Origin of the sequence: Mesorhizobium sp. J428, assembly GCF_024699925.1 — a bacterium.
Lineage (GTDB): Bacteria > Pseudomonadota > Alphaproteobacteria > Rhizobiales > Rhizobiaceae > Mesorhizobium_A.
The window spans coordinates 2,734,711-2,844,942 of record NZ_JAJOMX010000001.1; the positions used below are offsets into that span (position 1 = coordinate 2,734,711).

Annotated in this window: 115 protein-coding genes, 1 other RNA gene and 7 pseudogenes (2 of these 123 cut by a window edge); 58 read left to right on the forward strand and 65 right to left on the reverse strand. The window is 65.3% G+C overall.

Going from position 1 to position 110,232, the window contains the following annotated elements; all coding sequences use genetic code 11:
• The 6 genes from ubiB to LRS09_RS13835 all read left to right on the forward strand — a co-directional run.
• A protein-coding gene (gene ubiB / locus LRS09_RS13810; RefSeq protein ID WP_257807353.1) for a 2-polyprenylphenol 6-hydroxylase crosses the window boundary here: on the forward strand, positions 1 to 719 show its 3' portion. It extends 856 nt beyond the left edge of the window; the window shows 719 of its 1,575 coding nt (coding positions 857-1,575); the start codon falls outside the window, past its left edge; the stop codon is at positions 717 to 719.
• A 69-nt stretch (positions 720 to 788) separates the two neighbouring features.
• A complete protein-coding gene (locus tag LRS09_RS13815) occupies positions 789 to 989 on the forward strand; it encodes a hypothetical protein (RefSeq protein WP_257810330.1) in 201 nt (66 codons plus the stop codon).
• Between the two features lie 15 nt (positions 990 to 1,004).
• Positions 1,005 to 1,244: a hypothetical protein gene (locus LRS09_RS13820; protein ID WP_257807355.1), complete on the forward strand. Its 240-nt coding sequence runs from the start codon at positions 1,005 to 1,007 to the stop codon at positions 1,242 to 1,244.
• Complete coding sequence (locus tag LRS09_RS13825) at positions 1,241 to 1,651, forward strand: type II toxin-antitoxin system VapC family toxin (RefSeq protein WP_257807357.1); 411 nt, start codon at positions 1,241 to 1,243, stop codon at positions 1,649 to 1,651. Before LRS09_RS13820 ends, LRS09_RS13825 begins: the two co-directional genes overlap by 4 nt.
• Before the next feature lie 9 nt (positions 1,652 to 1,660).
• Entirely contained in the window at positions 1,661 to 2,899 is a 1,239-nt protein-coding gene (gene coaBC / locus LRS09_RS13830; protein WP_257807358.1) for a bifunctional phosphopantothenoylcysteine decarboxylase/phosphopantothenate--cysteine ligase CoaBC, read from the forward strand.
• 7 nt (positions 2,900 to 2,906) lie between these two features.
• On the forward strand, positions 2,907 to 3,422 hold the full coding sequence (locus LRS09_RS13835) for a GNAT family N-acetyltransferase (protein WP_257807359.1): 516 nt from the start codon (positions 2,907 to 2,909) through the stop codon (positions 3,420 to 3,422).
• Positions 3,423 to 3,431: 9 nt separating this feature from the next.
• Here LRS09_RS13835 and LRS09_RS13840 read toward each other — a convergent pair whose 3' ends face one another.
• The 8 genes from LRS09_RS13840 to LRS09_RS13875 all read right to left on the reverse strand — a co-directional run bounded on the left by LRS09_RS13840 (position 3,432) and on the right by LRS09_RS13875 (position 9,329).
• Complete coding sequence (locus tag LRS09_RS13840; RefSeq protein ID WP_257807361.1) at positions 3,432 to 4,259, reverse strand: SRPBCC family protein; 828 nt, start codon at positions 4,257 to 4,259, stop codon at positions 3,432 to 3,434.
• A gap of 36 nt (positions 4,260 to 4,295) precedes the next feature.
• Positions 4,296 to 4,826, reverse strand: coding sequence for an SRPBCC family protein (locus LRS09_RS13845; protein WP_257807363.1), 531 nt, complete (start codon positions 4,824 to 4,826; stop codon positions 4,296 to 4,298).
• Positions 4,823 to 5,167: a helix-turn-helix transcriptional regulator gene (locus LRS09_RS13850; RefSeq protein ID WP_257807365.1), complete on the reverse strand. Its 345-nt coding sequence runs from the start codon at positions 5,165 to 5,167 to the stop codon at positions 4,823 to 4,825. Before LRS09_RS13850 ends, LRS09_RS13845 begins: the two co-directional genes overlap by 4 nt.
• Positions 5,168 to 5,276: 109 nt before the next feature.
• Complete coding sequence (locus LRS09_RS13855) at positions 5,277 to 5,936, reverse strand: peroxiredoxin (protein WP_257807366.1); 660 nt, start codon at positions 5,934 to 5,936, stop codon at positions 5,277 to 5,279.
• A 155-nt stretch (positions 5,937 to 6,091) separates the two neighbouring features.
• Positions 6,092 to 6,529 (reverse strand): DUF4112 domain-containing protein, encoded by a 438-nt coding sequence (locus tag LRS09_RS13860; RefSeq protein WP_257807368.1) that lies wholly within the window; start codon positions 6,527 to 6,529, stop codon positions 6,092 to 6,094.
• Positions 6,530 to 6,552: 23 nt separating this feature from the next.
• Positions 6,553 to 7,281 carry a glutathione S-transferase family protein gene (locus LRS09_RS13865; protein WP_257807369.1) on the reverse strand — a complete coding sequence of 243 codons (729 nt, stop codon included), beginning with the start codon at positions 7,279 to 7,281 and terminating at the stop codon, positions 6,553 to 6,555.
• A gap of 98 nt (positions 7,282 to 7,379) precedes the next feature.
• Positions 7,380 to 8,969: a peptide chain release factor 3 gene (locus LRS09_RS13870; RefSeq protein ID WP_257807370.1), complete on the reverse strand. Its 1,590-nt coding sequence runs from the start codon at positions 8,967 to 8,969 to the stop codon at positions 7,380 to 7,382.
• A 75-nt stretch (positions 8,970 to 9,044) separates the two neighbouring features.
• Complete coding sequence (locus LRS09_RS13875; RefSeq protein ID WP_257807371.1) at positions 9,045 to 9,329, reverse strand: hypothetical protein; 285 nt, start codon at positions 9,327 to 9,329, stop codon at positions 9,045 to 9,047.
• A 281-nt stretch (positions 9,330 to 9,610) separates the two neighbouring features.
• Here LRS09_RS13875 and LRS09_RS13880 point away from each other — a divergent pair.
• Positions 9,611 to 10,428, forward strand: a pseudogene (locus LRS09_RS13880) (oxaloacetate decarboxylase).
• Positions 10,429 to 10,466: 38 nt separating this feature from the next.
• Positions 10,467 to 11,618, forward strand: coding sequence for an MFS transporter (locus LRS09_RS13885; protein WP_257807372.1), 1,152 nt, complete (start codon positions 10,467 to 10,469; stop codon positions 11,616 to 11,618).
• Here LRS09_RS13885 and glsA read toward each other — a convergent pair.
• From glsA to LRS09_RS13920, 7 genes are all read right to left on the reverse strand, one after another.
• Complete coding sequence (gene glsA / locus LRS09_RS13890) at positions 11,615 to 12,571, reverse strand: glutaminase A (protein WP_257807373.1); 957 nt, start codon at positions 12,569 to 12,571, stop codon at positions 11,615 to 11,617. The two genes, LRS09_RS13885 and glsA, sit on opposite strands and share 4 nt — an antisense overlap.
• A gap of 97 nt (positions 12,572 to 12,668) precedes the next feature.
• Positions 12,669 to 13,289 carry a dihydrofolate reductase family protein gene (locus LRS09_RS13895; RefSeq protein WP_257807374.1) on the reverse strand — a complete coding sequence of 207 codons (621 nt, stop codon included), beginning with the start codon at positions 13,287 to 13,289 and terminating at the stop codon, positions 12,669 to 12,671.
• A 27-nt stretch (positions 13,290 to 13,316) separates the two neighbouring features.
• Positions 13,317 to 13,913, reverse strand: a complete 597-nt coding sequence (locus LRS09_RS13900) for a glutathione S-transferase C-terminal domain-containing protein (protein ID WP_257807375.1) — start codon at positions 13,911 to 13,913, stop codon at positions 13,317 to 13,319.
• Positions 13,910 to 14,398 (reverse strand): SRPBCC domain-containing protein, encoded by a 489-nt coding sequence (locus tag LRS09_RS13905; protein WP_257807376.1) that lies wholly within the window; start codon positions 14,396 to 14,398, stop codon positions 13,910 to 13,912. The genes LRS09_RS13900 and LRS09_RS13905 overlap by 4 nt, the downstream gene beginning before the upstream one ends.
• Positions 14,399 to 14,431: 33 nt before the next feature.
• Positions 14,432 to 14,848, reverse strand: coding sequence for a VOC family protein (locus tag LRS09_RS13910; protein ID WP_257807378.1), 417 nt, complete (start codon positions 14,846 to 14,848; stop codon positions 14,432 to 14,434).
• A 52-nt stretch (positions 14,849 to 14,900) separates the two neighbouring features.
• Entirely contained in the window at positions 14,901 to 15,398 is a 498-nt protein-coding gene (locus tag LRS09_RS13915; protein ID WP_257807379.1) for an SRPBCC domain-containing protein, read from the reverse strand.
• Positions 15,382 to 15,732, reverse strand: coding sequence for a helix-turn-helix transcriptional regulator (locus LRS09_RS13920; protein ID WP_257807380.1), 351 nt, complete (start codon positions 15,730 to 15,732; stop codon positions 15,382 to 15,384). The genes LRS09_RS13915 and LRS09_RS13920 overlap by 17 nt, the downstream gene beginning before the upstream one ends.
• 126 nt (positions 15,733 to 15,858) lie before the next feature.
• On the opposite strand from LRS09_RS13920, the gene dut reads away from it, so the two are divergent.
• The 4 genes from dut to LRS09_RS13940 all read left to right on the forward strand — a co-directional run bounded on the left by dut (position 15,859) and on the right by LRS09_RS13940 (position 18,426).
• Positions 15,859 to 16,320 carry a dUTP diphosphatase gene (gene dut, locus LRS09_RS13925; protein WP_257807381.1) on the forward strand — a complete coding sequence of 154 codons (462 nt, stop codon included), beginning with the start codon at positions 15,859 to 15,861 and terminating at the stop codon, positions 16,318 to 16,320.
• On the forward strand, positions 16,317 to 16,970 hold the full coding sequence (locus LRS09_RS13930) for an HAD family phosphatase (protein WP_257807382.1): 654 nt from the start codon (positions 16,317 to 16,319) through the stop codon (positions 16,968 to 16,970). Before dut ends, LRS09_RS13930 begins: the two co-directional genes overlap by 4 nt.
• A gap of 229 nt (positions 16,971 to 17,199) precedes the next feature.
• Entirely contained in the window at positions 17,200 to 17,937 is a 738-nt protein-coding gene (locus LRS09_RS13935; RefSeq protein WP_257807383.1) for a sulfate transporter family protein, read from the forward strand.
• A gap of 42 nt (positions 17,938 to 17,979) precedes the next feature.
• The gene (locus tag LRS09_RS13940; protein WP_257807385.1) at positions 17,980 to 18,426 is read left to right on the forward strand and encodes a DUF2214 family protein; all 447 of its coding nucleotides are present in this window, start codon (positions 17,980 to 17,982) and stop codon (positions 18,424 to 18,426) included.
• Here the strand turns inward: LRS09_RS13940 and nth are convergent.
• Positions 18,420 to 19,208 carry an endonuclease III gene (gene nth / locus LRS09_RS13945; RefSeq protein ID WP_257807386.1) on the reverse strand — a complete coding sequence of 263 codons (789 nt, stop codon included), beginning with the start codon at positions 19,206 to 19,208 and terminating at the stop codon, positions 18,420 to 18,422. The genes LRS09_RS13940 and nth overlap by 7 nt on opposite strands.
• Positions 19,209 to 19,230: 22 nt before the next feature.
• On the opposite strand from nth, the gene LRS09_RS13950 reads away from it, so the two are divergent.
• On the forward strand, positions 19,231 to 19,722 hold the full coding sequence (locus tag LRS09_RS13950) for a DUF2244 domain-containing protein (protein WP_257807388.1): 492 nt from the start codon (positions 19,231 to 19,233) through the stop codon (positions 19,720 to 19,722).
• Positions 19,723 to 19,814: 92 nt separating this feature from the next.
• On the opposite strand, the gene LRS09_RS30295 is transcribed toward LRS09_RS13950, so the two are convergent.
• Complete coding sequence (locus LRS09_RS30295) at positions 19,815 to 20,030, reverse strand: type II toxin-antitoxin system RelE/ParE family toxin (protein WP_374684913.1); 216 nt, start codon at positions 20,028 to 20,030, stop codon at positions 19,815 to 19,817.
• Positions 20,027 to 20,293 carry a type II toxin-antitoxin system ParD family antitoxin gene (locus LRS09_RS13955; RefSeq protein WP_257807389.1) on the reverse strand — a complete coding sequence of 89 codons (267 nt, stop codon included), beginning with the start codon at positions 20,291 to 20,293 and terminating at the stop codon, positions 20,027 to 20,029. Before LRS09_RS13955 ends, LRS09_RS30295 begins: the two co-directional genes overlap by 4 nt.
• A gap of 131 nt (positions 20,294 to 20,424) precedes the next feature.
• Between LRS09_RS13955 and LRS09_RS13960 the strand changes: the two genes are divergently transcribed.
• Entirely contained in the window at positions 20,425 to 21,315 is an 891-nt protein-coding gene (locus LRS09_RS13960) for a bifunctional helix-turn-helix domain-containing protein/methylated-DNA--[protein]-cysteine S-methyltransferase (RefSeq protein WP_257807390.1), read from the forward strand.
• Between the two features lie 12 nt (positions 21,316 to 21,327).
• Here the strand turns inward: LRS09_RS13960 and recF are convergent.
• The 7 genes and pseudogenes from recF to LRS09_RS13995 form a co-directional block, all read right to left on the reverse strand.
• Positions 21,328 to 22,483: pseudogene (recF, locus tag LRS09_RS13965) on the reverse strand (DNA replication/repair protein RecF).
• Positions 22,476 to 23,594 carry a DNA polymerase III subunit beta gene (gene dnaN / locus LRS09_RS13970; RefSeq protein ID WP_257807391.1) on the reverse strand — a complete coding sequence of 373 codons (1,119 nt, stop codon included), beginning with the start codon at positions 23,592 to 23,594 and terminating at the stop codon, positions 22,476 to 22,478. Before dnaN ends, recF begins: the two are co-directional and overlap by 8 nt.
• Positions 23,595 to 23,793: 199 nt before the next feature.
• Positions 23,794 to 25,296: a chromosomal replication initiator protein DnaA gene (gene dnaA / locus LRS09_RS13975; RefSeq protein WP_257807392.1), complete on the reverse strand. Its 1,503-nt coding sequence runs from the start codon at positions 25,294 to 25,296 to the stop codon at positions 23,794 to 23,796.
• Between the two features lie 854 nt (positions 25,297 to 26,150).
• Complete coding sequence (gene rpsT / locus LRS09_RS13980; RefSeq protein WP_085463611.1) at positions 26,151 to 26,417, reverse strand: 30S ribosomal protein S20; 267 nt, start codon at positions 26,415 to 26,417, stop codon at positions 26,151 to 26,153.
• A 162-nt stretch (positions 26,418 to 26,579) separates the two neighbouring features.
• On the reverse strand, positions 26,580 to 27,353 hold the full coding sequence (locus tag LRS09_RS13985) for an enoyl-CoA hydratase (RefSeq protein WP_257807393.1): 774 nt from the start codon (positions 27,351 to 27,353) through the stop codon (positions 26,580 to 26,582).
• Positions 27,354 to 27,383: 30 nt separating this feature from the next.
• Positions 27,384 to 28,277, reverse strand: a complete 894-nt coding sequence (gene mutM, locus LRS09_RS13990; protein WP_257807395.1) for a bifunctional DNA-formamidopyrimidine glycosylase/DNA-(apurinic or apyrimidinic site) lyase — start codon at positions 28,275 to 28,277, stop codon at positions 27,384 to 27,386.
• The gene (locus LRS09_RS13995; protein WP_257807396.1) at positions 28,270 to 29,502 is read right to left on the reverse strand and encodes a phosphopentomutase; all 1,233 of its coding nucleotides are present in this window, start codon (positions 29,500 to 29,502) and stop codon (positions 28,270 to 28,272) included. The genes mutM and LRS09_RS13995 overlap by 8 nt, the downstream gene beginning before the upstream one ends.
• 54 nt (positions 29,503 to 29,556) lie before the next feature.
• Here LRS09_RS13995 and LRS09_RS14000 point away from each other — a divergent pair, with 54 nt between their 5' ends.
• Positions 29,557 to 30,462, forward strand: a complete 906-nt coding sequence (locus tag LRS09_RS14000) for a PhnD/SsuA/transferrin family substrate-binding protein (protein WP_257807397.1) — start codon at positions 29,557 to 29,559, stop codon at positions 30,460 to 30,462.
• Between the two features lie 10 nt (positions 30,463 to 30,472).
• Here the strand turns inward: LRS09_RS14000 and LRS09_RS14005 are convergent, their stop codons facing one another.
• The 3 genes from LRS09_RS14005 to LRS09_RS14015 all read right to left on the reverse strand — a co-directional run bounded on the left by LRS09_RS14005 (position 30,473) and on the right by LRS09_RS14015 (position 32,246).
• Complete coding sequence (locus LRS09_RS14005) at positions 30,473 to 31,084, reverse strand: TadE/TadG family type IV pilus assembly protein (protein WP_257807398.1); 612 nt, start codon at positions 31,082 to 31,084, stop codon at positions 30,473 to 30,475.
• A gap of 35 nt (positions 31,085 to 31,119) precedes the next feature.
• Positions 31,120 to 31,707, reverse strand: coding sequence for a TadE/TadG family type IV pilus assembly protein (locus tag LRS09_RS14010; protein ID WP_257807399.1), 588 nt, complete (start codon positions 31,705 to 31,707; stop codon positions 31,120 to 31,122).
• A gap of 119 nt (positions 31,708 to 31,826) precedes the next feature.
• On the reverse strand, positions 31,827 to 32,246 hold the full coding sequence (locus tag LRS09_RS14015) for a pilus assembly protein N-terminal domain-containing protein (protein WP_374684840.1): 420 nt from the start codon (positions 32,244 to 32,246) through the stop codon (positions 31,827 to 31,829).
• A 337-nt stretch (positions 32,247 to 32,583) separates the two neighbouring features.
• Here LRS09_RS14015 and LRS09_RS14020 point away from each other — a divergent pair, with 337 nt between their 5' ends.
• From LRS09_RS14020 to LRS09_RS14060, 9 genes and pseudogenes are all read left to right on the forward strand, one after another.
• The gene (locus tag LRS09_RS14020) at positions 32,584 to 32,757 is read left to right on the forward strand and encodes a Flp family type IVb pilin (protein ID WP_257807400.1); all 174 of its coding nucleotides are present in this window, start codon (positions 32,584 to 32,586) and stop codon (positions 32,755 to 32,757) included.
• A gap of 133 nt (positions 32,758 to 32,890) precedes the next feature.
• Positions 32,891 to 33,411: pseudogene (locus LRS09_RS14025) on the forward strand (prepilin peptidase).
• A 127-nt stretch (positions 33,412 to 33,538) separates the two neighbouring features.
• Positions 33,539 to 34,348, forward strand: a complete 810-nt coding sequence (cpaB, locus tag LRS09_RS14030; RefSeq protein ID WP_257807401.1) for a Flp pilus assembly protein CpaB — start codon at positions 33,539 to 33,541, stop codon at positions 34,346 to 34,348.
• Between the two features lie 26 nt (positions 34,349 to 34,374).
• Positions 34,375 to 35,914: pseudogene (locus LRS09_RS14035) on the forward strand (type II and III secretion system protein family protein).
• A gap of 55 nt (positions 35,915 to 35,969) precedes the next feature.
• Complete coding sequence (locus LRS09_RS14040) at positions 35,970 to 36,632, forward strand: CpaD family pilus assembly lipoprotein (RefSeq protein ID WP_257807402.1); 663 nt, start codon at positions 35,970 to 35,972, stop codon at positions 36,630 to 36,632.
• 17 nt (positions 36,633 to 36,649) lie between these two features.
• Entirely contained in the window at positions 36,650 to 37,930 is a 1,281-nt protein-coding gene (locus LRS09_RS14045; protein WP_257807403.1) for a CpaE family protein, read from the forward strand.
• Between the two features lie 27 nt (positions 37,931 to 37,957).
• Positions 37,958 to 39,451 carry a CpaF family protein gene (locus LRS09_RS14050; RefSeq protein WP_257807404.1) on the forward strand — a complete coding sequence of 498 codons (1,494 nt, stop codon included), beginning with the start codon at positions 37,958 to 37,960 and terminating at the stop codon, positions 39,449 to 39,451.
• A 29-nt stretch (positions 39,452 to 39,480) separates the two neighbouring features.
• Positions 39,481 to 40,494, forward strand: coding sequence for a type II secretion system F family protein (locus LRS09_RS14055; protein WP_257807405.1), 1,014 nt, complete (start codon positions 39,481 to 39,483; stop codon positions 40,492 to 40,494).
• 6 nt (positions 40,495 to 40,500) lie between these two features.
• Positions 40,501 to 41,517: a type II secretion system F family protein gene (locus tag LRS09_RS14060; RefSeq protein ID WP_257807406.1), complete on the forward strand. Its 1,017-nt coding sequence runs from the start codon at positions 40,501 to 40,503 to the stop codon at positions 41,515 to 41,517.
• 122 nt (positions 41,518 to 41,639) lie between these two features.
• On the opposite strand, the gene LRS09_RS14065 is transcribed toward LRS09_RS14060, so the two are convergent.
• Positions 41,640 to 42,461 carry a tetratricopeptide repeat protein gene (locus LRS09_RS14065; RefSeq protein ID WP_257807407.1) on the reverse strand — a complete coding sequence of 274 codons (822 nt, stop codon included), beginning with the start codon at positions 42,459 to 42,461 and terminating at the stop codon, positions 41,640 to 41,642.
• A gap of 130 nt (positions 42,462 to 42,591) precedes the next feature.
• Here LRS09_RS14065 and LRS09_RS14070 point away from each other — a divergent pair.
• The 3 genes and pseudogenes from LRS09_RS14070 to LRS09_RS14080 all read left to right on the forward strand — a co-directional run bounded on the left by LRS09_RS14070 (position 42,592) and on the right by LRS09_RS14080 (position 45,242).
• A pseudogene (locus tag LRS09_RS14070) lies at positions 42,592 to 43,969 on the forward strand (M17 family metallopeptidase).
• A 71-nt stretch (positions 43,970 to 44,040) separates the two neighbouring features.
• On the forward strand, positions 44,041 to 44,391 hold the full coding sequence (locus LRS09_RS14075; RefSeq protein ID WP_085463630.1) for a MarR family winged helix-turn-helix transcriptional regulator: 351 nt from the start codon (positions 44,041 to 44,043) through the stop codon (positions 44,389 to 44,391).
• Entirely contained in the window at positions 44,388 to 45,242 is an 855-nt protein-coding gene (locus tag LRS09_RS14080; RefSeq protein WP_257807408.1) for a C40 family peptidase, read from the forward strand. The genes LRS09_RS14075 and LRS09_RS14080 overlap by 4 nt, the downstream gene beginning before the upstream one ends.
• A gap of 3 nt (positions 45,243 to 45,245) precedes the next feature.
• Here LRS09_RS14080 and LRS09_RS14085 read toward each other — a convergent pair whose 3' ends face one another.
• The 9 genes and pseudogenes from LRS09_RS14085 to LRS09_RS14125 all read right to left on the reverse strand — a co-directional run bounded on the left by LRS09_RS14085 (position 45,246) and on the right by LRS09_RS14125 (position 55,344).
• Positions 45,246 to 46,199: a glyoxylate/hydroxypyruvate reductase A gene (locus LRS09_RS14085; protein ID WP_257807409.1), complete on the reverse strand. Its 954-nt coding sequence runs from the start codon at positions 46,197 to 46,199 to the stop codon at positions 45,246 to 45,248.
• 10 nt (positions 46,200 to 46,209) lie between these two features.
• The gene (locus LRS09_RS14090; protein WP_257807410.1) at positions 46,210 to 47,838 is read right to left on the reverse strand and encodes an ABC transporter ATP-binding protein; all 1,629 of its coding nucleotides are present in this window, start codon (positions 47,836 to 47,838) and stop codon (positions 46,210 to 46,212) included.
• Positions 47,835 to 48,167, reverse strand: coding sequence for a type II toxin-antitoxin system VapC family toxin (locus LRS09_RS14095; RefSeq protein ID WP_257807412.1), 333 nt, complete (start codon positions 48,165 to 48,167; stop codon positions 47,835 to 47,837). Before LRS09_RS14095 ends, LRS09_RS14090 begins: the two co-directional genes overlap by 4 nt.
• Before the next feature lie 56 nt (positions 48,168 to 48,223).
• On the reverse strand, positions 48,224 to 48,472 hold the full coding sequence (locus LRS09_RS14100) for a type II toxin-antitoxin system VapB family antitoxin (RefSeq protein WP_257807413.1): 249 nt from the start codon (positions 48,470 to 48,472) through the stop codon (positions 48,224 to 48,226).
• Between the two features lie 49 nt (positions 48,473 to 48,521).
• Positions 48,522 to 49,670, reverse strand: a complete 1,149-nt coding sequence (locus tag LRS09_RS14105; protein WP_257807414.1) for an ABC transporter permease — start codon at positions 49,668 to 49,670, stop codon at positions 48,522 to 48,524.
• Entirely contained in the window at positions 49,670 to 50,821 is a 1,152-nt protein-coding gene (locus LRS09_RS14110) for a microcin C ABC transporter permease YejB (RefSeq protein ID WP_257807415.1), read from the reverse strand. The genes LRS09_RS14105 and LRS09_RS14110 overlap by 1 nt, the downstream gene beginning before the upstream one ends.
• Before the next feature lie 36 nt (positions 50,822 to 50,857).
• Positions 50,858 to 52,732 carry an extracellular solute-binding protein gene (locus tag LRS09_RS14115; protein ID WP_257807416.1) on the reverse strand — a complete coding sequence of 625 codons (1,875 nt, stop codon included), beginning with the start codon at positions 52,730 to 52,732 and terminating at the stop codon, positions 50,858 to 50,860.
• Positions 52,732 to 54,595: pseudogene (locus LRS09_RS14120) on the reverse strand (extracellular solute-binding protein). Before LRS09_RS14120 ends, LRS09_RS14115 begins: the two are co-directional and overlap by 1 nt.
• A gap of 92 nt (positions 54,596 to 54,687) precedes the next feature.
• Positions 54,688 to 55,344, reverse strand: a complete 657-nt coding sequence (locus tag LRS09_RS14125) for a cytochrome c family protein (protein WP_257807417.1) — start codon at positions 55,342 to 55,344, stop codon at positions 54,688 to 54,690.
• A 185-nt stretch (positions 55,345 to 55,529) separates the two neighbouring features.
• On the opposite strand from LRS09_RS14125, the gene LRS09_RS14130 reads away from it, so the two are divergent.
• Entirely contained in the window at positions 55,530 to 56,255 is a 726-nt protein-coding gene (locus tag LRS09_RS14130; RefSeq protein ID WP_257807418.1) for a 3-deoxy-manno-octulosonate cytidylyltransferase, read from the forward strand.
• Positions 56,256 to 56,269: 14 nt separating this feature from the next.
• Positions 56,270 to 57,133: a prephenate dehydratase gene (locus LRS09_RS14135; RefSeq protein WP_257807419.1), complete on the forward strand. Its 864-nt coding sequence runs from the start codon at positions 56,270 to 56,272 to the stop codon at positions 57,131 to 57,133.
• A gap of 54 nt (positions 57,134 to 57,187) precedes the next feature.
• Here the strand turns inward: LRS09_RS14135 and nudC are convergent, their stop codons facing one another.
• Both nudC and LRS09_RS14145 read right to left on the reverse strand, forming a co-directional pair.
• Positions 57,188 to 58,129 carry an NAD(+) diphosphatase gene (nudC, locus tag LRS09_RS14140; RefSeq protein WP_257807420.1) on the reverse strand — a complete coding sequence of 314 codons (942 nt, stop codon included), beginning with the start codon at positions 58,127 to 58,129 and terminating at the stop codon, positions 57,188 to 57,190.
• A 12-nt stretch (positions 58,130 to 58,141) separates the two neighbouring features.
• Positions 58,142 to 58,573: an HIT domain-containing protein gene (locus LRS09_RS14145; RefSeq protein WP_257807421.1), complete on the reverse strand. Its 432-nt coding sequence runs from the start codon at positions 58,571 to 58,573 to the stop codon at positions 58,142 to 58,144.
• A 178-nt stretch (positions 58,574 to 58,751) separates the two neighbouring features.
• On the opposite strand from LRS09_RS14145, the gene LRS09_RS14150 reads away from it, so the two are divergent.
• The 4 genes from LRS09_RS14150 (at position 58,752) to LRS09_RS14165 (ending at position 62,009) form a co-directional block, all read left to right on the forward strand.
• A complete protein-coding gene (locus LRS09_RS14150; protein ID WP_257807422.1) occupies positions 58,752 to 59,582 on the forward strand; it encodes an oxidoreductase in 831 nt (276 codons plus the stop codon).
• Positions 59,583 to 59,650: 68 nt separating this feature from the next.
• Positions 59,651 to 59,747, forward strand: an RNA gene (gene ffs / locus LRS09_RS14155) — signal recognition particle sRNA small type.
• Between the two features lie 108 nt (positions 59,748 to 59,855).
• Positions 59,856 to 61,667, forward strand: coding sequence for a DNA polymerase III subunit gamma/tau (locus LRS09_RS14160; protein ID WP_257807423.1), 1,812 nt, complete (start codon positions 59,856 to 59,858; stop codon positions 61,665 to 61,667).
• A gap of 18 nt (positions 61,668 to 61,685) precedes the next feature.
• Positions 61,686 to 62,009, forward strand: coding sequence for a YbaB/EbfC family nucleoid-associated protein (locus LRS09_RS14165; RefSeq protein WP_257807424.1), 324 nt, complete (start codon positions 61,686 to 61,688; stop codon positions 62,007 to 62,009).
• 3 nt (positions 62,010 to 62,012) lie between these two features.
• On the opposite strand, the gene LRS09_RS14170 is transcribed toward LRS09_RS14165, so the two are convergent.
• Positions 62,013 to 62,519, reverse strand: a complete 507-nt coding sequence (locus tag LRS09_RS14170; protein WP_257807426.1) for a GNAT family N-acetyltransferase — start codon at positions 62,517 to 62,519, stop codon at positions 62,013 to 62,015.
• 64 nt (positions 62,520 to 62,583) lie between these two features.
• On the opposite strand from LRS09_RS14170, the gene recR reads away from it, so the two are divergent.
• Entirely contained in the window at positions 62,584 to 63,192 is a 609-nt protein-coding gene (recR, locus tag LRS09_RS14175; protein ID WP_257807427.1) for a recombination mediator RecR, read from the forward strand.
• Position 63,193: 1 nt separating this feature from the next.
• On the opposite strand, the gene LRS09_RS14180 is transcribed toward recR, so the two are convergent.
• Positions 63,194 to 63,502 (reverse strand): immunity 53 family protein, encoded by a 309-nt coding sequence (locus LRS09_RS14180; RefSeq protein WP_257807428.1) that lies wholly within the window; start codon positions 63,500 to 63,502, stop codon positions 63,194 to 63,196.
• 55 nt (positions 63,503 to 63,557) lie between these two features.
• Here LRS09_RS14180 and LRS09_RS14185 point away from each other — a divergent pair, with 55 nt between their 5' ends.
• Positions 63,558 to 64,802, forward strand: coding sequence for a lytic murein transglycosylase (locus tag LRS09_RS14185; protein WP_257807429.1), 1,245 nt, complete (start codon positions 63,558 to 63,560; stop codon positions 64,800 to 64,802).
• Here LRS09_RS14185 and LRS09_RS14190 read toward each other — a convergent pair.
• Entirely contained in the window at positions 64,786 to 65,916 is a 1,131-nt protein-coding gene (locus LRS09_RS14190; protein WP_257810192.1) for an AI-2E family transporter, read from the reverse strand. The two genes, LRS09_RS14185 and LRS09_RS14190, sit on opposite strands and share 17 nt — an antisense overlap.
• A gap of 128 nt (positions 65,917 to 66,044) precedes the next feature.
• Entirely contained in the window at positions 66,045 to 67,046 is a 1,002-nt protein-coding gene (locus LRS09_RS14195; protein ID WP_257810193.1) for an LLM class flavin-dependent oxidoreductase, read from the reverse strand.
• A gap of 139 nt (positions 67,047 to 67,185) precedes the next feature.
• On the opposite strand from LRS09_RS14195, the gene LRS09_RS14200 reads away from it, so the two are divergent.
• Entirely contained in the window at positions 67,186 to 67,734 is a 549-nt protein-coding gene (locus LRS09_RS14200; protein WP_308240300.1) for a Kazal-type serine protease inhibitor, read from the forward strand.
• On the forward strand, positions 67,706 to 67,840 hold the full coding sequence (locus LRS09_RS14205) for a hypothetical protein (protein ID WP_257807431.1): 135 nt from the start codon (positions 67,706 to 67,708) through the stop codon (positions 67,838 to 67,840). The genes LRS09_RS14200 and LRS09_RS14205 overlap by 29 nt, the downstream gene beginning before the upstream one ends.
• Before the next feature lie 33 nt (positions 67,841 to 67,873).
• On the opposite strand, the gene LRS09_RS14210 is transcribed toward LRS09_RS14205, so the two are convergent.
• Positions 67,874 to 68,920 (reverse strand): LLM class flavin-dependent oxidoreductase, encoded by a 1,047-nt coding sequence (locus LRS09_RS14210; RefSeq protein WP_257807432.1) that lies wholly within the window; start codon positions 68,918 to 68,920, stop codon positions 67,874 to 67,876.
• Positions 68,921 to 69,154: 234 nt separating this feature from the next.
• Between LRS09_RS14210 and LRS09_RS14215 the strand changes: the two genes are divergently transcribed.
• The gene (locus LRS09_RS14215) at positions 69,155 to 69,571 is read left to right on the forward strand and encodes a DUF6481 family protein (protein ID WP_257807433.1); all 417 of its coding nucleotides are present in this window, start codon (positions 69,155 to 69,157) and stop codon (positions 69,569 to 69,571) included.
• 106 nt (positions 69,572 to 69,677) lie between these two features.
• On the opposite strand, the gene LRS09_RS14220 is transcribed toward LRS09_RS14215, so the two are convergent.
• Together LRS09_RS14220 and LRS09_RS14225 are read right to left on the reverse strand one after the other, a co-directional pair.
• The gene (locus tag LRS09_RS14220; RefSeq protein WP_257807434.1) at positions 69,678 to 69,812 is read right to left on the reverse strand and encodes a hypothetical protein; all 135 of its coding nucleotides are present in this window, start codon (positions 69,810 to 69,812) and stop codon (positions 69,678 to 69,680) included.
• An 82-nt stretch (positions 69,813 to 69,894) separates the two neighbouring features.
• On the reverse strand, positions 69,895 to 71,145 hold the full coding sequence (locus LRS09_RS14225; RefSeq protein ID WP_257807436.1) for a DNA recombination protein RmuC: 1,251 nt from the start codon (positions 71,143 to 71,145) through the stop codon (positions 69,895 to 69,897).
• A gap of 100 nt (positions 71,146 to 71,245) precedes the next feature.
• Here LRS09_RS14225 and def point away from each other — a divergent pair, with 100 nt between their 5' ends.
• Positions 71,246 to 71,755 (forward strand): peptide deformylase, encoded by a 510-nt coding sequence (def, locus tag LRS09_RS14230; RefSeq protein WP_257807438.1) that lies wholly within the window; start codon positions 71,246 to 71,248, stop codon positions 71,753 to 71,755.
• Between the two features lie 193 nt (positions 71,756 to 71,948).
• On the opposite strand, the gene yidC is transcribed toward def, so the two are convergent.
• From yidC to rpmH, 3 genes are read right to left on the reverse strand one after another with little or no spacing between them, the layout of a single operon-like run.
• Entirely contained in the window at positions 71,949 to 73,766 is a 1,818-nt protein-coding gene (yidC, locus tag LRS09_RS14235; protein ID WP_257807439.1) for a membrane protein insertase YidC, read from the reverse strand.
• Positions 73,763 to 74,101 (reverse strand): ribonuclease P protein component, encoded by a 339-nt coding sequence (gene rnpA / locus LRS09_RS14240; RefSeq protein WP_257807440.1) that lies wholly within the window; start codon positions 74,099 to 74,101, stop codon positions 73,763 to 73,765. Before rnpA ends, yidC begins: the two co-directional genes overlap by 4 nt.
• Before the next feature lie 16 nt (positions 74,102 to 74,117).
• Entirely contained in the window at positions 74,118 to 74,252 is a 135-nt protein-coding gene (rpmH, locus tag LRS09_RS14245; protein WP_083867726.1) for a 50S ribosomal protein L34, read from the reverse strand.
• A 233-nt stretch (positions 74,253 to 74,485) separates the two neighbouring features.
• Between rpmH and lnt the strand changes: the two genes are divergently transcribed.
• The 4 genes from lnt to LRS09_RS14265 all read left to right on the forward strand — a co-directional run bounded on the left by lnt (position 74,486) and on the right by LRS09_RS14265 (position 78,781).
• Complete coding sequence (gene lnt / locus LRS09_RS14250; protein WP_257807442.1) at positions 74,486 to 76,069, forward strand: apolipoprotein N-acyltransferase; 1,584 nt, start codon at positions 74,486 to 74,488, stop codon at positions 76,067 to 76,069.
• 141 nt (positions 76,070 to 76,210) lie between these two features.
• On the forward strand, positions 76,211 to 76,624 hold the full coding sequence (locus tag LRS09_RS14255) for a helix-turn-helix domain-containing protein (protein WP_257810194.1): 414 nt from the start codon (positions 76,211 to 76,213) through the stop codon (positions 76,622 to 76,624).
• Positions 76,625 to 76,803: 179 nt separating this feature from the next.
• The gene (gene metK, locus LRS09_RS14260; protein ID WP_257807444.1) at positions 76,804 to 78,075 is read left to right on the forward strand and encodes a methionine adenosyltransferase; all 1,272 of its coding nucleotides are present in this window, start codon (positions 76,804 to 76,806) and stop codon (positions 78,073 to 78,075) included.
• Between the two features lie 7 nt (positions 78,076 to 78,082).
• Positions 78,083 to 78,781 (forward strand): tRNA (guanosine(46)-N(7))-methyltransferase TrmB, encoded by a 699-nt coding sequence (locus LRS09_RS14265; protein WP_257807445.1) that lies wholly within the window; start codon positions 78,083 to 78,085, stop codon positions 78,779 to 78,781.
• Positions 78,782 to 78,808: 27 nt separating this feature from the next.
• Here LRS09_RS14265 and LRS09_RS14270 read toward each other — a convergent pair whose 3' ends face one another.
• Together LRS09_RS14270 and LRS09_RS14275 are read right to left on the reverse strand one after the other, a co-directional pair.
• Positions 78,809 to 79,039: a hypothetical protein gene (locus LRS09_RS14270; RefSeq protein WP_257807446.1), complete on the reverse strand. Its 231-nt coding sequence runs from the start codon at positions 79,037 to 79,039 to the stop codon at positions 78,809 to 78,811.
• A gap of 114 nt (positions 79,040 to 79,153) precedes the next feature.
• Positions 79,154 to 79,318 (reverse strand): hypothetical protein, encoded by a 165-nt coding sequence (locus LRS09_RS14275; protein WP_176247463.1) that lies wholly within the window; start codon positions 79,316 to 79,318, stop codon positions 79,154 to 79,156.
• Between the two features lie 264 nt (positions 79,319 to 79,582).
• Between LRS09_RS14275 and rimP the strand changes: the two genes are divergently transcribed.
• The 10 genes and pseudogenes from rimP to pnp all read left to right on the forward strand — a co-directional run bounded on the left by rimP (position 79,583) and on the right by pnp (position 91,096).
• Positions 79,583 to 80,200 (forward strand): ribosome maturation factor RimP, encoded by a 618-nt coding sequence (gene rimP / locus LRS09_RS14280; RefSeq protein WP_257810195.1) that lies wholly within the window; start codon positions 79,583 to 79,585, stop codon positions 80,198 to 80,200.
• 37 nt (positions 80,201 to 80,237) lie between these two features.
• Positions 80,238 to 81,833 carry a transcription termination factor NusA gene (gene nusA / locus LRS09_RS14285; RefSeq protein WP_257807448.1) on the forward strand — a complete coding sequence of 532 codons (1,596 nt, stop codon included), beginning with the start codon at positions 80,238 to 80,240 and terminating at the stop codon, positions 81,831 to 81,833.
• A gap of 36 nt (positions 81,834 to 81,869) precedes the next feature.
• Positions 81,870 to 82,523: an RNA-binding protein gene (locus tag LRS09_RS14290; RefSeq protein WP_257810196.1), complete on the forward strand. Its 654-nt coding sequence runs from the start codon at positions 81,870 to 81,872 to the stop codon at positions 82,521 to 82,523.
• Positions 82,520 to 85,102 (forward strand): translation initiation factor IF-2, encoded by a 2,583-nt coding sequence (infB, locus tag LRS09_RS14295; protein ID WP_257807449.1) that lies wholly within the window; start codon positions 82,520 to 82,522, stop codon positions 85,100 to 85,102. The genes LRS09_RS14290 and infB overlap by 4 nt, the downstream gene beginning before the upstream one ends.
• Before the next feature lie 19 nt (positions 85,103 to 85,121).
• Complete coding sequence (locus tag LRS09_RS14300; protein WP_257807450.1) at positions 85,122 to 85,640, forward strand: hypothetical protein; 519 nt, start codon at positions 85,122 to 85,124, stop codon at positions 85,638 to 85,640.
• Between the two features lie 20 nt (positions 85,641 to 85,660).
• Positions 85,661 to 86,056, forward strand: coding sequence for a 30S ribosome-binding factor RbfA (rbfA, locus tag LRS09_RS14305; RefSeq protein WP_257807451.1), 396 nt, complete (start codon positions 85,661 to 85,663; stop codon positions 86,054 to 86,056).
• Complete coding sequence (gene truB / locus LRS09_RS14310) at positions 86,053 to 87,027, forward strand: tRNA pseudouridine(55) synthase TruB (protein WP_257807452.1); 975 nt, start codon at positions 86,053 to 86,055, stop codon at positions 87,025 to 87,027. Before rbfA ends, truB begins: the two co-directional genes overlap by 4 nt.
• A gap of 98 nt (positions 87,028 to 87,125) precedes the next feature.
• Positions 87,126 to 88,220 (forward strand): magnesium/cobalt transporter CorA, encoded by a 1,095-nt coding sequence (gene corA, locus LRS09_RS14315; RefSeq protein WP_257807453.1) that lies wholly within the window; start codon positions 87,126 to 87,128, stop codon positions 88,218 to 88,220.
• Between the two features lie 177 nt (positions 88,221 to 88,397).
• A pseudogene (gene rpsO / locus LRS09_RS14320) lies at positions 88,398 to 88,669 on the forward strand (30S ribosomal protein S15).
• Between the two features lie 282 nt (positions 88,670 to 88,951).
• Positions 88,952 to 91,096 carry a polyribonucleotide nucleotidyltransferase gene (gene pnp, locus LRS09_RS14325; protein WP_257807454.1) on the forward strand — a complete coding sequence of 715 codons (2,145 nt, stop codon included), beginning with the start codon at positions 88,952 to 88,954 and terminating at the stop codon, positions 91,094 to 91,096.
• Positions 91,097 to 91,292: 196 nt separating this feature from the next.
• Here the strand turns inward: pnp and LRS09_RS14330 are convergent, their stop codons facing one another.
• Positions 91,293 to 91,742 carry a hypothetical protein gene (locus LRS09_RS14330; protein WP_257807455.1) on the reverse strand — a complete coding sequence of 150 codons (450 nt, stop codon included), beginning with the start codon at positions 91,740 to 91,742 and terminating at the stop codon, positions 91,293 to 91,295.
• A 513-nt stretch (positions 91,743 to 92,255) separates the two neighbouring features.
• On the opposite strand from LRS09_RS14330, the gene LRS09_RS14335 reads away from it, so the two are divergent.
• Complete coding sequence (locus tag LRS09_RS14335; protein WP_308240353.1) at positions 92,256 to 93,779, forward strand: protein adenylyltransferase SelO family protein; 1,524 nt, start codon at positions 92,256 to 92,258, stop codon at positions 93,777 to 93,779.
• 474 nt (positions 93,780 to 94,253) lie between these two features.
• Entirely contained in the window at positions 94,254 to 95,267 is a 1,014-nt protein-coding gene (locus LRS09_RS14340; RefSeq protein WP_257807458.1) for a class I SAM-dependent methyltransferase, read from the forward strand.
• On the opposite strand, the gene LRS09_RS14345 is transcribed toward LRS09_RS14340, so the two are convergent.
• From LRS09_RS14345 to fabA, 5 genes are all read right to left on the reverse strand, one after another.
• The gene (locus LRS09_RS14345) at positions 95,268 to 96,200 is read right to left on the reverse strand and encodes a YbhN family protein (protein WP_257807459.1); all 933 of its coding nucleotides are present in this window, start codon (positions 96,198 to 96,200) and stop codon (positions 95,268 to 95,270) included. It abuts the gene before it with no gap.
• A gap of 123 nt (positions 96,201 to 96,323) precedes the next feature.
• On the reverse strand, positions 96,324 to 97,853 hold the full coding sequence (locus LRS09_RS14350) for a bifunctional diguanylate cyclase/phosphodiesterase (protein ID WP_257807460.1): 1,530 nt from the start codon (positions 97,851 to 97,853) through the stop codon (positions 96,324 to 96,326).
• Positions 97,854 to 97,946: 93 nt separating this feature from the next.
• Positions 97,947 to 98,756: an enoyl-ACP reductase FabI gene (gene fabI, locus LRS09_RS14355; protein ID WP_257807461.1), complete on the reverse strand. Its 810-nt coding sequence runs from the start codon at positions 98,754 to 98,756 to the stop codon at positions 97,947 to 97,949.
• A gap of 13 nt (positions 98,757 to 98,769) precedes the next feature.
• The gene (gene fabB / locus LRS09_RS14360; RefSeq protein ID WP_257807462.1) at positions 98,770 to 99,990 is read right to left on the reverse strand and encodes a beta-ketoacyl-ACP synthase I; all 1,221 of its coding nucleotides are present in this window, start codon (positions 99,988 to 99,990) and stop codon (positions 98,770 to 98,772) included.
• Between the two features lie 30 nt (positions 99,991 to 100,020).
• Positions 100,021 to 100,539, reverse strand: coding sequence for a 3-hydroxyacyl-[acyl-carrier-protein] dehydratase FabA (gene fabA / locus LRS09_RS14365; RefSeq protein WP_257807463.1), 519 nt, complete (start codon positions 100,537 to 100,539; stop codon positions 100,021 to 100,023).
• 235 nt (positions 100,540 to 100,774) lie between these two features.
• On the opposite strand from fabA, the gene irrA reads away from it, so the two are divergent.
• A complete protein-coding gene (gene irrA / locus LRS09_RS14370) occupies positions 100,775 to 101,206 on the forward strand; it encodes an iron response transcriptional regulator IrrA (RefSeq protein WP_257807464.1) in 432 nt (143 codons plus the stop codon).
• 7 nt (positions 101,207 to 101,213) lie between these two features.
• On the opposite strand, the gene LRS09_RS14375 is transcribed toward irrA, so the two are convergent.
• The gene (locus tag LRS09_RS14375) at positions 101,214 to 101,774 is read right to left on the reverse strand and encodes an SH3 domain-containing protein (RefSeq protein WP_374684841.1); all 561 of its coding nucleotides are present in this window, start codon (positions 101,772 to 101,774) and stop codon (positions 101,214 to 101,216) included.
• A 170-nt stretch (positions 101,775 to 101,944) separates the two neighbouring features.
• On the opposite strand from LRS09_RS14375, the gene LRS09_RS14380 reads away from it, so the two are divergent.
• Positions 101,945 to 102,949, forward strand: a complete 1,005-nt coding sequence (locus LRS09_RS14380; RefSeq protein WP_085463682.1) for a D-glycerate dehydrogenase — start codon at positions 101,945 to 101,947, stop codon at positions 102,947 to 102,949.
• Here the strand turns inward: LRS09_RS14380 and LRS09_RS14385 are convergent.
• From LRS09_RS14385 to LRS09_RS14410, 6 genes are all read right to left on the reverse strand, one after another.
• Positions 102,946 to 105,672 carry an HAD-IC family P-type ATPase gene (locus LRS09_RS14385; protein WP_257807465.1) on the reverse strand — a complete coding sequence of 909 codons (2,727 nt, stop codon included), beginning with the start codon at positions 105,670 to 105,672 and terminating at the stop codon, positions 102,946 to 102,948. The two genes, LRS09_RS14380 and LRS09_RS14385, sit on opposite strands and share 4 nt — an antisense overlap.
• Before the next feature lie 21 nt (positions 105,673 to 105,693).
• A complete protein-coding gene (locus LRS09_RS14390; RefSeq protein WP_257807466.1) occupies positions 105,694 to 106,446 on the reverse strand; it encodes an SDR family NAD(P)-dependent oxidoreductase in 753 nt (250 codons plus the stop codon).
• 172 nt (positions 106,447 to 106,618) lie between these two features.
• Entirely contained in the window at positions 106,619 to 107,068 is a 450-nt protein-coding gene (locus tag LRS09_RS14395) for an aconitase X swivel domain-containing protein (RefSeq protein ID WP_257807467.1), read from the reverse strand.
• Complete coding sequence (locus LRS09_RS14400; protein WP_257807468.1) at positions 107,068 to 108,324, reverse strand: aconitase X catalytic domain-containing protein; 1,257 nt, start codon at positions 108,322 to 108,324, stop codon at positions 107,068 to 107,070. The genes LRS09_RS14395 and LRS09_RS14400 overlap by 1 nt, the downstream gene beginning before the upstream one ends.
• 1 nt (position 108,325) lies before the next feature.
• Positions 108,326 to 109,093: a molybdopterin-synthase adenylyltransferase MoeB gene (locus LRS09_RS14405; RefSeq protein ID WP_257807469.1), complete on the reverse strand. Its 768-nt coding sequence runs from the start codon at positions 109,091 to 109,093 to the stop codon at positions 108,326 to 108,328.
• On the reverse strand, positions 109,086 to 109,727 hold the full coding sequence (locus LRS09_RS14410) for an alpha/beta family hydrolase (protein WP_257807470.1): 642 nt from the start codon (positions 109,725 to 109,727) through the stop codon (positions 109,086 to 109,088). Before LRS09_RS14410 ends, LRS09_RS14405 begins: the two co-directional genes overlap by 8 nt.
• Positions 109,728 to 109,859: 132 nt before the next feature.
• On the opposite strand from LRS09_RS14410, the gene purH reads away from it, so the two are divergent.
• A protein-coding gene (purH, locus tag LRS09_RS14415; RefSeq protein WP_257807471.1) for a bifunctional phosphoribosylaminoimidazolecarboxamide formyltransferase/IMP cyclohydrolase crosses the window boundary here: on the forward strand, positions 109,860 to 110,232 show its beginning. The gene runs 1,244 nt beyond the window's last position; only the first 373 of its 1,617 coding nucleotides appear in the window; it begins with the start codon at positions 109,860 to 109,862; the stop codon falls past the right edge of the window.

Here is a 110,232-nt window from a genome sequence, read left to right on the forward strand (position 1 = left end):
TCTTCCATGCCGACATGCATCCGGGCAACCTATTTGTCGAGGCGGACGGGACGATCGTCGCAGTCGATTTCGGCATCACCGGCAGGCTCGGCAAGAAGGAGCGGCGTTTCCTCGCCGAAATCCTCTACGGCTTCATCGTGCGCGACTACCGGCGCGTGGCCGACGTGCATTTCGAGGCGGGCTATGTGCCGCGCAAGCACGACCCGGCGTCCTTCGCGCAGGCGATCCGCGCCATCGGCGAGCCGATCCACGGCCAGCCGGCCGAGACGATCTCGATGGCGAAGCTTTTGACGCTGCTGTTCGAGGTCACCGAACTCTTCGACATGGAGGCGAGGCCGGAACTCGTCATGCTGCAGAAAACCATGGTCGTCGTGGAAGGCGTAGCACGCACCCTCGATCCGGCGTTCAACATGTGGAAGACGGCCGAACCGGTGGTCGGCGGCTGGATCAGGGACAATCTGGGGCCGAAGGGCCTGCTGATCGACGCGCGCGACGGCGTCAACGCGCTGGTCGCGCTGGCTCGGCAGGCGCCGGAACTCGCCGACCGTGCCGAGCGGCTGACGCGCGAGATCGATCTGATGGCCGAGCACGGCCTGCGCTTCGACGACGAGACGGCGAAGAAGATCGGCAAGGCCGAGGCGCGCGGCACGCGCTGGGGCCGCGTGGCACTCTGGGTCGGCGCGCTGGCGCTGGTGTGGATTGCGTGGCAGGTGACGTGACTGCATTGACTGCATTGCTAGCATTGCAGTCATGCCGCGTAAGCCGTATATGACGCCAAGGAGACTTCCATGGCGCGGCTCACTGTTCGCAACCTCGAAGATGACGTCATGCAGCGCCTGCGCGAGCGTGGCGCGGCACGCGGCGTCTCGATGGAACAGGAGGCGCGCGATGTCCTCGCCGCGTCTCTCGGTTTGGCCACCACTGAAGGTTTCGACGCGCGTGGCATCGTGCCGTGGTTTCCACCTGACAAAGACAAACACACCTCTTGAGGGAGAGCAAAGGCGATGGGCACATTGACGATCCGAGATCTGGATGAAGGCGTGAAGCAGCGCCTGCGCGAGCAGGCCGCCTCCCAGGGCCTCGCTATGGAGAACATGGTGCGTCGAATGCTTCGCCAAGGTGTCATGCCGCGGCGGAGGAAGGGGTCCATCTTTGATGAACTGACTCGACTTGGTGTGAAACCTGACGAGCCGTTCGACCAGAAGAAATTTACCGATGCCCTTTGGGATGAAAGTCTGCTTTGAGCGGCTTCGTGATCGACAGTTCGGCGCTAATCGCGATTCTTGTGGTCGAACCAGAAGCCGACAGCTTCAACCATTTCCTGGACCTCAATCTCGCCAGCTTCATCAGCGCTGCAACCGTCCACGAGGTGTTCTCCGTCGTCGTGCGCCGTAAATTCGTCGATGGCGTGGCCCGGTTGGAGCGGATTCTGGAATTGATCGATCCGGAGATCGTTGCCTTCGATGCGCGACAGCTCTCCGTGGCGCGGGTCGCCTATATCCGCTACGGACGGGGAACGGGACATCCCGCCGGACTCAACCTTGGCGACTGCTTCTCCTACGCACTCGCCAAGTCGCGGAACCTGCCGCTGCTGTTCAAGGGCGACGATTTCATCCATACCGACATCGAACCGGCCCTCAAGCCGGGTTGAGGCTCGAAAATGACCCAGACCCTTTCCGACAAGCGCATCCTGCTCATCATCGGCGGAGGTATCGCGGCCTACAAGTCGCTCGATCTCATCCGCCGCCTGCGCGAGCGCGGGGCGAAGGTGCGCTGCGTGATGACTGAGTCCGCGCAGCAGTTCGTGACGCCGCTGGCCGCGGGCGCGCTGTCGGCGGACCATGTCTTCACCGATCTGTTCGACCGGCAGGACGAGCAGGACGTCGGCCATATCCGCCTGGCGCGGGACTGCGATGCGATCGTGGTGGCACCGGCGACGGCGGACCTAATGGCGAAGCTCGCGGGTGGCTTTGCCAACGACCTGGCCTCCGCGGTGCTGCTCGCGACCGACCGGCCGGTGCTGATGGCGCCGGCGATGAACCCGAAGATGTGGTCGCATCCGGCGACGAAGCGCAACCGCGCGACACTGGGGAAGGACGGCGTGCGCTTCGTCGGCCCAGGCAAGGGCGAGATGGCCGAGAGCGGCGAGGCGGGCGAGGGGCGCATGTCGGAGCCGGTCGAGATCGCCGACGCCATCGCCGCGCTCCTGGCGCCGCCGCCCGGCCCGCTCGCGGGCCGCCATATCGTCGTCACCTCCGGCCCGACCCACGAGCCGCTCGATCCGATCCGCTATATCGCCAACCGGTCGTCGGGGAAGCAGGGCCACGCGATCGCCGCAGCGCTGGCGAAGCTGGGGGCAGAGGTGACACTGGTCAGCGGGCCGGTCTCTATCGCCGATCCGCACGGCGTGACGACGGTTCATGTGGAGACCGCGCGCCAGATGCTGGCGGCGGTGCAGGCTGCCTTGCCGGCCGATGCCGGCATCTTCGTCGCTGCCGTCGCGGACTGGCGCCCGTCACTGGAAGTGGCGGAGAAGATCAAGAAGCGCGCGGGCGAAGCGCCGCCGGCCGTGGAGATGACCGAGAACCCGGACATCCTCGCGACCGTCGGGCACGGGCCGATGCGGCCATGGCTCGTCGTCGGCTTCGCCGCCGAGACCGATAACCTGATCGACCATGCCGCGGCCAAGCTAAAGAAGAAGGGCGCCGATTTTATCGTCGCGAACGACGTGTCGCACGACAGCGGCGTGAACGCACGCGGCGTCATGGGCGGCGACCGCAACCGGGTGAAGATCGTCTCGAAGGACGGTATCGACGAATGGCCGGAAATGACGAAGGCGGAGGTCGCCGAGAGGCTGGCGCTGATGGTCGCCGAGCGGCTGCGCACGATCACGGTATGACATGACGATGGATATCCCCGTCATCGAGACGGCGCGGCTCGTCCTGCGCTCGCTCGCACCATCCGACTTCGAGGCCTATGCCGCGATGTGGGGCGATCCGGTCGTGACACGCTACATCGGCGGCACGCCGCAGACCCGCGAACAATCCTGGGTGCGGCTCCTGCGCCATCTTGGCATGTGGCAGGTGATGGGCTTCGGTTTCTGGGCGGTGACCGAGAAGGAGACCGGGCGACTGGTCGGAGAGGCGGGCTTCCACGACCTGAAGCGCGACGTCACGCCCAGTCTCGCGGGCACGATGGAGACCGGCTGGGGCTTCGTGCCGGAGGTTCACGGCAAGGGCATCGCCAGCGAGACGGTCACGGCGATCCTCGCCTGGGGGGACGGAAACCGGCCGGGCATGCGCAAGACCTGCCTGATCAACCCGGAGAACGTCGCATCGGTGCGGGTCGCGGAAAAGCACGGGTTCCGCGAATTCGCCCAATCGACCTATCATGGCGCGCCGACGATCCTGTTCGAGCGCTGAGCGATCACGTCAGCCGCCCTCCTTCGGGAACCGGTCGGGCACGAGGCCGAGTTCGATCCCGTGTTCGAGGAAGGCCTTCAGGCCCGCGAGCAGGAAGGAGAAGCCTCCCGCATTGTCCACGGCCGCCTTCGTCCGCGCGGCGTCGTCCCCGTCGAAGCCCCAGGTGTCGATCTCCACGAAGGTCCCGCCATCGACGGGCGCCAGACGGTATTCGACCCGGGTGGGAGCTTCGGCGGGTGTGCCCCAGTCGAAGACCAGCAGACGCGGCGGATCGGCTTCGAGGGCCACGGCGTCGACGTCGAAGCCATACCAGCGCCACGTCCACCGTGCCCTGGCGCCCTTGTGGCCGAGCTTGCCTTCGCCGCTGCTGAACCAGAACCGGGCGGTGATCTCCGGATCGGTCAAGGCCTGCCAGACCGTCTCGATCGGCCTGCGGATCACCATGCCTGTCCTGGCGACGGGCTCCGTCTTCTCCATCGTCACGCGGCTTTCTCGACGCTGTCGGGATCGCCTATGGGTGAAGACGATCTCGGTCTGCTCGCCCTTCGGCGCAATGTCGAAGCGGATCGTGGTGCCGGTCCATTCGTGTTTGTCCTCCAGGAAGCTGAGCGTCGAATCGACGACCTCCCAGACGACCTTGCGGCCAAGGACGAGCTCAGTGGTCTTCTGCCGGGAATGATGCATGTCCTTGTAGCGATAGGACCATTCGGCGCCGACGCGGCCGGCGTCGCCCTGAATGTTCTCGCCCCACCAGGCGCGCGGATCGACGATCGCGGCGAAGGCCTGTTCGGGCGTCGCCGAGACGAGGACGGAGACGGTAAAGTTGGTGTCGGACATGGTCGTTCTTTCCCGGTTCGGTGAGAGGGCGAGGGTTCAGGTGGATGGCAGGAGCCGGTCGTAGTCGCGCTTTAGCGCCGACCAGTTGTCCCAGAAGGGCGGCGCGGCCGCCCCGGCCAGCACAGCGTCCAGAATGTCCACATGGGCATGCCAGCCGGCGCTGACGTTGAGCTTCGTGTCGCGGTCGGGCAAGCGGCGATGGGTGATGGTGAGCAGCACCCGCTCGCCCGCAGGCGCCAGGTCGAAGGTGACCTCCCCTTCGCCGCCCCAGCCGATGACGAGCCGCCGCGGCGGATCGACCGCGATGATGCGGCTCTGCATGCGCTGGACGGCGGCGAAGGCGTCGGGCCGATGGCCTGGCGGGGTGGTCAATTCGTCGTTGCGCCAGGTGAACTCGAAGGGCGCGCCCACCTCCAGCACCATCTCGCCGGCCGCCAGCCACTTCTTCCTCAGGTCGCTGTCGGTCAGGTAGGCCCAAACCCGCTCGACCGTGCCGGGCAGCAGGCGTTGCAGCTTCAGCGTGGTCGGCTCGATCAGTTGGCCGTAGGCATCCTGGTCTCTGGTCATGTCGGCTCCTCCGTCTGCTTGTCGGCGTCCGCGCGCAGCAGGCCTTCGAGGATGTCGAGGCGCCCCGTCCAGAACCGTTCGTAGCGATCGATCCAGTCGCGCGCCTCCTTCAGGCGCAACCCTTCGAGATGGCACCAATGGGTCCGGCCGACGACATGCCGGCGCACCAGCCCGGCCTTCTCCAGGACGCGCACATGCTTCGACGCGCCGGCGAAGCTCATGTCGAGCGGCGTCGCGAGATCACCGATCGAGCGAGCACCCTCGCTGAGCCTCGCCAGCATCCTGCGGCGGGTCGGATCCGAAAGCGCGTGGAACACGGAGTCGAGCTGTTGTTCAACCATGTGGTTTAATTACAGTATGCGAATACGATAGTCAACCGATTGGTTTAAGTTTTGCCAAAAAGAAAGGCCGGACGATGCCGGCCATTCCCTGGTGTCGGTTTCGACCGCGTCAGGCCGTCGGCTGCTTCGTCTTGCGCAGGTAGGGCAGGATCGTGTCGAACGAGCCGAAGCGCTTCACGGCGTCCTCATTCGAGACCGCCGCCGTGATGATGACATCCTCGCCCTGTTTCCAGTCGGCCGGCGTCGCGACCTGATGCCTGGCGGTGAGCTGGATGGAATCGATCGCGCGCAGGATCTCGGCAAAGTTGCGTCCGGTCGTCATCGGGTAGGTGAGGATCAGCTTGATCTTCTTGTCCGGGCCGATGACGAAGACGGAACGCACCGTGGCGTTGTCCGCCGGCGTGCGGCCTTCCGAGCTGTCGCCGGCACCGGCCGGCAGCATGCCGTAGAGCTTGGCCACTTCGAGGTTCTTGTCGCCGATCAGCGGGTAGTCGACATCGAAGCCGGTCGCCGTCTTGATGTCGGTCTTCCACTTCGAGTGGCTCTCGACGGGGTCGACCGAGATGCCGATGATCTTGACGTTGCGCTTGGCGAATTCCGGCGCGTAGCCGGCCATGGTGCCGAGCTCGGTGGTGCAGACCGGCGTGAAGTTCTTCGGATGCGAGAACAGGACAGCCCAGCCGTCGCCGATCCAGTCGTGGAAACGGATCGTATCCTGGGTGGTCTCCGCCGTGAAGTCGGGCGCGGTGTCATTGATGCGCAGGCTCATGGTGCTCCCTTTCCTGATGTATCCCTTAAAAAAATAGGGCGCTTCGGGCGGGTCAGCGAGACCGCATCGCGGGGCTGACCGAGAAACCGATGGAAGACAATTCTATCGCATCTGCATGCGACAGAAAAATATCCCTGAAGCCACGGCCGGCTCGGTTAACCGAGGTCGGCGGCGGATTTCTGCTCGGGCAGAGGCGGAGGCAGCGTCTTGCCCTGCGCGGCGAGATGCTCACGCAGCAGCCGGACGTTCACGTTATTTGCCTTGAAGAAGATGTCGAAGACCGTGCCGGCGAGCGGGATGGAGCCGACGCCGACATCGAGGAGCACATTACCGGTCATCTGCAGAAGCAGCCGTCGCGGGACGCCCAGTCGGTGCGCCTTGTGGATGATATAGAGCGAAATGGCGCCGGTGGCGAAATCGCCGACGACGGGCACTAGGCTTGCGACGGCATCGACACCGAAGCGGAAGCCGACGACGGGGATGCGCCAGCGCGAGTCGAGCAGGAAGGCGAGATCGGCGAGCTCGGGAAATTCGTCACCGACCCGGGATGCCGCACGCGCCGCCGCTTCCTTGCTGCTGATCTTCGGCGTCATGCCCACGTTCCGGCTCCGGTTGCCTAGATATGGGCACCAAGATCGCGAGAGCCTGGCATGTAGGCGATGTCGAAGTTCGGTCGGGCTTTGATACGTTCGTACCACCGTGCGACGCGGGGAAGGTGATCCCACAGATCTGCCCGTCCGCAATCCTCGAGCCGTACCACGGTTGGTGTCAACGCTACGTCTGCGAGAGTGTAGTGGTCGCCGATGATGTAGTCGCCATCCTCAAGCGCCGCCTCCATTCGATTCAAAGTCTGCGTCAGGCGGTCGAGCGATTCGTCAATTTCGGCCTTCGAGAACCCGCCACGCCCCATCTTCCGGTAGAAATGCTTCCGCAGGGGCAGGCGCTCGGTATAGTCCCAGAATTCCTCCTCCGTCATCTTCGACCAGATCGGCACGAAGAAGGTGTTGAAGGAGATGGGACGGATCGACGGCGTGGGAACCTCGTCGATATACTGGCGCCACGCTCGCATGTGGGCCAGCGTCTTCAGATCCTTCGGCCGGACGCTCTTCTCTGGAAATGCCTCGTCGAGATACTCCGTGATCACGCTGCTCTCGATGATCGGGTCGCCGTCGTGGACGAGCGTGGGCACCACGCCATTCGGATTGAGCTTCAGATAGTCCGGTGTCAGGTGTTCTCCCTTGCCGAAATTGATCGCCTTGCCGTCCCATTCCAGCTCTTTCTCGGCCAGCACGAGACGCACCTTCTGGCTGCAGGTTGAAATCGGGGCGTGGTAGAGAAACAGCATGATAGACTCCTCCGAGAGCGGAGGGCACTATCGCAGAGGGCCAAGCGATGGTCCAATCGCGATTGACCGCCGTTCGTGCAAAGCGGGTGTCGCGACGCTCACGCCTCTTCGCGCACCTGATAGTCCTTGATCGCCGTGAAGGTGATCTGCTTCCAGCGGTCGGCTTCGTAGTTGAGGCCGAAGCCGTGCTGGGCGAGGAAGACCGGGTCGCCGTCGAGGTCGCGGGCTATGTCGCCGCGATGCGTCTCGATGAAGCGGTCGAGCTCGGCCGGGCTGTCGGCGTCGATCCAGCGGCAGACGGTGAAGCGCGCGATCTCGAAATCGACGGGCAGGCCGTATTCGGCCGCCAGCCGCTCCCTGAGCACGTCGAGCTGCAGCGCGCCCACCACGCCGACGATCGCCGGTGAGCCGTCCTCGGGCTGGAAGAGCTGCACGACGCCCTCCTCGGCCATCTGCTGCAGCGCTTCCTTGAGCTTCTTCGCCTTCATCGGGTCACCCAGCCGCACGCGGCGCAGGATTTCGGGCGCGAAGTTCGGCACGCCGCGGAACAGGATGTCTTCGCCCTCGGTCAGCGTGTCGCCGATCCTGAGCGTGCCGTGGTTGGGGATGCCAACCACGTCGCCGGCATAGGCCTCGTCGGCTGTGATGCGCGAACGGGCGAAGAAGAACTGCGGCGCGGTCAGCGACATCTGCTTGCCGGTGCGCACCAGCTTGGCCTTCATGCCGCGTTTCAGCTCGCCCGAGCAGACACGGACGAAGGCGATGCGGTCGCGGTGGTTGGGGTCCATGTTCGCCTGGATCTTGAAGACGAAGGCGCTCATCTCCGGCTCGGTGGCATGGACCACGCGCGTGTCGGCTTCCTGGTCGCGTGGCGGCGGTGCGTAGGCCCCTAGCGCCTCGATCAGGTCGCGGACACCGAAGTTGCGTAGCGCAGAACCGAAGTAAACCGGCGTCATGTGGCCTTCGAGGAAGGCTTTCTGGTCGAAGGGACGGCAGGCTTCGCGGGCAAGCTCCAGCTCCTCGATGAAGGTCTCCTGCTCGTTCTGCGGCAGCAGGCCGGCGACGCGGTTGGAATCCGGGCCGTTGACCGGCGTGCGCTCGACTTCGTCGTCGCCCTTGCGCACGGAGTTAGTGGGCAGGTGATAGGTGCCGGAAAAGGTGCGGCCCTGGCCGATCGGCCATGTCATCGGCGCGGTGTCGAGCGCGAGCTTCGCTTCGATCTCGTCGAGGATCTCGAAGGTGTTGCGCGCCTCGCGGTCCATCTTGTTGACGAAGGTGACGATCGGGATGTCGCGCAGGCGGCAAACCTCGAACAGCTTCAGCGTCCGCGGCTCGATGCCCTTTGCAGCGTCGATGACCATCACCGCTGAGTCCACCGCCGAGAGCGTGCGGTAGGTGTCGTCGGCGAAGTCCTCGTGGCCGGGCGTGTCGAGCAGGTTGAAGACGTTGTCGCCATACTCGAAGGTCATCACCGAAGTGACAACCGAGATGCCGCGCTCGCGCTCAATCTTCATCCAGTCGGACCGGGTGTTCATCCGGTCCTTCTTGGCCTTCACCTCGCCGGCGAGCTGGATCGCGCCGCCGAACAGGAGCAGCTTCTCGGTCAGCGTCGTCTTGCCGGCGTCCGGGTGCGCGATGATCGCGAAGGTGCGGCGACGCGCGACGGCGTCCTTGATCGTCTCGGTCATGGATGGAATTCCGTTCGGGGCCGGCTTCTAACAAAACGGTGCCAAGCTGTCGAGCGAGGCCGTCAGGACTGGCACTCAGTTCGAAACAAGCGGGATGATCAGCACGACGACGATTTCGACCAGGGGGATTGCCACGTAGATGGCAAGAAAGCCGGCGATCCACATCCCGATCTTGACCAGCCAGGATGGATGAGGCGCCGCTCTCCACGCGAATAATGCGCTTGCGACAGCAAAGCCCAATGCGACAATCCCAATGATCGGAGAGCGCGTCATTGGAAGCATCAGATCATCAAAGAAAAGAAAAACCGCGCCGACGATGATCAGCTGGGCGGTGAGCCCGAATAGAAACGCGCGTTTCACGCGGCCCGCCCCGCGCTGTCTTTTATCGGCATCAGGCGACGGCTTTCGTTTGAGCGTCCGCGCTTGTGAAGTTCGAGCAAAACTACGTCTGAATCAAGCATACAGGAATTCGGGCGGGATGCGACAAGCGACGCGTTGAATTTCCAACCGGCAGGGGCGTACCCGTCTCGGCGATTCCGGCCTGAATCTGTCAGGAGCTTGCGTCTGGATCAATCGACCGTGTTTGCCGGCGGCCGGCCGAGATCATAGATTGCGCAGGAGACGGACAAGAGGACGCCGCGATGGACGCGACTGACAGGGGAGCGAGGTTCCGGGCGCTGCACGAAGCGACGTTCGTAATTCCCAACCCGTGGGACATCGGCACAGCGCGGCTGCTCGAATCGTTGGGTTACCGGGCGCTGGCGACCACCAGCGCCGGCTACGCCTTCTCGCGCGGACTGGCCGACGGTGCGGTCGGCTTCCCGGAAATGATCGCGCATTGCAAGGAACTGGCAGCAGCTGTCGACGTCCCTGTTTCGGCGGACCTCGAGAAGGGCAAGGGCGACAGCGCGGAAAGTGCGGCCGAAACGATCTTCGCGGCGGAAGCCGCGGGTCTTGCCGGTTGCTCGATCGAGGATGCCACCGGCGATCCGAACAGTCCGATCTACGATTTTTCGCTCGCCGTCGAGCGCGTTCAGGCGGCGGTCGAGGCAGCTCGCGCGCTGAAGCGGGATTTCGTCTTCACGGCGCGGGCCGAGAATTTTCTGTGGGGCATCAGGGATCTGGACGATACGATCCGTCGTCTCCAGGCCTTCGAAAAGGCCGGCGCCGACGTGCTATACGCGCCGGGCCTAGCGGATATCGAGACGGTGAAGGCGGTCTGCTCCTCGGTATCCCGGCCGGTCAACGTGCTGGCGGTCACGGGCTTTTCGGTCGATGCGCTGCGCGAAGCCGGAGCGAAGCGCATCTCGATCGGTTCGAAGCTCTCCACCGCGGCGTTCGGCGCGGCTGACGCGCGGCGCTCGAAATGCTGGAGCGGGGCACGTTCGAATATGCCCGAGACGCCATGCCCTTCGGTGACCTTCAGAACCTTTTTGCAAAGCGCGGCAACCAGGCATAGGCCTGTCTCGCAAGCCCTGATCGAATTGGATACTCCCAATGACCTCCCGTGCGGCGGCCTACGCGCTCCTCGTCGGCAATTTCCTGATCGGCATGTCCGTCGTGGCGCCGGCCGGCATGGTCGGCCCGCTGTCGGCCGACCTCGGCGTGTCTGTCACAAGTGCTGCCCTGCTTCTGACGTTCGGGGCGGTGGTGCTCTGCATCGGCTCGCCGCTCGCCGCCTGGGGCGGCGCGGCGATGGACCGACGGCTCCTGCTTTCTCTCTCGCTTGCCGGCCTGGCCCTCAGCCACGTGGCATCGGCGCTTGCGCCGAGCCTGGGCGGCCTCATGGCCGTGCGTATCGTCGGGATGGCGCTCGCAGCGGTCTACACGCCGCAGGCTGCCGGTGCGATCGCGATGATCGTGCCTGAGAAGGAGAGGGCGGGCGCGATTTCCTTCATCTTCGCGGGCTGGTCGCTCGCGGCGGCCGCCGGCCTCCCCATAGCGGCCTGGTTCGCCTCGGAACATGGCTGGCGCGGCGTGCATTGGGGGCTTGCGGCCATCGGTCTCGTGGCGGCCGCCGGCGTGGCGCTGTCGGTGCCGTCCGGACTGCGCGGCGCGGCGATGTCGCTTAAGAGCTGGGGCGCACTGTTCTCAAACAAGCTGATCCTCGTCCTTCTCTCGGCCACGATCCTTTCCTCCTGCGGCCAGTTCGTGGTTTTTCCCTTTTTCGGCCCGCTGCTCGGAGATCTCGCCGGCGCGACGCCGCCCCAGATCGCTATCGCCTTCGCGATGTTCGGCATCGCCGGCCTCATCGGCAATATCGCAGCGTCCCGGATCGTCGGTACGTTGGGCGGGGTCCGCACGTCGCTGTTCTTCTTCGCTGTGATGACGATCGGAGCCGCCTTATGGAGTGCGGCCGTGGGATCGATCGAATTCGTCTTCGCTGCTTCACTGGTCTGGGGCGCGGGCTTCATGGCCTCGAACTCGATGCAGCAGGCACGCCTTGCCGGCGCGGCGCCCGCACTTGCGGCGGCGGCGATCGCGCTCAACTCATCCTCGCTCTACATCGGCCAGGCCATTGGCTCGGCGCTCGGCGGCGTGATGTTCGACGCCGGACTCCATCGCGCCATGGGCTGGGCTGCAACCGCGGCACTGTTGCTTGCGTTCGCGACCGTCTGGTGGAGTGGACGGTTAGGCCGGGGCGCCTAGCCGAACACCGACCATTCCATCTGCTCGGCCAGACGCTCCAGCGCCAGCATGCCGAGTACCGAATTGCCGTTGTCGTCGAGCCCGGGCGACCAGGTGGCGATCGAGGCCTTGCCCGGCGCAATGGCGAGGATACCGCCGCCGACGCCGCTCTTGGCAGGCAGGCCGGCGCGGAAGGCGAACTCGCCAGAGCCGTCGTACATGCCACAGGTCATCATCAGCGCGTTGACGCGCCGCGCAAGCCGCGCCTCGTCGTCCGATGCTCCCGACCGCCGGTCGCGCATCAGATAGCGGCCGGCGAGCGCCAGCTGGCGGCAATCGAGGCAGATCGCGCAGTTCTCGACATAGGCGCGCATGACGTCCTCGACCTTGCTCTCCAGATTCTTGTAACCCTTGGCCAGGCTGGCATGCGCCCTGTTGTGAAAACCCGCCGTCTCGCCATCCGCCTCGACTATCTCGGCCATGCGCCCGAGCTTTTCGCCGACCTCGTCCTCCAGCATGGCGCGAACGGTTTTATGCCCGCCGTGACCCCTTGGCCGGGTTAGGAGGGCATCGATCACAACCAGCGCGCCAGAATTGATGTAGGGGTTGCGCGGGATGCCCTTGTGGCGCTCGAGGTCGACGATCGAGTTGAATGGATCGCCCGACGGCTCGCGGCCGACCCGCTTCAGGATCGTCTCGGTGTCGGCCCGGAGCGCGAGCGTGTAGGCGAAGACCTTGGAAATGCTCTGCAGCGGGAAGGGATGATCCGACTTCCCGCCGGTGGCCAGCGTGCCGTCCGCGGTCACGACGGCGATGCCGAATTCCCCGGTCTCGAATTCACCGATGCCTTCGACATGGCTCGCGGCCCTGCCGAAGGAATCCACCACCTTCATCTGCGCGACGATGTCGTCGATCACGGACTGGAGGTCACGCACGCGACGGGCGCGTGCCGGCTTCTTCTGTTTCGCTGCCATGTCATCCCCTCAGACTTCGCGCGCGACAACGCGCGAAGCGAATGAAGGATGCATATCAGCCTTGGGACGCCATCTTCTCGCGACGCGCCGTTTCAGCCTACGTCGGGGTCTCCAGCGCGAAGGAGGCCGTCTTCACGGGGCCGGCCGGTCGATAGGTTGCCGCGAGCACGCCTGAGGGTGTGACGCTGGAGTTGACGACGGCGAGCGCTCCAGGCCGTGCGCCGGTGCCGAAGAACTTCTTGCCACTGCCAAGGGTGAGGGGAAACACCAGCAGCGTCACTTCGTCCAGAAGCTCGTGCGCCAGCAGCGTCTGCACCAGCACGCTGCTTCCCTGGACGAGGAGGTCTGGCCCTTCCGTCTCCTTCAGCTTCCGCACCTCGGCCGCCGCATCGTGCAGCGCCGTCGAATTGGCCCACGACAGCGGCACGCGCGACGACGTCGCCACGAATTTGCGGCAGGCGTTGAACTGCCGCGCGATCGGATCATCGTCGCCGATGTGCGGCCAGTGCGCTGCGAAGATTTCGTAGGTCTTGCGTCCGAGCAGCAGATCATACGGCCGCGAGAAGACCCGGTCGATCACCTCTCCGAGCTCGTCGTGCCAGGAACCGGCGACCCAGCCGCCATGGGCAAAGCCTCCGGTCGGATCCTCCTCCGGCCCACCGGGCGCCTGCATGATCCCATCGAGAGAAACGAATGCGCTCGCGATCACCTTTCGCATGGTGGTATCCTCTTTTTCTTCGGAAATTCAGTTGCCGAGAGCCTTAAGCCCCTCGGCCCTCAGGGCCGCCTGCACCGCGGGCCGTGCTTCAATCCGCTGCACATACGGCGCGAACCGGTCGGAGACCTCCATCTTCGACATCTTTGCCCAGCGCAGCATCACGTAGAGAAAGGCGTCGGCGACCGAGAAATAGTCGCCGAGCAGATAGTCTCCCGCAAGACACCCGGCGAGATGGGCAAACCTGCCGGCGATCATGCCGCCTACCGCGGGCTTTTCAGCTTCGCCGACGAAGAAGAACAGGAATAGGAACGGCCGGTGCATCTCGGTCGAGATGAAGGTCAGCGCCTCGATCTGCCGGGTCCTCGGCATTCCGTTCCCCGGCCGCAACGCATCGGACTGTTGCGCCGCCCAATCGAGCAGCGCGACGTTCTCGGTCAGCATCGAGCCGTCGTCGAAGACAAGGGCGGGCACATAGCCCTTGGCATTGATCTCGGGGAACGGCCGGCCGCTTTTGGTGAGACGGGTCTGGACGTCGACTTCCTCGATCTCGAACTTCATCCCTGCCTCGCGCAGGGCGATGTGGGTGGCAAGCGAGCAGCCGTCGGCGAAGTAGTAGAGCTTCACGACATCGTCTCCAGATGCTCGACAAGCTTGTCGAGCGATTCCGTCCAGCCTGCTTCATGGCCGTCACGCACCGCCGCGTTGCGGAAGTTGCCCTGGTGAAGGGTAAGCCTGGTCCTGCCGCCGGGCATCTCTTCGAAGCGGACGGTGACGGTCGTCAGCGGGCTGAGGCCGCCATTGTCCTCCCATCCGTCCTCCTCCCACTGGTGGGTGAAGGAGATGCGCTCGATGGGCGAGACGTCGACATAGGTGCCGCGCATGATGTAGCGCTGTCCGTCCTCACTCTGCATCACCACCCGGAATGATCCGCCGGTGGCAGCGGTGCCGCCCGTGGCCTCAGGGATGGTCATGCCGCGCGGGCAGCTCCATACCCTCATATGGTCCGGCTCCATCCACATCCGGAACACCAGCGCGCGCGGCGCGTCGTAGATGCGGGTGATCGTCAGTTCGTGGCCCGTATCGGGCTCGATCCTTTGCGCGAGCGGCATGGTTCTTCTCCTCGGTTCGGGTTTTGCCGGCAATCACTCGGCCGGCGTCGGATCGACGCTCACCATCCACGGGATGCCGAAGCGGTCGACGCAGGCGCCGAAGCGCTCCGCCCAGAAGGTCTTCTCCAGCGGCATCTGCACCTCGCCACCGTCCGACAGCGCCGCGAAGAGCCGCTCCGCCTCGGCCACCGTCTCTACGCCGAGGTAGAGGTTGTAGCCCTCCGGCTTCTTGTACCAGTCCTTCGGCATGTCCGAGGCCATCACCACCGCGTCGCCGATCTTCAGCGAGGCATGCATGACGTTGTCGGCGCGCGCCGGGTCGTATTCCTGGCCGGGAGGGGCGTCCTTGTTGGCCATCATGTCCTGGATCGTGCCGATGCCGAGCTTCTCGTAGAAGGCGAAGGCCTCGCGGCAGTTGCTGTCGAAGAAGATGTAGGTGCTGGTTTTCATCGCTGTTTTCCTCCTGTCCGGACAACGCGGCCGGACGTTGCGTGATTGCGGTTCAGATCGCCTTCAGGATGGCGGCCAGGCGCTCCAGGCTCTGGCTCCAGCCCTCCTCCATGCCGCCGACATGCGGCAGCATGAACGGCGCGGCATGGACCATCTTGGAATGCAGCGTCATCTCGGTGCGCTGGCCGCGCTCGGCGAGCGTGACGGTGTGCACGTTCTCGATGATGGTCGCCCCGTCCTCGTTGGACAGGCTGGTCACGAAGACGATGCGGGTCGGTTCCTCGATCTCGACAAAGTGGCCGCCCATCGGCTGGATCGAGCCGTCCGGCGCCTGCATGTGGACATGGAACCTGCCGCCGGGGCGTGGCTCGATCGCTGTGAAGGGGTTGGAGAAGCCGTGCGGGCCCCACCACGCCGCGACATGGGCGGGGTCGGTCCATGCCTTGAAGACCAGCGCGATCGGCGCATCGAAGACGCGCCTGAAGGTGAGGTCGGGCAGTTGCACGGGTACGGCACCGCCAGCGCCGGCGACATCAATGTTTGCTTCCATCGGGATCTCCTGCCTGCAGCTTGGTGAGATAGGCGTCGAGGCGGTCGAGGCTCTCCTCCCAGAACCGCCTGTAGTGGTCGATCCAGCCGGCCGCGTCCTTGAGCGGCGCCGGGTCGAGCCTGACCGGCCGCCATTGCGCCGAGCGCCCCCGGCTCACGAGGCCCGCCTTCTCCAGCACCTTGAGATGCTTGGAGACGGCCGGGAGGCTCATCGAGAAGGGTTCGGCGATCTCCGTCACCGACGCCTCGCCATGTGCGAGCCGGGCGAGGATGGCCCGCCGCGTCGGGTCCGCAAGCGCGGCGAAGGTAGCGGAGAGGTGGTCTGTTTCAGGCATGTATTTAGCCGATAAGTTAATTATCCTTTCGGTTAAATAAAGCGAGGCCTCCCGAGAGTCAACAGTTGTTCGCAAATGCGCTGGAGCGATTGACGGAGGCGCGCGTGTGCAGGATAGACGGGCATCATGTCCAGCGCTCCCGTCCTTCCGATCGTTCGCCTTCCCCACTCGGCCGGCCTCGACCTGCCGGCTTATGAGACCGAGGGTGCGGCGGGGATGGACCTGCGCGCCGCGGTCGCCGCGGACCGGCCGCTGATCCTGCTGCCCGGCCGGCGCGCCCTGGTGCCGACCGGACTGATCTTCGAGCTTCCTGACGGCTATGAGGGGCAGGTGCGGCCGCGCTCGGGCCTCGCCTTCAAGCATGGCGTCACCTGCCTCAACACGCCCGGCACGATCGACAGCGACTATCGCGGCGAGGTGAAGGTGCTGCTGGTCAATCTCGGCGACGAGGAGTTCGAGGTGACGCGCGGCATGCGCATCGCGCAGCTGGTCGTGGCGCCGGTCACGCGCGTGCGCGTCGAGGAGCATAGCCTCGCCGGCGAGACCGCGCGCGGCGCGGGCGGTTTCGGATCGACCGGAACCTCGTGACACCCGGCCTCGTCATCTTCGACTGCGACGGCGTGCTGGTCGATTCCGAGCGGCTCGGCAACCAGCGGCTCTCGCAGATGCTGACAGAGGCCGGCTTTCCGATCTCCTATGAGGACTGCCGCCGCACCTTCGTCGGTAAGCCGATGGCGGCGGTGCAGGCGCATGTCGAGGCGACGGGCGTCATGCTCGGAGCCGACTTCGTGCAGCGCTGGAACGACGGCCTGCCGGACATCTTCAGGAACGGCCTTGACCCGATCCGCCATGTCGGCGAGGCGGTCCAGGCGATCGCGTCGGCCGGCATTCCCTTCTGCATCGCCTCCTCCGGGCAGCTGACGAAGATGCGGTTGACGCTCGGCTTGACCGGGCTGCTGCCCTATTTCGAGCAGTCGCTGTTCAGCGTCAGCATGGTCTCGCGCGGAAAACCCTTCCCCGATCTCTTTCTGCATGCAGCACAGGCTATGGGTCATGCGCCGGAGGCCTGCGTGGTCGTGGAGGATTCCGTCGCCGGCGTGACCGCGGCGCGGGCGGCCGGCATGCGCGCGCTCGCCTATGCGGGCGATCCGGAAGCCGAGCGCGAGGGCCTTGCCCAGGCCGGCGGAGAACTGTTCGACGACATGCGGGCTCTTCCGCGGCTGATCGGGATCGCCTGACCGACCAGTTTCCTCTGCGGGAAGCGCCTCTCGCGAAACCATATCTCCGCTCCGGCGTTCAAGCTGCACCAGCCACGGGTTCGGCCGCCGAGTTGCGGATCAGTCTCGCGGCCGGACGGGGCGGCGCTGGCGCCTTCCATGGCAGCCGCGCCGCCCTTGCCATGCCCGACACTCCTTCTTATGTCGATCGCGCATCCGGTCCGGACGCCCAGGGTGAAGGAGATCGACAATGATCGTCGAAGCCGCGCAGGCCGCCGCGAGCCGCATCTTCTCGCGGCCGTTCCGGTCGGTCCTGCTGAAGTCGATCGGGCTGACGCTGCTGATCCTCATCGGCGTCTGGTTCGGGCTGCAGAACCTGTTCGATGCCCTTGCCATGCCATGGATCGATGCGCTGCTGCCCGGCTTTTCTGCCTGGGCGGGCTGGCTGGGCCTGATCGCGGCTATCGCGGCCGGCATCGGTTTTGCCATTGCGCTCGCGCTGCTGATAGCGCCCGTGACGGCCCTGGTCGCCGGCCTGTTTCTCGACGACATCGCCGAAGTGGTGGAGCGGGAGGACTTTCCGGCCGATCCGCCCGGCACCGCCGTGCCGCCGCTGCGCTCGCTCGTCCTGTCGCTGAAATTCGTCGGCATCGTCATCCTCGGCAACATCGTGGCGCTGTTCCTCCTGCTGATCCCGGGCGTGAACGTCGCGGCCTTCTTCGTGGTCAACGGCTATCTGCTCGGGCGCGAATATTTCGAGTTCGCGGCGATGCGGTTCCGGCCGGAGGCGGAGGCCAAGGCGCTGCGCAGCCGCAATAGCGGCACGATCTTCCTTGCCGGCCTGGTCATTGCTGGGTTCCTCGCCATTCCGCTGCTGAACCTCGCCACGCCGCTCTTCGCGGCGGCGATGATGGTGCATCTGCACAAGGCGATTTCAGCCCGCGAGGACGGCAAGGGATTTTCGGTCGACAAGCGACAGGCAATGTGAGAGTTTAACTTTACACTGTAAACATTCGGATGCCAGCCCGTGATGACCGATTTCGTCCTAGCCTCGCTCCACCATGTGCTGATCTTCCTCTTGATGGCAGCGCTTGCCGCCGAGCTGGTGATGGTGCGGCCCGGCCTCGCGGGCGCGCTGGTCGGTCGCATCAGCCGCATCGACGGGGTCTACGGCGCCCTGTCGCTGGCGGTCATCGTCGTCGGCGTGTCGCGGCTGATCTGGGGTGCGAAGGGCTGGGAAGCCTATTCAGGCAATGTCTGGTTCTGGCACAAGATGGCAGCCTTCCTCCTGGTCGGCCTCCTGTCCATCGCGCCGACGATCCGCTTCACACGCTGGCGCAAGGCGGCAGCAGTCGACCCGAACTATGTCGTGCCCGACATGGAAGTGCGCGGCGTCCGCCGCTTCATGCATGCCGAGGCGGCGATCTTCCTGCTGATCCCCATCTTCGCGGCCGCGATGGCGCGCTACGGCTACTGATCGAGGTTCGGCGCCTCGTCCAGTTCCTCGAGCGGCACCAGCGGCGCCGGAACGTCGGTCGTCTTCTCCGGCGACTTGCAGATGTCGGCGATCACGCAGCGCCAGCATTCCGGCTTGCGCGCCTTGCACACATAGCGGCCGTGCAGGATCAGCCAGTGGTGAGCGTGGCGCATGTATTCCGACGGGATGATGCGGACGAGCGTGTCTTCCACCTGTTCCGGCGTCTTGCCCGGCGCGAGCCTGATCCGGTTGCCGATCCGGAAGATGTGCGTGTCGACCGCCATGGTCGGCTGGCCGAAGGCCATGTTCAGCACCACGTTCGCGGTCTTGCGGCCGACGCCGGGAAGCTTTGTCAGCTCGTCGCGATCTCCGGGCACCTCGCCGCCGTAGTCGCGGATCAGCGCCTGCGACAGGGCGATGACGTTCTTGGCCTTGTTGCGCCACAGGCCGATGGTGCGGATGTAATCGCCGACCTTGTCCTCGCCGAGATCGAGCATCTTCTTTGGCGTGTCGGCGATGGCGAACAGCGCTCGCGTCGCCTTGTTCACGCCCGCATCCGTCGCCTGGGCCGACAGCACGACGGCTACCAGCAGGGTGAAGGCGTTGACGTGCTCCAACTCGCCCTTGGGCTCGGGCCGCTGGATGGAAAAGCGGCGGAAGATCTCGGTGATCTCGGCGTGCGAATAGGCGGAACGACCCGCCGGCTTTCGCTTGGCCCGCGCTCCCGCGGATGTGACCTTCACGGCCGGATCGGCAGCGATTTTCGACTTCAGTTTTGCCATCGTCCTCCTATAGTTGGAGCCGATGAGCGAGACAAACGCCCGCGACCCAGACGAACCGTTCTTTCGTGCGCTGCTGACGCCGCACCGTTCGCTCGGCCGCACGGGGTTCATGGTGCTGATGGGCGCGCTGCTGGCGGGCTGGGCCTTTACCGGCGTCGTCTTCCTGTCGAGAGGCGCCTGGCCGGTGTTCGGCTTCTTCGGGCTCGACGTGCTTCTGGTCTATATCGCCTTCCGCGCAAACTATCGCGCGGCGCGTGCACGCGAGGTCGTCTCGGTCTCGCGCACCGCGCTCGACATCCTCCAGGTCGCCCCGTCGGGCAAGACGCGGGAGCACCACTTCAACCCGTTCTGGGCGCGCTTCTCGGTCGCGCGGCACGACGAGATCGGCATCACCTCGATGACCGTGGAAGGGCAGGGCAAGCAGGTGGCGATTGGGTCGTTTCTCAATCCCGACGACCGCGACAGCTTCGCGAAAGCCTTTGGACGCGCGCTGGCGACGGCGAAGGCGGGGTGATTAATCCGGGAACTCGTCGTCGCTGTAGTCGCGTCCTGCATAAATGATCCGGACTATCCGGACGCCCAGGTCGTCAAATCGATAGAAGATCGTCACGCGGCGCGTTCGAAGATCAGCGTACGCAGCCCAGGAGAGATGTGGTTCGCCGCGCGGCCACTGTACGGGAAGTCTGCGAGTTTCTCGCAGTGTTTCCGTATGCGAGAAGCATAGGCCCAAGCGCGCGCTACGTCGCTTTGGTCGAGAATGTAGTCATGAAGCGATTCCAAGTCCGCAAGGGCTGTCTCAAGGATGCGGACGGATAAGGTCAGCCCCTCTCGCGGACGCGCTTCTCGTGATGGAGGCGCAGCCGTTCGAAGGCATCTTCAAGCGAAACGTCGGGACGCGGATCGTTAAGCGCCTCCTCAACCAACCGGCGATAATGATCGGTCCGCGCCTGCTGTTCGCGCTCGAGTGCCCTCAGCCCGGCCCTGACCACCTCGCTGGCCGATTCGAACTCACCCGACGCAAGCCGTTCGTCAAGAATCGCCTGCTGCTTGCCGAGGGTAACGGTAATGGGTTTGCTGCTGCGCATGCGAAATCTCCTGTATGACAGTATCATAGCATAAGTGTTTCGAGGACGGAATGACCACATGAAACACACGGCAAGTTTCGGGTGGGAAACGCGCGCGGGAGGGCCGATATTGGCGCTCAAGGAGATTTGCCATGAACGCTCAGACAGCCATCCTGACGAAAGACATCACCCCGCTCGCCACCTCCGCCGAGGGCGGAGACTATGACAAGGTACGCCGGGTGATCGAGAAGATAAGCCTCGACTATCGCGACCAGCCCTCTCTGGAGACGTTGGCCGAGGCGGTGGGCGAGACGGCGACGGGGCTGCAGAAGCTCTTTACCCGCTGGGCGGGGTTGAGCCCCAAGGCTTTTCTGCAGGCGGTCACGCTCGATCATGCGCGTAGGCTGCTCGCCGACGGCATGCCGCTTTTAGAAGCCTCGCTCGAGGTCGGCATGTCAGGCCCCGGCCGCCTGCACGACCTGTTCGTGACGCATGAGGCCATGTCGCCCGGCGAGCACAAGGCGCGCGGCGAGGGACTTGTGATCCGCTATGGCTGGCACATCTCGCCCTTCGGCAGGGCGCTGGTCATGGTCACCGACCGCGGGCTCGCCGGCCTGTCGTTCAACGATCCGGGCGAGGACCGCGCGGCCTTCGCCGACATGTCCGGGCGCTGGCCGAACGCGACCTATGTCGAGGACATGGCGGCGACAGCGCCCTATGCGGCGCGGATTTTCGATCCGGCGCGCTGGAACCGCGACGAGCCGCTGCGCGTGGTGCTGATCGGCACGGACTTCCAGGTCCGAGTCTGGGAAGCGCTCTTGAAGATCCCGCTCGGCTGCGCCCGTACTTATTCGTCGATCGCCGAGGAGATCGGCAAGCCGAGCGCCAGCCGCGCGGTCGGGGCGGCGGTGGGCGCCAATCCGGTCTCTTTCGTGGTGCCGTGCCACCGCGCACTCGGCAAGTCCGGCGCGCTGACGGGCTATCACTGGGGCCTGACGCGCAAGCGGGCGATCCTCGGCTGGGAGGCCGGCCAGGCTGCGTGAACAAGCCCGGCCTCAGGCCGGGCTCACCGTCCCGTTGGCGACGGCGAGGAACTGCGCTTCATGCGCGATGCTGGCGAACAGGGCGGCGTCGGTTCCCGTCATCAGCGTCTGGCCGCCCGTCTCCTTGAGGATGGAAAAGAGGGCGGCGCGGCGGCCTTCGTCCAGATGCGCGGCGATCTCGTCGAGCAGCAGGATCGGCGTCATGCCCGACACTTCCGCCGTCAGCCGCGCATGCGCCAGCGTCATGCCGACCAAAAGGGCCTTCTGCTCGCCGGTCGAGCAGAACTCCGCCGCCATGTCCTTGGGCCTGTGACGCACCAGCAGGTCGGAGCGGTGTGGTCCGCTGAGCGTGCGCCCCGCGGCGCGGTCCCGGGGCCGTTCGGACGCCAGCCGCTCGATAAAGTATTGCTCGATATCGACCGCCGGCCGGGTGCCGACCATGCGCTCCAGGTCTCCCTCCAGCGCGATATCGGACTTCGGGAACGGGCCCCCCCTCCGGTTGCTTCTCGATCATCGAGCGCATCAGCTGCAACAGCTCCATGCGCGCCGCCGCGATCGCGACGCCCGTCTCTGCCATCTGCGCCTCGATCGCTTCGAGCCAGCGCACGTCGCGCGAGTTCTCCGAGATGAGCCGATTGCGCCCGCGCATGGCCTTCTCGTAATCGAGGGCGCGCCGCCCGTGCGCGGGATCGATCGCGAGCACCAGCCTGTCGAGATAGCGGCGGCGGTCGCCCGCCGGGCCGGTGAAGAGCGCGTCCATGGCGGGCGTGAGCCAAGCGACGCGCAGCCGCTCCATCATCTCGTCGGCCGTGGCGTTGGCACCGTTGATGCGCACCCTGCGGCCGTTTTCGCCCTCGCCGCCGGCAGATCCCGACGTGCCGGTGCCGATCTCGGTCTCGCCGTCGGGATTCTCTACGATGGCATGGATGGCAAAGCCGCCGGGGCCCGTCTTGCCCTGCATGTCGACATAGGTGGCGCGGCGCAGGCCGCGCCCGGGCGTCAGCAGCGAAACGGCCTCGAGCAGGTTCGTCTTTCCGGCGCCGTTCTCGCCCGCGAGCACGACGAGTCCCGGCTCCAGCGCGATGTCCGCCGAGGCGTAGTTGCGGAAGTTGCTCAGCTTCAGCCGCGAGACCGCGACCGGGTCGGGCTCTCTGGCGAGGTCAGACACGCATCGGCATCAGCACGTAGAGCGCGTGCTCGTCGCTGGTGTCCTGGATGAGCGTCGGCGAGCCCGCGTCGGCCAGAAGGAAGCGCGCATCGCTGCCGGTGAGCTGGGCCGCCACGTCGAGCAGGTAGCGCGCGTTGAAGCCGATCTCCATCGGATCGGATTCGTAGTCCGCCGCGATCTCCTCCGTGGCGCTGCCGGAATCGGGATTGTTGACGGTGAGCGTCACCTGGCCGGCGGCGATGACGATCTTCACCGCGCGTCCGCGCTCGGACGATATGGTCGAGACGCGGTCGACGGCCTGCGAGAAGGTCTGCCGGTCGATGGTCAGCTTCTTGTCGTTGCCGGTCGGGATGACGCGCTGGTAGTCGGGGAAGGTGCCGTCGATCAACTTCGAGGTCAGCACCACGCTGCCGATGGTGAAGCGGATCTTGGTGTCGGAGAGCTCGACCGTCACGGCGATGTCCGGATTGTCGACGAGCTTCTGCAGCTCCGCCACCGTCTTGCGCGGCACGATGATGCCCGGCATCCCTTCCGAGCCCGCCGGCGCCTCCGTGTCGGCGCGGGCGAGGCGATGGCCGTCGGTCGCCACCGAACGCAGGCTGAGCTGCCCGCTCGACTCGATCGTGTGCAGGTAGATGCCGTTGAGGTAGTAGCGCGTCTCCTCGGTTGAGATCGCGAACTGCGTCTTGTCGATCAGGTGCTTGAGCACCGAGGAATCGATGCGGAAGATGTGCGAGAACGAGCCGGCGGAGAGTTCCGGAAAGTCTGACTGCGGCAGGCACTGGAGCCGGAAGCTCGCGCGGCCGGAGATGACCGTCATCGAGTTGCCGTCGTCGGCCGTCTTCAGCATCACTTCCGCGCCGTCGGGCAGCTTGCGGACGATGTCGTAGAGCAGGTGCGCAGGCACGGTCGTGGCGCCGGTGCGCTCCACCACGGCGGGGGTCGCCTCGGTCATTTCGAGATCGAGGTCGGTCGCCTTCATCTCAAGGCTTGCGCCCGCGGCTTTCAGGAGCACGTTCGACAGGATCGGGATCGTGTTGCGCCGCTCGACAACCCGATGAACGTGGTTCAGCGACTTCAGGAGGTTCGAACGCTCGAGAGTAACACGCATGACGACCGGGTCTCGCTCAAGTGTAACTGCCATACGCGGGCGAAACACACCCGCGCGGGCACGCCCGGAATGGGCAGGAATCGAGCGCAAACTGACAGGAAATGGCCCAGAAAAGCAAGCCCGCCGCGCCGTTGGGACAGCTTTCGGCGGGCTATTCCGGGGATAACAGGGCTGTCCCCTGAAGGACGGCCGGTGCGGCTCACGCCTGATCGTTGATCAGTCGCCTGAGCAGTTCGAGCTCCTGCGCGAGCGTGGTGTCGCTCGCCGACTGGCCCTCGATCTTGCGGACGGCGTGGAGGACCGTCGTGTGGTCGCGCCCGCCGAAGCGGCGGCCGATCTCGGGCAGCGAGCGCGGCGTCAGCACTTTCGACAGATACATCGCGACCTGCCGCGGCTTCACGATCGTGCGCGTGCGGCGGTTGGAGAGCAGCTCCGTCTTCGACACGTTGTAGTGCCGCGCCACGATGCGCTGGATATCCTCGATGCGCACCCGCTTCGGCTCGCCCGAACGGTAGATGTGGCCGAGCAGCTCGTCGATCCGGTCGAGCGTGATCTGCGGCTCGAAGGACTGGCGGAAGATCAGCTGGTTGAAGGCGCCTTCGAGCTCGCGGCCGCTGCCGGTAACGGTGCGGGCGACGTGCTCGATGATCTCGTCGGGGATCGACAGCGACTGGTCCTCGGTGCGCGCGCCGGCGAGCTTCTGGCGCAGCATTTCGAGGCGCATCTGGTAGTCGGGCGCCGACATTTCGAGCGACACGCCGCCATTGAGGCGCGAGCGCACCCGAGGCTCCAGAGATTCCAGCTCCGCCGGCGGGCGGTCGGCGGCCACCACCACCTGCTTGGCGCTGTCGAGCAGCATGTTGATCAGGTGGCAGAACTCGTTCTGGATCGACTTGCCCTGCAGGAACTGCATGTCGTCGATGATCAGGAGATCGATGTCGCGCAGCTGTTCCTTGAGCGTCAGCGCGTTGTTGTCGCGGATCGCGGTGGCGAAACGCCACATGAAATACTCGGCCGTCAGATAGACAACGCGCGACTTCGCATTGTTGCGCAGCGCCTCAGCGGCGATCGCCTGCAGGAGGTGCGTCTTGCCGAGGCCGACCGAGGCGTGAATGAAGAGCGGGTTGAACCGCACCGAGCCGGGACCTGCCTCCGCGACCGTCTTCGCCGCCGCATAGGCGACGCGGTTGGACGGCCCGTCGATGAAGGACTGGAACGTGTAGCGCGGGTCGAGTGGCGAGCCGAGCGAGCCGGGCTTCGATTCATGCTCGGCGAAGGCCGCGCGCGGCGCCACCGGCCGCTCTGCCTTCGGCGGAGAAAGCATGCCCGAGCCGAGCGCCGTCTCGGACTGGCGCGCCGCCTTGCGCGCGGCCGGCTGCTGCTCGGCGGCCTCGGCAGGTCCGCCGTGACGCACGGGGCTGCGCACGATCACCTCGACCTTGAGCAGGGAGGGATCGACCTCGCGCCAGATCTCGCAGATCGTCTCCAGGTAGTGACCGTTGATCCAAGAGCGCAGGAAGGCCGTGGGCACAGAAAGGCGCACCACCCCCTTCGAGGCTTCCGCCAGCTTCATGCGACCGAACCAGCTCGAATAGACGTCCTGGCCGAGCCGCGCCCTGAGCTGCGCCTTCACGCGCTCGAAATTCGCCCCTGCCGCGTCTGCGCCGCGTCCCGCCTGCACCGAGCCGAGGTCCGCCTTCACACTGTCCGAAAATACCGGAATACCGCCTCGATCTCCGATCCGATCCCGCCATCCATTCCCGTTTTCCTTGCCTTGTCGACCATGTTGTCCGCCTTCTCCGACGCGCCCGAAATGGCGCGCGCCGGACCTCGCATGTCTGTTCATGTCGCCGGTCTTCCGCCAGCTTGACTACCGGGCCCGGCGCCGTCCTCGACCGGCGTCGAACCCTTTTGAGGCAAGACCACCCAGTCCCGGCTTTTGACCAGACGCGGCATGCACACCCCAATTTGCAAACGACGACGAAAATCACGTCGTCACGAGAGAAAATAACTCCCCGGCCGCAGGCTGCCCTGCGGTTGATAACCGCTGTTTTCTAATTTGGTATGCGGGTTTGTTCCCCGCCCTCTCGATGCCCGGACATTACCGAAATGACGGGCGGCAGGGCAAGTCCGTGAGTCACGGTTTCTTAACCTGTCGCCTGTCCCGGAAGGTGCCAAACCGGCGCCCGTCGGATGGCGATTATGGCAAAACTGTTATGAATCAATCCCTTTCAGGAAGGCCGGTTTTTTAGACCGCCGGCCAAAAAGAATCTGAAAAAAATCGCTTGACACCGTTTTGCTCCGGCCATCCCCCGGCCTATGTGGGAAGTGTGTGGAAAACCTCCGGCAACCAATTGAAATATATGAATAAAATATGCCGAGAGAAAAAATTGGAAATGTCATCCGAACGGGCAGATTTGAGGATGCCCGACAGCCCCTGCCGGCAAAGGAAATCGCGTTCCTTAGCGGAAGCAAGACGTTAGCCGCAGCCCGCCAATCCGGCAAATAAAAAAGCCGGCGCAAGCGCCGGCCTCATGTCGTCGGGAGATGTCCGTCTCAGGCGGTAAGAGCCTTGACGCGCTGGGCAAGGCGCGAGACCTTGCGGGAAGCGGTGTTGGTGTGCAGGACGCCCTTCGAAGCGGCGCGCATCAGCTCCGGCTGGGCTGCGGTGAACGCTGCCTGGGCAGCGGCCTTGTCGCCGGCCTCGAGCGCTTCCTCGACCTTGCGGATGAAGGTGCGAACGCGCGAGCGGCGGTTCTTGTTGACCGCCGTGCGGCGTGCGATCTTGCGGGTGGCCTTCTTGGCCGAAGACGTATTGGCCATTCCTGTCTCTCTTTCCGGTTCGCGCCGCCGGACATGAACCGCGGCCGCGCCAAAACTCAACGGGCGGCCGTTGGGCCGCCTCGGGTGGGCGGACTTATAGTCGAGCTTTCCCGGCGCGTCAACGACCGGGCGACATCAAACAGCCGACCGGCTCGAAAAATCTCAACGGTTGCGGAAGTTCGGCGAGCGCTTGTCGACGAAGGCCGCCATTCCTTCCTTCTGGTCCTCCAGCGCGAACATTGCGTGGAACACGCGGCGCTCGAAGCGCAGGCCCTCGGTGAGGGTCGTCTCATAGGACCGGTTGACCGCCTCCTTGGTCATCATCACCGCCGGCAGCGAGAAGGCGGCGATCTTGGCCGCGGCCTTCAGCGCCTCGTCCAGCAGGTCGGCCGCCGGCACGACACGCGATACCAGGCCGGAGCGCTCGGCCTCCGCGGCATCCATCATCCGGCCGGTGAGGCACATGTCCATCGCCTTGGACTTACCAACGAAACGGGTGAGGCGCTGCGACCCGCCCATGCCGGGCATGACGCCAAGCGTGATCTCAGGCTGGCCGAACTTGGCGGTGTCCGAGGCGATGATGAAATCGCACATCATCGCGAGCTCGCATCCGCCGCCGAGCGCATATCCAGACACCGCCGCGATGATCGGCTTGCGCACCCGGCCGAGCGCATCCCAGCCCGAGAAGAAGTCCTCCATATACATGTCGATGTAGTTCTTCGGCTGCATCTCGCGGATGTCGGCGCCCGCCGCAAAGGCCTTTTCGGAACCGGTGACGACGATCGCGCCCACGGCCGCGTCCGTCTCGAAGGCCTGCAATGCATCGACCACCTCGCGCAGCACCGTCGAGTTGAGCGCGTTGAGCGCCTTCGGACGGTTCAGCGTAAGGAGGCCGACGCGGCCCCTGGTTTCGACGAGAATGGTTTCGTAGGCCATGCGATCCTCCAGTTGAACGGGAGCGTCAGCCTACCGCTGGCAGGCCGCGCAGAAAAAAGTCGAGCGGCCGGACTGGACGATTCGTTCGATTGTCCCGCCGCAGCCTGCCCTGAGGCAGGGCTCTCCCTCCCGGTCATACACCGAGAAAGAGTGCTGGAAATAGCCAAGCGAGCCGTCGGCGTGCACGTAGTCCCTGAGGCTCGACCCGCCCGCCGCGATCGCGTCGAAGATGACCTCCCGTATGGCGGTGGCAAGCTCCTCGGCGCGAACATCGGGTTTGTCCGGCGAACCGGCGATCGTGCCGGCGATGCGCAACGGCGACAGGCCCGCGCGCCACAGCGCCTCGCAGACATAGATGTTCCCGAGCCCGGCGATCAGTCTCTGGTCGAGGAGGGCGGCCTTCAGCGGCGTCCGCTTGTCGCGCAGCAGCGAGGAGAGCAGAGCTCCGTCGAGGCTATTGCCGGTCGGCTCGACGCCGAGTCCCGACAGCGAGGGATGTTCGTCCAGCAGGCGCTCCTCGGCGAGCAGCATGAAACCGAAACGGCGCGGATCGTTGAAGACGATGCGCCCGTGCTCTCCCGACGCGGTCAGGAGATGGAACACGACATGGTCGTGCGCGGCGGCCTTGGAGCGCTCGTAGTGGAACTCGCCCGGGATGACGGGCTCGCCGCTCATTTCGATGCGCCAGGAACCCGACATGCCGAGATGCGAAATGACGACGGCGCCGTCATCGAGATGGATCGTCAGATATTTGGCGCGCCGGCCGACCGCCGTAACGCGACGGCTCTCCAGCCGCTCGGCAAAGCGGTCAGGAAAGGGAAAGCGCAGATCGGGCCGCCTTTGCTCGACGCGCTCGATCACCGCGCCTTCGAGATAGGGCTCCAATCCGCGCCTGACAGTTTCGACTTCGGGAAGTTCAGGCATCTGCGCGGATCAGGCCGTAGAACGACGTGCCGTGGCGCCCCGGAGCGAGCCCGAGATGCTCGGCGAGGGTTTCGCCGATGTCGGCGAAGGTGGGGCGCAGGCCGACATCCACGGACCGGAGGCCGGGTCCGGTGCCGATGACCGGCACGCGTTCGCGCGTATGGTCGGTGCCACGCCAGGAGGGGTCATTGCCGTGGTCGGCGGTCAGGATGAGCATGTCGCCGGGCCTCAGCCTGGCCAGGATTTCGGGCACGCGCCGGTCGAACGCTTCCAGCGCTGCGGCGTAGCCCGGAATGTCGCGGCGATGGCCGTATTCCGTGTCGAAGTCGACGAAGTTGGCGAAGACCAGGTCGCCGTCGGCCGCATCGTCCATCGCGCCGAGCGCTGCGTCGAGCATCGCCATGTTGCCGGCGCCCTTGCGGACCTCGGAAATGCCGCGGTGGGCGAAGATGTCGCCGATCTTGCCGATCCCGATGGTGCGCCTGCCGCTCGCCACGACACGGTCGCACAATGTCGGCTCCGGGGGAGGCACGGCGAGGTCCTTGCGGTTCGGGGTGCGCTTGAAGGTCTCCACGGTTTCGCCGAGGAACGGCCGCGCGATGACCCGGCCGATGTTGAGCGGGTCGACGAGCTTCCGAACCACCTTGCACAGGTCGTGGAGGCGCTGGAGGCCGAAATGTTCCTCATGCGCGGCAATCTGCAGGACGGAATCGACCGAGGTGTAGCAGATCGGCTTACCGGTGCGGATATGCTCCTCGCCGAAGCGCTCGATGATCTCGGTGCCGGAGGCATGGCAGTTGCCGAGGATGCCGGGCAGCTTACCCTCGCGTATGATTGCCTCGGTCAGATCCGGCGGGAAGGCGGGGACCGTGTCGGGGAAATAGCCCCATTTGAACGGCACCGGCACGCCGGCGATCTCCCAATGGCCCGACGGCGTGTCCTTGCCGTCTGAAACTTCCTGTGCCGCACCGTGGAAACCGGTGCGTGTCTCCTTGCCGCCAAGGGGTTGGCCGGTCGCGGTCCGCCAGGCGTCGCCGAGACCGAGCCCCGACATGTTCGGCAAGCTGAGCGGGCCGGAACGAAGTCCTTCCCGGTCGCCCTTGCCGTCCCTGCATCCGGCGAGGATGTGGCCGAACGTGTCCGCGCCCTCGTCGCCGAACGTTGCCGCATCCGACGAGCCGCCGATGCCAAAGGAATCCAGGACGAACAGGAAGGCGCGGGGCATTATTCTTCGATATAGTCGGAGGAACCTCGCAAGACATAGGTGGGAACGGACGCCATGGCAATCGGAAGGCTTTCCCTGATCCTGGTGCTTGCGACATTCGCGCCGTTGGCTCCTGCCAGCGCCGGCTGGCGCGAGGACCTGGGCGTGTTCCGCGTCGGGATCGTGCTACCGGCCGCCAGCGCGCCCGAGCTTGAAGGCGCCGAGCGAATCCGCGCCGGCTTTGCGAATGCGCTCGAAATGCCGGTCGAGCTGTTCGCGGCCCGCGACTACGCCGTGCTCGCCGATGCGCAGGCCAGCGGCCGGATCCAGTATGCGATCCATACCGCCACGTCCTATGCCTCGGCCTGGCTGCTCTGCTCCTGCGTCGAGCCGCTGGTAGCACCCGTCGGAGAAGATGGATCGACGGGCATCCGCTCCGTCCTGATCGCACGGCCCGAAGGTCCGCCGACGCCGGAGGCGGCCGTTTCGTCAAAGGTGGCGATCGGACCGGCTGACTCGGTGGCCGGCAGGCTGATCCCTCTGGCGGAGTTCCGGCCCGGCGGCACAGAACTGTCCGGCGAGGAATCGTTTCTCGCGCCGGCATCCTCCGACACCGAGGCGGAAGCGAGCCTGGAGAGCGGCGCGGTCGCGGCGATGTTCGGCTTCACGCGTTCGAATGCCGAGGGGACCGTCTTGGGAGGCACGCCGGAACGCCTGTCGACGGCGGGTCTGCACGGGGCGAAGGTGATCTGGACCTCGAACCTTCTGCGCAACGGGCCGCACGCCGTGCGCTCGAACCTCCCCACCGAGGCGAAGACGGCGCTGAAGTCGTTCCTGACGGGAATGCGCGCGTCCGATCCGGAGCTCTACGAGCTGATCGAGAGGCGCTTCTCCGGCGGTTTCGTCGAAGTCCATCAGGACGACTATGCCTCGGCGGTCGATCTCGTCCGCAGGGCGTCCCGCCCGTCGGATGAGGAATGACCTGCGCGCCTCAGCAGGTCGAGCAATCGATGGTCGCGCTCATGCGCGGGCGCAGATAGTAGGTCTCTTTCATGTTGATGTTGTCGAACGCGGCCAGCAGGCCGGTGGCCTGTTTCTCGCTGGCGGTCCAGGTGATGATGGGACGGTAGTCGAGGGATGTCTCCACGCGGACGAGGAAAGATCCCTTGATCCTCAGCGTCTCGGGGACGGTGGTGGTCGAATCCTTCGCCGCATCCTGCGAGAAGGCACCGTCGACCATCTTTCGCGACCACGCGACCTTCACTGTCGGCACGTTGTCATTGCTTATCTTGATCGCGGTGATGACCACCTTCAGCTGCGTCCGGCTGTAGGGATTGAGCGTCGCCTCGCCGATCGACATGATCGCCTCGACCTCGCTCTTGCTGATGGACTGCTGCTGCGTGACGAGGTCGGCGATCATCGAGGCGGCGCGGCCGACCTTCTTGTTGGCGTCGATCGCGGGCGCGATCTCCATCGTCACGAAATACATCGTCAGGAGCAGCGGCGCGATGAAGGCGAACTCGATCGCCGCTACGCCCTTGCGGTCGGCGGCGGCGCGCCGGAGAAGACCGGCTGCTCTGTTCATCCAGGCGAAGCTCGACATGGTTCTTGTTTCCTCGGCCGATCTGTTCTGGTGGATCAGTCGTCGAACGGTTCGTTCTGCCAGGTCATCGAGGCGAAGTGCAGCGTCTTGCCGCCCTTCAGGTTCGACATCCTCTTGCGCATAAAATCGGTCATCACCGGCCATTCGTAGAACACGCGCAGCATGTTCTTCGTCATCGACTTGCCCGGACTGAAGCCGAAATTCGAATCCGCCAGCTCCTTCTCACTGCCGGAGCCGACGAAGGCGATCGTCACGTCGGCGGCGTCCTTGAAGGTGGGATATTCGCGCAGGTCGACCTTCAGCCCGGGGCAGCCGGACGCGACCAGGACGTCGATCTGGCTGCAGATCATCTCCTTCAGCTCGTCCTGGGTGAGGTCGGCCGCCTTGACCTGGCCGGTGCGGAGCTGGCGCGCGACATTGTCCGTGGCATTCGCGAGCAGTTGCGACCCGGCGAAGGAGATGCAGCTCTCAAGGATCGCGAAGGTGAGCAGCGTGAAAGGAATGGCGAGCAGGCTGAATTCGATCGCGACATTGCCTCCGCGGTCGCGCAGGAAACGGCGCGACCTGCGTTCGAATACGCCAGCGCCGGTGCCCGGGACGGGTGAATTGCCTGCGGTATCCATCTGACCCTGCCTCGCCTTGCAACGCATGGGTCTCAGACTAGCGATGAATGGTTGCGATCGGGTTTGCGCGGAAAGTTAAGATTTACCCTCCCGGGCGTCGAAGCTCAGGTGGAAACGCCCTACTGGCTGGCGTTCATTTCCGCTTCCGACTGGCGCTCGGCGTCGGTCTTATAAGAGCTCTCGCACAACGGCGTGCAGGAAAGGGTCTGCACTTCCGACCGGCGGTAGATCCGCACGGAGCGGTCGTCCTGGCGGGTGACGTACACCTGCTCGTCGACAATCGGCGCGCCCTGCGCGTCCATGACGACGAGATTTGTCACGCCGAAACCCTTGCCGGTGAGGACGATGGTGCTCGCATCCTGCACCGCCGCATCCGCGATCGCGGGGTTGCCGACGACGATCGTGTCCGCCGGCCGGGCGAGCTTCACGATTTTGGCCTGGTTCATCACGACCTCGATGCCAAGCTCCGCCGCCGTAGCGGTCGCCGCCGCGACGGCGAGGGTGGCGGCTAGCAGCAGGCGGGCAACGGATCGAGCCACGAAGGCCTCCTCGGATGGGAAAGTTTCAACCGAAGATGAAGGAGATTGGTGAATCTTCGGTTAAGTCGGTTTCCCTTGGGGGCCGGCGACGGAGGCTGGCGGCCGTCGTGAACAAGACTCGCGCATGCGCGTGAAAGCGCGGGATTTCCGCCGATACAATGCGAGCCGCGCAATTATTCGGCGGTTAACCACAGATGTGCCAGGCGCCGCGTAAGGCTTTGGTAATCTTGTTCGTTAAGCCGATTGCAAGAGCTCCTCGGTAGTGTCGCAAGCATCCGATCGACACAGAAGAACGCCGACGGAAGTGCTGTGTAACACGTGGAGTAGGAGCTCTCAAATGACCAAGCTTTTCGCCCGCTTTGTGAAGAATGAGTCCGGCGCAACCGCCATCGAATACGGCCTGATCGCCGCCCTGATCGCCCTCGCCATCATGGCGGGCGCCACCCAGCTCGGCAATTCGCTCGACGCCAAGTTCAAGGATCTGGCTTCGACGCTGGACGGCGCTGGCTGATACGCCTGATTGGCGAGAATTCATCGGGGGCCGCGCCGCAAGGCGCGGCCCCTTTGCTTTGCACGGTATGTAGTGGGGCTTCATCAAGGATTAAGCCCACTGCGTCTAGTATTCAGCCTCAGTGAGGTTCCCGATGCTTGCAGCCGCTATCTTCGTCATCTTCCCGTTCTGCATGGCCTACGCGGCGATTTCCGACATGCTGTCGATGACGATCGCCAACCGGGTATCGCTGCTGCTCGTCGTTGCGTTCGCGGCGCTTGCGCCAATGACCGGCATGGCTTGGGCGGACTATGGCTGGCACATCGCCGCCGGTCTGGCTGTCCTTTCCGTCACCTTCACTCTTTTTGCGATTGGGGGCATGGGCGGCGGTGACGCAAAGCTGCTTGCGGCGACGGCTGTCTGGATGGGGTTCGGCCCTGAACTGATGCAGTATCTGGTCTATTCCGCAGCGCTCGGCGGTCTGCTGACAATCCTCATCCTGATGTACCGGCGATCGCCCCTGTCGGTCTATACCGGCCACAACATCTTCCTACGCAACCTCGCCGATCGGGACGTGGGCGTACCTACGGCATCGCGCTCGGCCTGGGCGGGCTTGTCGCCTATCCGAACACCGTACTCATGCAGTGGGCTCTGGCCCAGGCAGCCGGCGTCTAAGGTTTCTCGCTCGGCCGCATAAACCGAAAATTAATCACGATCGTAAGCATTGCATTAACCTTGTTTTGACGATTGCCGCCCCATTGTCGGCCCCGGGTGAATTGGCTTGCCGTGGGTGGGGACCGACATGGTTGCATCTCGAATGATCATCGCGGGCGTCGCCGTCATGGCGGCGGGCGGTGCGGGATTTGTCGCAAAGAACATGTCGAAGGCCCCCGCGCCCCAGGTGGTCGTGGCGGCGCCGAGCGCACCGGCGATCAAGACAGCCGATGTCCTCGTGCTCTCCAGCGACCTGCCCATGGGCGCTACGATCGAGAACCAGCTCGAATGGCAGGCCTGGCCGAGCAACACGGTCAGCGAATATTTCGTGACGCGCGACAAGGAGCCCGAGGCGCTCGAGCAGCTGAAGGGTTCGGTTGCGCGGCTTGCGATGTATCAGGGCGAGCCGCTGCGCAAATCGAAACTGATCGGGCAGGGCCAGAGCTTTATGTCGGCGATCCTGCCCTCGGGCAAGCGGGCCGTCGCCACCCAGATCGCGGCCGATACCTCCGCCGGCGGCTTCATCCTGCCCAACGACTATGTCGATGTGATCATGACGCGCCGTTCGGACACTGGCGGCGCTCAGGGCTTCGTCACCGAGACGATCCTGAAAAACATCCGCGTGCTCGCCATCGACCAGGCCATCCAGGAGAACGAGGAGGGCCGCAAGGTGAAGGTCGGCGACACCGCCACACTGGAGCTGACGCCCCAGCAGGCGGAGATCATCACCGTCGCGCAGCAGATGGCCGATCGACTGACGCTCGCGCTCCGCTCGGTCGTCGATACCCAGGAAGCCAATCTGGACGAAGCCGACTACCTCATTTCGGGCAACGGACGGCGCGGCACGGTGCGGCTGATCAAGAGCGGCGTGGTGTCGGAAGAGGGGGCTCGCAAATGAAGATGAACTCGAGAGTTTCGACCGTCATGATCGGCAAGCTTTTCCGCCTTCAGGCCTCGGCCGCGGTCCTGTCTGCGCTGGCTGTGGGCGCCTTCTCGTCCGCACCGTCCTTCATTCCCGTCGCTCACGCCAAGGACGGCAACGTCGCCATACGCTCGACCTCTAGCGCAAGTCAGCGCATCAAGCTGGGGCTCAACAAGTCGGTGGTGGTTGATCTCCCGAACGACGCCTACGACATCCTCGTCGCCAATCCGGCGGTGGCCGATGCCGTCACGCGCACCGCACGCCGGATCTATCTCTTCGGCAAGGCGGTGGGCGAGACCAACATCTTCGTCTTCGGTCCCAACGGCGAGCAGATCGTCAGCCTCGATCTCGCGGTCGAGCGCGACGTGGCGGGGCTTGAGGAATATCTGAAGCGGTTCATCCCGAATTCGGACATCTCCGTCGAACTGATCAACGACAACGTGGTCCTGACCGGCACCGTCGAGACACCGCTGGATGCCACACGTGCCGCCCGTCTCGCCCGGATCTTCGTGACCGGCGGCGAGGCGACGACCGGACAATACTCGCAGACGGCCGCGGGTGGCGACGCAGCCGGCGGCGTCGACATCGACAATCCGGACTCGGAGCGCCAGGTCAGCCAGATCGTGAACATGATCAAGATCATCGGCGAGGACCAGGTGACGCTCAAGGTCACGGTCGCCGAGGTCAGCCGCGTGGTCATGAAGCAGCTCGGCGTCAACATGGTTGCCAATGGCAGCAGCAACGGCATTACCTGGGGTGCGATCGGCGATAACATCATGGGGCTCGGCAAGCCGCTCAGCGATTCCGGCTTTTCGGTCGGCGGGTCATTGATCAGTGCCTATATCAACGCGATGGAACAGGCGGGCGTGATGAAGACTCTCGCCGAGCCGACGCTGACGGCAGTTTCCGGAGAGCAGGCGACGTTCCGCGTCGGCGGTGAGTTCAACCTGATCACCGATCAGGACTCCGCATCGGACTCTGACGGCAAGACTCTAGAGTACAGGATAGAAAAGCTCGAATACGGGATTGGTCTCGAATTCAAGCCGGTCGTCCTCTCGCCCGGCCGCATAAGCCTTAAGATCCGCATCCTCGGTTTCCGAGCCCACGATGGAGGGTTCGGTCACGCTGTCCGTCGCCTTCCCGGACATTCCGGGAGCGAACATGATGTCCATCCGCAAGCGCCTGGCCGACACCACTGTTGAACTTCCATCGGGCGGTTCGATGATGATCGCCGGTCTGGTGCGCGACGACGTCCGTCAGGCGGTCAACGGAATGCCCGGTCTCTCCAAGATCCCGGTGCTCGGCACGTTGTTCCGCAGCCGCGACTTCGTCCGCAACGAGACCGAACTCGTCATCATCGTCACGCCCTATCTCTCCCGCCCGGTCGCCCGGACCGCGCTGGCGAAGCCCGACGACAATTTCAATCCGGCCAGCGACGGCGCCGCGAACTTCCTTGGCCGCGTGAACCGCGTCTACGGCACCATGAAGACCGACAAGCCCAACGGCCGCTACCACGGCGTCGTCGGCTACATCTACAAGTGAGATGGAGGCCGGCACCATGACCCTCAACGTTTCAATGTCCGATCGGAGATCTCCGGTGCGCCGACTTTCCCTTCCGCTCCTCCTCGTCCTCACGGCGGGTCTCGCCTCGGGCTGCGCGCTCGCCAAGCGCGACCACATCGAGGTCGGGTCGATCCCCGACGACTATCGCACCAACCATCCCATCGTGGTCGGCGAGGCGACGGAATCGATCGACATCGCGGTGGCCTCCAGCGATTTCAGCATGACGCGCGGACAGCGCGACGCGGTCGACGGGCTCATGTATCGCTACGACCGGTCGGCGGCACCACCCGTGCTCGTCCTGGCACCGTCGGGGTCGGCCAACGCGGCGGCGGCGACCAATGTGGCCTCCGACATCGCCCGTTTCATTCGTAAGAGCGGCGTTCGCAACGTCGAGATCGGGCACTACGCGGTCGACGCCCCCGATGTCTCAACCCCGATCCGCGTCTCCTTCAGCGTGGTGAAGGCGACCACTGGCAAGTGCGGCCGCTGGCCGGACGACATGCTCAAGACATCCGACAACAAGCACTGGGCGAATTTCGGTTGCTCGTACCAGAACAACCTCGCCGCGCAGGTGGCGAATCCGAACGATCTGGTCGGCCCGCGGCGGCCGAGCGAGATCGACGCCGAGAACCGCACGGTGGCGATCGACGAATACCAGACCAAGGACACCACCTTCGAGCCGGAAACCGGCTACTAGGCGGAAGAGGGGCGACCATGAGCAATCTTGCCTACGAGACCCAGGCGCTGCCGGATCGCGGCGACGATTTCGGAACGATGGAGGCGCTTCGCCCGCTTCCGCGGATTTCGATCCAGGCCTTCTGCGAGACCGAAGGCGTCGCGCGGCCCATAGAGCGGGCCGGCGAGGACCGCCGCATGGCCAAGACCCACCTCAAGGTGCACATGGGCGGCCTTGAGACAGCGGTCGAGTTCTATCGGACGGCGCCCACGCCGAACCTGATCCTGCTGGAATCGCGCCGCGAGCCGCGCGAGATGCTCGACAGCCTGCGCGGGCTGGCCGAGGTCTGCGATCCGACCACCAAGGTCGTGGTCATCGGCCACTACAACGACATCTGGCTCTACCGAGAGCTGATCCGCTCGGGCATTTCCGAATATGTCGTCGCGCCGATCTCGATGGCCGACATCCTGTCGGTGATCTCCAACATCTTCGTCAACCCGGAGGCCGAACCTCTCGGCCGCACGATCGCATTCGTCGGCGCCAAGGGCGGTGTCGGCTCTTCCACGATCGCTCACAACGTCGCCTGGAGCGTCTCCACCCTCTTCAAGTCCGAGGTCGTCGTCGCCGACCTCGACCTGGCGTTCGGCACGGCCAACATCAATTTTGACCAGGACCCGGCCCAGGGTATTGCCGAGGCGGTGTTCTCGCCCGAGCGCATCGACGAGACCTACCTCGACCGGCTTCTCGCCCAGTGCGCCGAGCATCTCTCGCTGCTTGCATCGCCGTCCACCCTCGACCGGATTTACGACTTCGATCCGGACGCCTTCTCGCAAATCATCGACGTCGCGCAGCGCAGCGCGCCGATCGTCGTGCTGGACGTTCCGCATGTCTGGTCCGGCTGGGCGAAGACGACGCTGATGCAGGCCGACGAGATCGTCATCACCGCAACGCCGGAACTGGCCAACCTGCGCAACACCAAGAACCTGGTCGACATGCTGAAAAAGCTGCGCCCGAACGATGCGCTGCCGAAGCTGGTTCTCAATCAGGCGGGCGTACCGAAACGCCCCGAGATCACCGCCGTCGACTTCGCCGAACCGCTCGGCATCACGCCGATGGCTGTCATACCCTTCGACCCCCTACTGTTCGGCAATGCCTCCAACAATGGCCGCATGCTGGGCGAGATGGACGCGAAAAGCCCGATCGTGGGCATGATCAACGAAGTGGCGCACGTCGTGACCGGGCGCGCGGAGATCAAGGCGAAGAAGAAGCCGGGCATCGAGCAGGTGCTCGCCCGCCTGAAGCTCGGCAAGAAGAAGTAAGTCCTCAAACGGAACGGATTTCGTCGCATGTTTGGGAAGAGAGGCAGTGAGGGCGGCTTCGGCGGCGTGGACACGCGTCCGCCGCCGCCTGTGACCTCGACCACGACCGTCAAGACCGAAGCGCCGGCAGCGCCCCGCCCCGCACCGGCGCCTGCGCCGGCTCCGGCTGCTGCGAAACGCTTCGAATCCGCTCCGCCCGTGCTTCCGCCGACGCGTCCGTCCGGCCCACGCGAGCGTTCCGAGGCCTATTACGATACCAAGAGCCAGGTGTTCTCGGCCCTGATCGACACGATCGACCTGTCGCAGCTCGCCAAGCTTTCGCCCGAGAGCGCACGCGAGGAAATCCGCGACATCGTCAACGACATCATCGCGATCAAGAACTTCGCGATGTCGATCGCCGAGCAGGAAGACCTGCTCGAGGATATCTGCAACGACGTGCTGGGCTACGGCCCGCTCGAGCCGCTGCTGGCGCGCGACGACATCGCCGACATCATGGTGAACGGTGCCAAGCAGGTGTTCATTGAGGTGAACGGCAAGGTCGAGCAGACCTCGATCCGCTTCCGCGACAACCAGCAGCTGCTCAACATCTGCCAGCGCATCGTCAGCCAGGTCGGCCGCCGCGTCGATGAATCGTCGCCGATCTGCGATGCGCGCCTGCCCGACGGTTCCCGTGTCAACGTCATCGCCCCGCCTCTCGCCATCGATGGCGCGGCCCTCACCATCCGTAAGTTCAAGAAGGACAAGCTGACCCTCGACCAACTGGTGAAGTTCGGCGCCATCTCGCCTGAAGGCGCTGAAGTCCTGAAGATCATCGGCCGCGTCCGTTGCAACGTCATCATCTCGGGCGGCACGGGCTCCGGCAAGACGACGCTCCTCAATTGCCTCACCAACTATGTCGACCGCGACGAGCGCGTCATCACCTGCGAGGACTCCGCGGAACTGCAGCTGCAGCAGCCGCACGTGGTGCGTCTTGAAACCCGCCCGCCGAACCTCGAAGGCGAGGGCAAGATCACGATGACCGATCTGGTCAAGAACTGCCTGCGTATGCGTCCCGAGCGGATCATCGTCGGCGAGGTGCGCGGACCGGAAGTGTTCGACCTTCTGCAGGCGATGAACACCGGCCATGACGGCTCGATGGGCACGATCCACTCGAACAGCCCGCGCGAATGCCTCAACCGTATGGAGTCAATGATCGCCATGGGCGGTTTCTCGCTGCCGCAGAAGACCGTGCGCGAGATCATCGTCGGCTCGGTCGACGTCATCATCCAGGCGGCGCGCCTGCGCGACGGCTCTCGCCGCATCACCCACATCACCGAGGTGATCGGCATGGAGGGCGACGTGATCATCACGCAGGACATCGTGCTCTACAAACTGAAGGGCGAGGACGCGCATGGCCGCCTGATCGGCGAGCATGTCTCGACCGGCGTCGGCCGGCCGCGGTTCTGGGAGCGGGCCCGCTACTACGGCGAGGAGGCGCGGCTCGCCAAGGCGCTGGAAGCCATGGAAAAGCAGACTGACTGAGCGCAGTCGCTGCGCGGGAGCGGCATGAGATGTTCGGCATAGACACCACGATCCTCGCCTTCATCGCGCTTGCGGGCGTGAGCGCCGGCGCGGTCGCCTATGCGCTGATGTTCAACCGCATCCAGAGCGAGGAGAAGACCGAGAAGCGGCTGGAGACGATCAAGCGGGCGGAGACGGACCGCAGCATCGTGGCGGCCACGCGCGACCGCGCCGCCGAGGCGGCCAAGCGGCGCAAATCGGTGCAGGATTCGCTCAAGGATTTGGAAAACAAGCAGAAATCGCGTGACCAGGTCGTCAAGAAGCCGCCGCTGAAGGTGCAGATCCGCCAGGCCGGCATGACGGTCTCGATGGAGAAATTCTATCTCTATTCTGTCGTTTGCGGCGTCGTCCTGGCGGCGCTGGCCTTTCTGGGCGGTGCGCCCGTCTGGGCCGTTCCCGGCGCCCTGCTGGTGGGCGCGCTGGGTCTGCCGCGCTGGTTCGTCACGTTCCGGCGCGGGCGGCGGGTGAAAGCCTTCCTCAACGAGTTCCCGAACGCGCTCGATATCATCGTCCGTGCGGTGAAGTCCGGCCTGCCCCTCAACGACGGCATCCGGCTGATCGCCAACGAGGCACAGGAGCCGGTGAAGACGGAGTTCCGCCGCATCGTCGAGGCACAGCAGGTCGGCCTCTCGATTCCCGAGGCGGCGATGCGCATGACCGAGACGATGCCGTGCCCGGAAGCGGGCTTCTTCGGCATCGTCATCCAGATTCAGCAGCAGGCCGGCGGCAACCTGTCGGAAGCCCTAGGCAACCTTTCGCGCGTGCTGCGCGACCGCAAGAAGATGAAAGCCAAGGTCCAGGCGCTGTCGATGGAGGCAAAGGCCTCGGCCGTTATCATCGGCTCGCTGCCTTTTATCGTGGCCTTTCTCGTCTACCTGTCTTCCCCCAACTACATCATGCCGCTCTTCACCACGTCGTCGGGCCACATGATCCTCGCTTTTTCCGCCGTCTGGATGTCGATCGGCATCTTCGTCATGCGGAAGATGATGAACTTCGAGGTGTAGCGCCGCATGTTCACCCAGCTGTCCAAGTCGATCTCGGATCCGGCCTTCCTGATCGCGGTGTTCGTCGGCATCGCAGTCTTTGCGACGCTGTTTACGCTGATGCCTTCGCTTGCGGGCAACACGCTGAAGACACGCATGAAGACCGTCGCGCTCGAGCGCGACGAGTTGCGCGCCAAGCAGCGCGCGCGCCTTGCCGCCGAGGCCGACAAGCGACGCCGCGGGCTGCGCGAGGAGCAGTCCGTCGGTATGAGGCAGATCGTCGAGCGGCTGGACCTGCGCCGCGCGCTGGCCGACGAGACGACCGTCGCGAAACTGCGGCTCGCGGGCTTCCGTGGGCAGAACCCGCTGACGAAATTCCTGTTTTTCCGGCTGGTTCTGCCGTTCGTCGGGTTTGCCCTCGCGGCTGCCTACGTGTTCCTGCTCGGCGGCCTTCCCAAGCAGCCGGCCTTCGTGAAGCTCTTCGTCTGCATCCTCTTCGCTTATGCGGGGTTTTACGCGCCGGTGCTCTACGTCTCGAACCGGGCCTCCAAGCGCAAGGCGTCGATCCAGAAGGCCTGGCCCGATGCGCTCGACCTGATGCTGATCTGCGTTGAATCGGGCATGTCGATCGAAGCGGCCATGCGCAAGGTCGCCGACGAGATCGGCGCCCAGTCGGTCGAGCTCGCGGAAGAGTTCATCCTGACCAATGCGGAGCTGTCGTTCCTGCAGGAGCGTCGCCAGGCCTACGAGAACCTTGCCAACCGCACCGGCCTCGAAAGCGTCAAGGGCGTCGCCCAGGCGCTGATCCAGGCCGAGCGCTACGGCACGCCGATCGCGACCGCGTTGCGCGTGCTCGCCAACGAAAGCCGCGAGATGCGCATGAACGAGGCGGAGAAGAAGGCCGCCGCGCTGCCGCCGAAGCTCACCGTGCCGATGATCCTGTTCTTCCTGCCGGTGCTCTTCTGCGTGATCCTCGGCCCCGCCGGCATCCAGGTCTCCGAGCGCGGCATCTTCGGCGACAAGAAGGAATCGAGCAGCAACTAAAGGCTGGCTTCGCTCTAGCGCGGTTCGCGCTTTCGCAATGCCCTGAATCCTGAAATGGAAAAAGCCGCGATGTCGTCAACATCGCGGCTTTGTTCTTTCGGTGATCCAGCGTGGCCGGATCGTCAGTTCGTATTCCTCTTTTCCTTCTCGTCCTTCAGCTCGTTCCAGGCGTTCTGCTGGGCGAGCATGGAGCGGAGATAGGCGACGTTGGCCTGCGCCTGGTCGGGCGAGAGTTCCTGGCGGGCGATCTGCTCGGCCTCGTCGAAGCGCCCCTGCAGGCCGACGACCAGAGCGAGGTTCTGCCGAACGCGGCTGTCGGCGCCGGGCCGCTGGGCGGCCGTGCGCATGTGCATCTCGGCGGTCTTGAGGTCGCCTTCGAGCAGGTAGGACATGCCAAGATTGGACAGGATGGTCGGCTCGTCCGGCTTGAGGTCGAGGGCCTTGCGGTAGAGCTGGCGTGCATTGGCCGACTGGCCGAGCTGATCGAGGATGGCCGCCTCGGCCGACAGGAGCTTCCAGTCCGGATATTCGGGCGTCTGCGCGCGGCGGATGGCGTCGAGCGCCTGCTCGAACTGGCCGATCGCGGCAAGCGACTTGCCGTAGGCGGCGAGCACCTCGCGGTCCTTCGGATAGGCGATGGCGAGCTTGCGCATCACGGCGAGCGACTGGTCTGTGCGGCCGTTCATCTGCAGCACGTTCGAATAGGCCATCGCCGTCGCCTTGTCGTTCGGCGATTTCGCGTAGTCCCGGCCGAGTTTGTCCGCGGCACTTTCGAGCTCGCCGGTCGACATCCGGTCGAAGGACTTGCCGAAGGAGCGGTTCACCGAGCCGGTGGTCATGCTGCTCTTGCTGGCGCAGCCGGCCATCGTCGCCGCGAGCAGGATCACGGCGCCCGCCGTTGCGAGCTTGCGTCCGAAACGGGTCGCGGAACGGGCAGCGGACATGAGGCCTCCGGAAGGAATCTCTTGGCCGTCGAAGCGGCCTTCCTGCCCGGAGAAATATTCCGTTAACCCTAATGGATAGTTAATATCGCGACTCGCTCCCGTTAAGAACTCCCCATCGGATCCGTTCAAAATGCCCGTTACCCTCGTCGCCGATCGTTGCGCATCCTCGCGTCCTGTCCATCTCGTGGCGAAAGGTGCGCTCGAGAAATCTTCCCTTCCTGCTGCGGCGATCGCCTGGGCGAAGGCGAACGCATTCAGCGGCGAGGAAGGACGTACGCTGCTGCTTGCAGACGGCGACGGGGTACGTGTCGGGTGCGCTGTTCGGCATCGGTGATCAGACGGGCGGACACCTGCCGCTGCTTCCCGGGGCATTGGCCCGCACGCTGCCCGAAGGCGACTGGCATTTCGCGGCGCCTCCCGCGGACGCGGACAATGCCGCGCTCGGCCTGCTGCTCGGCGGTTATGCCTTCACCGCCTATGGCCGCAAGCCGCATCGCGACATCCGCTTCGCCCTGCCGGAAGGTGCGGACAAGGCACGCGCAGAACGCCTGGCGGAGGGTGTCTTCCTTGCGCGCGACCTCATCAACACTCCCACGAACGACATGGGGGCGGACGACGTGGAGGGCGCCGCGCGCAGGCTCGCCGCGGCGCACGGCGCGGAGGTCGCGGTCATTGCGGGCGACGAATTGCTCGCGCGGAACTTTCCCATGATCCATGCCGTGGGCCGGGCCTCCGCACAAGCGCCGCGGCTGATCGACATCCGCTGGGGCAGGGAGGATGGCTCGAAGGTGACGTTGGTCGGCAAGGGCGTTTGCTTCGATACCGGCGGGCTGGATATCAAGCCGGCCTCGGGCATGTTGCTGATGAAGAAGGACATGGGCGGCGCTGCCAATGTGATGGGCCTCGCCCACATGATCATGGCGGCAAAGCTGCCGATGCGGCTCAGGGTTCTGCTGCCCGTGGTCGAGAATTCGATCGCCGGCAACGCGTTCCGCCCGGGCGACATTCTTCGGAGCCGCAAGGGCACGACCGTGGAGATCGGCAACACGGATGCCGAGGGCCGGCTGATCCTTGGCGACGCGCTTGCCTATGGCGACGAGGAAGCGCCGGAGCTGATGATCGACATGGCGACGCTCACGGGCGCCGCGCGCGTGGCGCTCGGACCTGACCTGCCGCCCTTCTTCACCGACGACGAGGCGCTGGCCGCCGATCTTGCCAGTGCCGCGACCGCCGCTGCCGACCCACTCTGGCGTATGCCGCTCTGGATGCCGCACGACGGCAAGTATTCCTCGAAGGTCGCCGACATCAACAACACCAACACCGACGGTTTCGCCGGCTCCATCATCGCGGCGCTGTTCCTGAAGCGCTTCGTCCTGCAGGCGAAGTCGTGGGCGCATTTCGACATCTTTGGCTGGAATCCGGCCGACCGTCCGCACGGGATCGCCGGCGGCGAAGGCATGGCGATCCGGGCGCTGGAGATGGTGATTTCCGCGCGCTACCGCGCCTAAGCCCTTGCATCGCCCGACGTTCGGGCGTTGAATGGAACGGGTCCGAAACAATGACAAGATGATCCCGGTCCATGGCGGTTAACCTGCGGCCCAGCCAGGCCTTGCGGCTCTGGCAGAGCGTCGCGCTTTCCGAGGTGAATGCGGGGATGCCCGACCTGTCGCACAGGCAGTTGGCGATCCTGCTCACCGTCTATCTCGAACCGCCTCCGCACACGGTGCGCGGGCTCGCGGCCGCGCTCGGCGTGACCAAGCCCGTGGTCACGCGCGCGCTTGACACGATGGGCGCCCTGAAGCTCGTTTCGCGCCATCGCGACGAGGAGGACAGGCGCAACGTACTGGTGAAGCGGACGATCGAGGGAGCACTCTTTCTCGAACGCTTTGGCGACGTTATCATCGCCCGAGCCAAGGAGTTGCCGCTTTGACCGTACTCGACCGACGGCTGAACGCGTTTCGCGAGGACCTCGCTGACAAGCGGCTCGAAGGCCGAGTGGAGGCGCCCGCCTTCGTCGCTGGTCGTGCAGCCCACGTGCGCCAGCCCGTGCTCGACATGCGGCGCAGGCCAAGCCTGGAGGCTGGCATCGATACGCAGCTCCTGTCCGGCCAGGACGTGCTCGTCTTCGACGAGGACGAGGGCTTCGCCTGGGTCCAGTCGCGGACAGACGGCTATGTCGGCTATGTCGGCTCGAACGGGCTCGCGGATGGTCCTTCGAAGGCAGGGCACATCGTGTCCGCGCCGCGCACCTTCGTCTATCCGCTGCCCGACCTGAAGACCGTCCCCACCTCCGTCCTGTCGATGGGCTCGTCCGTCGAGATCGTCGGCCTGGAGGAGCGCCGGGGTACCAACTATGCCCTGCTACCGTCGGGCGAGGCCATCATCGCGGGTCATGTCCGGCCAGCGGAAGAAAACGCTGCCGACTATGTCGCCGTCGCAGAGCAGCTGATCCATACGCCGTATCTCTGGGGCGGTGCGAGCGCGTTCGGCATCGACTGTTCCGGACTGGTGCAGCTGTCGATGCGCATGGCAGGCAGGCAGGTGCTGCGCGATTCCGACATGCAGGCGCAGACGATCGGCATGACCATCGACCCGCAGCGCGAGACGCTGCGGCGGGGCGACCTCGTGTTCTGGAAAGGGCACGTTGCGATCGTGACCGATCCGGAGACGATCATCCACGCCAACGGCCACACAATGACGGTCGCGCTGGAGCCGCTCGCCGAGGCGGTGTCGCGGATCGGCTATCTCTACGGCCAGCCGACCGGGTTCCGCCGGCCCTGAGCTTCAATATCCCGCGTCGCGGTCGACGAGGTTCCTGAGCCTTTCGCCTCGGTCGTGCGCGTCCATCTGGTCGAGCATTGGGCCGACGAGATGGGCGGGATCGGAGGTCGCGGCGGCATGCGGCGTGACGAAGACGCGCGGATGATCCCAGAGCGGGCTCGTCTTCGGCAGCGGCTCCTGCTCGAACACGTCGAGGCTTGCTTCCTTGAGCGTGCCGTCTTCCAGCGCGCGCAGGATGTCCGCTTCCTTCTGCAGCCTGCCGCGGCCCGCATTGATAAGGAACGCCCCGCCGAGGCCGTTGTCGCGCCGCAGCCGCTTGAGCACCGAATAGTCGATGATGCCGTGCGTGGCAGGCGTATAGGGCAGCAGCACGACCAGGATGTCGGTGGCGTTCAGGAATGGCGTCAGCCCGGCCGTGCCGGCATAACACGTCACGCCGTCCATCTCCTGCTGGGTGCGCGACCAGCCGTTGACCTTGAAGCCGAGCGCGAGCAGCGCCTTGGCGCTCGCGCGGCCGAGATTGCCGAGGCCCATGATGCCGACGCTGACCTCGCCGGCGGGCGGCTGCGGCGGCTCGTACCAGGTGCGCTTGGCCTGCTGCGTCCGGTAGAAGGAACCCTGCCGATGGTGATCGAGCACCCTCCAAGTGACGTATTCGGTCATGTATTGCGTCAGGTTGTCGGCGACGACGCGCACGATCGGCACCTGCGGCAGGCCAGGATCCGTGAGGAGATGGTCCACCCCGGCGCCGACCGAGAAGATCGCCTTCAGGTTCGGCAGTTTTTCGAGGATGCGTGGCTGCTGCTTCCAGACGACGGCATAATCGATCGACGGATCGGCGGGACCGTCCGGCTCCAGCACGACGTTGCGCCGGGCAGACAGGAGCTGCATCCACTGCTGCGGATTGAATCCGGTGATGGCGAGCAGGACCTTTCCGCTCGGCTTGCTGGCGCTCATCGGCGATACCCTATTCGTTGACTGCGTGCTGCCGGGTGGTCGCGACGTTGAAGGCCGCGGCAATCAGCGCCTTGGTGTAGTCCGTCTCGGGCGCCGAGAAGATACGCTCCGACGGTCCTTTCTCGACCACGACGCCGTTGCGCATCACGATCACCTCGTTGGCGAGCGCGCGGACCACCTTCAGGTCGTGGCTAATAAAGAGATAGGCGAGGCCGTATTTTTGCTGCAGCGAGCGCAGCAGGTCCACCACCTGCGCCTGCACGCTCATGTCGAGCGCCGAGGTCGGCTCGTCCAGCATCACGAATTTCGGCTTGAGCACCATGGCGCGCGCGATCGCAATGCGCTGGCGCTGCCCGCCGGAGAACTCGTGCGGATAGCGGAAGCGGGTCTCCGGATTGAGGCCAACTTCCTTGAGCACATCGACCACCGCCTTGTCGCGCTGTTCGGGCGTCTGGTCCGGCTCGTGGATCTTGAGACCTTCCTCGATGATCTCTGACACCGACATGCGTGGGCTGAGCGAGCCGAACGGGTCCTGGAAGACGATCTGCAGCTCGCGCCTGAGCGGCCGCATCTGCTTGAAGGAATAGGTGTTGATGTCGCGGCCGCCGAAGTCGATCCGGCCCTTCGACGAGATCATCCGCGCGAGCGCCAGTCCGAGCGTCGTCTTGCCGGAGCCGGACTCGCCGACGATGCCGATCGTCTGGCCGGCCCGCACCGAGATGTCGATGCCGTCGACGGCCTTCACATTGTCGACTGTCTTGCGGAAGAAGCCCTTCTTGATCGGGAACCAGACGCGGATCTGCTCGCCGCGCATCACCTCGGGTTTCGTGTCGTCGGCGGCGGGAGGCAGGCCGCGCGGCTCTGCCGCAAGCAGATGTCGCGTATAATCGTGCTGCGGATGCACGAACACCTCCGCCGTCGGCCCGGTCTCGACGATCTTGCCCTTGGTCATCACGCATACGCGGTCGGCGATCTTGCGCACGATGCCGAGGTCGTGGGTGATGAACAGCATCGACATGCCACGCTCTGCCTTGAGCTTGGCGAGAAGTTCGAGGATCTGCGCCTGCACCGTGACGTCGAGCGCCGTCGTCGGCTCATCAGCGATCAAAAGCTTTGGCTCGTTGGCGAGCGCCATGGCGATCATGACGCGCTGGCGCTGGCCGCCGGAGAGCTGATGCGGATAGGCGCCGAGCCGCTTCTCCGGCTCGCGGATGCCGACCTCGTTGAGGAGTTCCAGCGTGCGCGCGCGCGCCTTCGCGTCGCCCATGCCTTGATGGACCTTGAGCACCTCGCCGACCTGCCGCTCGATCGTGTGGAGCGGGTTGAGCGAGGTCATCGGCTCCTGGAAGATCATGGTGATGTCGCGCCCGCGCACCTTGCGCAGCTCGTTCTCGCCCTTCGCGAGCAGGTCCGCGCCCTCGAAAAGGATCTGGCCCGACGGGTGGCTGGCGGCAGGGTAGGCGAGCAGCTTGAGCACCGAGAGCGCCGTGACCGACTTGCCGGAGCCTGACTCGCCGACCAGCGCGACGGTCTCGCCCTTGGCGATGTCGAAGGAGACATGATCCACCGCGAGCGTCTGCGCGCCGCCCTGCGAGAAGGCAACGGAGAGATCGCGGACGGAGACGAGGGGGGTGGTCAAATCACGGCCTCGACATCGGTCAGGCGGAAATCGTCGCCCTTGAACAGCAGCGGCTCGCCGCGCGTCTTGGACAGGGCGTAGGCAAAGCAGTCGCCGAGGTTGAGCTGGGCGCGGTGGCTGCCCTTGCCGAAGTCGCGATAGGCTTGGCGAGCGCGCAACGCCTGTTCCTCCGTGATCGGCACGATTGCAATGCCGGAAGTCTGCATGAAGCGGTCGAATGTTGCTGACTTGTGTTCGGACTTCATGCGGTCGACTCGCACGGCCGCCTCAAGGTAGTTCATCGGGGACATGACGAGTTCATCCGTGGTCGTCGAGATGATGTCCTCCATCTGACGGCCCTCCGGCTCGTTCAGAAGCACAGCCAAAACAGCCGAGGCGTCCACGATCATTTCGGCAGGCCCCATTCGTCATAGAGGTCGGAATGGTCGCTCGTGACGCCCTCCGGGACGGGCCCGAAGCTCTGCACGATCTCCCTGATCCTGCGCCTGCGTTCCTCGATGTCACGGTTTCGATGAAGCCGCGCGAGCCGTTCTTCCAGAGCAACTTGGATGGCCGCAGTCAGTGTTTCACCTGTCTCGCCGGCGACTTCCTTGGCCAGTTTCTCCACCCGCTCGTTCTTGATGTTCAGGCCCATGTCCACCTCCATGGTAGAAATCGATTTGAATTATACCATATTTCGCCACTCATCGGAACGTCTTCCGCGGGTCGAAGGCGTCGCGCACGGCTTCGCCGATGAAGATCAGCAGCGACAGCATGATGGCGATGGTGAAGAAGCCGGTGAGGCCGAGCCAGGGGGCGGATAGGTTGCGCTGGCCCTGCTTCAGCAGTTCGCCGAGCGACGCGGAGCCCGGCGGCAGGCCGAGGCCGAGGAAGTCGAGCGAAGTGAGCGTCGAGATCGAGCCGTTGAGGATGAAGGGCAGGAAGGTCAGCGTCGCCACCATCGCGTTGGGCAGGAGGTGGCGGTACATGATGGTGCGGTCCGGCACGCCAAGCGCGCGCGCGGCGTTGACATATTCGAAGTTGCGCGCGCGCAGGAACTCGGCGCGGACCACGCCGACGAAGCCAACCCAGGTGAATAAAAGCATGATGCCGAGCAGGATGAAGAAGCCCGGCGGCAGGACTGCAGACATGATCAGGATCAGGTAGAGCACCGGGATCGACGACCAGATCTCGATGACGCGTTGCAGCAGCAGGTCGGTCCAGCCGCCGAAATAGCCCTGAACTGCGCCGGCAGTGACGCCGATGACCGCCGAGGCTGCTGTCAGCACCAGTCCGAACAGCACCGAGATGCGGAAGCCGTAGATGACGCGTGCCAGCACGTCGCGGGTCTGGTCGTCTGTGCCGAGCCAGTTCCAGTTGCCGACCGTGCAGTTGGGGTCGTTCACGCCGTGCGGGTAGCGCTGGCAGCGGAACTCCTTGTCGTACATCCAGGACGGCTTGGCGGGCGCGGCTTCGGGAATGTCGTTGTTGACGGTGCGATACGAGTAGCGGATCGGCGGCCAGATCAGCCAGCCGTTCGCCTCGATCTCTTCCGAGATCACCGGATCACGGTAATCCGTGACGGCGTAGAAGCCGCCGAACTTCTCTTCCGGATAATCCACCAGCACGGGAACGAGCAGCTCGCCCTTGTAGAAGGCGAGCACAGGCTTGTCGTTGGCGATGAACTCGGAAAACAGCGACAGGACGAACAGGACCAGGAAGATCCAGAGCGACCAGTAGCCGCGCCGGTTGGCCTTGAAGTTCTGCCAGCGGCGCTGGTTGAGCGGCGAGAGCCACGGTCTGCGGGCGGCACGCTCGGTCTCGACCTCGGTCTTTTCGACGATGTCCGTCATCAGACGTCGCGCCTCTCGAAGTCGATGCGCGGATCGATCCAGGTGTAGGTAAGGTCGGAGATCAATGTCGTGACGAGGCCGATCAGGCCGAAGATGTAGAGGCTGGCGAACACGACCGGATAGTCGCGGTCGAGGATCGACTGGAACGACAGCAGGCCCAGCCCGTCCAGTGAGAAGATGTTCTCGATCAGCAGCGAACCGGTGAAGAACACCGAGATGAATGCCCCCGGGAAGCCGGCGATGACGATAAGCATCGCGTTGCGGAAGACGTGCCGGTAGAGCACCTGGCCCTCGGTCAGCCCCTTGGCGCGCGCGGTCACGACATACTGCTTGCGGATCTCTTCGAGGAACGAGTTCTTGGTGAGCAGCGTCGTGGTGGCGAAGGCGGAGAGCACCATCGCCGTCAATGGCAGCGTCAGGTGCCAGAAATAGTCGACGACCTTGCCCCAGAGCGAGAGCTGGTCCCAGTTCTCGGAGGTGAGGCCCCTGAGCGGGAAGCAGTCGCAGCCCAGCCGGAAGCCGTAGAACTGATCGCCCGATGTGAAGCCTATCGGGAAGGAATTGCCGCCGGCGAACAGGATCATCAGCAGGATCGCGAACAGGAAGCCGGGGATCGCATAGCCGACGATGACCACGCCGCTGGTCCAGATATCGAAGGCCGACCCGTCCTTCACTGCCTTCCTGATCCCGAGCGGGATGGAGATGATGTAGGAGATCAGCGTGATCCAGAGACCGAGGGAGATCGACACCGGCATCTTTTCGAGGATCAGGTCGACGACACGGATATCGCGGAAGAAGCTCTCGCCGAAGTCGAAGCGGGCATAGTCCCACACCATCTTGCCGAAGCGCTCGAGCGGCGGCTTATCGAAGCCGAACTGCTTTTCGAGCTCGGCGATGAATTCGGGGTCCAGTCCTTGTGCGCCGCGGTATTTGGAGGAGGATTCGCCGCCGAAGTTCTCGACGTTCTGCGCCCCAGCATCGCCGCCCCCGCCGGACAGCCGGTCGGAGCCGGCGCTGGTGCCGTTGATGCGCGCAATGACCTGCTCGACCGGACCGCCCGGCGCGAACTGGATCAGCACGAAGGAAATGGCCATGATCCCGAACAGGGTCGGGATCATCAGGAGCAGGCGGCGGGCGATATAGGCGCCCATCAGACGCCCTTCATGCAGGTTTGGCCGGTTATCCGGTCAGAGTTTGCCAATTGCCCTCGCTTTTTCCGCATCGAACCACCACAGCGCTTCGACCGGGAAGCCGTAGTCCGGCTTCGGCTCCCTGAATCCATAGATGTCCCAGTAGGCCGCCCGGTGATTCGCCGCGTGCCAATTTGGAATCCAGTCTCGCCGCGCGCGCAAGACCCGGTCGAGCGCGCGGATCGCCGCAACGAGGGCGTGACGGTCCAACGCCTTCGAAACGGCGGTCAGCAAATCGTCGACGGCGGGATCGGCCGTGCCGGGGAGGTTGCGGCTTCCCTTCACCGCGGCGGTGCTGGAGTGGAAGAACTGCTCTAGGTCGTCATAGGTCGGGGTGGCGCTCAGCGACGCCGCGATCGAGATCATGTCGAAATCGAAATCGGACTGCCGCACCGTATATTGGGCCGCATCCACCAGCCGGATGGAGGCATCGATACCGATGGTCTTCATGTTCTCGACGAAGGGGGAATCGATGCGGATGAAGACCTCGTCGTTGACGAGGATCTCCAGCGCCAGCCGCTCGCCTCGGTCGTTGACGACAAAGGCCGACCCGTCGGGCTTGCGCCATCCGGCCTGCGCGAGGAGGTCGATGCCCCGGCGCAGCAGCCTGCGGTCGCGCCCCGTCCCGTCCGTGATCGGCTGCATGACCGCTTCGCCGAAGGTTTCATCGGGAATCCTGCCGCGGAGGGGTGCGAGCAGCGTCTGTTCCTCTGGGGAGGGGAGTCCCGTCGCGACGAACTCCGAGTTTTCGAAAAGCGAGTGCGACCGCTCGTAGGCGTCGTAGAACAGGTTGCGCTTCGTCCATTCGAAATCGAAGCACAGGCCGATCGCCTCGCGCACCCGCGCGTCCTTGAAGCGGTCGCGCCGCTGGTTGATCGCCCAGGCCTGCAGCGAAGGCTGCAGTTCGCGCGGGAACTCGCGCTTGACAACTTTGCGCTCCGTGATGGCGGGGAAGTCGTAGCCGGTCGCCCAGGTCCGGGAGGTGAATTCCTGCCGGTAGAGCACGTTGCCTTTCTTGAAGGCCTCGAAGGCGGCCTGGCGATCCCGGTAGAGCTCGATGCGGATGCGGTCGAAATGGTTGAGGCCGTGATTGACCCCGAGATCGGCACCCCAGTAGTCGGGCACGCGATCATATTCGATGAACTGGCCGGCGCGGAAGGTTCCGACCTTATAGAGGCCGGCGCCGAGCGGCGCCTTGAGCTGCGAGCCGTCGAACGGATTGGTCTCGAAGTAAGCCTTCGACACGATCGGAAAGCCGACGACGGACAGGATCGTGCGGTCGGACTGTTCGCCCGAGAAGGTGAGCCGGAACGTCTGCGGGTCGACCGCTACCGCTTCTGTCATCCGCCCGAGCGACAGACGGAGGCCCGGATGGGCTTTCTGCTTGAAGAGGTTGTAGGTGTAGGCGACGTCCTCGGCGGTGAGCGGCGAGCCGTCGTGGAAGCGCGCCTGCGGCCGCAGCCTGAACTCGAAGGTGTTGCGGTCGGCCGAAATGCTCACCGTCTCGGCGATCAGCCCGTAGACCGCGTCCGGCTCGTCGAGCGCACGCGTCATCAGTGAATCGAAGCACATCTCCATGCGCGGCGGCGCGTCGCCGTTCGGCACGAAGGTGTTCAGCGTGTTGAACGTGTCGGGATTTTGGTTCCACAGCCAGTTCGGCGGCGAGAAGTTGAACGTCCCGCCCTGCGGCGCATCCGGGCTCGCATAGTCGAAATGGCCGAAACCCGCAGCATATTTCAGGTCGCCGAAGGCGGAGAGTCCGTGCAGCGGGGTCTCGGTGGGTGTTGCGGCGAACAGCGTCGAGGGCAGCGCGGGAAGGATCGCCGCGGCGCCTGCCGCCTGGAGGAACCCCCGGCGCGACAATGCCGCCATCAGTTCGGAATCCCGAACTTGGCGTTCAGCGCCTTTTCCTTCTCGGGGTCTATCCAGAACGATTCGAGGTCCGGGCCGATGACCTTTGTCGGCTGCGGCTCCGGTATGCCGAACTTGTCCCAGTAGGCCAGCCAGACGAACGGTCGGTGGTATTGCGGAACGACGTAGTAGCCCCACAGCAGAACGCGATCGAGGGCATGGGTGGCGACGACCTGGTCTTCGCGGCTCTTTGCAAAGATCACCCGTTCGATCAGCGCGTCGACAACGGGGTCCTTGATGCCTGAGTAATTGCGCGAACCCGGCCTGTCGGCATCCTTCGATCCCCAGTAGGTGCGCTGTTCGTTGCCCGGCGACTGCGATTGCGGCAGCACCGCGATCAGCATGTCGTAGTCGTAGTTGTTCTGCCGCGCGATATACTGGCTGACGTCCACCATGCGGACCGGCGCGTCGATGCCGAGCTTGCGCATGTTGGTGATCAGCGGCATGCCGATGAATTCCTGGTAGTCGCCGGCGATCAGCAGCTCCGCCCGAAATTGCTGGCCCGTCGCGGCGTTCACCAGCTTGCCGTCGTTGATCACCCAACCCGCCTCGGCGAACAGCTTCACGGCCTCGCGCAGGTGGGCGCGTTCCGACTGCGGCGTGTCGAAGACCGGCAGTTTGAATTCCTGCGTGAAGAGTTCCGGCGGCAGCTTGTCCCTGTAAGGTTCAAGGATCGCGAGTTCCTCGCCCTGAGGTATGCCGGAGGAGGCCAGTTCCTGGCCGACGAAGTAGCTGTTGGTGCGCTTGTTGAGGTTGAACGTGCGCGTCTTGTTGAAGGTTTCGAAATCGTAGAGCAGCGTCAGCGCCTGGCGCACGCGCCTGTCCTTGAACTGGTCGCGACGCATGTTGAGGACGTAGCCCTGCATCGGTTCGCCGGATTCGTCCTTGAATTCCTTCTTGATGACCTGGCCCGCCTTGGCCGCGGGAAAGTCGTATCCCGTCATCCAGCGTGGCGGCTGGTTCTCGACACGCAGATCCTCATAGCCGCCCTTGATGAACGCCTGCCATTCCGCCGTCTGGTCGAGGACGTAGCGGTAACGCCGGCGGTCGAAATTGTTTCGGCCGACATTAATCGGCAGGTCGCTCGCCCAGTAGTCCTCGACGCGCGTCCAGGTGATATCGGTTCCCGGCTTGAAGCTCTCGATCCTGTAGGCGCCGGAGCCCAGCGGCGCCTCCAGCGTCGGCCGCGAGATGTCACGCTTCTCGCCCTTGGCGTTTGTTCCCTCCCACCAGTGCTTCGGCAGGACCACAAGATCGCCCATGATCATGGGGAGTTCGCGGTTGCCGCCCTGGTCGAACTCGAACCGCACCTCCCTGTCGCTCACTTTCACCGCCTGCTTCACATTGCCGAAATAGCTGATGAAGTCCGGGCTGATCTTCTTGAGGGTGTCGAATGACCAGATCACGTCCTCGACCGTGATCGGCTGGCCGTCGTGCCATCTGGCCTTCGGGTTCAGCCGATAGGTCGCGCTCGAAAAATCGTCCGGATAGGAGAAGGCCTCGGCGATGAAGGCATGATTCGTCGTCGGCTCATCGATGGATTTCGCCATCAGCGTGTCCCACAGCAGGCCGCCCTGAAAATTGAGCCCAGCCGCCGACCTTACCGATGGCAATGAATGGATTGAAGCTGTCGAACGTCCCCACCGCGACGGAATTCAGCGTGCCGCCCTTTGGCGCGTTCGGATTCACGTGGTCGTAGTGTTTGAACGTGTCGCCGTATCGGGATGGCTCGCCCATTCGATCCGAGGTGCGCCATTCCTGGGCTTGGCCCGGAATGGCCCAGAAGACGGTAGCGGCAAGCGCGGCGGCTCTCAGCAGGTTCATTCGGGCGCGTTCTCCCTGGCGACGACAGACGGACGATAACAAAAAAGCCGGGCTGAACCCGGCTTTTTCGTGATGTCGATCTGAAAATATCGTTACTGCGCCGGTGCGGCGGGGGCGGCCGGTGCAGCAGGAGCCGGGTTGGCCGTTTCGGTCGCGGGCTCGGTCGTCGCGCCAGCTGCCGGTGCGGGCACTGCGTCGGCGGCGGGAAGCGGCGCCGGCGTGTCGGCCAGGGTGCGCAGGTAGGCGATGATGTTGGCGCGGTCACCCACGGCCTTGATGCCGGGGAAGTTCATCGCGGTACCCTTCACGACCGCCTTCGGATTGGTCAGGAACTCGCTGAGGTGCTCATAGTCCCAGTTCGGCCGCTCACCGGCATGGGCCTTCATCGCGGCGGAGTAGGAATAGCCCTCATGCGAGGCAACCGGACGGTCGACGATGCCCCAGAGGTTCGGGCCGATCTTGTTGGCACCGCCCTTCTCGGGCGTGTGGCAGGCCGCGCAGCGCTTGAAGAGCGTCTCGCCGGCGCCCACGTCGGCGCTGGCCAGCAGCGGCCCGACGGGCTCGGGCGCGGCCGGGCCGGACGCTTCGCCGCCGGCACCAGCCTCGGGCTCCAGCGCTGCGATCTCGAAGCCGGCCTTTTCGGGCGCATGCGACGCGAACAGCGAATCCGAGATCAGGCTGAGCGAAAAGACGACGAAAACGGTGCCGAGGATCGCCCCGATGATCTTGTTGAATTCGAACGAGTCCATGCCTCTCCGTGCTCCCGTCGCGGTGCGGGCTGGAGCGTTCGCCGTCCGCCCTCTTCCCAAATAACAAACAGCCGGCTGGGGAGCCGGTGAAAGCGGGCGGAAACTAGGTCTTTTGCGATAAGTTCGCAACACCTATAAGGGCCTTCCCCCGTGAGACGTTTTGCCACTTCCTGCCGGTCCGATCCATGAACGCGCTGATCCTCATTCCTGCCCGCATAGCCGCGACGCGCCTGCCCGGAAAGCCGCTTGCCGACATCAACGGCACGCCGATGATCGTGCATGTTGCGCGCCGCGCCGCCGAGAGCGGGCTCGGGCGGGTGGTGGTGGCGACCGATTCCCGCGACGTGGCGGAGGCGGTGACGGGGGCAGGTTTTGAGATCGCCATGACGCGCGCCGACCACCAGTCCGGCTCTGATCGCATCTTCGAGGCGCTGACGGCGCTCGATCCAGCCGGTGCGGTCGAAACGGTCGTCAATCTGCAGGGCGACCTCCCGACTATCGACCCGGCCTCGATCCGGGCCGCGCTCGCCCCTCTTGGTGATCCGGCGGTGGATATCTCGACACTGGGCGTGGAGATCACGCGCGAGGAGGAAAAGACCAATTCCAACGTGGTGAAGATCGTCGGCTCGCCGCTCTCACCGGCCAGGCTGCGTGCGCTCTATTTCACCCGCGCGACCGCGCCCTGGGGCGAGGGGCCGCTCTATCACCACGTCGGCATTTACGCCTATCGGCGCGCCGCACTGGCGCGATTCGTCGCCCTGCGGCAATCTGCGCTTGAACAGCGCGAGAAACTGGAGCAGTTGCGGGCGCTCGAAGCCGGAATGCGCATCGACGTCGCGATCGTGGATGCGGTGCCGCTCGGCGTCGATACGCCGGAAGACCTCGAGCGCGCCCGCGCGATGCTCGCATAAGCAGGACGAACCGCATGCCGCTGAAGACAAACCGCATCTCCTTCCAAGGGGAACCAGGCGCGAACTCCGACACGGCGTCCCGTGAGATGTTTCCGTCGATGGAGCCGCTGCCCTGCGCCACCTTTGAAGACGCCTTCAACGCGGTGGAGTCGGGTAAGGCGGACTTGGCGATGATCCCGATCGAGAACACGATCGCGGGGCGGGTCGCCGACATCCACCACCTGCTGCCGGAATCGAAGCTGCACATCGTCGGCGAGTATTTCCTGCCGATCCATTTCCAGCTCATGGTCCTGCCGGGCGTCCAGCGCTCGGAGATCAAGACGGTGCACAGCCACATCCATGCACTCGGCCAGTGCCGCAAATACATCCGCAAGAACGGCTGGAAAGGCGTGATCGCCGGCGACACGGCGGGCGCGGCGCGCCTCATTGCCGACGTGCAGGACCGCTCGATGGCGGCGCTCGCGCCGCGCCTGGCGGCCAAGCTCTACGGGCTCGATATCCTCGAGGAGAACGTCGAGGACGCTGCCAGCAACGTCACCCGCTTCGTTGTGCTGACGAAGAGCAAGGAATGGGTGGAGCGCCCGACGCCCGACGCGCAGATGATGACGACGTTCATGTTCCGCGTGCGCAACGTGCCGGCCGCCCTCTACAAGGCGATGGGCGGCTTCGCGACCAACGGCGTCAACATCACCAAGCTGGAAAGCTACCAGCTCGGCGCTTTCACGGCGACGCTGTTCTACGCCGACATCGAAGGCCATCCCGAAGATCCGGGCGTGAAGAACGCGCTGGAGGAACTCAAGTTCTTCTCGCGCGAGGTGCGCATCCTCGGCGTCTACCCGCGCAGCCCCTCGCGCGAGGAGTGGAAGGTGGCGGACTGAGCGTGGCCTTGCCACACGGGAAAATCCGTGCGTGGCAAGAAATGTTGCCGACCGCTACGCGCCTTCCGCCCAGGTCCTGATCAGCAGGTTCGCGATCGCCGAGCGGGGCGGGGTCTTGATCCCTTCCGGCGATCGGCCGGCGATGATCTCGTTCACCTCCGCGCGCGTGAACCAGCGGACATCTTCCAGCTCCGTCTTGTCGGCGACGATCTCCTCGTTCAGCGCCTCGCCGAAGCAGCCGATCATCAGCGAATAGGGGAAGGGCCACGGCTGGCTGGCGTGATACGCGACGCGGCCGAGCCTTATGCCCGCCTCCTCGAAGGTCTCGCGGCGCACGGCGTCCTCGATCGTCTCGCCCGGCTCGATGAAACCCGCGAGGCAGGAGTACATGCCCGGCGGGAAATGCGGGCTGCGGCCCATCAGGCAGCGCTCCTGCGTCACCGCGAGCATGATCGCGACAGGGTCGGTGCGCGGGAAATGCTCGGCCTTGCAGTTGCCGCATACCCTCTTGTAGCCGCCGGCGCGAATTTCCGTCTCATGGCCGCAGCGGCCGCAGAAACGGTGGGTGCCGTGCCAGGCGAGCAGGGCGCCGGCCTGGGCCACAGCGCCGAGATCGTCCTCGGCGAGCAGGCCCTGGACGTTCACCGAACGGAAGTCGATCGCCTTCACGCCGTCCGGCAGTTCCTCGGGTTCTAAGCCCGCGGGTGCGGCGAGTGCCGGACCTCTCGCATCCCAACCGAGCAGGATTGCCTGATCGGTGACGGCGCCGAGCGAGGCGGCGGCGAAGGGACGGTACCACGGATCGAAACCCTCGCGCCCCTCCTTGAGATAGACACGCCCGGCTTTGATGAGCATCAGCCGTGCGGCAGGGTCTTCGAGCGCACGGGCGGTCGAATCATCGCTCCGCTGCTCCGAGCGCCTGTCGATCAGATTGCCGGTAAACCCGACCATCTTGCTGGGCTCGCGCGCCGGCGCGTCGAAAAGGCTGGAGATCATGATATTCTGCTGTCAGGTCTGGGTGGAAAGCGCCGAGCGCATGCGTTCGGCGAAGGCGTGGCGGTCTTCGGTCCGGTAGGGCTCGCGCACGCCGTAGCCCCACACCGGGCCGGGCCAGCCCGGATCGCCGATGTTGCGGGCGACGACATGCACGTGCAACTGGCGCACCACATTGCCGAGCGCGCCGGTGTTGATCTTGGTGCACGCCGTCTCCGTCTTGAGGGCCTGCGCGACGAGATTGGTCTCGAAGGTCAGCATCGCCTGGTCGAGCGGGGTGAGATCGTGCATCTCGGCGATGAGCGGGCGCTGCGGCACGAGAACCAGCCAGGGCCACCGCCGGTCATCCATCAGCCGAAGCTCGCACAGGCCGAGCCACATCAGCGGAACGCTGTCAGCGTCCAGCCGGCGATCGAGTTCGAATCCCGGCTGATGACCAGGCAGCATCGGCGTTCCTCTCCTCTTCGACGAAAGGCTATGATGCACCTTGGTTCGCCGCAACTGTCTCAAGGTCGAATTCGTCAAATTGGCCTTTCGTTGACAGTTCCCGCCAGCAGGGTGTTGGATAGACCATGCGGAGCGGTAAGCCGCCCGCCCATTTCCCGCACGATCATGGAGCTCGCCGATGGCTTCCCCGCCTGTCTGGTTCATCACCGGTTGCTCGACCGGTCTCGGGCACGAGCTCGCGAAACTCGTGGCCGCGCGCGGCTGGAACCTCGTCGCCACGGCGCGCCGCAAGGAAAGCCTCGCCGATCTCGCAGCCCCGAACGTGCTGGCGCTTTCGCTCGACGTGACGAAGCAGGATGAGATCGATGCGGCCGTCGCGGCCGCGAAGGAACGGTTCGGCCGCATCGACGTGCTCGTCAACAATGCCGGCTACGGCTACCTGACGACTGTCGAGGAAGGCGAGGATGCCGAAATCCGCGCCATGTTCGAGGCCAACGTCTTCGGTCTGTTCGCCATGACCCGCGCGGTCTTGCCGGTGATGCGGGCGCAGCGCAGCGGACATATCATCAACATCACCTCGGTGGCGGGCCATGTCGGCAATCCGAGCTCGGGCTACTACGCCGCGACCAAGCATGCGGTGGAGGGCTTGTCGAAGTCGCTCGCCGTGGAGGGCGCGCCGCTGGGCATCAAGGTCACGGCGGTCGCGCCCGGGCCGTTCCGGACCGACTGGGCGGGCCGCTCCATGATCCAGACCCCGAACCGGATCGAGGATTATGCGTCGACCGCCGGGACGAGAATGAGGAACGTTTCCGGATACAGCGGTCAGCAGGCAGGCGATCCGGTTCGTGCGGGCGAAGCGATGATCACGCTGACCCAGATGGAAAATCCGCCCGTGCATATTGTGCTTGGCCGAGGCGGTTTCGATGTGGTGACGGCAAGTCTTCGCAACAGGCTGGCCGAGATCGAAGCATATCGGGAGCTGGGAATCGGCACCGATTTCCCGGCCTGACGCGCCCGTTGGCCTCTTCGACCATTCCCGCCTTGCATTTCGCGCGCCGATTGCCGATATGCAGGGTGGGAGGTTGGTGGTGGACGAGCCACTCGCCAACCGGGTCAGGTCCGGAAGGAAGCAGCCCTAACGAGCCAGGAACGGGTCATTGTTCCAGCCTCCCGCCTTTCCTTCCGCTTCGGCATGTGCGCGGCCCGCGACAGGGTCGTTGACGGCGTGCGGCGGGTGGGTTGAACTGGACGGGTAGGGACCGGAACGGAGCGGACGAGGCGGATGAACCCAGCCGGAACCGATGCGAAAGGCGGCGCCTACCGTGTTCTCGCACGGAAATATCGCCCGCGCGACTTCTCCGGCCTCATCGGTCAGGAGCCGATGGTCCGCACGCTCACCAACGCCTTCTCCTCCGGCCGCATCGCGCAGGCCTGGATGCTGACCGGCGTCCGCGGCGTGGGCAAGACGACGACCGCCCGCATCCTGGCGCGCGCGCTGAATTACAAGACGCCCGAGATCGACCAGCCGACCATTCTCATGGATGCCGTCGGCGAGCACTGCCAGGCGATCCTTGAAGGCCGCCATGTTGACGTGATCGAGATGGACGCGGCCTCTCACACCGGCATCGACGACATCCGCGAGATCATCGAACAGGTGCGCTATGCGCCCGTCTCCGCGCGCTACAAGGTCTATATCATCGACGAGGTGCACATGCTCTCGACGCAGGCCTTCAACGGCCTGCTGAAGACGCTGGAAGAGCCGCCGCCGCATGTGAAGTTCATCTTTGCGACCACGGAAATCCGAAAGGTGCCGATCACTGTGCTGTCGCGCTGCCAGCGCTTCGACCTGCGCCGCATCGACGCCAGCCTGATCAAGTCCCACCTCGCCCATATTGGCGGGCTGGAGGGCGTGGATGCCGAGGACGACGCGCTCGCCATGATCGCCCGCGCCGCGGAAGGCTCGATGCGCGACGCGCAGTCGATCTTCGACCAGGCGATCGCGCATGGCGGCGAGAACGTCACCGCCGAGGCGGTGCGCTCGATGCTCGGCCTTTCCGACCGCAACCGCGTGATCGACCTGTTCGAGCACTTGATGAAGGGCGACATCGCGGCCGCTTTGTCCGAATACCGGGCCCAGTACGACACCGGTGCCGACCCTGCCGTGGTGCTGGCGGATCTCGCCGAGTTCAACCATCTCGTGACCCGCCTGCGCTTCGTGCCGGAAGCTGCGACCGACGCCTCGCTGACCGAGGACGAGCGCCGCAGGGGCGCCGACTTCGCCGAGAGGCTCTCGGTCAAGGTCCTGTCGCGTACCTGGCAGATGCTGCTGAAGGGCATTCCGGAGGTACAGGGTGCATCGCGGCCGGTCTCGGCGGGCGAGATGGTGCTGATCCGCATCGCACACGCCGCCAGCCTGCCGACGCTGGACGAGGCGCTAAAGATGCTGGACGGCGACACTCTGCCGGTCGGCACTCCGCAGCCGCCACGTCCTTCGGGCGGGGTGCCGAACGGTTCCGGCGCGAACGCAATCGGACAGGCCCGCATGCCGAGCGCGCAGGGCGGGGCGCAGACGATGCGGCTGGTGCAGCGCCAGGATGCACCACCGGCAATGCAACCTGCACCCGCTCCGGTCGTGGAGGAGGATGCGGTGCCGGTGCGCTCGCTGGCCGACATTGCCGCCCTCGCGACGTCCAACCGCGAGGTCGCTTTCAAGGCGCTGCTCAAGCGTTGCGTTCGCCTTGTGAGAATCGAGCCCGGCAACCTGCAGATCGGCCTGACCGACGATGCGCCGCGCGACCTCGCCGGCCAGATCGGCGCCAAGTTGCAGGCCTGGACCGGCCGGCGCTGGATGGTGAGTGTCGCGCGCGAAGGCGGCGGACCGACGCTGGCCGAGCAAGAGGCCAACAAGCGCGAGACCGCGTTCACCGACGCGAAGTCCGACCCCGCGGTGGCGGCGATCCTGGCGAAATTCCCGGGCGCGAAGATCATCGACGTTCGGATACCCGACACGACCGACGACGCGGACGCGCCGGCCGAGCTTGTGCCCGATCCGGGCATCGAGCCCGCGATCGACCCCGATGACGACGATTTCTGAGAGAAAGGATCCCCTGCGATGAAAGACCTGCTCGGACTGATGGGCAAGGCCAAGGAGATGCAGGCCAAATTCCAGGCCATGCAGGAGGAGTTGACCCAGGTCGAGGCGTCCGGCCAGTCCGGCGGCGGCCTCGTCACCGTCACGCTGACCGGCAAGGGCGAGATGAAATCGATCAGCATCGACCCGTCACTGGTGAAGCCCGACGAGGCGGAGATCCTCGAGGACCTGATCGTCGCGGCCCACAATGACGCCAAGGCCAAGGTCGAGGCGATCATGCAGGAAAAGACACGCGAACTGACCGCCGGCCTGCCGATCCCGCCGGGAATGAAGCTGCCGTTCTAAGGCTCAGGCGAGCCGCAGCTCCATGTCGATCGCGGGCAGGGGATGGCCCGCGACGCTGGTCATCACTTCGCCGATCCGCCGGAACCCGAACGATTCGTAGAACGGCACGCCGGGTAGGCTGGCCTGGCTCTTCATCAGCGTAATGCCTTGCGCACGGGCTTCGGCGAGGCAGTGGGCGAGCAGGCGCCCGGCGATGCCCCTGCGCTTGAAGTCCGGATGAGTCGCAAAGTGCCGGATGTGGCCGACGCCATCGACGACCTCGCCGGTCCAGGGCGCCGGCCGGCTCCAGCCGCCGCAGGCCGCGGGAATGCCGTCCGCTTCCACCACGTAATAGGTGCCGCTCTCGACCAGCTTGGGGTTGGCCTTCGACATGAAGGGCATTGCGGCCGTCAGTTGCGCGCGATCGTAGCTACCGTCGTCCAGCGTCGCGTAAGACGCCGTGATCAGCGTCGACAGCATGTCGAGGTCGGCGAGCGTGGCGCGCCTGATCGAGATGTCATGAGCCGTCATCGCATCTCCTCCGTTCGGGAGCGGCGACTATGCATCTTTTGCCGTCCGCGTTAAGTCTCGCCCCATGTCCTCCAAGCGAATCGCGGGCCCCGAGATCGAGCGTCTGATCCAGCTTCTGGCCAAGGTGCCGGGGCTGGGGCCGCGTTCGGCGCGCCGGGCCGCCTTGCATCTCATCAATAAGAAGGAGCAGCTTCTCGGCCCGTTGGCGCACGCGATGGCGGACGCGGTCGACAAGGTGCGCGTCTGCTCGGTCTGCGGCAATGTCGACACGTCGGATCCGTGCATGATCTGCTCTGATCCGCGCCGCGACGATTCCACGATCGTCGTGGTCGAGGACGTGTCCGATCTGTGGGCGCTGGAACGGGCGGGCGTGCAAAATGCGCGCTTCCACGTGCTGGGCGGCACCCTGTCGCCGCTGGACGGCGTCGGGCCGGATGATCTTACCATCGCCAAGCTCGTCTCGCGCGTGGCGGCCGGCGGCGTGGCCGAGGTGATCATCGCCGTCAACGCCACGATCGAAGGCCAGACGACGGCGCACTACATCACCGACCAGCTTGCGGGGATGGGCGTGAAGGTGACGCGGCTGGCGCACGGCGTGCCGGTCGGCGGCGAGCTCGACTATCTCGACGAGGGGACGCTCGCGGCGGCGCTCAAGTCACGGACGGTGTTCTAGGTCATTTCGGCTGATTGGTCTCCACCCAGGCGCGGAACACCTCAATCACCGAGCGGAGATTCCGAGCACCGCAGACGGCATGAAACTCACCTGCGTCCCGCCAGCATTTCCACCAGGAAACCTCATCATCGAAGTTATGCTGGGCTTCCTCAAATGGAGTGTTCTGAAGATTGGTCCCAATGAGGTCGATCTTCAGCGTCCAGCCGGGATTGTCGATATTTCCGATCTCGATGCCGTAACCATGCTCCCACAGACCATCGCACTGGCTTGCATACCAATCCTCCAGCCACGTCAGCGCGTCATCCGCCATAATTGTGCTCCGAACCTCATGTCCAACCGGCTAGAATACGTGGGAAGGGGTGGGAATGGAAAGATCGACGCTCGGCGCTTTGTTTTTCGGAGCTGCCCTTGCGATCACGACGGCAGCATCACCGGCCTACGCCGCCTCCGTCTCCGACCAATTCCGCACCTGGCTCGACGCCGATCTCTGGCCGGCGGCCAAGGCGCAGGGCGTTTCGCGAAAGACCTTCGATGCGGCCTTCGCCGGCGTGTCGCCCAACCTCAAGCTGCCAGACCTCGTGATGCCCGGCGAGAAGCCGAAGCCGCAGAAGAAGCAGCATCAGGCGGAGTTCGGCTCGCCCGGCAACTATTTCGCCGAGAAGACGATCGGCGCCGTGACGTCGGGCGGCCGCGCGCGGGCGGGGCGGGTGTCGCAGACGCTGTCCGCTGTCGAGAAGCGCTATGGCGTGCCGGGCGAGGTCGTGCTGGCGATCTGGGGCCGCGAGTCGGGTTTTGGCGCGGCGAAGATCCCCTATGACGCGTTCGAGGTGCTCGGCACAAAGGCGTTCCTCGCAACGCGCAAGGAGATGTTCCGCAAGGAGGTGCTGGCGGCGCTGACCATCCTCGAAAAGGGCTATGCGACGCGGGCGATGATGAAGACGTCGTGGGCGGGCGCAATGGGCCAGCCGCAGTTCCTGCCGACCTCCTTCCTCGACCATGCGGTCGACGCCGACGGCGACGGTATTCGCGACATCTGGACCTCGACGCCTGACACGCTGGCCTCGATCGCCAACTACCTGAAGCACTACGGCTGGGTGGCGGGCCGAGACTGGGGGTTCGAGGTGATCGTGCCGGAGAGCGTGTCCTGCGCGCTCGAAGGGCCGGATCGCGGCAAGCGCATCTCGGACTGGGCGTCGATGGGCATTACCCGCGTTTCGGGCAAGCCGTTCCCCGCGCACGAGGCGAAAGCCGAGGGTTACCTGCTGATGCCGGCCGGCCGTTCCGGTCCGGCCTTCATCGTCACGCCCAACTTCTACGTGCTCAAGGAATACAACGAGAGCGACCTCTACGCACTCTTCGTCGGTCATGCGGCGGACCGCATCGCCGGCGGTGACCGCACCTTCTCCGGCTCCTGGGGCAAGATCGGCGGCATGCTGCGCTCCGACATCGCCCGCCTTCAGGAGGGCCTGGAGGCGAAGGGCTATGACGTCGGCGGGGCCGACGGCCTGCCCGGCTACAAGACCCGCCGCTCGATCGGCGAATGGCAGGCGAAGAACGGACAGGCCCCGACCTGCTTCCTGAGCCCGGCACTGGTCAAGTCGGTTCCCTGACCGGTTCCGCGGCAGGCTCGGGCGGCTCCACCGCCTGATGCGCGGCGAGGAAATTGCCGATCGGTCGCAACTCGTCGAAATGGTCGCAAAAGACCTTGATGATCACGAGAATTGGCACGGCGATCAGCGCGCCGATGAAGCCCCACAGCCACGACCAGAAGGCAACGGCGATGAACACCGCCACCGCGTTGAGCTCAAGCCTGCGGCCAACGGTGACGGGGGTTACGATCTGGCCCTCTATGATGTTGCACATCAGCACGAAGGCCGGCGGGATGGCCGCCATGGTCAGCGTCTCGAAGGAGACGAGCGACACGGCTGACACGCCGATGATCGTCATCGCGGCGCCGATATAGGGCAGGAAGTTGAGAAGTGCCGCCGCGGCCCCCCACACGAAAGGCATCGGCATGCCGATCGCCCACAGCCCGAGCCCGATCGCCGCGCCGAGGCAGAAGTTGATCACGGCGACCGTCAGAAGGTAGCGCGAGATCTCGCGCTCGACGTCGTAGACGATGCGCAGCGCGCGCTTCTTGTCGCTGAGCGTGCCGAAGGATTGCACGATCTTTTCGTAAAACAGTGTTCCGGACGCGAGCAGGAACACCGTCAGCATCAGCGTGATGGCAATCGTTGTGCCGGCACTCAGGAGGTTGCCTGCCGCGCGTGAGATGATGCCGGGCTGCTGCACCACCACGCGCTGGGTGTCCGCGGCGGTCACGTTGTCGGTCGCTTCGTCGATGTCGCGCGAGATGCGCAGCAGCCGGTCGATCGGGCCGCGCAGCTCGCTGAGCCGCTCCCTGATCTGGGAACCGATTTGCGGCGCCTCATTGACGAGGTCCGTCACCGGGCCGCTGAGCAGGTAACCGGCGATCGCGAGGCTGCCGGCGGTGAAGAAGACGAGCAGGGTGGCGGAGATCGGCGAGGGGATACCCCGCTTGCGCAGGAAGCGGACGATCGGCGTCAGCGTCAGCGCGAACAGGAACGCCAGTACCACCGGCATGAAGAACTCGCGCGCGAAATAGAGCGACGAAAAGAGAAGGATGATGAAGATGCCGAGAACGAGCCCACGCAGGCTCGGCCATTTTTCCTGAACTGCCTTGTCGGCCTCGACGGAATCGATTGGTTGCCCGGCATTCACGGTTCCGCTCTCCCCAAGCGCAGAGTTGGTGCCTGCCTATCAGGCGGCGATTTGCCGTCAATGCGGGGAATGCGGGAAAGTTCCGGCGTCGGACGCCGGAAGGCCGGGGTTCAGGCAGCCTTCGAGAGGCTGAGATGGACGTCGGCGAGGATCTCGTAGGATCTTTTGCGTGCGGCGTGGTCGAAGATCTGCGCGGTAACCATCAGCTCGTCGGCGCCGGTGCGCTGCAGGAAGGCCTCGACGCCGCGGCCGACCGTCTCCGGCGAGCCGACAATGGCCTGCGACAACGTCTGGTCGAGGATGGCGCGCGACATCGGCTCGAGGCTTTCGTAATAGCCTTCCACCGGCGGCTTCAGCTTGCCGCGCGTGTTGGTGCGGATTGCCACAAAGGCCTGCTGCATGGAGGAGAACAGCAGCCGCGCCTCGGCGTCGGTGTCGGCGGCGGTGATGTTGACGCCCAGCATCACATAGGGCTTCTCGAGGAACTGCGACGGCTCGAAGCGGGCGCGGTAGACATCCAGCGCGCGGTCGAGCTCGGCCGGCGCGAAGTGGGAGGCGAAGGCGTAGGGCAGGCCGAGCATGGCGGCAAGCTGGGCGCCGTATGTGCTCGATCCGAGGATCCACACCGGCACCTCCTGGCCCTCGCCGGGATAGGCGTGCACATGGCGGTTCTGCGCCTCGGGGGCGAAATAGTTGATCAGCTCGACCACGTCTTGCGGGAAATTGTCCACGCCCGCGTCAAGGTTGCGCCTGAGCGCCCGTGCGGTGGCCATGTCGGTTCCCGGCGCGCGGCCGAGGCCGAGGTCGATTCGGCCGGGATGCAGCGCGGCCAGCGTCCCGAACTGCTCGGCGATCACCAGCGGCGAATGGTTGGGCAGCATCACGCCGCCGGCCCCGACGCGTATGGTCGACGTGCCGCCGGCGATGTGGGCAATCACCACCGACGTCGCCGCACTCGCGATGCCAGGCATGTTGTGGTGCTCGGCGAGCCAGTATCGGTTGTAGCCGAGCTTCTCGACGTGCCGCGCAAGGTCGAGGCTGTTGGCCAGCGACTGCGAGACAGTGTTGCCTTCGGTGACGGGAGCGAGGTCGAGGACGGAGAGGAGAGCCATCATGCGCATATAGGAAGGGCGCCCCCGGGTCGGCAACCCGGCGGTGCAAGAGTTCTTTTGTAAAGACGAATCACGCGTTCGTGAGTAGGCTGCCTACGATTCATGCAATGGGAGGAACCGGAAGATGCGCATCCCGGCCTTGGTTCGTAGTCTGGCGGTTCTTGCATTGGCGGTGCTCGCCGCATGCGTGGCGGAAGAGGGCCCTATCGGCCCGGGCCCGCAATACTGCTCGCGCGAATATGCGCCGGTGTGCGCCCGCCGCGGCGACGACCGCCGCACCTTCCCCAACGATTGCGAGGCGGACCGGGCCGGCTACTACGTGATCCGCGATGGCCAGTGCCGGCGCGACCGGCCGGATTATCCTGACGAGCCCCGCCCGCCGCGTCCGCCCCGCCCCGATCGTCCGCAGGCCTGCCCGATGATCTATGCGCCGGTCTGCGCCCAGCGGGGAGGCGACCGCCGTGCCTTCGACAATGACTGCCAGGCCGCGTCCGCCGGCTACCGCGTGATCCGCGACGGCCAGTGCGGCGGTGGTCAGATGCAGCCTCCCGGCCAGCCGGGCGCTGTCCCGGGCGGTCCCGGCGGCGGCCGTCCCGGCACGATCGAGGGCGGCCCCGGCGCCTCCTCTCCGATCGGCCAGCCGGGAGCCAGTGCTCCTGGTGGGGGGGCAGGCTGTCTGCACCCGTGAATATGCGCCGGTCTGCGGTGTGGTCGGCGGGTCGCAGCAGACCTTCTCGAATGAATGCGTGGCGCGCGCCGAAGGCGCCCGTCGCATCCGCCCCGGCCAGTGCTGAGGAAAAGGTGACGACGGAAGGGCCGCCTGACGATCAGGCGGCCTGGCTGTCGCCGATCCGCTGGCGCACCAGTGGCGCGACCTTTGTGCCGTAGAGCTCGATCGCCTTCATCAGCCTGTCGTGTGGCACGAGGCCGATCGCCATCTGTAGCATGAAGCGATCGTTGCCGAAGATGCGGTGCATGGCCACGATCTTATTCGCCACCGTCTCGGGATCGCCAACGAACAGATTGCCGTCCGGGCCGCGCGCCTGATCGAAATGCGCCCTCGAGGTCGGCCCCCAGCCGCGCTCGCGCCCGATCCTGTTCATCACAGCTGCCTGCGCGGGGTAGAAGTCGTCCGCCGCCTGATCCGACGTCTCCCCGACGAAGCCGTGCACATTGAGGCTTGTTGCCAGATGGGCCGGATCGTGTCCGGCCTTTCGCGCGGTTTGCCGGTAGAGGTTGAAGAAGGGCTGAAACCTCGCCGGCTCCCCGCCGATGATCGCAAGCGCCATCGGCAGGCCGAGCGTCGCCGCCCGCACAACCGATTGCGGTGTGCCGCCGACGGCGATCCAGAGCGGCAGCTTCTCCTGCACGGGACGCGGGAACACGCCGAGGCCGTCGATCTGTGGCGTGTGTCGGCCGCCCGGCCAGGACACGCGCACTTCGTCGCGCAGCTTCGCCAGCAGCTCCAGCTTTTCGGAGAACAGCGTCTCGTAGTCGTTGAGGTCGTAGCCGAAGAGCGGGAAGCTCTCGATGAAGGAGCCGCGTCCGGCCATGATCTCGGCCCGGCCGCCGGAGATCAGGTCGAGTGTCGAATATTGCTGGAACACGCGCACTGGATCATCGGAGCTCAGAACGGTGACGGCGCTCGTCAGCCTGATCCGCCGCGTGCGCGAGGCGGCAGCGGCGAGGATCATCGCTGGCGCGGAGGCCACGTAGTCGGGGCGGTGATGTTCGCCGAGCCCGAAGACATCAAGTCCAACCTGATCGGCAAGCTCGATCTCCGCGATCAGTTCTCGCACGCGCTTCTCACCCGCGGCCCCCGTGCCGGCGTGGGCGGGATCGACGTCGCCGAAGGTGTAAAGGCCGAGTTCCATATGCCGCTCCTCAATCAGACTGTTCCGCAGATATGATTCGCGCGAGGGCGGCGCCAGTCTCCGTCCGGTGAACGCACCTTGCAGGGAAAGGCCCGCATAACGGTGCAGAAACGTCGCGCTGGCACAAAATCTGTCAAATCCGTTGTGCAGCGGGTTGAACTTCACGCGATCCCGCGTATGTAAGCGGCGCACGCGTATGAGTATCGACGCAGACTGCAAGAGAGACTGACATCAGTGGCAATTTACAGGGAAAAGGACTTCACGGAGAGGCGTAATGCCGCCGTTGAAGCGAAGAAGGCGTTGCTTGAACGATTCAAGTCGCGTCCTTCGGAGGACGATCCGGAAGTGATCGCCCGCAAGCAGGAGCGCGAGGCCATTCTGGCCGCCCGCGCCATCCGCGAGAAAGAAAAAGAGAAGCTCCGTCAGGAGAAGCTCGCCCGCGAAGCGGCGGAACGCGCCGAACGCGAGCGCCTTGCGGAAATCGCCCGCAAGGAGGCCGAGGAGCGTGCGCGCATCGAGGCCGAGGCTCGCGAGGCCGAGGAAAAGGAGCGTCTGTCGCGCTACCTCGCCGAGGAAGCCGAGAAGAAGGCAAGGCGCGATGCGCGCTACGCCGCTCGGAAGTCTCGCGTCGGGACCCGCCGGACCGCCTGATCCAGGCCGGACAAGGTCCGGCCGGTAAGCCGTTCAGCCATCATGGCGGACCCGAGGTGCTCGGGCCCGCCTTTTGGCGTTTGCCCTGTAAGGCGGCGACCGGAATCTACTTGTCCTTCTTCGGCTTGGTGATCCGCGCCGGCTCGACCTTGGCGAACGGCGCCGGCGCCGCGACCGGCTTCTTCGCGTCCTTCTTGGGTTTTCGAGCCTCCTTGCCGGGCCTCATCGCACCCTTTGCCATGTCATCCTCCTTCGGGGCGTTCGACTGAGCGCATCTGAATGGAAAAGCACAGCGCAATCAAGCGCGAACGCTGGGCCGCAGCCTATTCGTCGCCGTCGACGACACGAAGCCGCAGTTGTCCGGTGCGCGTGCCCACCGAGGGCTCCGCCGCAGGGGACGAATCCGCACTGTCCGGAGCCTGGCCGAACTCCAGCGCCTCGATCTTCTGGCCGCGCTTCGCGAGCTTGTCGGCCGAGGTAACGATCTGGTCGATGTCCTTCGCCGTCAGTGCGAAATGCCCCTGCAGCTTGCGCACGCGGTCGTCGAGGCGCGACAGGTCCTCCATCAGCCGCACCACCTCGCCTTGGATCAGGTGCGCCTGCTCGCGCATGCGGGCGTCCTTCAGCACCGACTGGATCACCTGGATCGACAGCATCAGCAGCGAGGGCGAGACGATGACGATGCGGGCACGGTGCGCGCGCTGGACCAGCGCCTCGAAGTTCTCGTGGATCTCGGCGAAGATGGACTCAGAGGGCACGAACATGAACGCCGTGTCCTGCGTCTCGCCGGTCAGCAGGTATTTCTCCGAGATCGCCTTGATATGCACCTCGACGTCGCGCCGGAATGCCTGCGCGGCGGCCTTGGCAGTTTCCGGCGAACCCTCCGCCGCCTCGGCGGCGCGGATCGCGTTCCAGGCCTCCAGCGGGAACTTGGCGTCGATCACCAGCGGCGGCGTGCCGTTCGGCATCCTGATGATGCAGTCGGGGCGGCTGCCGTTCGACAGCGTCGCCTGGAACTCATAGGCGCCGTGCGGCAGACCGTCCGCCACGATCGCCTCCATGCGCGACTGGCCGAACGCACCGCGCGTCTGCTTGTTCGACAGGATCGCCTGCAGCTGGACGACCTGTCCGGCGAGCGACTGGATGTTGCCTTGCGCCGTGTCGATCACCGCCAGCCGCTCCTGCAGCTTTGCCAGGCTTTCATGCGTCGAACGGGTCTGTTCGGTCATGGTCTGGCCGATCCTCCCCGTCATGGCGTCGAGGCGCTGGCCGAGCGACTGGTTGAGCTCGGCCTGGCGCGCGCTCAGCGCCTCGTTCATCTGGCCCATCCGGCCCTGCATCTCGAGTTGCTGGCGGGCGATCTCGGCCATCCGCATCTCCGCTTCGCGGGCAAGCTGCGCCGCTTCGGCGGCCGCCGCCGCCCGTGCCGCGCCGGAGCGCCACAACGCCACGCCGAGAAGCACGACGAGCAGCAGCGCGACGACAGCCGCCGCTGCCAGCGCCTGGCCGAGCGTCACGATCGATGCGCCAAGCTGCATCACGGGCTGTTCAAACAGGGTGGAGAGGTCGTTCATGCAACAAGTCTATGCGATTCGGCGGACCGCGTCAGATCAAAACGTGAACGGAGATCTTGCCGATGTTGACGCTGCCGGGCCGAGGTCTTAGGTGAGCCGAATGTCCGTCAAGCCTCTAATCATCCTTCCCGATCCGTTGCTGCGCCAGGTTTCCAAGCCCGTGGAGCGTGTCGACGCGCCGCTTCTGAAGTTTGCCGGCGACATGCTGGACACGATGTACGACGCCCCCGGCATCGGCCTTGCCGCGATCCAGGTGGGCGAACCACTGCGGCTGGTGGTCATCGACCTCGCCAAGGAAGGCGAGGCACCTGCCCCGCAGATCTTCATCAATCCCGAGATCGTGGCGTCTGGCGACGACAGCAATATCCACGAGGAAGGCTGCCTCTCGATCCCCGACTACTATGCCGAGGTCGAGCGCCCGGCGAGCGTGACCGTCCGCTATCTCGACAAGGATGGCAAACAGCAGGAACTGGCCGCGGACGGCCTGTTGGCGACCTGCCTGCAGCACGAGATTGACCATCTGAACGGTGTGCTGTTCATCGACCATATCTCGAAGCTGAAGCGCGACATGGTGATGCGCAAGTTCAGGAAGCTGGCCCGCACCGCCTGAGCGAAGCGGCGCCCGGACTCCTGACCGGATAGCCCGGGCCCGGCCGCCGGAGAGAACGCCAACCCGCCCAGGCGGCCGATACCGAAGCTACGTCGCTCTGCTCTACAAGGTTTCAACTTCGAAGCCGAAGCTTGGTTTAGTCCCATAAAAAAGCCCGCCGAAGCGGGCTTCTTATGAGGCTCTGCGCTTGTCGCTATTCCGCCGGCGTGGGCTTCTTCTTGAACATGCCGATGAGATTGTCCCAGAGCTCGATCTTGGCGCCTTGACGCTTCATGATCACGCCCTGCTGGACGATCGACAGGAAGTTGTTCCACGCCCAGTAGATGACGAGGCCAGCCGGGAACGAGGCCAGCATGAAGGTGAAGATGACCGGCATCCAGGTGAAGATCATCGCCTGGGTCGGGTCCGGCGGCGTCGGGTTCATGCGCATCTGCAGGAACATCGTGATGCCCATGATGATCGGCCATACGCCGATCAGCAGGAAGGCGGGAACCGCGAAGGGCAGCAGGCCGAACAGGTTGAAGATCGAGGTCGGATCGGGCGCCGCGAGGTCCTGGATCCAGCCGAAGAACGGCGCATGCCGCATTTCGATCGTCACATACAGCACCTTGTAGAGCGCGAAGAACACGGGAATCTGGATCAGGATCGGCCAGCAGCCGGCCAGCGGATTGATCTTCTCCGTCTTGTAGAGCTCCATCATCGCCTGCTGCTGCTTCATCTTGTCGTCCGCGTATTTCTCGCGGATTTCCAGCATCTTCGGCTGCACTTTCTTCATGTTCGCCATCGAGGCGTAGCTCTTGTTGGCGAGCGGGAAGAACACCGCCTTGACGATGACCGTGGTGGCGAGGATCGCCAGGCCGAAATTGCCGAGCAGCTTGTAGAGGTGGTCGATCAGCCAGAACATCGGCTTGGTGATGAAATAGAACCAGCCCCAGTCGATCATCAGGTCGAACTGCCGGATCTGCCGGTCGGTCTCATAGGCCTGGATCTTGTTCACTTCCTTGGCGCCGGCAAAGACGAGGGTCTCAACATTGGCGGAGGCACCCGGCGCGAGCTGGATCGGGTCGGTCAGGTAGTCGGCCTGGAAGCGGGCCCGGCCGTCGTCGAACCAGGAGAAGTTGGGCTGGAAGGGCTGGGCGCCCGACGGGACCAGCGCGACAGCCCAGTATTTGTCGGTGATGCCGAGCCAGCCATCAGTCGACTTGCCGGGGGTGACGCGCTTGTCTTCTTCCAGGGTGGAATAGCTGATCTCCTGGAGGCCTTCCTCACCGGTCACGCCGATCAGGCCCTCATGGATGACGTAGACGCTCGGATGCGCTGGCTTGTCGAAGCGCGTGACGCGGCCGTAGTTCTGGAGCGACACGGCCGCCGCGCCGGAGTTCTCCACCTTGTCGCTGACCGTGAACATGTAGTTCGCGTCCACCGCGATGGTGCGCGTGAAGGTTATGCCCTTGTCGTTGGTGTAGGTCAGGGTGACCGGGGTCGACGGAGTGAGCGTCGCGCCGGCCGGGGCGGTCCACACCGTATCGGGGCCTGGCATCGCGCCGGCGTCGGCGCCGGCCACATAACCGATCTCGGCATACTGGCCGTTGGGCAGGGAGGCGGGATTGAGCAGGTCGATGTTGGGCGAGCTCTTGTCGACCTCGGTGTGGTAGGCCTTGAGCTTCAGGTCGTCGATGCGCGCGCCGGCGAGGTTGATCGAACCGGCCAGCGCCGGCGTGTCGATCGCCACGCGGCTGCCGGCGGCGACGGTCGCTTCACGGCTGGCCCCGACTGGCGCGGAGGCCTGGCCGGGCACCGTCGTCTGGGGTGTTACGGGCATTCCGGCTCCCGCGGGCTGGCCGGGCTGTTCTGTGGTCGGCGAGTTCTGCGCGGCGATCCGTTCCTGCTCGATCCGGGCGGCCTCGCGCTGCGCCTCGATGCGGGGCTGCATGAAGAACACCTGCCAGACGGTCAGGATGATGACCGAAAGGATGATCGTGATGAGCAGGTTGCGGTTGTTGTCGGTCATCGGTCGGTTCCGCGGATGCGCCGGGCAAGCTCGGCCTTCAGTGTGCTGAACGGCGCGGTGAGCACGTCGCGCCGCGCGACGATCACATAGTCGCTCCCTGCCGCCATGTCATCAGCGGCATGGACGCGCATGGCTTCCTTGAGCCGACGCCGGATACGGTTTCGGACAGCTGCGTTGCCGACCTTCTTCGTGACGGTGACGCCGAAACGCGGCACGCCTTCGTCGCCGCGACGCAGCGCTTCCACGAGGAAAAGCCGCCCGCGGCGCTTCTCGCCCGCACGGACGGCCAGGAACTCAGCGCGTTTGCGCAGCCGCTCGGGAGGCCGGTTATTCACCGGCGCTGGCCCCGGATCAGGCCGACAGCCGCTTGCGGCCGCGGTTGCGACGGGCTGCGACGACGGCGCGGCCGCCCTTGGTGGCCATGCGGGCACGGAATCCGTGCCGGCGCTTGCGGACGAGCTTGGAGGGTTGATAGGTGCGCTTCATTTATTTGATACCGCGGCGTGCGGCCCTTCTTGGATCTGTCTTTTCAACAGGAGCGTTTGCCGGGCTGACACTGGGCGCAACAACAATTGCGCCGGACGGTCGGCCCGAGCGTGCGCGCGCTTTTAGTAAAGACAGGCTGCCGAGTCAATCTGTGCGAGGGCGAGAGCCGGTTTGGCAGCGCTCCGGCCGCCTGATACACCGTGCGCACCGATTCGCGGGGACGAAGGGAACGGATGGAGCGGCTGGCCGGCAAGGTCATTCTGCTGTGGGGATGGCGCCGCGCGCTCCTGGCATTCGCAGCCGGCGCGCTGGCGACGCTGTCGCAGGCACCGTTCGATTTCTTCGCCGTCTGCCTCGTGTCCTTTCCGGTTCTCGTCTGGCTGATCGACGGGGCGGTGACGGAGGGCCGTGTCGGTCTTCTGGGCCGCCTCAAGCCGGCATTTTCTGTCGGCTGGTGGTTCGGCTTCGGCTATTTCCTCGCCGGCCTGTGGTGGGTGGGCAACGCGCTTCTGGTCGAGGCCGAGAGCTTCGCCTGGGCGCTTCCGCTTGCGATCCTTGTCCTGCCGGCCGGGCTGGCAATCTTCTATGGCCTCGCCGCATCGCTGGCGCGGCTGTTCTGGTCTGACGGGCTCGGCCGCATCTTTGCGCTCGCCTTCGGCTTCGGCATCGCGGAATGGCTGCGCGCAGTCGTCTTCACCGGTTTCCCATGGAACGCGATCGGCTATGCGGCGATGCCGGATACGGTGCTCATGCAATCGTCGTCGGTCGTCGGGCTCTACGGCATGAATGCGCTGGCGGTCTTCGTCTTCGCCATGCCGGCGCTCTTCGCCTCGAAGCGGCACCTGCGCGCGGGTGCGGTCCTCGCTCTCGCGCTGGTGATCGTCCATGTCGGCTTCGGGCTGCTTCGCCCGCCTCCGGTCGCCGACGGCAGGAAGATTTCGCTGCGCATCGTCCAGCCGTCCATCGACCAGTCCGAGAAATGGGACACCTCGGTTCGCGACCGGATCTTCAAGACCTATCTCGACATGACCACGGCGCCGCCTGCCGACGGACAGAAGCGCCCCGATCTGATCGTCTGGCCCGAGACCGCGGTCCCGTTCCTCTTCACCGATCGCCCCGACGCGCTTGCAGCGCTCGGTGCCGCGCTGGAAGACGGCCAGATCCTCCTCGCGGGTGCGGTCCGCTCCGAGGGCGGCGCGGGCGGCAACGGTGAGACGCGCTACTACAATTCGATCGTCGCGATCGACAGCCGGGGCGAGATCGTGGGCGCGTTCGACAAGGTGCATCTCGTGCCCTTCGGCGAGTATCTGCCCTTCGAGGACATTCTGACGCGCCTCGGGATGAAGAAGATCGTCGCGACGCCGGTGAGCTTCTCGCAAGGGCTGGCGCGGTCGCTGCTCGATCTGCCTGGCGGACTGCGCGCGCTGCCGTTGATCTGTTACGAGGCGATATTCCCGGGCGAGGTCGCTCATTCGACTCCGGGCGCCGACATCATTCTCAATGTCACCAACGACGCCTGGTTCGGCGACACGCCCGGACCGTATCAGCATTTCCGCCAGGCGCGGCTGCGCGCGGTGGAGCAGGGACTGCCCCTTCTGCGCGCAGCCAACAACGGCATCTCGGCGGTCGTAGCGGCCGACGGCCGGGTCGTCGACGGCTATGCGCTGAACGGCATAGGCAATCTCGACGCTGAATTGGAGATCGCCAGGCGCCCGCCGCCGCTGGGTTCGCCGAATGTTAACGGTCTGCTAATTGTTGCCTTTTTTGCAATCTCCGCGTGTGTTATGTATTTTGTCGGGAGGGTGCGCTCGAATTGACAAGTGTTGAAGGGCGTCAGCATAGTAGTCCGCCAGTCGTGGATTGGCTCTTTCGGCCGTGAATATTGGGGCCTTGTGCCGAAAGAGCAGGGAGACTGGCAAAAAAAACTCCATACGGCCGTGCAAAGCGGCGAGGAAAAAATGGTAGAAAACAAGAAGAAACCAAACCCGATCGATATACACGTCGGTAGCAGGATCCGGCTGCGCCGGAACATGCTCGGAATGAGCCAGGAGAAGCTTGGCGAAAGCCTCGGCATAACCTTTCAGCAGATTCAGAAATATGAGAAGGGCACGAATCGTGTCGGCGCGAGCCGCCTCCAGGCGATCGCATCGATTCTCGGCGTGCCGGTCTCGTTCTTCTTCGAGGATGCGCCGGGGCAGGAAGGGGGTGGGCCTGCCGGCTTTGCCGAGGATTCGTCCACCAGCTATGTTGTGGACTTCCTGAACAGCGCCGAAGGCATCCAGCTCAACCGGGCGTTCGTGAAGATCACGGACGTCAAGGTGCGTCGCAAGGTGATCGACCTAGTGAAGGCGCTTGCTTCCGACGAAGACTGAGTGCTGCGGGAACAAGACCCGATCTTGGCGGGCCATCAGGCCGGCAAGGGCGTGGAACAATCGAAGGTGCGAGAGCGGTGCGCTGTCGCGCCCGTCTTGACGCGCGCCTGCCGCTTTTCTAACAGGATCGCCGATCGGGCTGGCGATCCTGCCGTGCCTGCTTTCCAGAGGGGACACCCGTGGCGCGCCTGAATTATCTCTTCACAAGCGAATCCGTTTCCGAAGGCCATCCCGACAAGGTCTGCGACCGCATCTCGGACGAGATCGTGGATCTGGTCTACCGCGAAGCGAAAAAGTCCGGAATGAACCCGTGGGACGTTCGCGTCGCCTGCGAAACGCTGGCAACGACCAATCGTGTCGTGATCGCGGGGGAAGTCCGCGTGCCCAATTCGCTGCTGAAGAAGAACAAGGACGGCTCGATCATGCACGATGCCGCCGATTTCCCGGTCATCAACCCGGCGAAATTCAAGTCCGTCGCGCGCAAGGCGATCCGCGACATCGGTTATGAACAGAGCGGCTTCCACTGGAAGACGGCCAAGATCGATGTGCTGCTGCACGGCCAGTCTGCCGACATTGCGCAGGGCGTCGACAACGCTGCCGACAAGCAGGGTGAGGAAGGGGCCGGCGACCAGGGCATCATGTTCGGTTATGCCTGCAACGAGACGCCCGACCTGATGCCGGCGCCGATCTACTACAGCCACAAGATCCTCGAGCTGCTAGCGGCCGCCCGCCACAAGGGCGAGGGCGATGCCGGCAAGCTCGGCCCCGACGCCAAGAGCCAGGTGACCGTCCGTTACGAGAACGGCAAGGCCGCCGAGGTGACCTCGATCGTGCTGTCGACCCAGCATCTCGATGACAAGTGGGATTCGAAGAAGGTCCGCAAGGTCGTCGAACCCTACATCCGCCAGGCGCTGGGCGATTTGAAGATCGCCGACGACTGCAACTGGTACATCAATCCTACCGGCAAGTTCGTGATCGGCGGCCCGGACGGCGACGCCGGCCTCACCGGCCGCAAGATCATCGTCGACACCTATGGCGGTGCGGCCCCGCACGGCGGCGGCGCTTTCTCGGGTAAGGACACGACCAAGGTCGACCGCTCGGCTGCCTATGCAGCCCGCTACCTCGCGAAGAACGTCGTGGCCGCCAAGCTTGCCGACCGCTGCACGATCCAGCTCTCCTACGCGATCGGCGTGGCGCAGCCGCTGTCGATCTATGTCGACCTGCACGGCACGGCGAAGCCGGGCGTCGACGAGGACAAGGTCGAGGCCGCGATCCGCAAGGTGATGGACCTGTCGCCCACCGGCATCCGCAAGCATCTCGACCTCAACAAGCCGATCTATGCCAAGACCTCGTCCTACGGCCATTTCGGCCGCAAGGCCGGTCGCGACGGCTCCTTCTCCTGGGAGAAGACCGATCTGGTGAAGGGGCTCAAGGAAGCCATCGCGGCCTGATCGAGCCATGTCCGAGGAACGCCGCACGCGCACGGCGGAGGCGTTCTTCGGTCGCCGCCACGGCAAGACCATCCGCCCGATGCAGGCCGTCGCCCTCGCCGACGTCCTGCCGCGGCTGAAGGTCGACCTGTCGGCCGCGCCGCCCGACGACCTGCACGCTCTCTTTCCGGTTCCGGTCGAGCGGATCGTTCTGGAAATAGGTTTCGGCGGCGGCGAGCACCTGCATCACGCGGCCGGAGCGGCGCCTGCGACCGGCTTCATCGGTGTGGAACCCTTCGTCAACGGTATGGCGAGTCTGCTGCGCATGCTGGAGCGCGAAGCGCGGCCGAACATCCGCCTCTACGATGACGATGCGACCGCGCTGCTTGACTGGCTGCCCGACGGTTCACTGGACAGGATCGATCTGTTCTACCCCGATCCGTGGCCGAAGAAGCGGCACTGGAAGCGCCGCTTCGTCAATTTGGCGAACCTGGACCGCTTCGCAAGGGTTTTGAAGCCCGGTGGCCTGTTCCGCTTCGCCTCTGACATCGACCACTACGTCAACTGGACACTGCTGGAAGTCGCGCGGCAGGGCGGATTTTCCTGGCGGGCCGAGACGCCCGACGACTGGCGCGTGCCCTACGAAGGCTGGCCGGGAACCCGCTACGAAGCCAAGGCGCTCCGCGAGGGGCGGACACCGGCCTATCTGACGTTTGTCAGGGCTTAAGACGCCCGAAGTCCTGTTGGTCGGCAATCAGCGGCGAATGATGCGGCCGAACTGCTCCGGATCGATCCCGAGGCGCCGGAGCGCCTGGGCGTTCGGCTGCTTGCCGCTTTCGACCGCGGCGGATGCGGAGATCGCGCTGGCCGTCACTTCCATGAAGCCGCGAAGGGTGCTGGCGAAACTACGACGAGTCATGATGACACCTGTTCGTTCGAGATCAATTGAAGATAGGGGTGATCTCGCGTCTGCGAAATAGATCATTGTGCAGCGCAGCAATGCGTGGTGTGCATGGAAACGGACAGGGTCCAAGACACAAAAAGCCCCGCGGCATGGGGCGCGGGGCTTGAGAAGATCGGGATTCGCCTGTGCGGCGGATCAGAACCTGTTGATCTCGCGGAAGCGTTCCGGATCGATGCCGAGACGCTGCAGGTCGCGCGGATCAGGTGCACGACGATTGGCTGTCGCGTTGGCGGCCGTGACGGCGCTGCCGAAAATGTCGAGAAGGCCGAGCAGCCTTCCGGAGAAGATGCCACGGGTCATGGGAACTACCTGTCTATCTATTGATACGCCGTGCATATAGGCGTTTGCTGAGTGATAAGGCAGGGTCTGCCGCGCATTTCAGCCATGCGTGGCGCGCATTGATTGCCGTAGCGGGCCGGTTTTCCGCCTTTCCCTTGCATCCAATTCCGAAATCGCCTATTTAGTGCGTAAATTCTTGGTCGGTATGACGAAGAGTGGGTCCACCCGGTCCCGCTCTTTTTTGTTACCCGCGCCGGGATACGACCTGGAGCGACGATGGACGGAATCACGGCAACGATCGAAGGCGACGACCGCATCATCCGCGAGAGCGGCATCGATGCGCGCATCGCGCTGATCGTCGAGCCGGTGCTGACCGCGATCGGCTACCGGCTGGTGCGCGTCCGCCTCACGGGGCAGAACGGCCTGACGTTGCAAATCATGGCCGAGCGGCCGGATGGCACGATGACCGTGGAGGACTGCGAGACGGTCAGCCGCGCGGTGTCTCCGGCGCTCGACGTCGAGGATCCGGTCGAGAAGGCGTATCACCTCGAGATCTCGTCGCCCGGCATCGACCGTCCGCTGGTTCGCAAGTCGGACTTCGCGAACTGGCAGGGCCATCTGATGAAGATGGAGACCTCGGTGATGGTCGCCGACCGCAAGCGCTTCCGCGGCCGCATTGCTTCGGTGGACGAGACCGGCGTCACCATTGATCGCGACGCGCCCGGCTATGGCGAGACGCCGAGCGTGCGGGTGCCCTTCGAGGCGATTTCGGATGCGCGGTTGATCCTGACGGACGACCTGATCCGTGACGCGCTGTCGAAGGACAACCAGGCCAAGAAGCAGGCGCGCAAGAAGCGCGGCGAGAGCGAACCGGACGGCGAGGAGCCGTCCGAGGACAATTGAGTTCATGAACCGCGGCCAGTCCGCGAGGGAGATCACAATGGCAGTCAGTGCGAACAGGCTCGAACTTCTGCAGATCGCCGATGCGGTCGCGCGCGAGAAGTCGATCGACAAGCACATCGTCATCGATGCGATGGCGGACGCGATTCAGAAGGCGGCGCGGTCCCGCTACGGCCAGGAGACGAACATCCGCGCCGACATCAACCATGCCACCGGCGAGATGAAGCTCCAGCGCCTGATGGAAGTCGTCGAGGACGTCGAGGACTACGCCAAGCATATCTCGCTGCGCGATGCGCGGGCTCGCAATCCGGACGCCCAGGTCGGCGACTTCATCGCCGAGCAGCTGCCGCCGATGGACTTCGGCCGCATCGCCGCCCAGTCCGCCAAGCAGGTGATCGTGCAGAAGGTGCGCGAGGCTGAGCGCGACCGCCAGTTCGACGAATACAAGGACCGCATCGGCGAGATCGTCAACGGCACCGTCAAGCGCGTCGAATACGGCAACGTTATCGTCGACCTCGGCCGCGGCGAGGCGATCATCCGCCGCGACGAGCTGATCCCGCGCGAGAACTTCAAATATGGCGACCGCGTCCGCGCCTATGTCTACGACGTGCGCCGCGAGCAGCGCGGTCCGCAGATCTTCCTGTCGCGTACCCATCCGCAGTTCATGGCCAAGCTGTTCACGATGGAAGTGCCGGAGATCTACGACGGCATCATCGAGATCAAGTCGGTCGCCCGAGACCCCGGCTCGCGCGCCAAGATCGCCGTTATTTCGCGCGATTCGTCCATCGATCCGGTCGGCGCCTGCGTCGGCATGCGCGGCTCCCGCGTCCAGGCGGTCGTCGGCGAGCTGCAGGGCGAGAAGATCGACATCATTCCGTGGTCGCAGGATGCAGCCTCCTTTATCGTCAACGCGCTGCAGCCGGCGGAAGTCGCCAAGGTGGTGCTCGACGAGGATGCGGAGCGCATCGAGGTCGTGGTTCCTGACGACCAGCTCTCACTGGCAATCGGCCGCCGCGGTCAGAACGTCCGCCTCGCCTCGCAGCTCACCGGCTGGGACATCGACATCCTGACCGAGCAGGAGGAGAGCGAGCGTCGCCAGAAGGAATTCGTCGAGCGGTCGAAGCTGTTCATGGAAGCCCTCGACGTCGACGAGATGGTCGGCCAGGTGCTCGCCTCCGAAGGCTTCACCTCGGTCGAGGAAGTCGCCTACGTGGACTCCGACGAGATTTCCTCGATCGATGGTTTCGACGAGGACACCGCCAGCGAGATCCAGACGCGCGCCCGCGAATATCTCGATCGCATCGAAGCCGAGCATGACGAGGAGCGCCGCAAGCTCGGCGTTGCCGACGAGCTGCGCGAGCTGCCGGGCATGACGACGGCCATGATGGTCGCAGTCGGCAAGGACGGTGTGAAGACGATCGAGGACTTCGCCGGCTACGCGGTCGACGATCTCGTCGGCTGGAAGGAGCGCAAGGACGGCGAGACCAAGACCTTTGCCGGCGTGCTGGGCGAGTTCGGCGTCAGCCGCGCCGAGGCTGAGCAGATGGTGCTGGCCGCACGCCTGCAGGCGGGCTGGATCACGGAAGACGACCTCGCCGGCGAGGAAGCCGACGAAGACGCCGAAGTCACGGCCTGACGGTCATGCCGAGGCCTGGAGCAGACCTTGAACGAGATGAACGATCGCACCTGCATCGTGACGCGGCAAGCGGGAGACCCTGAGGGTCTCATCCGCTTCGTCGTCGGTCCCGACTCGTCCGTCGTTCCCGATATCAAGAGAAAGCTACCGGGCCGCGGCTGCTGGGTCAGCGCGGACCGCCGACATGTCGATGAGGCGGCACGCAAGAACATGTTCCGCCGTGCCTTCAAGGCCGACGTCGCCGTCGCGCCGGATCTTGGCGAGATGGTGGACCGCATCCTTGCCCAGCACGCGCTCGGGGCGATGGGACTGGCCCGCAAGGCCGGTCTCGTGGCGCTTGGCGCTGCGAAGGTGGAGGCGACGGTGCGCAGCGGCGAGGCGGCCGCCGTGCTCCATGCGCGCGAAGCGCAGGCCGACGGAGTGCGCAAGATCACCCAGGCGCGGCGTGCGACGGTCCATCTCGGCGGGCCGGATATCCCCGCATACAAACTCTTTTCGGAGGCCGAATTGGGTTTGGCATTGGGGGGGGGGGCAAATGTGATACATGCAGCCGTGCTCGCCGGGGACGCGGGCAAGGCGGCGCTGAAGCGCGTGGTAGCGCTTGACCGATACCGGGGCGGATCCCCGGATGACGGCCTCGGTTCGGCGACCATCGAATCCGTCGATGGCGCATCTAAGGATATGGAATGAGCGATACGAAATCAGACGACGACAAGACGCTGAGCGTCAATGTGAAGAAGACTCTGAGCCTCAAGCCGGCCGGTGTGACGCAGGGCACGGTGCGCCAGAACTTCTCGCATGGCCGCACGAAGCAGGTCGTCGTCGAAACCAAGAAGCGGAAATTCCCGCTGCCCGGCGAGAAGCCGGCCGCGCCCGTGCTCGTGCCGAAGCCGGCGGCTCCCCCCGTCGTGGCGAAGCCGGTCGTCGTCGAGCCGCCGCGTCCGCGGCCTGCCCCCGCCCCGGAGCGGTCGGGCGTGGTCCTGAACGAGCTGTCTCGCGACGAGATGGAAGCACGCCGCCGTGCGCTTGCGGGATCGCAGGCGCGCGAGGCGGAGGACCGCCAGAAGGCCGCCGAGGAAGCGCGCCGTCGCGCCGAGGAAGAAGAGCGCCGCAGGAAGGAGCGCGAAGAATCTGCCCGCCGCCAGGCGGAGGAGGAAGCGCGGCTGAAACGTGAGGCGGAGGCGCGCAAGCGCGCCGAGGAGGATGCGCGCCGTCGCGCTCCCGCCGCGACCGCCGATGTCATGGTTCCCGACGAGGACGAGCCGGTGCGTCCACGCAGTGGAGGTGGCGGTGGCCGAGGTGCACCCGCAGCTCTTCCGCCGCGCCGCATCGCCACGCCCGAGGTCGCCCGTCCTGCAAAGGGCAAGACCGACGAGGAGCGTCGCCGCGGCAAGCTGACCGTGACCGCAGCGCTGACCGACGGTGACGGCCGCGGCCGTTCGCTGTCCGCGATGCGCCGCCGCCAGGAGAAGTTCAAGCGCGGCATGCAGAACGAGCCGCGCGAGAAGATCTCCCGCGAGGTCACCCTACCCGAGACGATCACGATCCAGGATCTCGCGCAGCGCATGTCCGAGCGCGCCGTCGACGTCGTGAAGTATTTCATGAAGCAGGGCCAGATGATGAAGCCCGGCGACCTGATCGACGCCGACACCGCGGAACTCGTCGCGACCGACTTCGGCCACACGGTCAAGCGCGTCGCCGAGTCCGACATCGAAGGCGCTATGTTCAAGGTCGAGGACAAACCCGAAAACATGGAGCCGCGTCCGCCGGTGGTCACCATCATGGGCCACGTCGACCACGGCAAGACCTCGCTGCTCGATGCCATCCGCCACGCCAAGGTGGCGGCGGGCGAGGCCGGCGGCATCACCCAGCACATCGGCGCCTATCAGGTCGACAAGGACGGACACCTGATCACCTTCCTCGACACGCCCGGCCACGAGGCGTTCACCGCCATGCGTGCCCGCGGTGCGCAGGCGACGGACATCGCGGTCCTGGTGGTTGCGGCTGACGACAGCGTGATGCCGCAGACGATCGAGTCCATCAACCACGCCAAGGCGGCGGGGGTGCCGATCATCGTGGCGATCAACAAGATCGACAAGCCGTCGGCCAACCCGCAGAAGGTCCGCACCGAGCTGCTCCGCCACGAGGTATTTGTGGAATCGATGGGCGGCGAGGTGCTCGACGTCGAGGTGTCGGCCATCAAGGGCACCGGCATCGACAAGCTGCTGGAAGCGATCATCCTGCAGGCCGAAGTGCTCGACCTGAAGGCCGATCCGGACCGCACTGCCGAAGGCGTCGTCATCGAGGCGCGTCTCGACAAGGGCCGCGGCCCGGTCGCGACCGTTCTGGTGCAGACCGGCACGCTCATTCCCGGAGACATCATCGTCGTCGGCAACGAGTGGGGCCGCGTGCGCGCGCTGATCGACGATCAGGGCGAGAGCGTGGAGACAGCGGGTCCGTCCATGCCGGTCGAGGTGCTCGGCCTGCAGGGCGTTCCGCGCGCCGGCGACACGTTCGGCACGACCGAGACCGAGGCGAAGGCGCGCGAGATCAGCGAATATCGCCAGCGTCTCGCCCGCGAGAAGGCGGTGGCCAAGCATGCTGGCCAGCGCGGCTCGCTCGAGCAGATGATGTCGCAGCTCCAGACGGTCGGCGTGAAGGAATTCCCGCTGATCATCAAGGGCGACGTGCAGGGCTCGGTCGAGGCGATCGCGATCGCGCTCGAGAAGCTCGGCACCGACGAGGTGCGCGCCCGCATCGTCCACTCGGGCGCGGGCGCCATCACGGAGAGCGACATCTCGCTCGCCGAGACGTCGGGTGCCGCGATCATCGGCTTCAACGTGCGTGCGAACCCGCAGGCCCGCCAGGCGGCAGAGCAGGCCGGCATCGAGATCCGCTACTACAACGTCATCTACAACCTTGTGGACGATGTGAAGCAGGCGATGTCGGGCCTTCTGTCGCCGGAGCGTCGCGAGACGTTCCTGGGCAATGCGGAAATCCTCGAGGTCTTCGATATCACGAAGGTCGGCAAGATCGCGGGCTGCCGCGTCACCGAAGGTCGTGTCGAGCGCGGTGCGGGCGTGCGCCTGATCCGCGACAATGTCGTGATCCACGAGGGCACGCTGAAGACGCTCAAGCGCTTCAAGGACGAGGTCTCCGAGGTTCCCGTCGGTCAGGAATGCGGTATGGCGTTCCAGAACTACGAGAACATCCAGGTCGGCGACATCATCGAGTGCTTCCGAGTCGAGATGGTGACGCGGACGCTCTGACCGGCCCGCCGGGGAGCAGATGAGCGACAGAGCGCAGGTTCCCATCCGCACGCTTGCCTATACGGTATCGCGTGCGGATGCCTTGGCCTTCGCTGTGCTGCGCCACGAACTGACGGCTTGGGACAAGCTGCGGCTTCTCCTCTTGATCAGCGTGGCGGGGTTGCTGGCCGGCATCGTTCCGCGCGACATCGGCCCGGCGCTGTGGTGGACATCGATCGTCGTCCTCCTGGTCGGGGCCGGCGTTGCGGCCGTCGTCTGGACCAATCTCGATGTTCGGCGAAAGGCGGCCACGCTGCCGATCGTGGAAGGCCAGGCGACGCTCGACCAGTGGGAAGACCGCCTGATCGAGCACCGGCTGTCCGGAACCCGGCAGGTGGACGTCGACAGGATCACGCAGGTGGTCTGCACGGACCGCCACATATTCATCCGCGAAGGCGCCTTGCCGGTGATCATTCCGCTGGCGGCCTTCCGGGACCAGGAAGACATGCAGGACTTCGCCGCCGACATCGACGAGCGGTCGAGGCAGGCGGCAGCGTAGGTGCCAAGGACAGTTAGGCCATGAGTGGAACCACCGGACCATCCCAGCGCATGCTGCGCGTCGGCGAGCAGGTGCGCCATGCGCTTGCCGAAGTTCTCGCGCGCGGCGAGGTGCGTGACGAGGTCATCGAGCAGACCGTGATCTCGGTTTCCGAAGTGCGCATGTCGCCCGACCTCAAGATCGCGACGGCCTTCGTCGCGCCGCTCGCGGCCAAGGACGACGAGGCGGTGATCAAGGCGCTGGCGCAAAATGCCAAGTTCATCCGTGGCCGGGTCTCAGGCGCGCTGCGCCAGATGAAATACATGCCGGAATTCCGTTTCCGCCTCGACACGAGCTTCGACAACATGGCGAAGATCGACCGGCTGCTGCGTTCGCCGGAAGTGGCGCGGGATCTCGACAAGGAAGACGACGAGTGAGCAAGCCGCGCAGGAAGAAGGGCCGCAACATCTCCGGCTGGGTGGTGCTCGACAAGCCCGCCGGGATGGGCTCGACCGAGGCCGTCTCGAAGGTCAAATGGCTCTACCGCGCCGAGAAGGCCGGCCATGCCGGCACGCTCGACCCGCTCGCGTCCGGCATGCTGCCGATCGCGCTGGGCGAGGCGACCAAGACCGTTCCCTATGTGATGGACGGGGCGAAGATCTACCGCTTCACCGTGGCCTGGGGCGAGGAACGCGCGACCGATGATCTCGAGGGCGTGGCAACCGCCACATCCGCCGACCGGCCGACCGAGGCGCAGGTCCGCGCGCTTTTGCCGAAATACACCGGCGTGATCATGCAGGTGCCGCCGCAATTCTCGGCGATCAAGATCGACGGCGAGCGCGCCTACGACATCGCCCGAGCCGGAGAGACGGTCGAGATCGCCGCCCGCGAGATCGAGATCGGCCGGCTCGACATCGTGGACATGCCGGACGACGGCCATACGACCTTCGAGGTTGAATGCGGCAAGGGCACCTATGTCCGCTCGATTGCCCGCGACATGGGCCGCGATCTCGGCTGCTACGGCCATGTCAGCGACCTGCGCCGTGAACTGGTCGAGCCGTTCGAGACGGAGGATCTCGTGACGGTGGCCGAGCTCGAAGCAGCCGCTGGCGTCGTCCGCAATCCGGACGGCACCGAAACCCGCCCCGACCCGGACGAGACGCCAACGGCCTTCGATGCGCTCGATGGGCTTCTGGTCGACACGGCCGTCGCGCTCGAGAGCCTGCCGGAGATTCCGCTTGGCGACGACGCAGCCCAGAAAGTCCGGCTCGGCAATCCGGTCATCGTGCGCGGCCGCGACGCACCCGTCGAGGCGGCGGACGCATTTGCCACGCAACGCGGCAAGCTGGTCGCGATCGGCTCGGTGGAGGCCGGCATGTTCAAGCCGCGCCGCGTCTTCACGGTCTAGGCAACCCGACCCTTTCCGCCGTCGAAATGGCGACCACAAAGGCGCCTGTCGCTTTCGCGTCGGACTTGCTATCCCAGCGATACAGCAGGACCGAGCGCATGGCGGCCGAGAAAGCAGAACCCTTCCATAAGCGGACGCGCACGAAGCGCTCTCCGATCGGCGCCCCGCCTGGTACGCTGATCGCCGATCCCACCGCACCCCAGCCGGCGCTGACGCTGACCGGCATCGCCGCAGACAGTTCGATGCTGTTCGAGAACGCCAGTCTCGAGACAGTTCGCCACTGCCGCGCCGAATGGCCGCTCGTCTGGATCGACTGTGTCGGCCTCGGCAATGTCGATCTCATCCGCGAGCTCGGCACGATCTTTGGCCTGCACCCGCTGGCGCTCGAGGATACGGTCAACACCAGCCAGCGCCCGAAGGCGGATTTCTACGACGACCATGCCTATGTCGTGATGCGCATGATCGACGATCCCGCGTCGCGGCGCTGGGAGCAGATATCGGTCTTCTTCGGCGACAACTTCGTCATCACCTTCCAGGAGCGAGCGGGCGATCCCTTCGCGCCGGTGCGCAAGCGCATCGAGGCGACGCTGCCGAACCGGCTCCGCACGCGCAAGGCCGACTATCTGGCCTACGCCCTGATCGACGCGATCGTGGACAGCTATTTCGGGCCGATCGAGACGATCGGCGACCAGATCGATCACATCGAGGACGAGATGCTGGCGGGACCGCGCAAGCACCACCTGCGCGACCTTCACCTGTTGCGCCGGGAGGTCGTGGCGCTGAAGCGGGCGCTCTGGCCGCTGCGCGACGCCCTTGCCGCGCTGACCCGCGCCGATGCGCCCTATGTCCATCGCGAGACGGCGGTCTATTTCAACGATACGCTGGACCATTCCGTCCGGCTGATCGACGCGGTCGAGACGGACCGCGAACTGCTGACCGAGCTTCTCGACACCCACAACTCGCTCTCCCAGGCGAGGGTGAGCGAGGTGATCTCGATCCTCACCATCGTCTCCTCGATCTTCATCCCGCTGACCTTCCTGGCGGGCATCTGGGGCATGAACTTCGATCCGCAGGCCTCGCCCTGGAACATGCCGGAGCTCGAATGGCGGTATGGCTATCCCGCCGCGCTCGGTTTCATGCTGATTGTGGCGCTGGCTCTTCTCGGCTACTTCAAATGGCGGAAGTGGCTCTAGACCGATCTGGCGAAGCATCGCTTCGGCACCGCTGCCGAAGGGGCTGGCTTTTCCCTTGGACATGCAGTATAGGCCCCGCAGCAAAGCGGTTAACCGGCTTTGCAGACACGGCCCCTGCTGGACGACATCCCGGCTGAGGGCATCCCGTTTCCTGACAAGAGAGAAAGGAAAAGCGCGATGTCGCTGACTGCTGAGCGTAAGACTGAACTGATGAAGGAATTTGCGACCAAGCCGGGCGACACGGGTTCGCCGGAAGTTTACAGGTCGCCATCTATTCCGAACGCATCAAGAACCTGACCGAACATTTCAAGGATCACAAGAAGGACAACCACTCGCGTCGTGGCCTTCTCGCCCTTGTATCCCAGCGCCGCCGCCTGCTCGACTATCTGAAGGGCAAGGACGAGGCGCGCTACAATGCGCTGATCGAGAAGCTCGGCCTGCGCCGCTGACGACTTCGCCGCCGGGTCCGGTAACGGACCCGGCGGCTCTGCAATGGGCCGCCGCCAGAGGGTCGGCCCGACCGGTTCCGGACCTGGACCACGTTTGTATGAACCCGGAACCGCCCATGGACAGTCATGGGGCAGGATTGCCGGATGCTTGTTGCGCCGAGGATGCGCGAGAAAGCCAAGCCTCCCGTTGTCTTGCCCGTGGCTCGTCCGACACGAAGCCAGGGACCGAATGGCGCGCCGGAATGGTCCGGTGCCGCCCGTCCCGCATATGAAGGACAAGACATGTTCAATCACCACAAGGTGGAAATCGAGTGGGGCGGCCGTCCGCTCATCCTCGAGACCGGCAAGATCGCACGCCAGGCCGACGGCGCGGTGCTCGCGACCTATGGCGAGAGCGTCGTTCTCGCGACCGTCGTCTCGATGAAGGAGCCGAAGCCCGGCCAGGACTTCTTCCCGCTCACCGTCAACTACCAGGAAAAGACCTACGCTGCCGGCAAGATCCCGGGCGGCTATTTCAAGCGCGAAGGCCGTCCGAGCGAGAAGGAGACGCTGGTCTCCCGCCTGATCGACCGTCCGATCCGCCCGCTCTTCCCGGCCGGCTACAAGAACGACACCCAGGTCGTCGTCACCGTCATGCAGCACGACCTGGAGAACGATCCGGACGTCCTGTCGATGGTCGCCGCCTCCGCCGCGCTGACGCTGTCGGGCGTTCCGTTCATGGGTCCGGTGGGCGCTGCCCGCGTCGGCTACATCAACGGCCAGTACGTGCTGAACCCGCATGTCGACGAGATCCCGGAATCGAAGCTCGACCTCGTCGTCGCCGGCACGTCCGACGCGGTGCTGATGGTTGAATCGGAAGCGCAGGAACTCGACGAGCCGACCATGCTCGGCGCCGTGATGTTCGGCCACAAGGCCTTCCAGCCGGTGATCGACGCGATCATCAAACTGGCCGAGGTCGCCGCCAAGGAGCCGCGCGACTTCACGCCGGACGATCTCTCCGGCCTCGAGACCGAGATGCTCGCGATCGTCGGTGACGAGCTGCGCGAAGCCTACAAGAACGTCGACAAGCAGAAGCGCTATGCCGCCGTCGACGCCGTCAAGGCCAAGGTGAAGGCCGCCTTCGCTCCGGTCGGCGACGAGCCGGCCAAGTATGCCGCCGACAAGGTCGCCTCCGTGTTCAAGGAGCTCCAGGCCAAGGTCGTGCGCTGGAACATCCTCGACACCAAGAGCCGCATCGACGGCCGCGACCTGACGACGGTCCGCAAGATCGTGTCGGAAGTCGGCATCCTGCCGCGCACCCACGGTTCGGCGCTGTTCACCCGCGGCGAGACGCAGGCGATCGTCGTCGCCACGCTCGGCACCGGCGAGGACGAGCAGTATGTCGACTCGCTGACGGGCATGTACAAGGAGAAGTTCCTCCTCCACTACAACTTCCCGCCCTACTCGGTCGGTGAGACGGGCCGCATGGGTTCGCCGGGACGCCGCGAGATCGGCCACGGCAAGCTCGCCTGGCGCGCCATCCGTCCGATGCTGCCGGCGGCGGAGCAGTTCCCCTACACGATCCGCGTCGTCTCCGAGATCACCGAGTCGAACGGCTCGTCCTCGATGGCGACCGTCTGCGGCACCTCGCTGGCGCTGATGGATGCGGGCGTTCCGCTGGCCAAGCCTGTCGCGGGCATCGCCATGGGCCTGATCCTCGAAGGCGACCGCTATGCGGTTCTCTCCGACATCCTCGGCGACGAGGACCACCTCGGCGACATGGACTTCAAGGTTGCGGGCACCACCGCCGGCATCACCTCGCTGCAGATGGACATCAAGATCGCCGGCATCACCGAGGAGATCATGAAGGTCGCGCTCGACCAGGCCAAGGGCGGCCGCGAGCACATCCTCGGCGAGATGGGCAAGGCACTCTCCGGCGCCCGTTCGGAGCTCGGCGAGTTCGCGCCGCGCATCGAGGTCATGCACGTCCCGACCGACAAGATTCGCGACGTCATAGGTTCGGGCGGCAAGGTCATCCGCGAGATCGTCGAGAAGACCGGCGCCAAGATCAACATCGAGGACGACGGCACGGTGAAGATCGCTTCGTCGAATGCGAAGGAGATCGAGGCGGCCCGCAAGTGGATCCACTCGATCGTGGCCGAGCCGGAAGTGGGCGAGATCTACGAGGGCACGGTCGTCAAGACCGCGGACTTTGGCGCCTTCGTCAACTTCTTCGGCCCGAAGGACGGCCTCGTCCACATCTCGCAGCTCGCCAACGACCGCGTCCAGAAGACGACGGACGTCGTCAAGGAAGGCCAGAAGGTCTTCGTCAAGCTGATGGGCTTCGACGAGCGCGGCAAGGTGCGCCTGTCGATGAAGGTGGTCGACCAGGCGACCGGCAAGGAAATCCCCAAGTCCGAGAAGAAGGCCGAAGAGGCCGCCGAGTAATCTCGGGTATCGGATTATATTGAAAGGGCGCGGAGCGATCCGCGCCCTTTTTGCTTTGAGGTGGCTCTCCTTCTCCCCGTTCACGGGGAGAAGGTGCCCGAAGGGCGGGGCGTGCGTGCGCTATTATCCTCCCCGTGCAAGGGAAGGCCGATCTCATCTGCGATGTCACTGCGAGAAGGGGCACGACAAGCGCTTCTCAGGACGTGTCGCGCAGCTCTGGCAGCGAGAGGGCGGCATCAGCCAGACGCTGCAAGATGTCGTAATGTGGCCCGCCCTCATTACCAGCCTCATCGGAGGCCTGCCCTTGATGCAGGAACGACAGGCGGCACAGATGCGCCGCGACGGCCTGCATATAGTGGCCAAATGCCCTGAGCGAGTCGGCAAGGTCCTCCGCGTCGGCGGGATCTGCGCCGAAGCCGGCCGGCATCAGGACCGGTGTCCAGGTTCTGCGTGCGGAACTGCGCAGCGTGCCCTCGACATAGGCGCTCAGCAGCGCATTCGCCTGCCAGGCGGCCCACAGCACGCACCAGCGGACCCAGAACGAGCGGCCGGCGGCCTGTTCGGCCATGTCGGCGATCGAGAACAGGCGCATGACGATCCTCGCCTTTAACGCCTGTTCCCTCCCTGCCTTCGCCCTCCAGCCCATCGCCGGCTCCTTTCATCGCAGCCAGTGTCGTGCATTCCTGAAAGGCGGGGATGGAAAAATTTCGGGCGCCAATAGGATCAAGGGGTTAGCAGAAAGTGAGCGGAAATCGATCCATCGAATGGATGTCCCGGAACCGACCGCCGAGGCTTTCCCAAGTCGGCGCTCGCCCCTCGCGCGACGTCATCCCGGCGACCGGAGGTCAGCCGGGATCGATTGACCTTGGCGGGTCGGCGCTGACCCTCTTCTTGCGAGCGTGGGGCGCTTTCAACGTGTAACCGGAGAGAGGAATGGATCCCGGCTGACCTTCGGTCGCCGGGATGACGATCGCGCAGGAGGGGCGAGGCTAGCGCTCGCAACGCAGGGAGCCATGCGCAGCATGGGGCACCGGGGCGGTCTTGCGAAGGATCGTCGTTCTCAACGCGGGTGGCGTTCAAATCCGACAGAGTGGATGACGTAGCCGGTTCGGGGACCTATGTATGTGGATGTGCCGGTGTCCGGCGGTGTGAGCACATGATGAGCAGAGCAACGACAGTGGCGGCGTTGAGCGAAGCACCGGCGATCGGCCGCTTCGACAATTCCTATGCGCGGCTGCCAGCCGGATTCTATGCCGCGGCGGAGCCTGCGCGGGCGGCAGGCCCGCGTCTGGTGAAGTTCAACCGGGAGCTGGCTGCCGAACTCGGCCTCGACGTCGCCGGCCTCGACGATGCGACGCTGGCTGCGATCTTCTCCGGCAATACGGTTCCTGAGGGCGCGGAGCCGGTCGCGTTGGCCTATGCCGGCCACCAGTTCGGCCATTTCGTGCCGCAGCTCGGCGACGGCCGGGCGATCCTGCTCGGCGAGGTGGTCGACACGGCCGGCCGCCGCCGCGATATCCAGCTCAAAGGCGCGGGGCCGACGCGCTTCTCGCGCAATGGCGACGGGCTCGCGGCGATCGGCCCGGTGCTGCGAGAATATCTGGTCTCCGAAGCGATGACGGCGCTCGGCGTGCCGACGACACGCTCGCTGGCGGCCGTCACGACGGGTAATCCGGTCTATCGCGAGACCCGCCTGCCGGGTGCGGTGGTGACGCGCGTGGCCGCGAGCCACATCCGCGTCGGCACCTTCCAGTATTTCGCCGCGCGCAGCGATGTGGACGCGATCCGCACGCTGGCGGACCATGTCATCGACCGCCACTATCCCGAGGCCAGGGAGGCCGCCAACCGCTATCTCGCGCTGTACGAGGCGATCCTGTCCCGGCAGGCAGCGCTGATCGCCAGATGGATGCAGCTCGGCTTCATCCATGGCGTCATGAACACGGACAACATGTCGATCGCCGGCGAGACGATCGACTACGGCCCTTGCGCCTTCATGGACGAATACCACCCCGCCAAGGTGTTCTCGTCCATCGACCGCCATGGCCGCTATGCCTTCTCCAACCAGCCGCACATCGCGTTGTGGAACCTCGCGCGGCTGGCCGAATGCCTGCTGCCGCTGCTGCACGATGATCCGGATCAGGCTGTGCCGGTGGCGCAGGAGGCGCTGGGGGCATTCCTGCCGGCCTTCGAGGCGAACTATGTCGAAGGCATGCGACCGAAGCTCGGACTGACCACCCCGCGCGACGAGGACAAGGCGCTGGTGAAGGGCCTGCTCGAGACGATGGCGGCCGGCGGCGCCGACTTCACGCTGACCTTCCGCACGCTGGCGCAGGATGCGGCCCTTCTCCCGCAGGATGTCGCGCGCGGGGCGACACGCAGGCTCTTCGCCGATCCCGCCGGCTTCGACGCCTGGGCGCGCCTGTGGCTGGAGCGGCTCGCCGTCGAAGGCATCGCTGCGAAAGAGCGTGCGGCGCTGATGAACGCCAGCAATCCAAGGTTCATCCCGCGCAATCATCTGATCGAGGAACTGATCGCGGCGGCCGTCGAGCGCGATGATTTCGGCCCGTTCCATGACATGCTCGGCGTCCTCGCCTATCCTTATGACGAGCAGCCGGGGATGGAGCGCTACGCCGAGCCGCCGCAGCCCGAAGAACGCGTGCTGCAAACATTCTGCGGAACGTAGTATTATCAGAACATCGCCGAGAGGATTAGCATATAAGACGGACGTTACCCGCGTACTGCTAATCCGTTCCCAGCTTAGTATTTGATGTATGGATTCGGAAGAGGAACTTGCCTCAGCAGGTCGCGGCGTTACACTTGTTTAGATTCTCAAGTCGGATCAGTTCTGCCTTTGCGTCCGCATCCGCTCTGGCTTTTTCTGCCTCAGCTCTGGCAAGTCGTGCCTCCAACTCCGCTTTCTCAACCTGCTCTTTAGTGACATCCTGTGAGTATGCGGCAACCGTTGGCGATGCTATCAGCGCTCCGACGGTAACGAGGACCAGTGATATTTTCCGTAAGCGAGCCATGGCCTTTTTCCCCATCGATGGTGAGTTGGCGACCAAAAGACAAACTCTGGTTCGACGAGATGCGTCATCTGGTTGCACAATACATAATATTCTCCTTTTACGTGCATGCAAGATACTGAGCGACCATAGCTATGGTTGACGTTCTGAGAACCCTGTTCCACCCCTTCGAAATTGGCGACCTCGACGTGCCCGGCAAGGGCACGAGGGTGCTTTTCCTCGGCGCCGAGCCGGGGTTCCGGCTGCCGGACGGCTTCGACGCCGACCTCACGCTTGCTCAAGGGTTTCGTCCGGATTTTCTGAAGCTGAAGGCCGGCCGGCACAGGGTGGTGCCGGAGGCGGACGGGGAGGGGTATGACCTCGTCCTCGTCCTGGCGGGCAAGCATAAGGGGCTGAACGAGATTCTGATCGCCGAGGCAATGCGGCGCGGTTCGCCGACGGCCATGATTCTCGTGGCCGGCAGCAAGGACGACGGCATCGCCAGCCTGCGCAAGCGGCTGGAGGCGCTCGCTCCGCTTGAGGGAAGCCTCTCCAAGTTCCACGGCCAGGCCTTCTGGCTCCATCGGCCGGCGGATGCGCGCGCGGTGGCCGCGATGCTGGCGACCCCCAACAGGGAGGCTCTCATCGGCGGCCGCTTTCGCGCGACCCCCGGCATGTTCTCCCACGACCGCATCGACGCCGGCTCGCGGCTCCTGGCGCAGCACATCCCGGCCGATCTCTCGGGGGCGGTGGCGGACTTCTGCGCCGGCTGGGGCTATCTTGCCGCCGAGGTTCCGGAGCGGTGCCCTGGCGCCGCCTCGCTCGATCTCTTCGAGGCGGACCATGCCTCGCTGGAAGCCGCGAAGCTCAATCTTGCCGACGCGCGCGTCCCCGTGGGCTTCCATTGGACCGATCTTGCTTCCGAACCCGTGCCGCGCAAGTTCGATGCGATCGTCATGAACCCGCCCTTCCATCAGGGGCGTGCGGCTGACCCCGGCATCGGCCATGCGATGATCCGCGCCGCGAGCGCGGCGCTGAAGCCGAACGGCCGGTTTTACATGGTCGCCAATCGCGGCCTGCCTTATGAGGCGGCCCTTGCCGCCGGCTTCAGGCAGTCGGGAGAGACCGTCAGGGATCAGACCTACAAGGTGCTCTGGGCGAAGCGCTGACTAGCCATCCTCTTTCCCGAAGCGGGAGCGCTCGAACAGCAGGATGACCACAAGCGCGATCACGAACGGAATGATCAGGTAGAGCAGCCGGAACACGACCAGCGCCGCGATCACGTCCGCCGGGTCCATCTCCGACAGCGCGTGGACGAAGACGAGTTCGAGCACGCCGAGCCCGCCCGGCGCATGCGACAGCAGCGCGACGGAGAACGAGATCAGGAAGATGCCGAGGATCACGAGGAAACCTGGGTTTCCGGCCTCGGGTAGCGCGAAGTAGACGATGCCGGCCGCGCCGATGATCTCGATCGGGCCGATGACGAGCTGCCGCGCCACGATCGCGGGAGACGGATAGCCGAGGCTGAAGCCTTTGATCCGCAGCGGCGGCAGCTTCAGCAGGGAACCGAGGACGTACAGCGCAACCAGCCCCAGCAGAAGATAGCCCGTGCCCAGCGAGAAGTCGGTCGGCAGGATGTCGACGAACCTGTCGGTGATCTCGGGCTCGATGACGAAGACCAGCCCCGTCAGGAACACCACTCCGAGCGCGAAGGTGAAGGAGCAGAAGGCGACGAGTATGCCGACCTCCGCCATGGTCAGTCCCTTGGACCCGTAGGCCCTGTAGCGGACCACGGCGCCGGACAGCACCGAGGCCCCGACATTGTGCGAGATCGCATAGGTGGTGAAGGAGCCGATGGTGATGAACAGCCACGGCACCTTCCGGTTCAGGTATTTCAGCGCGATGTTGTCGTATCCGGCGAGCGCGCCGTAGGCGACGAAGGTGGAGAGGATGGCCAAAAGCCAGCTGTGCAGCGAAATCCGCGCGAAGCTGGCCTTCATCTCCTCGAGGGAAACGCCGCGCAGCTCGTGATAGAGCAGCCAGATCGAGAAGACCACGGCCGCGCTGCCGACAACCGGCCAAAAGAACTTCCTGAGCTTCATCCCGCCCGGCGCCACCTCATCGGAGTGAATTGGTCCGCGATCCCCCCGCGAACTGTGAATGACTGGTGATGAACGCTCAATATAGCCGGGTCAAGGCAAAAAGCCTTGAGGTGGCAGTGACGGTCAGTGGACCGTGGTGGCCGCCGCAACCGGCCGGGCATCCAACCCCATCGCGGCCAGCGGGCCCGGCCTGCCATAGAGGAAGCCCTGCACCACGTCGCATCCCGCGGCGCGCAGCAGCGTCGCCTGGTTCTCCGTCTCGACGCCTTCCGCGATCGTGCGCACGCCGAGCGCGCGGGAGAGGCCTACGATGGTGGCGACAACCGCCCCGCCATTGTCCTTATCGATGCGGTTGACGAAGGACCGGTCGATCTTGAGCTTCTGGAAGGGGAAGTCGATCAGGTAGCTGAGGTTCGAATAGCCGGTGCCGAAATCGTCGACGGCGACCGAAATGCCCATCTCGGCCAGCTGCCGCATGACCTGGGCCGCGCGCTCACGGTCCTGCATCATGGCCGTCTCCGTCACCTCGAGCTCCAGCCGCGACGGGTTCACGCCCGTCTCGGCGAGGACGGCGCGGACGCGCGAGACGAAGTCCTTCGTCATCATCTGCACGGGCGAGATGTTGACCGCGATGTACATGTCCTGAGGCAGCGACTTCAGGTCCGCGCAGGCCTTGCGCAGCACCCATTCGCCGATCGGCACGACCATTCCGGTTTCCTCGGCGACCGGCACGAACTCCGCCGGCGGAATCATGCCGCGCTTGGGGTGCCGCCACCGTAGCAGGGCCTCGTAGCCGATCACCCTGTCGGTGGCGAGGTCGTGCTGCGGCTGGTAGTACAGGTCGAAATCGCCGCGCTGGAAGGCGGCATGCAGCTCGGACTCGATCCACTGCCGGTAGTCGGCGATCTGGCCCATGTCGGGGTGGAACACCGACCAGTTGCCGATGCCGCTCGCCCTCGCATTCTGCAGCGCGAGGTTTGAGCGCCGCAGCAGCACGATCGGATCGCGTCCGTCCTTCGGCATGGCGACCATGCCCACCGACAGGTTCACCGACTGCAGATGCGTCGTCAGGCGATAGGGCTCCATCATGGTCTCGATGATCTTTTCCACCGTCCGATCGATCGAGACGATCCGGCCATCTGGAACCAGGATCGCGAACTCGCCCGCGCCGATGCGGCCGATCTCGGATCCGGGCGGCACGTGGTCGCGCAGGCGCGCGGCGAAGGCGCGGATCAGCTCGTCGCCTTGCGTGTAGCCGATCGCGTCGTTGATCTGCTTGAAGCGGTCGATGTCGATGTCGACGAGGAAGACGGGTTTCCCGTCCTGCACGGTCGCTGCCGCGGCGGCTGCGATCCTGCCGATCATCGCCTGGCGCGAATGCAGGCCGGTCAGCTTGTCCACCTGCGTTTCGTTGTGGACGAAGCTGGCGGACTCGTCGATGCCCGCGAAGAAGGACAGCGAGGAGCCGGCCGCCGCGAGCGCGCACAGCGAGGCGATGATTCCGCCCAGCGCCGAGGGCGTCAGTCCGCCCAGTTGTGCGCCGAAACCCATGCGCAGCGCCCACAGGCCGAGCACGAAGCTGGACATGCCCGCGGCGGCGATGGTGATCAGCCGGAACAGCGGGCTGCGAGTCGGATTTGCATACGTCCGCATGCGCCAAACATCCTTAAGCGGGCCATCCGTACAGGAAATCCCCTTAAAGTCGGTTTCCCGCTATCGTTAGCGATTGTTGAATGCGCAGAACGGTCAGGCGCCGTCGTCCGTCCGCTTCAGTTCGTCCAGCGTCGGCATCGAGACGATGTGATAGCCGGAATCGACGTAGTGGATCTCGCCGGTCACCCCGCCCGACAGGGTCGAGAGCAGGTAGAGGGCCGATCCGCCCACCTCCTCCAGGCTCACCGTGCGCCTGAGCGGAGAGTTGCGCGCCTGGTAGGAGAACATGTGCCGGGCGTCCGAAATGCCGGCGCCGGCGAGCGTGCGCACAGGTCCTGCCGAGATCGCGTTGACGCGGATGTTGCGCGGCCCGAAATCGTTGGCGAGGTAGCGCACGCTGGCCTCGAGCCCGGCCTTGGCGACGCCCATGACGTTGTAGTTCGGCATCACCCGCACCGAGCCGGCATAGGTGAGCGTGATCATCGAGCCGCCCTCGTTCATCATGGCGGCGGCCTTCCGCGCGACCTCGGTGAACGAATAGCAGGAGATCACCATCGTGCGGATGAAGTTCTCCTTCGTGGTGTCCGCATAGAGGCCCTTCAGCTCGTTCTTGTCGGAGAAGCCGATGGCGTGGACGATGAAGTCGATCGTGCCCCACTCGGCCTTCAGCGCGTCGAACACGCTGTCGACCGAGGCGCTGTCCTCGACGTCGCAGGGCAGGACCAGCTTCGCGCCGACCTTCTCGGCCAGCGGCTTGACGCGCCGGCCGAAGGCCTCGCCCTGGTAGGTGAAGGCCATTTCCGCGCCGTGTGCATGCAGCATCTGGGCAATGCCCCAGGCAATGGAATGATCGTTCGCGACCCCCATGATCAGGCCGCGCTTGCCCTGCATCAGTCCGTTCATCTGTGCGCTGCCCTCAGTCTGCCACGCGCTGGAAAACCAGCGTCGCATTTGTGCCGCCGAACCCGAAGGAATTGGACAGGACCGTGTCGATCCTGGCGTTGTCGATCCGCTTGCGCACGACCGGCATGCCTTCGAATTCGGGATCGAGCGTCTCGATATGGGCGCTTTCGCCGATGAAGCCCGCCTGCATCATCAGGATCGAATAGATCGATTCCTGCACGCCGGCGGCACCCAGCGAATGGCCGGTCAGCGACTTGGTGGAGGAGATGTTGGGGAGCGCGTCGCCGAACACCTCGCGGATGGCGCCCATCTCCTTCGAATCGCCGACCGGCGTCGAGGTGCCGTGCGTGTTGATGTAGTCGACCGGTCCCTTCACCGTCGCCAGCGCCTGTCGCATGCAGCGCACCGCGCCTTCGCCTGAAGGGGCAACCATGTCGTAGCCGTCGGAGGTGGCGCCGTAGCCGGTGAGCTCGCAGTAGATCTTCGCGCCGCGCGCCTTGGCGCGTTCGTATTCCTCGAGCACCAGCACGCCGGCGCCGCCCGCGATCACGAAGCCGTCGCGGTCGACGTCGTAGGCGCGCGAGGCGACTTCCGGCCGGTTGTTGAACTTGGACGACATCGCGCCCATCGCGTCGAACAGGTTCGACATCGTCCAGTCGAGGTCCTCGTGGCCGCCGGCGAACATCACGTCCTGCTTGCCCCACTGGATCATCTCGGCCGCGTTGCCGATGCAGTGCGCCGAGGTCGAGCAGGCCGACGAGATCGAATAGTTGACGCCGTGGATCTTGAACCAGGTGGCGAGCGTCGCGGACGCCGTCGAGGACATGGCCTTCGGCACGGCGAACGGGCCGATCCGCTTCGGGCTGTTGTTCTTGATGGTGGTTTCAGCCGCCTCGACGATGATTCGCGTCGACGGGCCGCCCGAGCCCATGATGATGCCGGTGCGCTCGTTGGTGATGTCGCCCTCTTCCAGCCCCGCATCCGCGATGGCCTGCTGCATGGCGACGTGATTCCAGGCGCCGCCCTTGTGCAGGAAACGCAGGGCGCGGCGGTCGACCAGGTCCGTCGGATCGAGCGTCGGCGCGCCCCAGACCTGGCAGCGGAAGCCGTGTTCGGCGAAATCCGGCGAAAAGCTGATGCCCGACTTTGCGTCGCGCAGGGATTCGCGCACCTCGTCCGCATTGTTGCCGATCGACGATACGATGCCGAGACCGGTGACGACGACTCGTCTCATGGAATGCTCCTTGTGCCGTGTGCCGCCGCGCTAGGCCGCTGCTTCCTGCTTGGCGAGGCCGACCTTCAGGTCGGTCGCCGTATAGATGGTCTCGCCATCGGCCTTAAGCCAGCCATCGGCGATGCCGAGCACCAGCCGCCCGCGCATCACGCGCTTGAAGTCGACGCCGTATTCGACCAACTTCGTCTTCGGTGTGACCATGCCCTTGAACTTCACCTCTCCGGTCGAGAGCGCCATGCCCTTGCCCGGTTCGCCGAGCCAGCCGAGATAGAATCCCGTGAGCTGCCACAGCGCGTCGAGGCCGAGACACCCTGGCATGATCGGATTGTCGATAAAATGGCAGGGGAAGAACCACAGGTCGCGATGGATCGCGAAATCGGCGCGGATGAAGCCCTTGTCGAACGCGCCGCCCGTCTCGCTGATCTCCGTGATGCGGTCGAACATGAGCATCGGCGGATAGGGAAGCTGGGCGTTGCCGGGTCCGAACAACTCGCCCTTCGCGCAGGCGAGGAGCTCGTCGTAGCCGTAGCTGGATTTCTTTTCGGCCATGTGGTCTCCCGTCGAAGCTCCCAGATCGAAGCGCATTCTTGTCTTTGCCCGCGCGTCCTCGCCGGGCTTCGCGACGAAGGAAACTGCCGGCTTCGATTAGCTTGCCGGGTCGGAGCGGTCAATGTGCCGCTATTGATCGCTGGCGGTTCCCGGAATATATGCTGGAAAAAGCGGCGTTCGCCCGGGGTTCGGGCTGTTGCCGCGTGGCCGGCTTCGGACGGCGGTTCGGAAGGAAATGGACAAGGCGACCCAAACGATCGGACCTGATGTCGAGACGCGTGTGCGCGAGGCGGGGCTTCGCCCCACGCGGCAACGCGTTTCCCTCGCATCGCTGCTGTTCGCCAAGGGTGACCGCCATCTGACGGCCGAGGAGCTTCACGAGGAAGCGCTGGGCGTCGGCGTTGCGGTGTCGCTCGCCACGGTCTACAACACCTTGCACCAGTTTACTGAGGCCGGGATGCTGCGCATCCTCGCGGTCGAAGGGGCGAAGACCTATTTCGACACCAACACGTCCGACCATCATCATTTCTATGTCGAAGGCGAGAACAAGGTTCTCGACATCGAGGCCGGGCCGGTGACCGTGAGCAATGTGCCGGCGCCGCCGCCCGGCATGGAGATCGCCAATATCGACATCGTCATCCGCCTGCGCCCGAAGCGCGGCTGCTGACGCTCGATCAGTCTTCGATCGTTTCGTCCGGATAAGCGCCCCAGATCAGGTTCTGCGGCACCCAGCCCTTGTAGCGGTCGAACCGCATCTGGCACCAGTTGCCGTTGCAGGCCTGGATTTCGCCCATGGCGCCGGGCTCGATCGTGGCGACCAGCCGCGCGTCCTCGGCCGGACTGGCGCGCATCTGGATCGTTGCCTCCTTGCCCTTGAACCAGGGAGCAGCGATGCCGCTGCGCTTGCCCGACAGAAGCGACTGGTTGATCCAGCCCTCTGTGCCTTCCGAATCGCGGATGCGCCGCCAGTTGTCGTATTCCTGGATGACCTCGACCGGCAGGCCGGACTTCAGGTACATCCACTCGACCGGGTAGTTGCGGCCGGGCCCGATGCGCAGGTTCACGCGTCCGGATTTCAGCGTGACGAAGCGGGGAAGGGGCAGGCCGCTCTTGTTGGGGCCAACCGCCTGCGCCGCGGCCTCGCCGACGGACGGCAGCAACGGGGAGGCGGCATTGAACGCGAAGCCTGCCAGCCCCGCGCAAAGAGCCAGTCGAAGCGACAGATAACGCGACACGATCCACTCCTGACACCGCGCGGCGCCGCACCCCGGGCAACGCCTTTTTCTTTGTCATCACCCGCGGGGCTTGTTAGAGAGAGGCCGGGCGGGCGCTGGCTACGAATGTCGCCGGTCTTGGTTAAAGAGGTCTCAACAGGACCCGGGATGCCGCCCTCGAAGAGGAAATAATGCCGGGGAAGAAGAAGCCTCTCGTCGTCATCACGCGCAAGCTGCCGGATCCGGTCGAGACCCGGATGCGAGAACTGTTCGACGCACGGCTGAATCTCGACGACCATCCGATGAGCCAGCCCGAACTGGTGGCGGCGATTCGCGAGGCGGACGTGCTCGTGCCGACCGTCACCGACCGCATCGACGCGGCCCTGATCGCCCAGGCCGGACCGAACCTGAAGCTGATCGCCAACTTCGGCAACGGCGTCGACAATATCGACATCCCCGCCGCCCAGAAGCAGGGCATCACCGTCACCAACACGCCGAACGTCCTCAACGAGGACACCGCCGACATGACGATGGCGCTGATGCTCGCCGTGCCGCGCCGCCTCGTCGAGGGCGCGAACGTGTTGCAGGGCGACGGCGGGGCCTGGCAGGGCTGGTCGCCGACCTGGATGCTCGGCCGCCGCATCTGGGGCAAGCGCCTCGGCATCGTCGGCATGGGCCGCATCGGCACCGCGGTCGCCCGCCGCGCCAAGGCCTTCGGCCTGTCGATCCACTACCACAACCGCAAGCATGTCGCGCCCGCGATCGAAGAGGAGCTGGAGGCCACCTACTGGGAGAGCCTTGACCAGATGCTGGCGCGCATGGACATCGTCTCGGTCAACTGCCCGTCGACGCCGGCGACCTATCACCTGCTTTCGGCGCGCCGGCTCGCGCTGATGCAGCCGACCGCCTATGTCGTCAACACCGCGCGCGGCGAGATCATCGACGAGGACGCGCTGGTGAAGATGATCGAGCAGGGCAAGCTCGCCGGCGCCGGCCTCGATGTCTTCGCGCACGAACCGGCGGTGAGCCCGAAGCTGGTGAAACTCGCCAGGAAGGGCAAGGTCGTGATCCTGCCGCACATGGGCTCGGCGACGCTGGAAGGCCGCATCGACATGGGCGAGAAGGTGATCATCAACATCCGCACCTTCTTCGACGGCCACCGGCCGCCGGATCGCGTGCTGCCGATCCGGAACTAAAAGGCCGCCGCGGCCGGCGGCATCAGGCGGCGCATCGCCGCCTTCTCGGCTTCCAGCACGACCATCAGCACCACGCCGATGCCGACGATCAGAAGCCCGTCGGCGAACGCGATGGGTGCGCTTCCGAACAGGGAGTGCATGAAGGGCGCGTAGGTGAAGGCCAGCTGCAAGGCGGCGACGGCGGCGATCGCCCCCAACACAGCCGGTGTCCCCATGGCTCCGATCAGGCTGAACGAGGTCGTGTGCAGGTAGCGGACGTTGAAGAGATAGAAGATTTCCATCACCACCAGCGTGTTCACCACCATGGTGCGCGCCGCGTCTTCGCCCAGCCCATGCCGCATCGCATATTCGTAGACGAAGAAGACGCCGGCGGTGAACAGCAGCGAGACCAGCACGACTCGCCATACGAGGAATCTCGACAGGATGGGCTCATCCCGCCTGCGCGGAGGGCGGCGCATAACGCTCGGCTCCGACCGCTCGAAGGCCAGCACAAGGCCCAGCGTGACTTCGGTGACCAGGTTGACCCACAGGATCTGCACCGGCGTCATCGGCAGGGTAAGGCCGAACGTGATGGCCAGGATGACGCACAGCGTCTCGCCCCCGTTGGTGGGCAGAGTCCAGGCGATGACCTTGCGGATATTGTCGTAAACCGTCCGGCCTTCCTGTACGGCGGCGACGATGGTGGCGAAATTGTCGTCGACCAGCACCATCTCCGCCGCTTCCTTGGCGGCTTCCGTGCCCTTGCGGCCCATGGCGACGCCGACATCCGCCTGCTTGAGAGCCGGCGCGTCGTTGACGCCGTCCCCCGTCATGGCGACGATGTGGCCCTCGGCCTGCAGGGCGCGGACGATGCGCAGCTTGTGTTCCGGCGTGGTGCGGGCGAACACGCTGACGCGGCCTGCGATCTCGCGCAGCTCCTCGTCGGAAACTGCATCGATGTCGCGCCCTTCGATCGCCATCGGATCGTCGGCGATGGCGAGTTGCCCGGCGATCGCCGCGGCGGTGCCGACATGGTCGCCGGTGATCATCTTGACGGCGATGCCGGCCGAGCGGCAGGCGGCGATCGCTTCCACGGCCTCTTGCCGCGGCGGGTCGATCAGCCCGACGGTGCCCAGCAGGATCAGGCCTCCGTTCTGCACGGCCTCGAAGGACAGCCGTTCGGTGTCCGGCCGGGCGGGCATTTCCGCGAAGGCGAGCACGCGCTCGCCCTGGCTTGCGGCATGGGCGATGCGGGCGTTCCAGTCGTCCGTGTCGATCGCTGTCTCGGATCCGTCCCGCGCCAGGGCGCGGCACATGCCGATGACGCGCTCGGGTGCGCCCTTGACGAAGACGCGCCTTTGGCCCCCCGGCCCCTCGTGGAGCGTCGCCATGAAACGGTGCCGGGCATCGAACGGAATCTCGTCGATCCGGCTCCACTGTTCGCGGATCGTGGCGGCATGCAGTCCTCCCTTGGCGGCGAGTGTTGCGAGAGCGCCTTCCATCGGGTCACCGACGACCTGCCACTGCCCGTCCCGCTCGACGACGTCCGCGTCGTTGCAGAGATGCGCCGCGAGAAAGAGGCGGTCGCGCGCTTGATCGGTCGGCGATCCGCTCTCCAGCACGCCGTCAGGCGCGTAGCCGGAGCCGGTGACGAGGGTCTCGCCGGACGCGGTGGTGACGCGGCGTGCCGTCATCTCGTTCCTGGTCAGCGTGCCGGTCTTGTCGGAGCAGATCACGGAGGTCGCGCCGAGCGTCTCCACGGCCGGCAGGCGGCGCACGACGGCGTTGCGCGCGGCCATGCGCTGCACGCCAATGGCCAGCGTGATGGTGATGACCGCCGGCAGGCCCTCGGGAATCGCGCCGACCGCCAGCGCCACGACGACCAGCAGCGCGTCGACCCATGCATAGCCACGGAACAGCACCGCGAAGGCGAATACGGCCGCCGCCATCGACATTGCAAACCAGGTGAACAGCCGGCCGAAATGATCGATCTGCTTCAACAGCGGCGTGGTGAGCGCGGAGACGCGGCTCAGCAAGGCCGAGATGCGGCCGATCTCGGTCTGCGCCCCGGTCGCGACGGCAACGCCGATTACCTGTCCCGTCGCCACCAGCGTGCCGGAATAGAGCATGGAGAAGCGGTCCCCGAGCGGCGCATCCGCCGCCACCTGGCGTTCCTGCTTTTCGACGGCGACGGACTCGCCGGTCAGGATGGCTTCGTCGGCGAGCAGGCCGCGCGCGCGAATGATGCGCAAGTCCGCCGGCACCTTGTCGCCCGCCTCCAGCGCCACGATGTCGCCGGGCACGATCTCGCGGGCGTCGACCGAGTGCCGCTCGCCGCCGCGCAGCACCACGGCATGCGGCGCGATCATGTCGCGGATGGCGTCCAGTGCCCGTTCTGCGCGGCCTTCCTGCACGTAGCCGACGATGGCGTTGATCAGCACGGCGGCGACGATCACCGTCGCGTCGATGACGTGCCCCAGCATGGCCGCCGCGACAGCCGCCAGAAGCAGGAAATAGATCAGCGAACTGTTGAACTGGCCAAGGAAGCGCAGAAGCGGATGGACGCGCGGCGGGGCGGGAAGCTCGTTCGGGCCATGGCTCGCGAGCCGTCTTGACGCCTCAGCGGGATCGAGGCCGTCCGCTTGTGTCGCGAACGCCTCGATCGCCGCATCGGGCGGCTCGGCATACCATGCGTTCTCGAGGGGCTGGTTCCGGACGGGCCTGTCCGCGCGCGCCGTCCGCATCCCGTGCCGGTCTCCGTCCCGTCACTGCGCCGTATAGGCGCCGTCGACGAGATGGTAGCTTCCGGTGATGAAGCTGGCCGCGTCCGACAGGAGGAAGCAGGTGAGCGCCGACACCTCTTCGGGCCGGCCGATGCGGCCGATCGGGTGGAGCCCCGCAAGCGCGCCGAGCGTCTCGGCGTCGAGATTGTTCGAGAGCAGCGGCGTGTCGATATAGGCCGGCCCGACCGCGACGACGCGGATTCCTTGCGTGGCATATTCAAGCGCCGCGGTCTTGGTGAGGCCGAGCAGGGCGTGCTTGGCGGTGACATAGGCGCTGGAGCCGGGCGTGCCGACGGAACCGAGGATGGAGGCCATGTTCACGATCGCGCCGCCGCTGGACTTCAGCATCGCGGCGATCTCGTATCTGAGGCCGTAGAAGACGCCGTTGAGGTTGATGTCGATCACCGACTTCCAGCCGTCCAGCGGGTATTCGGCCACAGGTGCGATCGGGCCGCCGATGCCCGCATTGTTCACCGCGAGATGCAGGGCGCCGTAGGTCTCGACCGCGAAGGCGACCATCCGTTCGGCTTCTTCGGCGACAGCCACGTTCACCGCAAACGCCTCGGCCGTGCCGCCTGCGGCGCGGATCGTATCGACCACCTTGGTAGCATGCGCCTTGTCGAGGTCGGCGACGATGACCTTGGCGCCGCCTCTTGCGAGATCCTGCGCGATCGCCTCGCCGATGCCGGATGCGCCGCCGGTCACGATCGCCACCTTGCCGTTGAAGTCGGTCATTGCCCTGTCTCCTTGATCCCTTCTCGACCTTCCGATGCGTTCCTCCCGCCGGATCGTGATCGCGGGATCGGAACTATCCCGAGCGCACTGTCCGTGCCTTGATTGACATCAAGATGAAGCTTTGCAGCGCCGGTCGCCGTGCCCGCCAAGGCCTGCGGCTTTCGCGAACCCTTCAGGTCAGCAAGGAGTCTGGTTCTTCCGATCTGGTATCCAGACGTGAAGCCGTTCCGTCGGCGTCCACCTTTATGAGGGCATGACGAAAGGAGGCGAAATGCGTGCGGTCCAGCCGTACCGCGACCGGCGTCTCCCAGCTCATCTCTTTCGCCACGATCAGGCCGAGGAGCAGGATGGCGTCCGGCTCGTGCATGACGAGCGCCGCCGGCGCATGGCCGTTGTGGACCAGCTCCAACAGTACGGCGGAGGCGGACGACGAGCCGATGGTGCCCGGCAGGAAGAGAACCTTGCCGGCGATGCAGTCGCCGTGCTGTGGATGACGGACATCGGCGATCCGGCCGGTTTTCGGATCGACGCCGCCCCAGAAGCTGATCGGTTCGTCGAGCACCAGCGCCTCGCCTTCGCCGCCGCGGCCTTCGACGAGGATCTCGCCCCGTAAGCTGCTCATCAGGATGCCGCCGCCAGGATCGGCCTGCCCGACACCGCGCTCTCGACGCAGTCGGCAAGCGAGCCGTAGAGAACGCCATATCCGGTGTTGCCGGGCGCATAGTGGGCGAACTTGCCGGAATTGGTCATCAGCACTCCGCCAGCGATCTCCTTCATGATCGGCGTGACCACGACGCAGGTGTCGGCGACGACGGTGACGCCGGCGGCCTCCAGTCCGCGCCGAAGCCCGCATTTGTCGAGATGTGCGAGCGCATGCCGGCCGGTGCAGGCGTAGAACGGCACCGCGAGGCGCCGCCCCGCGATCAGCTTCGCCAGTTCCTCGAACTCGCGTGGCGACAAATGCGGGCTGCCGATCGCGACCGCGTCGATCCGGTCGGCCCGGTCCGCCGTCGAGAGCCGCAACTGCGCCTCGCGCGCCATGGCCTGCGTCACACGGATCGTGCGTTCCGCCGCCTCTCCACCCAGCGCCGTCGCGACGTCGGGCGCCTCCGGGGTGACGCCCGCGACATGGAACAGTCCGACGGAGCCGGCGGAGGCCGCAGCCGCGCCGAACGCCTTCAGCGCGTCTTCTCCCGGATGTTTCGCCACGCCGGCGACGACGCCCACATCGTTGCCCGCCTCGCGGCCATAGAGGCTGCCCAGCACGGGCCAGGCGATCTCGGAGGCGAGGAAGGCGGGCGGCAGGCCGGAGACGTCGAACACGAAGCGGGCCCGCCTGTTCTCGGCCCGGTGCAGCCCGTAGTCCGGCGCGCAGCCGGCGATGGCGCAGGCGATGTCGAGAAAATCGCCATAGCGGTTGGTCCGTGCGCCGAGCACCGAATTGCAGAACGCGACCGCGTTGGATTCGCCCCACGCGACATCCGTGCCGAGGGCGGGGCGATGGCCGGCCTGATACGGCGCGCAGGTCCAGCTCGGCTCGCAGCCGAGCGTGCGGTAGGCCTCCATCATCCGCCGTGCCATGCCACGCTCATGCTCGGGCAGGCGGTCGCGCGAGCAGCCGGTGAGATCGAGCGCGCCGACATTCAGCGTGGCGCGGACCGAAACCTTCGCACCGCCCTCGACCAGCTTTTCCGCGAACAGCGTGCCGGAATCGCCATGATAGAGCGCCCCGTCGATATGCGCCGACGCGATCGGGATCAGCCGCGGCGCGGCAAGCAGCTCCGCCGTGCGCGCCACGATCCGTATCGCCATCGCAGCGCCTTCGCCTCGCTCACCGGCCGCCGTCGCGCGTTGCTCGTCGGTGAGGAGAACGGGCACGTCAGGCCGCATCCTTCGGTGCAGAGTAGCGGATCGTGTCGAAGCGGGCGCCGAGCGCATCGTAGAGCAGCAGGCGCCCGACCAGCGGCTCTCCGGAGCCGGTGATGAGCTTGATGGCCTCCATCGCCTGCAGTGTGCCGATCACCCCGGTCAATGCCCCGACCACGCCGGCCACGGCGCAGCTCGGCACCATGCCTGGCGGTGGTGCCTCCGGATAAAGGTCGCGATAGGTCGGGTTCCTGCGGCCCTTCCCGTCATGCTCCCAGGGCATCAGCACGGTCAGCGAGCCATCGAAGCGCCCGACCGCGCCGGAAACAAGCGGCTTGCGCGCCGCTGCGCAGGCGTCGGCCAGCACGTAGCGGGTATCGAAATTGTCCGATCCGTCGATGACGAGGTCGTAGGACGCGACGACGCCATCGACATTCGACACATCGAGCCGCATGGCATGCGGTTCGACCGTCACATGCGGATTGATCCGCCCGACCGTCTCGCCGGCGCTCTCGACCTTCGCCTTGCCGACGGACGCTGTGTCGTGGATCACCTGCCGCTGCAGGTTGGAGAGAGAGACCGTGTCGTCGTCGACGATGCCGAGCGTGCCGACACCGGCGGCGGCGAGATAGAGCAGCACCGGCGCGCCGAGGCCGCCGGCGCCGACGACCAGAACCCGCGCGCGCTTCAGCTTCTGCTGTCCCGGGCCGCCGACCTCCGGCAACACGATGTGGCGCGCGTAGCGCTCGAGTTCCAGCTCGGAGAGGCGCGCGTCAGCCATGGGCGGCTCCGAGCATGAAATCCGCGACGGCCTTCGCCGCGATGTCGAGATTGCCGTCGAACGTCGCACCGGAAGCCTTGCGTGGCTTCAGGTCGTGGTCGCCGTCAGTGAGCCATTCGATCCTGATCTCGGGCGACAGCGGATAGGCGGCGACCTCCTCGCGGGTGCCGAACGGGTCGCGCTCGCCCTGGCAGATCAATGTCGGGCAGGAGAGCTTTTCCAGATGGTCGGTCCGCAGCTTCTCGGGCTGGCCGGGCGGATGGAAGGGATAGCCGAGGCAGACCAGGCCGGCGATAGCGCCGTCCTTGAACTGCTTGTCGGCGATCATGCTCGCCATGCGTCCGCCGAGCGACTTTCCGCCGATGAACAGCGGGCCGCTACGTTCCACGCTGCCGATCGCACCGACATATTCGCCGATCAGCTTGTTGGCGGGCGAGGGCGGCGGGCGGTTGCCTCTGCTGTCGCGGCGCGCGGCCATGTAGCCGAACTCGAACCGCACGACGCGGATGCCATGGCCGGCGATCCGGCCCGCGATCGCATTCATCCAGTCCGAGTCCATCGGTGCTCCCGCGCCATGCGCCAGAAGCAGCGTCGCCTTCGCGGCGGGTGGGCCGTCATGGATGAAATCGGTCATTTTCGGTCTTCCTCGTCGCCGGAGGCTATCGTCCGCCGGGGATCATCGCAATGCATGGCTGCTGCGGCCGCGTTGACACTTGCAATCAACTGCCACGGGAGGCATGAGCGGGCCTCCGCAGAAAGGATCGTCATGGCCGTCGTCTCCAAGAACATCCCCGCGCCCGACCTCGTCTCCGTCAGCCGCGCCCTGATTTCGGTATCGGACAAGACGGGCCTGATCGACTTCGTGCGGGCACTGACGAAGCATGGCGTCGAGATCGTTTCCACCGGCGGCACGCGCAAGGCGATCGCGGAGGCAGGCATCGCGGTGACCGACGTATCCGAGGTCACCGGCTTTCCCGAGATCATGGACGGCCGCGTCAAGACGCTGCATCCGCTGGTGCATGGTGGCCTGCTCGCGGTGCGCGGCGACCAGGACCACCAGCAGGCGATGCGCGACCACGGTATCCGCCCCTTCGACCTCGTCGTGATCAATCTCTACCCGTTCGAGGAGGTGCGCCGCG

Coding starts and splice junctions, on each gene's coding strand:
- LRS09_RS13815 (WP_257810330.1), top strand. CDS start 789: ATGGCGCGGCTCACTGTTCGCAACCTCGAAGATGACGTCATGCAGCGC.
- LRS09_RS13820 (WP_257807355.1), top strand. CDS start 1,005: ATGGGCACATTGACGATCCGAGATCTGGATGAAGGCGTGAAGCAGCGC.
- coaBC (WP_257807358.1), top strand. CDS start 1,661: ATGACCCAGACCCTTTCCGACAAGCGCATCCTGCTCATCATCGGCGGA.
- LRS09_RS13835 (WP_257807359.1), top strand. CDS start 2,907: ATGGATATCCCCGTCATCGAGACGGCGCGGCTCGTCCTGCGCTCGCTC.
- LRS09_RS13840 (WP_257807361.1), bottom strand. CDS start 4,259: ATGTCCGACACCAACTTTACCGTCTCCGTCCTCGTCTCGGCGACGCCC.
- LRS09_RS13845 (WP_257807363.1), bottom strand. CDS start 4,826: ATGACCAGAGACCAGGATGCCTACGGCCAACTGATCGAGCCGACCACG.
- LRS09_RS13850 (WP_257807365.1), bottom strand. CDS start 5,167: ATGGTTGAACAACAGCTCGACTCCGTGTTCCACGCGCTTTCGGATCCG.
- LRS09_RS13855 (WP_257807366.1), bottom strand. CDS start 5,936: ATGAGCCTGCGCATCAATGACACCGCGCCCGACTTCACGGCGGAGACC.
- LRS09_RS13860 (WP_257807368.1), bottom strand. CDS start 6,529: ATGACGCCGAAGATCAGCAGCAAGGAAGCGGCGGCGCGTGCGGCATCC.
- LRS09_RS13865 (WP_257807369.1), bottom strand. CDS start 7,281: ATGCTGTTTCTCTACCACGCCCCGATTTCAACCTGCAGCCAGAAGGTG.
- LRS09_RS13870 (WP_257807370.1), bottom strand. CDS start 8,969: ATGACCGAGACGATCAAGGACGCCGTCGCGCGTCGCCGCACCTTCGCG.
- LRS09_RS13885 (WP_257807372.1), top strand. CDS start 10,467: ATGACCTCCCGTGCGGCGGCCTACGCGCTCCTCGTCGGCAATTTCCTG.
- glsA (WP_257807373.1), bottom strand. CDS start 12,571: ATGGCAGCGAAACAGAAGAAGCCGGCACGCGCCCGTCGCGTGCGTGAC.
- LRS09_RS13895 (WP_257807374.1), bottom strand. CDS start 13,289: ATGCGAAAGGTGATCGCGAGCGCATTCGTTTCTCTCGATGGGATCATG.
- LRS09_RS13905 (WP_257807376.1), bottom strand. CDS start 14,398: ATGCCGCTCGCGCAAAGGATCGAGCCCGATACGGGCCACGAACTGACG.
- LRS09_RS13910 (WP_257807378.1), bottom strand. CDS start 14,848: ATGAAAACCAGCACCTACATCTTCTTCGACAGCAACTGCCGCGAGGCC.
- LRS09_RS13915 (WP_257807379.1), bottom strand. CDS start 15,398: ATGGAAGCAAACATTGATGTCGCCGGCGCTGGCGGTGCCGTACCCGTG.
- LRS09_RS13920 (WP_257807380.1), bottom strand. CDS start 15,732: ATGCCTGAAACAGACCACCTCTCCGCTACCTTCGCCGCGCTTGCGGAC.
- dut (WP_257807381.1), top strand. CDS start 15,859: ATGTCCAGCGCTCCCGTCCTTCCGATCGTTCGCCTTCCCCACTCGGCC.
- LRS09_RS13935 (WP_257807383.1), top strand. CDS start 17,200: ATGATCGTCGAAGCCGCGCAGGCCGCCGCGAGCCGCATCTTCTCGCGG.
- LRS09_RS13940 (WP_257807385.1), top strand. CDS start 17,980: ATGACCGATTTCGTCCTAGCCTCGCTCCACCATGTGCTGATCTTCCTC.
- nth (WP_257807386.1), bottom strand. CDS start 19,208: ATGGCAAAACTGAAGTCGAAAATCGCTGCCGATCCGGCCGTGAAGGTC.
- LRS09_RS13950 (WP_257807388.1), top strand. CDS start 19,231: ATGAGCGAGACAAACGCCCGCGACCCAGACGAACCGTTCTTTCGTGCG.
- LRS09_RS13955 (WP_257807389.1), bottom strand. CDS start 20,293: ATGCGCAGCAGCAAACCCATTACCGTTACCCTCGGCAAGCAGCAGGCG.
- LRS09_RS13960 (WP_257807390.1), top strand. CDS start 20,425: ATGAACGCTCAGACAGCCATCCTGACGAAAGACATCACCCCGCTCGCC.
- dnaN (WP_257807391.1), bottom strand. CDS start 23,594: ATGCGTGTTACTCTCGAGCGTTCGAACCTCCTGAAGTCGCTGAACCAC.
- rpsT (WP_085463611.1), bottom strand. CDS start 26,417: ATGGCCAATACGTCTTCGGCCAAGAAGGCCACCCGCAAGATCGCACGC.
- LRS09_RS13985 (WP_257807393.1), bottom strand. CDS start 27,353: ATGGCCTACGAAACCATTCTCGTCGAAACCAGGGGCCGCGTCGGCCTC.
- mutM (WP_257807395.1), bottom strand. CDS start 28,277: ATGCCTGAACTTCCCGAAGTCGAAACTGTCAGGCGCGGATTGGAGCCC.
- LRS09_RS13995 (WP_257807396.1), bottom strand. CDS start 29,502: ATGCCCCGCGCCTTCCTGTTCGTCCTGGATTCCTTTGGCATCGGCGGC.
- LRS09_RS14000 (WP_257807397.1), top strand. CDS start 29,557: ATGGCAATCGGAAGGCTTTCCCTGATCCTGGTGCTTGCGACATTCGCG.
- LRS09_RS14005 (WP_257807398.1), bottom strand. CDS start 31,084: ATGTCGAGCTTCGCCTGGATGAACAGAGCAGCCGGTCTTCTCCGGCGC.
- LRS09_RS14010 (WP_257807399.1), bottom strand. CDS start 31,707: ATGGATACCGCAGGCAATTCACCCGTCCCGGGCACCGGCGCTGGCGTA.
- LRS09_RS14020 (WP_257807400.1), top strand. CDS start 32,584: ATGACCAAGCTTTTCGCCCGCTTTGTGAAGAATGAGTCCGGCGCAACC.
- cpaB (WP_257807401.1), top strand. CDS start 33,539: ATGGTTGCATCTCGAATGATCATCGCGGGCGTCGCCGTCATGGCGGCG.
- LRS09_RS14045 (WP_257807403.1), top strand. CDS start 36,650: ATGAGCAATCTTGCCTACGAGACCCAGGCGCTGCCGGATCGCGGCGAC.
- LRS09_RS14050 (WP_257807404.1), top strand. CDS start 37,958: ATGTTTGGGAAGAGAGGCAGTGAGGGCGGCTTCGGCGGCGTGGACACG.
- LRS09_RS14055 (WP_257807405.1), top strand. CDS start 39,481: ATGTTCGGCATAGACACCACGATCCTCGCCTTCATCGCGCTTGCGGGC.
- LRS09_RS14060 (WP_257807406.1), top strand. CDS start 40,501: ATGTTCACCCAGCTGTCCAAGTCGATCTCGGATCCGGCCTTCCTGATC.
- LRS09_RS14065 (WP_257807407.1), bottom strand. CDS start 42,461: ATGTCCGCTGCCCGTTCCGCGACCCGTTTCGGACGCAAGCTCGCAACG.
- LRS09_RS14075 (WP_085463630.1), top strand. CDS start 44,041: ATGGCGGTTAACCTGCGGCCCAGCCAGGCCTTGCGGCTCTGGCAGAGC.
- LRS09_RS14085 (WP_257807409.1), bottom strand. CDS start 46,199: ATGAGCGCCAGCAAGCCGAGCGGAAAGGTCCTGCTCGCCATCACCGGA.
- LRS09_RS14095 (WP_257807412.1), bottom strand. CDS start 48,167: ATGGAGGACATCATCTCGACGACCACGGATGAACTCGTCATGTCCCCG.
- LRS09_RS14100 (WP_257807413.1), bottom strand. CDS start 48,472: ATGGGCCTGAACATCAAGAACGAGCGGGTGGAGAAACTGGCCAAGGAA.
- LRS09_RS14105 (WP_257807414.1), bottom strand. CDS start 49,670: ATGACGGACATCGTCGAAAAGACCGAGGTCGAGACCGAGCGTGCCGCC.
- LRS09_RS14110 (WP_257807415.1), bottom strand. CDS start 50,821: ATGGGCGCCTATATCGCCCGCCGCCTGCTCCTGATGATCCCGACCCTG.
- LRS09_RS14115 (WP_257807416.1), bottom strand. CDS start 52,732: ATGGCGGCATTGTCGCGCCGGGGGTTCCTCCAGGCGGCAGGCGCCGCG.
- LRS09_RS14125 (WP_257807417.1), bottom strand. CDS start 55,344: ATGGACTCGTTCGAATTCAACAAGATCATCGGGGCGATCCTCGGCACC.
- LRS09_RS14130 (WP_257807418.1), top strand. CDS start 55,530: ATGAACGCGCTGATCCTCATTCCTGCCCGCATAGCCGCGACGCGCCTG.
- LRS09_RS14135 (WP_257807419.1), top strand. CDS start 56,270: ATGCCGCTGAAGACAAACCGCATCTCCTTCCAAGGGGAACCAGGCGCG.
- nudC (WP_257807420.1), bottom strand. CDS start 58,129: ATGATCTCCAGCCTTTTCGACGCGCCGGCGCGCGAGCCCAGCAAGATG.
- LRS09_RS14145 (WP_257807421.1), bottom strand. CDS start 58,573: ATGCTGCCTGGTCATCAGCCGGGATTCGAACTCGATCGCCGGCTGGAC.
- LRS09_RS14150 (WP_257807422.1), top strand. CDS start 58,752: ATGGCTTCCCCGCCTGTCTGGTTCATCACCGGTTGCTCGACCGGTCTC.
- LRS09_RS14160 (WP_257807423.1), top strand. CDS start 59,856: ATGAACCCAGCCGGAACCGATGCGAAAGGCGGCGCCTACCGTGTTCTC.
- LRS09_RS14165 (WP_257807424.1), top strand. CDS start 61,686: ATGAAAGACCTGCTCGGACTGATGGGCAAGGCCAAGGAGATGCAGGCC.
- LRS09_RS14170 (WP_257807426.1), bottom strand. CDS start 62,519: ATGACGGCTCATGACATCTCGATCAGGCGCGCCACGCTCGCCGACCTC.
- recR (WP_257807427.1), top strand. CDS start 62,584: ATGTCCTCCAAGCGAATCGCGGGCCCCGAGATCGAGCGTCTGATCCAG.
- LRS09_RS14180 (WP_257807428.1), bottom strand. CDS start 63,502: ATGGCGGATGACGCGCTGACGTGGCTGGAGGATTGGTATGCAAGCCAG.
- LRS09_RS14185 (WP_257807429.1), top strand. CDS start 63,558: ATGGAAAGATCGACGCTCGGCGCTTTGTTTTTCGGAGCTGCCCTTGCG.
- LRS09_RS14195 (WP_257810193.1), bottom strand. CDS start 67,046: ATGGCTCTCCTCTCCGTCCTCGACCTCGCTCCCGTCACCGAAGGCAAC.
- LRS09_RS14210 (WP_257807432.1), bottom strand. CDS start 68,920: ATGGAACTCGGCCTTTACACCTTCGGCGACGTCGATCCCGCCCACGCC.
- LRS09_RS14220 (WP_257807434.1), bottom strand. CDS start 69,812: ATGGCAAAGGGTGCGATGAGGCCCGGCAAGGAGGCTCGAAAACCCAAG.
- LRS09_RS14225 (WP_257807436.1), bottom strand. CDS start 71,145: ATGAACGACCTCTCCACCCTGTTTGAACAGCCCGTGATGCAGCTTGGC.
- def (WP_257807438.1), top strand. CDS start 71,246: ATGTCCGTCAAGCCTCTAATCATCCTTCCCGATCCGTTGCTGCGCCAG.
- yidC (WP_257807439.1), bottom strand. CDS start 73,766: ATGACCGACAACAACCGCAACCTGCTCATCACGATCATCCTTTCGGTC.
- rpmH (WP_083867726.1), bottom strand. CDS start 74,252: ATGAAGCGCACCTATCAACCCTCCAAGCTCGTCCGCAAGCGCCGGCAC.
- lnt (WP_257807442.1), top strand. CDS start 74,486: ATGGAGCGGCTGGCCGGCAAGGTCATTCTGCTGTGGGGATGGCGCCGC.
- LRS09_RS14255 (WP_257810194.1), top strand. CDS start 76,211: ATGGTAGAAAACAAGAAGAAACCAAACCCGATCGATATACACGTCGGT.
- LRS09_RS14265 (WP_257807445.1), top strand. CDS start 78,083: ATGTCCGAGGAACGCCGCACGCGCACGGCGGAGGCGTTCTTCGGTCGC.
- LRS09_RS14270 (WP_257807446.1), bottom strand. CDS start 79,039: ATGATCTATTTCGCAGACGCGAGATCACCCCTATCTTCAATTGATCTC.
- LRS09_RS14275 (WP_176247463.1), bottom strand. CDS start 79,318: ATGACCCGTGGCATCTTCTCCGGAAGGCTGCTCGGCCTTCTCGACATT.
- nusA (WP_257807448.1), top strand. CDS start 80,238: ATGGCAGTCAGTGCGAACAGGCTCGAACTTCTGCAGATCGCCGATGCG.
- LRS09_RS14290 (WP_257810196.1), top strand. CDS start 81,870: ATGAACGATCGCACCTGCATCGTGACGCGGCAAGCGGGAGACCCTGAG.
- infB (WP_257807449.1), top strand. CDS start 82,520: ATGAGCGATACGAAATCAGACGACGACAAGACGCTGAGCGTCAATGTG.
- LRS09_RS14300 (WP_257807450.1), top strand. CDS start 85,122: ATGAGCGACAGAGCGCAGGTTCCCATCCGCACGCTTGCCTATACGGTA.
- rbfA (WP_257807451.1), top strand. CDS start 85,661: ATGAGTGGAACCACCGGACCATCCCAGCGCATGCTGCGCGTCGGCGAG.
- corA (WP_257807453.1), top strand. CDS start 87,126: ATGGCGGCCGAGAAAGCAGAACCCTTCCATAAGCGGACGCGCACGAAG.
- pnp (WP_257807454.1), top strand. CDS start 88,952: ATGTTCAATCACCACAAGGTGGAAATCGAGTGGGGCGGCCGTCCGCTC.
- LRS09_RS14330 (WP_257807455.1), bottom strand. CDS start 91,742: ATGGGCTGGAGGGCGAAGGCAGGGAGGGAACAGGCGTTAAAGGCGAGG.
- LRS09_RS14335 (WP_308240353.1), top strand. CDS start 92,256: ATGAGCAGAGCAACGACAGTGGCGGCGTTGAGCGAAGCACCGGCGATC.
- LRS09_RS14340 (WP_257807458.1), top strand. CDS start 94,254: ATGGTTGACGTTCTGAGAACCCTGTTCCACCCCTTCGAAATTGGCGAC.
- LRS09_RS14345 (WP_257807459.1), bottom strand. CDS start 96,200: ATGAAGCTCAGGAAGTTCTTTTGGCCGGTTGTCGGCAGCGCGGCCGTG.
- LRS09_RS14350 (WP_257807460.1), bottom strand. CDS start 97,853: ATGCGGACGTATGCAAATCCGACTCGCAGCCCGCTGTTCCGGCTGATC.
- fabI (WP_257807461.1), bottom strand. CDS start 98,756: ATGAACGGACTGATGCAGGGCAAGCGCGGCCTGATCATGGGGGTCGCG.
- fabB (WP_257807462.1), bottom strand. CDS start 99,990: ATGAGACGAGTCGTCGTCACCGGTCTCGGCATCGTATCGTCGATCGGC.
- fabA (WP_257807463.1), bottom strand. CDS start 100,539: ATGGCCGAAAAGAAATCCAGCTACGGCTACGACGAGCTCCTCGCCTGC.
- irrA (WP_257807464.1), top strand. CDS start 100,775: ATGGACAAGGCGACCCAAACGATCGGACCTGATGTCGAGACGCGTGTG.
- LRS09_RS14380 (WP_085463682.1), top strand. CDS start 101,945: ATGCCGGGGAAGAAGAAGCCTCTCGTCGTCATCACGCGCAAGCTGCCG.
- LRS09_RS14385 (WP_257807465.1), bottom strand. CDS start 105,672: ATGCGGACGGCGCGCGCGGACAGGCCCGTCCGGAACCAGCCCCTCGAG.
- LRS09_RS14390 (WP_257807466.1), bottom strand. CDS start 106,446: ATGACCGACTTCAACGGCAAGGTGGCGATCGTGACCGGCGGCGCATCC.
- LRS09_RS14395 (WP_257807467.1), bottom strand. CDS start 107,068: ATGAGCAGCTTACGGGGCGAGATCCTCGTCGAAGGCCGCGGCGGCGAA.
- LRS09_RS14405 (WP_257807469.1), bottom strand. CDS start 109,093: ATGGCTGACGCGCGCCTCTCCGAGCTGGAACTCGAGCGCTACGCGCGC.
- LRS09_RS14410 (WP_257807470.1), bottom strand. CDS start 109,727: ATGACCGATTTCATCCATGACGGCCCACCCGCCGCGAAGGCGACGCTG.